Annotated in this window: 102 protein-coding genes and 2 tRNA genes (2 of these 104 only partly in view); 56 read left to right on the forward strand and 48 right to left on the reverse strand. The window is 66.2% G+C overall.

All coding sequences use genetic code 11. The annotated features are described in order from the left end of the window. Positions 1-1332 carry the 3' end of a ribonucleoside-diphosphate reductase subunit alpha gene (locus GJV26_RS17625; RefSeq protein WP_155709978.1) on the forward strand. 1620 nt of this gene lie to the left of the window's left edge, so 1332 of the gene's 2952 nt are visible here — the last part of the coding sequence; the start codon falls outside the window, past its left edge; its stop codon occupies positions 1330-1332. A 189-nt stretch (positions 1333-1521) separates the two neighbouring features. Then, entirely contained in the window at positions 1522-2634 is a 1113-nt protein-coding gene (locus GJV26_RS17630) for a ribonucleotide-diphosphate reductase subunit beta (RefSeq protein ID WP_155709979.1), read from the forward strand. A 127-nt stretch (positions 2635-2761) separates the two neighbouring features. Here the strand turns inward: GJV26_RS17630 and GJV26_RS17635 are convergent, their stop codons facing one another. The 3 genes from GJV26_RS17635 to GJV26_RS17645 form a co-directional block, all read right to left on the reverse strand. Then, positions 2762-4729, reverse strand: coding sequence for a metallophosphoesterase family protein (locus tag GJV26_RS17635; RefSeq protein WP_189441654.1), 1968 nt, complete (start codon positions 4727-4729; stop codon positions 2762-2764). 284 nt (positions 4730-5013) lie between these two features. Beyond that, complete coding sequence (locus tag GJV26_RS17640; protein WP_229419341.1) at positions 5014-5253, reverse strand: hypothetical protein; 240 nt, start codon at positions 5251-5253, stop codon at positions 5014-5016. 201 nt (positions 5254-5454) lie between these two features. Continuing rightward, positions 5455-6855 (reverse strand): aminotransferase-like domain-containing protein, encoded by a 1401-nt coding sequence (locus GJV26_RS17645; protein ID WP_155709980.1) that lies wholly within the window; start codon positions 6853-6855, stop codon positions 5455-5457. A 67-nt stretch (positions 6856-6922) separates the two neighbouring features. On the opposite strand from GJV26_RS17645, the gene GJV26_RS17650 reads away from it, so the two are divergent. Further along, entirely contained in the window at positions 6923-7213 is a 291-nt protein-coding gene (locus tag GJV26_RS17650; RefSeq protein WP_229419342.1) for a hypothetical protein, read from the forward strand. Between the two features lie 146 nt (positions 7214-7359). Beyond that, a complete protein-coding gene (locus GJV26_RS17655) occupies positions 7360-7869 on the forward strand; it encodes an FxsA family protein (protein WP_155709981.1) in 510 nt (169 codons plus the stop codon). Positions 7870-8137: 268 nt separating this feature from the next. On the opposite strand, the gene GJV26_RS17660 is transcribed toward GJV26_RS17655, so the two are convergent. The 3 genes from GJV26_RS17660 to GJV26_RS17670 form a co-directional block, all read right to left on the reverse strand. Then, positions 8138-10216, reverse strand: coding sequence for a glycoside hydrolase family 43 protein (locus GJV26_RS17660; protein ID WP_216643138.1), 2079 nt, complete (start codon positions 10214-10216; stop codon positions 8138-8140). A 103-nt stretch (positions 10217-10319) separates the two neighbouring features. After that, positions 10320-11087, reverse strand: coding sequence for a nucleotidyltransferase domain-containing protein (locus tag GJV26_RS17665; protein WP_155709982.1), 768 nt, complete (start codon positions 11085-11087; stop codon positions 10320-10322). Between the two features lie 8 nt (positions 11088-11095). Continuing rightward, positions 11096-12304, reverse strand: coding sequence for an MFS transporter (locus GJV26_RS17670; RefSeq protein ID WP_155709983.1), 1209 nt, complete (start codon positions 12302-12304; stop codon positions 11096-11098). A gap of 111 nt (positions 12305-12415) precedes the next feature. Here GJV26_RS17670 and GJV26_RS17675 point away from each other — a divergent pair, with 111 nt between their 5' ends. The 3 genes from GJV26_RS17675 (at position 12416) to GJV26_RS17685 (ending at position 16125) form a co-directional block, all read left to right on the forward strand. Then, a complete protein-coding gene (locus GJV26_RS17675; RefSeq protein ID WP_155709984.1) occupies positions 12416-13348 on the forward strand; it encodes a LysR family transcriptional regulator in 933 nt (310 codons plus the stop codon). 829 nt (positions 13349-14177) lie between these two features. Continuing rightward, positions 14178-15485 (forward strand): transcriptional regulator, encoded by a 1308-nt coding sequence (locus tag GJV26_RS30245; RefSeq protein WP_229419343.1) that lies wholly within the window; start codon positions 14178-14180, stop codon positions 15483-15485. A gap of 130 nt (positions 15486-15615) precedes the next feature. Further along, a complete protein-coding gene (locus GJV26_RS17685; RefSeq protein ID WP_371866564.1) occupies positions 15616-16125 on the forward strand; it encodes a YggT family protein in 510 nt (169 codons plus the stop codon). 65 nt (positions 16126-16190) lie between these two features. Here GJV26_RS17685 and GJV26_RS17690 read toward each other — a convergent pair whose 3' ends face one another. From GJV26_RS17690 to GJV26_RS17725, 8 genes are all read right to left on the reverse strand, one after another. Next, on the reverse strand, positions 16191-17126 hold the full coding sequence (locus tag GJV26_RS17690) for a carbohydrate kinase family protein (protein ID WP_155709986.1): 936 nt from the start codon (positions 17124-17126) through the stop codon (positions 16191-16193). Positions 17127-17144: 18 nt separating this feature from the next. Beyond that, positions 17145-18416: a DUF3426 domain-containing protein gene (locus GJV26_RS17695; protein WP_155709987.1), complete on the reverse strand. Its 1272-nt coding sequence runs from the start codon at positions 18414-18416 to the stop codon at positions 17145-17147. A gap of 11 nt (positions 18417-18427) precedes the next feature. Then, the gene (prmA, locus tag GJV26_RS17700) at positions 18428-19369 is read right to left on the reverse strand and encodes a 50S ribosomal protein L11 methyltransferase (RefSeq protein ID WP_155709988.1); all 942 of its coding nucleotides are present in this window, start codon (positions 19367-19369) and stop codon (positions 18428-18430) included. Next, positions 19366-20724 carry an acetyl-CoA carboxylase biotin carboxylase subunit gene (gene accC, locus GJV26_RS17705; RefSeq protein ID WP_155709989.1) on the reverse strand — a complete coding sequence of 453 codons (1359 nt, stop codon included), beginning with the start codon at positions 20722-20724 and terminating at the stop codon, positions 19366-19368. The genes prmA and accC overlap by 4 nt, the downstream gene beginning before the upstream one ends. Positions 20725-20840: 116 nt before the next feature. Continuing rightward, entirely contained in the window at positions 20841-21308 is a 468-nt protein-coding gene (accB, locus tag GJV26_RS17710) for an acetyl-CoA carboxylase biotin carboxyl carrier protein (RefSeq protein ID WP_155709990.1), read from the reverse strand. Positions 21309-21434: 126 nt separating this feature from the next. Then, on the reverse strand, positions 21435-21872 hold the full coding sequence (gene aroQ, locus GJV26_RS17715) for a type II 3-dehydroquinate dehydratase (protein ID WP_155709991.1): 438 nt from the start codon (positions 21870-21872) through the stop codon (positions 21435-21437). 129 nt (positions 21873-22001) lie between these two features. Next, a complete protein-coding gene (locus GJV26_RS17720; protein WP_155709992.1) occupies positions 22002-22562 on the reverse strand; it encodes a TlpA family protein disulfide reductase in 561 nt (186 codons plus the stop codon). Beyond that, positions 22559-23209: a hypothetical protein gene (locus GJV26_RS17725; RefSeq protein WP_155709993.1), complete on the reverse strand. Its 651-nt coding sequence runs from the start codon at positions 23207-23209 to the stop codon at positions 22559-22561. Before GJV26_RS17725 ends, GJV26_RS17720 begins: the two co-directional genes overlap by 4 nt. A 76-nt stretch (positions 23210-23285) precedes the next feature. On the opposite strand from GJV26_RS17725, the gene mpl reads away from it, so the two are divergent. The 8 genes from mpl to corA all read left to right on the forward strand — a co-directional run bounded on the left by mpl (position 23286) and on the right by corA (position 31718). Continuing rightward, entirely contained in the window at positions 23286-24683 is a 1398-nt protein-coding gene (gene mpl / locus GJV26_RS17730; RefSeq protein WP_155709994.1) for a UDP-N-acetylmuramate:L-alanyl-gamma-D-glutamyl-meso-diaminopimelate ligase, read from the forward strand. Positions 24684-24686: 3 nt separating this feature from the next. Next, a complete protein-coding gene (locus GJV26_RS17735; protein WP_155709995.1) occupies positions 24687-25262 on the forward strand; it encodes a YqiA/YcfP family alpha/beta fold hydrolase in 576 nt (191 codons plus the stop codon). Next, positions 25259-25849, forward strand: a complete 591-nt coding sequence (locus tag GJV26_RS17740) for a chorismate--pyruvate lyase family protein (RefSeq protein ID WP_155709996.1) — start codon at positions 25259-25261, stop codon at positions 25847-25849. The genes GJV26_RS17735 and GJV26_RS17740 overlap by 4 nt, the downstream gene beginning before the upstream one ends. A gap of 2 nt (positions 25850-25851) precedes the next feature. Next, positions 25852-27927 (forward strand): ribonuclease catalytic domain-containing protein, encoded by a 2076-nt coding sequence (locus tag GJV26_RS17745; RefSeq protein ID WP_155709997.1) that lies wholly within the window; start codon positions 25852-25854, stop codon positions 27925-27927. Positions 27928-28128: 201 nt separating this feature from the next. Beyond that, positions 28129-29010, forward strand: coding sequence for a TonB family protein (locus GJV26_RS17750; RefSeq protein WP_189441635.1), 882 nt, complete (start codon positions 28129-28131; stop codon positions 29008-29010). A gap of 2 nt (positions 29011-29012) precedes the next feature. Beyond that, positions 29013-29822: a shikimate dehydrogenase gene (gene aroE / locus GJV26_RS17755; RefSeq protein ID WP_155709998.1), complete on the forward strand. Its 810-nt coding sequence runs from the start codon at positions 29013-29015 to the stop codon at positions 29820-29822. 63 nt (positions 29823-29885) lie between these two features. Further along, a complete protein-coding gene (gene mtgA / locus GJV26_RS17760; RefSeq protein WP_155709999.1) occupies positions 29886-30599 on the forward strand; it encodes a monofunctional biosynthetic peptidoglycan transglycosylase in 714 nt (237 codons plus the stop codon). A gap of 153 nt (positions 30600-30752) precedes the next feature. Further along, positions 30753-31718: a magnesium/cobalt transporter CorA gene (gene corA / locus GJV26_RS17765; RefSeq protein ID WP_155710000.1), complete on the forward strand. Its 966-nt coding sequence runs from the start codon at positions 30753-30755 to the stop codon at positions 31716-31718. Between the two features lie 139 nt (positions 31719-31857). Here the strand turns inward: corA and GJV26_RS17770 are convergent, their stop codons facing one another. Continuing rightward, complete coding sequence (locus GJV26_RS17770; RefSeq protein WP_155710001.1) at positions 31858-32319, reverse strand: cytochrome-c oxidase; 462 nt, start codon at positions 32317-32319, stop codon at positions 31858-31860. Between the two features lie 343 nt (positions 32320-32662). On the opposite strand from GJV26_RS17770, the gene GJV26_RS17775 reads away from it, so the two are divergent. Continuing rightward, positions 32663-33199, forward strand: a complete 537-nt coding sequence (locus GJV26_RS17775) for a DUF5625 family protein (RefSeq protein WP_155710002.1) — start codon at positions 32663-32665, stop codon at positions 33197-33199. Positions 33200-33255: 56 nt separating this feature from the next. On the opposite strand, the gene hemL is transcribed toward GJV26_RS17775, so the two are convergent. Both hemL and thiD read right to left on the reverse strand, forming a co-directional pair. After that, positions 33256-34542 (reverse strand): glutamate-1-semialdehyde 2,1-aminomutase, encoded by a 1287-nt coding sequence (hemL, locus tag GJV26_RS17780; protein ID WP_155710003.1) that lies wholly within the window; start codon positions 34540-34542, stop codon positions 33256-33258. Between the two features lie 3 nt (positions 34543-34545). Next, a complete protein-coding gene (gene thiD / locus GJV26_RS17785; RefSeq protein WP_189441633.1) occupies positions 34546-35394 on the reverse strand; it encodes a bifunctional hydroxymethylpyrimidine kinase/phosphomethylpyrimidine kinase in 849 nt (282 codons plus the stop codon). Between the two features lie 128 nt (positions 35395-35522). Here thiD and GJV26_RS17790 point away from each other — a divergent pair, with 128 nt between their 5' ends. The 7 genes from GJV26_RS17790 to GJV26_RS17820 all read left to right on the forward strand — a co-directional run bounded on the left by GJV26_RS17790 (position 35523) and on the right by GJV26_RS17820 (position 47000). Then, on the forward strand, positions 35523-35675 hold the full coding sequence (locus GJV26_RS17790) for a rubredoxin (protein ID WP_155712562.1): 153 nt from the start codon (positions 35523-35525) through the stop codon (positions 35673-35675). 118 nt (positions 35676-35793) lie between these two features. Next, the gene (locus GJV26_RS17795) at positions 35794-36192 is read left to right on the forward strand and encodes a response regulator (RefSeq protein WP_155710005.1); all 399 of its coding nucleotides are present in this window, start codon (positions 35794-35796) and stop codon (positions 36190-36192) included. Between the two features lie 12 nt (positions 36193-36204). Continuing rightward, entirely contained in the window at positions 36205-36570 is a 366-nt protein-coding gene (locus tag GJV26_RS17800; protein WP_155710006.1) for a response regulator transcription factor, read from the forward strand. After that, on the forward strand, positions 36570-37199 hold the full coding sequence (locus tag GJV26_RS17805) for a chemotaxis protein CheW (protein ID WP_155710007.1): 630 nt from the start codon (positions 36570-36572) through the stop codon (positions 37197-37199). Before GJV26_RS17800 ends, GJV26_RS17805 begins: the two co-directional genes overlap by 1 nt. Before the next feature lie 24 nt (positions 37200-37223). Further along, positions 37224-39539, forward strand: a complete 2316-nt coding sequence (locus tag GJV26_RS17810; RefSeq protein ID WP_155710008.1) for a methyl-accepting chemotaxis protein — start codon at positions 37224-37226, stop codon at positions 39537-39539. Continuing rightward, positions 39536-45253 (forward strand): hybrid sensor histidine kinase/response regulator, encoded by a 5718-nt coding sequence (locus tag GJV26_RS17815; protein ID WP_155710009.1) that lies wholly within the window; start codon positions 39536-39538, stop codon positions 45251-45253. Before GJV26_RS17810 ends, GJV26_RS17815 begins: the two co-directional genes overlap by 4 nt. Before the next feature lie 145 nt (positions 45254-45398). Then, on the forward strand, positions 45399-47000 hold the full coding sequence (locus GJV26_RS17820) for an alkaline phosphatase D family protein (protein ID WP_155710010.1): 1602 nt from the start codon (positions 45399-45401) through the stop codon (positions 46998-47000). A gap of 47 nt (positions 47001-47047) precedes the next feature. Here the strand turns inward: GJV26_RS17820 and GJV26_RS17825 are convergent, their stop codons facing one another. After that, complete coding sequence (locus tag GJV26_RS17825) at positions 47048-48508, reverse strand: cryptochrome/photolyase family protein (protein ID WP_155710011.1); 1461 nt, start codon at positions 48506-48508, stop codon at positions 47048-47050. A 182-nt stretch (positions 48509-48690) separates the two neighbouring features. Here GJV26_RS17825 and GJV26_RS17830 point away from each other — a divergent pair, with 182 nt between their 5' ends. From GJV26_RS17830 to GJV26_RS17855, 6 genes are read left to right on the forward strand one after another with little or no spacing between them, the layout of a single operon-like run. After that, on the forward strand, positions 48691-49356 hold the full coding sequence (locus GJV26_RS17830; RefSeq protein WP_155710012.1) for a YqgE/AlgH family protein: 666 nt from the start codon (positions 48691-48693) through the stop codon (positions 49354-49356). Further along, complete coding sequence (gene ruvX, locus GJV26_RS17835) at positions 49349-49756, forward strand: Holliday junction resolvase RuvX (protein WP_155710013.1); 408 nt, start codon at positions 49349-49351, stop codon at positions 49754-49756. Before GJV26_RS17830 ends, ruvX begins: the two co-directional genes overlap by 8 nt. Positions 49757-49758: 2 nt before the next feature. Next, the gene (pyrR, locus tag GJV26_RS17840) at positions 49759-50280 is read left to right on the forward strand and encodes a bifunctional pyr operon transcriptional regulator/uracil phosphoribosyltransferase PyrR (RefSeq protein WP_155710014.1); all 522 of its coding nucleotides are present in this window, start codon (positions 49759-49761) and stop codon (positions 50278-50280) included. Between the two features lie 6 nt (positions 50281-50286). Beyond that, on the forward strand, positions 50287-51252 hold the full coding sequence (locus GJV26_RS17845) for an aspartate carbamoyltransferase catalytic subunit (RefSeq protein WP_155710015.1): 966 nt from the start codon (positions 50287-50289) through the stop codon (positions 51250-51252). Between the two features lie 20 nt (positions 51253-51272). Beyond that, positions 51273-52580 carry a dihydroorotase gene (locus tag GJV26_RS17850; RefSeq protein WP_155710016.1) on the forward strand — a complete coding sequence of 436 codons (1308 nt, stop codon included), beginning with the start codon at positions 51273-51275 and terminating at the stop codon, positions 52578-52580. A gap of 4 nt (positions 52581-52584) precedes the next feature. Then, positions 52585-53391 carry a lysophospholipid acyltransferase family protein gene (locus tag GJV26_RS17855; protein ID WP_155710017.1) on the forward strand — a complete coding sequence of 269 codons (807 nt, stop codon included), beginning with the start codon at positions 52585-52587 and terminating at the stop codon, positions 53389-53391. A 21-nt stretch (positions 53392-53412) separates the two neighbouring features. Here the strand turns inward: GJV26_RS17855 and GJV26_RS17860 are convergent, their stop codons facing one another. Then, positions 53413-54264, reverse strand: a complete 852-nt coding sequence (locus GJV26_RS17860; protein ID WP_155710018.1) for a symmetrical bis(5'-nucleosyl)-tetraphosphatase — start codon at positions 54262-54264, stop codon at positions 53413-53415. A gap of 462 nt (positions 54265-54726) precedes the next feature. Between GJV26_RS17860 and GJV26_RS17865 the strand changes: the two genes are divergently transcribed. The 5 genes from GJV26_RS17865 to waaA all read left to right on the forward strand — a co-directional run bounded on the left by GJV26_RS17865 (position 54727) and on the right by waaA (position 60239). Further along, on the forward strand, positions 54727-55824 hold the full coding sequence (locus GJV26_RS17865) for an MraY family glycosyltransferase (protein WP_155710019.1): 1098 nt from the start codon (positions 54727-54729) through the stop codon (positions 55822-55824). Between the two features lie 66 nt (positions 55825-55890). Beyond that, the gene (locus GJV26_RS17870) at positions 55891-56199 is read left to right on the forward strand and encodes an H-NS histone family protein (protein ID WP_155710020.1); all 309 of its coding nucleotides are present in this window, start codon (positions 55891-55893) and stop codon (positions 56197-56199) included. A gap of 346 nt (positions 56200-56545) precedes the next feature. Further along, on the forward strand, positions 56546-57928 hold the full coding sequence (locus tag GJV26_RS17875) for a phosphomannomutase/phosphoglucomutase (protein ID WP_155710021.1): 1383 nt from the start codon (positions 56546-56548) through the stop codon (positions 57926-57928). 12 nt (positions 57929-57940) lie between these two features. Next, a complete protein-coding gene (gene waaC / locus GJV26_RS17880) occupies positions 57941-58930 on the forward strand; it encodes a lipopolysaccharide heptosyltransferase I (RefSeq protein WP_155710022.1) in 990 nt (329 codons plus the stop codon). 10 nt (positions 58931-58940) lie between these two features. Further along, positions 58941-60239, forward strand: coding sequence for a lipid IV(A) 3-deoxy-D-manno-octulosonic acid transferase (gene waaA / locus GJV26_RS17885; protein WP_155710023.1), 1299 nt, complete (start codon positions 58941-58943; stop codon positions 60237-60239). Positions 60240-60376: 137 nt separating this feature from the next. Here waaA and GJV26_RS17890 read toward each other — a convergent pair whose 3' ends face one another. From GJV26_RS17890 to GJV26_RS17925, 8 genes are all read right to left on the reverse strand, one after another. Continuing rightward, entirely contained in the window at positions 60377-60838 is a 462-nt protein-coding gene (locus GJV26_RS17890; protein WP_155710024.1) for an RcnB family protein, read from the reverse strand. 93 nt (positions 60839-60931) lie between these two features. Further along, positions 60932-61966 carry a M48 family metallopeptidase gene (locus GJV26_RS30730; RefSeq protein ID WP_308807664.1) on the reverse strand — a complete coding sequence of 345 codons (1035 nt, stop codon included), beginning with the start codon at positions 61964-61966 and terminating at the stop codon, positions 60932-60934. Next, on the reverse strand, positions 61912-62652 hold the full coding sequence (locus GJV26_RS17900) for a lysophospholipid acyltransferase family protein (protein ID WP_229419345.1): 741 nt from the start codon (positions 62650-62652) through the stop codon (positions 61912-61914). Before GJV26_RS17900 ends, GJV26_RS30730 begins: the two co-directional genes overlap by 55 nt. A 35-nt stretch (positions 62653-62687) precedes the next feature. Next, complete coding sequence (gene gmhB / locus GJV26_RS17905) at positions 62688-63242, reverse strand: D-glycero-beta-D-manno-heptose 1,7-bisphosphate 7-phosphatase (protein WP_155710025.1); 555 nt, start codon at positions 63240-63242, stop codon at positions 62688-62690. Positions 63243-63254: 12 nt separating this feature from the next. Continuing rightward, positions 63255-65357, reverse strand: a complete 2103-nt coding sequence (gene glyS / locus GJV26_RS17910; protein WP_155710026.1) for a glycine--tRNA ligase subunit beta — start codon at positions 65355-65357, stop codon at positions 63255-63257. 10 nt (positions 65358-65367) lie between these two features. After that, positions 65368-66267, reverse strand: a complete 900-nt coding sequence (gene glyQ / locus GJV26_RS17915) for a glycine--tRNA ligase subunit alpha (RefSeq protein WP_155710027.1) — start codon at positions 66265-66267, stop codon at positions 65368-65370. Positions 66268-66372: 105 nt separating this feature from the next. Continuing rightward, positions 66373-67869 carry an apolipoprotein N-acyltransferase gene (lnt, locus tag GJV26_RS17920; protein WP_229419346.1) on the reverse strand — a complete coding sequence of 499 codons (1497 nt, stop codon included), beginning with the start codon at positions 67867-67869 and terminating at the stop codon, positions 66373-66375. Positions 67870-67931: 62 nt separating this feature from the next. Beyond that, positions 67932-68867, reverse strand: a complete 936-nt coding sequence (locus GJV26_RS17925) for a CorC family transporter (protein WP_155712565.1) — start codon at positions 68865-68867, stop codon at positions 67932-67934. 134 nt (positions 68868-69001) lie between these two features. On the opposite strand from GJV26_RS17925, the gene GJV26_RS17930 reads away from it, so the two are divergent. Then, a complete protein-coding gene (locus tag GJV26_RS17930; protein WP_155710029.1) occupies positions 69002-70015 on the forward strand; it encodes a transporter in 1014 nt (337 codons plus the stop codon). 135 nt (positions 70016-70150) lie between these two features. On the opposite strand, the gene ybeY is transcribed toward GJV26_RS17930, so the two are convergent. The 3 genes from ybeY to miaB form a co-directional block, all read right to left on the reverse strand. Beyond that, positions 70151-70621, reverse strand: a complete 471-nt coding sequence (ybeY, locus tag GJV26_RS17935; protein WP_155710030.1) for an rRNA maturation RNase YbeY — start codon at positions 70619-70621, stop codon at positions 70151-70153. Next, on the reverse strand, positions 70605-71657 hold the full coding sequence (locus GJV26_RS17940) for a PhoH family protein (protein ID WP_155710031.1): 1053 nt from the start codon (positions 71655-71657) through the stop codon (positions 70605-70607). Before GJV26_RS17940 ends, ybeY begins: the two co-directional genes overlap by 17 nt. 125 nt (positions 71658-71782) lie before the next feature. After that, positions 71783-73117 carry a tRNA (N6-isopentenyl adenosine(37)-C2)-methylthiotransferase MiaB gene (gene miaB / locus GJV26_RS17945; RefSeq protein WP_155710032.1) on the reverse strand — a complete coding sequence of 445 codons (1335 nt, stop codon included), beginning with the start codon at positions 73115-73117 and terminating at the stop codon, positions 71783-71785. A gap of 499 nt (positions 73118-73616) precedes the next feature. Here miaB and GJV26_RS17950 point away from each other — a divergent pair, with 499 nt between their 5' ends. Next, entirely contained in the window at positions 73617-73976 is a 360-nt protein-coding gene (locus tag GJV26_RS17950; RefSeq protein WP_155710033.1) for a hypothetical protein, read from the forward strand. Positions 73977-74146: 170 nt separating this feature from the next. Here the strand turns inward: GJV26_RS17950 and GJV26_RS17955 are convergent, their stop codons facing one another. Continuing rightward, positions 74147-74989, reverse strand: a complete 843-nt coding sequence (locus tag GJV26_RS17955) for an HDOD domain-containing protein (protein ID WP_155710034.1) — start codon at positions 74987-74989, stop codon at positions 74147-74149. Next, positions 74986-75270 (reverse strand): hypothetical protein, encoded by a 285-nt coding sequence (locus tag GJV26_RS17960; RefSeq protein WP_155710035.1) that lies wholly within the window; start codon positions 75268-75270, stop codon positions 74986-74988. Before GJV26_RS17960 ends, GJV26_RS17955 begins: the two co-directional genes overlap by 4 nt. Positions 75271-75398: 128 nt before the next feature. Here GJV26_RS17960 and GJV26_RS17965 point away from each other — a divergent pair, with 128 nt between their 5' ends. Together GJV26_RS17965 and GJV26_RS17970 are read left to right on the forward strand one after the other, a co-directional pair. Next, the gene (locus tag GJV26_RS17965) at positions 75399-75944 is read left to right on the forward strand and encodes a DUF1697 domain-containing protein (protein WP_155710036.1); all 546 of its coding nucleotides are present in this window, start codon (positions 75399-75401) and stop codon (positions 75942-75944) included. 125 nt (positions 75945-76069) lie between these two features. Beyond that, complete coding sequence (locus GJV26_RS17970) at positions 76070-76903, forward strand: ChaN family lipoprotein (protein ID WP_155710037.1); 834 nt, start codon at positions 76070-76072, stop codon at positions 76901-76903. A gap of 31 nt (positions 76904-76934) precedes the next feature. On the opposite strand, the gene GJV26_RS17975 is transcribed toward GJV26_RS17970, so the two are convergent. Together GJV26_RS17975 and garD are read right to left on the reverse strand one after the other, a co-directional pair. Beyond that, positions 76935-77750, reverse strand: coding sequence for an NAD-dependent epimerase/dehydratase family protein (locus GJV26_RS17975; RefSeq protein WP_155710038.1), 816 nt, complete (start codon positions 77748-77750; stop codon positions 76935-76937). Between the two features lie 150 nt (positions 77751-77900). Further along, on the reverse strand, positions 77901-79463 hold the full coding sequence (gene garD, locus GJV26_RS17980; RefSeq protein ID WP_155710039.1) for a galactarate dehydratase: 1563 nt from the start codon (positions 79461-79463) through the stop codon (positions 77901-77903). 185 nt (positions 79464-79648) lie between these two features. On the opposite strand from garD, the gene GJV26_RS17985 reads away from it, so the two are divergent. From GJV26_RS17985 to GJV26_RS18035, 11 genes are all read left to right on the forward strand, one after another. After that, complete coding sequence (locus tag GJV26_RS17985) at positions 79649-80341, forward strand: FadR/GntR family transcriptional regulator (RefSeq protein WP_173346226.1); 693 nt, start codon at positions 79649-79651, stop codon at positions 80339-80341. A gap of 46 nt (positions 80342-80387) precedes the next feature. After that, positions 80388-80666: a hypothetical protein gene (locus GJV26_RS17990; RefSeq protein WP_155710041.1), complete on the forward strand. Its 279-nt coding sequence runs from the start codon at positions 80388-80390 to the stop codon at positions 80664-80666. Between the two features lie 120 nt (positions 80667-80786). Then, complete coding sequence (locus tag GJV26_RS17995; protein ID WP_155710042.1) at positions 80787-83492, forward strand: TonB-dependent receptor; 2706 nt, start codon at positions 80787-80789, stop codon at positions 83490-83492. A 77-nt stretch (positions 83493-83569) separates the two neighbouring features. Then, positions 83570-84358 (forward strand): rhamnogalacturonan acetylesterase, encoded by a 789-nt coding sequence (locus tag GJV26_RS18000; RefSeq protein ID WP_155710043.1) that lies wholly within the window; start codon positions 83570-83572, stop codon positions 84356-84358. Beyond that, on the forward strand, positions 84355-85797 hold the full coding sequence (locus tag GJV26_RS18005) for a pectinesterase family protein (RefSeq protein WP_155710044.1): 1443 nt from the start codon (positions 84355-84357) through the stop codon (positions 85795-85797). The genes GJV26_RS18000 and GJV26_RS18005 overlap by 4 nt, the downstream gene beginning before the upstream one ends. An 8-nt stretch (positions 85798-85805) precedes the next feature. Then, the gene (locus GJV26_RS18010; RefSeq protein ID WP_155710045.1) at positions 85806-87701 is read left to right on the forward strand and encodes a glycoside hydrolase family 28 protein; all 1896 of its coding nucleotides are present in this window, start codon (positions 85806-85808) and stop codon (positions 87699-87701) included. 148 nt (positions 87702-87849) lie between these two features. Next, the gene (locus GJV26_RS18015; protein WP_155710046.1) at positions 87850-88176 is read left to right on the forward strand and encodes a thioredoxin family protein; all 327 of its coding nucleotides are present in this window, start codon (positions 87850-87852) and stop codon (positions 88174-88176) included. Between the two features lie 54 nt (positions 88177-88230). Then, positions 88231-89502, forward strand: coding sequence for an MFS transporter (locus GJV26_RS18020; RefSeq protein ID WP_155710047.1), 1272 nt, complete (start codon positions 88231-88233; stop codon positions 89500-89502). A gap of 105 nt (positions 89503-89607) precedes the next feature. Then, positions 89608-91452, forward strand: a complete 1845-nt coding sequence (locus GJV26_RS18025) for an amidohydrolase (RefSeq protein ID WP_155710048.1) — start codon at positions 89608-89610, stop codon at positions 91450-91452. A gap of 10 nt (positions 91453-91462) precedes the next feature. Beyond that, on the forward strand, positions 91463-91720 hold the full coding sequence (locus GJV26_RS18030; protein ID WP_155710049.1) for a DUF1427 family protein: 258 nt from the start codon (positions 91463-91465) through the stop codon (positions 91718-91720). Next, positions 91717-91869 carry a XapX domain-containing protein gene (locus tag GJV26_RS18035; RefSeq protein WP_189441631.1) on the forward strand — a complete coding sequence of 51 codons (153 nt, stop codon included), beginning with the start codon at positions 91717-91719 and terminating at the stop codon, positions 91867-91869. Before GJV26_RS18030 ends, GJV26_RS18035 begins: the two co-directional genes overlap by 4 nt. Here GJV26_RS18035 and GJV26_RS18040 read toward each other — a convergent pair. Beyond that, entirely contained in the window at positions 91845-93227 is a 1383-nt protein-coding gene (locus GJV26_RS18040) for an ATP-binding protein (protein ID WP_173346227.1), read from the reverse strand. The genes GJV26_RS18035 and GJV26_RS18040 overlap by 25 nt on opposite strands. Before the next feature lie 238 nt (positions 93228-93465). Here GJV26_RS18040 and GJV26_RS30475 point away from each other — a divergent pair, with 238 nt between their 5' ends. Both GJV26_RS30475 and GJV26_RS18050 read left to right on the forward strand, forming a co-directional pair. Continuing rightward, positions 93466-98400 carry a beta strand repeat-containing protein gene (locus GJV26_RS30475; protein WP_155710052.1) on the forward strand — a complete coding sequence of 1645 codons (4935 nt, stop codon included), beginning with the start codon at positions 93466-93468 and terminating at the stop codon, positions 98398-98400. Further along, a complete protein-coding gene (locus GJV26_RS18050) occupies positions 98397-98867 on the forward strand; it encodes a hypothetical protein (protein WP_155710053.1) in 471 nt (156 codons plus the stop codon). The genes GJV26_RS30475 and GJV26_RS18050 overlap by 4 nt, the downstream gene beginning before the upstream one ends. Positions 98868-98978: 111 nt before the next feature. Here GJV26_RS18050 and GJV26_RS18055 read toward each other — a convergent pair whose 3' ends face one another. After that, positions 98979-99236 carry a hypothetical protein gene (locus GJV26_RS18055; RefSeq protein WP_155710054.1) on the reverse strand — a complete coding sequence of 86 codons (258 nt, stop codon included), beginning with the start codon at positions 99234-99236 and terminating at the stop codon, positions 98979-98981. A gap of 156 nt (positions 99237-99392) precedes the next feature. Between GJV26_RS18055 and GJV26_RS18060 the strand changes: the two genes are divergently transcribed. After that, positions 99393-100172 carry a hypothetical protein gene (locus GJV26_RS18060; protein WP_155710055.1) on the forward strand — a complete coding sequence of 260 codons (780 nt, stop codon included), beginning with the start codon at positions 99393-99395 and terminating at the stop codon, positions 100170-100172. A gap of 53 nt (positions 100173-100225) precedes the next feature. On the opposite strand, the gene GJV26_RS18065 is transcribed toward GJV26_RS18060, so the two are convergent. From GJV26_RS18065 to GJV26_RS18085, 5 genes are all read right to left on the reverse strand, one after another. After that, a tRNA-Met gene (locus tag GJV26_RS18065) sits at positions 100226-100302 on the reverse strand. Positions 100303-100378: 76 nt separating this feature from the next. Then, positions 100379-100455 (reverse strand) — tRNA-Met (locus GJV26_RS18070). 144 nt (positions 100456-100599) lie between these two features. Then, positions 100600-101547, reverse strand: a complete 948-nt coding sequence (gene miaA, locus GJV26_RS18075; protein ID WP_155710056.1) for a tRNA (adenosine(37)-N6)-dimethylallyltransferase MiaA — start codon at positions 101545-101547, stop codon at positions 100600-100602. Positions 101548-101552: 5 nt separating this feature from the next. Next, on the reverse strand, positions 101553-103472 hold the full coding sequence (mutL, locus tag GJV26_RS18080) for a DNA mismatch repair endonuclease MutL (protein WP_155710057.1): 1920 nt from the start codon (positions 103470-103472) through the stop codon (positions 101553-101555). 43 nt (positions 103473-103515) lie between these two features. Further along, positions 103516-104418, reverse strand: coding sequence for a peptidylprolyl isomerase (locus GJV26_RS18085; RefSeq protein ID WP_229419347.1), 903 nt, complete (start codon positions 104416-104418; stop codon positions 103516-103518). 221 nt (positions 104419-104639) lie between these two features. Between GJV26_RS18085 and GJV26_RS18090 the strand changes: the two genes are divergently transcribed. Continuing rightward, positions 104640-105284 carry a VTT domain-containing protein gene (locus tag GJV26_RS18090; RefSeq protein ID WP_155710059.1) on the forward strand — a complete coding sequence of 215 codons (645 nt, stop codon included), beginning with the start codon at positions 104640-104642 and terminating at the stop codon, positions 105282-105284. An 85-nt stretch (positions 105285-105369) separates the two neighbouring features. Beyond that, positions 105370-106395: a carbonic anhydrase gene (locus GJV26_RS18095; protein ID WP_155710060.1), complete on the forward strand. Its 1026-nt coding sequence runs from the start codon at positions 105370-105372 to the stop codon at positions 106393-106395. 115 nt (positions 106396-106510) lie between these two features. Here GJV26_RS18095 and GJV26_RS18100 read toward each other — a convergent pair whose 3' ends face one another. The 3 genes from GJV26_RS18100 to tsaE are packed head-to-tail and all read right to left on the reverse strand — an operon-like array spanning position 106511 to position 109165. After that, on the reverse strand, positions 106511-107305 hold the full coding sequence (locus GJV26_RS18100; protein WP_155710061.1) for a D-hexose-6-phosphate mutarotase: 795 nt from the start codon (positions 107303-107305) through the stop codon (positions 106511-106513). Positions 107306-107315: 10 nt separating this feature from the next. Next, the gene (locus GJV26_RS18105) at positions 107316-108725 is read right to left on the reverse strand and encodes an N-acetylmuramoyl-L-alanine amidase (RefSeq protein WP_155710062.1); all 1410 of its coding nucleotides are present in this window, start codon (positions 108723-108725) and stop codon (positions 107316-107318) included. After that, positions 108689-109165 carry a tRNA (adenosine(37)-N6)-threonylcarbamoyltransferase complex ATPase subunit type 1 TsaE gene (gene tsaE / locus GJV26_RS18110; RefSeq protein ID WP_155710063.1) on the reverse strand — a complete coding sequence of 159 codons (477 nt, stop codon included), beginning with the start codon at positions 109163-109165 and terminating at the stop codon, positions 108689-108691. Before tsaE ends, GJV26_RS18105 begins: the two co-directional genes overlap by 37 nt. 49 nt (positions 109166-109214) lie before the next feature. On the opposite strand from tsaE, the gene queG reads away from it, so the two are divergent. Then, positions 109215-110303, forward strand: a complete 1089-nt coding sequence (gene queG, locus GJV26_RS18115; RefSeq protein ID WP_155710064.1) for a tRNA epoxyqueuosine(34) reductase QueG — start codon at positions 109215-109217, stop codon at positions 110301-110303. A gap of 12 nt (positions 110304-110315) precedes the next feature. On the opposite strand, the gene GJV26_RS18120 is transcribed toward queG, so the two are convergent. Further along, entirely contained in the window at positions 110316-111179 is an 864-nt protein-coding gene (locus tag GJV26_RS18120) for a CPBP family intramembrane glutamic endopeptidase (protein ID WP_155710065.1), read from the reverse strand. Then, positions 111176-111676 carry a MarR family winged helix-turn-helix transcriptional regulator gene (locus tag GJV26_RS18125; protein WP_155710066.1) on the reverse strand — a complete coding sequence of 167 codons (501 nt, stop codon included), beginning with the start codon at positions 111674-111676 and terminating at the stop codon, positions 111176-111178. Before GJV26_RS18125 ends, GJV26_RS18120 begins: the two co-directional genes overlap by 4 nt. A 226-nt stretch (positions 111677-111902) precedes the next feature. On the opposite strand from GJV26_RS18125, the gene GJV26_RS18130 reads away from it, so the two are divergent. Next, positions 111903-113225: a phenylacetate--CoA ligase family protein gene (locus GJV26_RS18130; protein ID WP_155710067.1), complete on the forward strand. Its 1323-nt coding sequence runs from the start codon at positions 111903-111905 to the stop codon at positions 113223-113225. A 71-nt stretch (positions 113226-113296) separates the two neighbouring features. Here the strand turns inward: GJV26_RS18130 and GJV26_RS18135 are convergent, their stop codons facing one another. Continuing rightward, on the reverse strand, positions 113297-114052 hold the full coding sequence (locus tag GJV26_RS18135; protein WP_229419348.1) for an AAA family ATPase: 756 nt from the start codon (positions 114050-114052) through the stop codon (positions 113297-113299). A gap of 36 nt (positions 114053-114088) precedes the next feature. Further along, positions 114089-114634, reverse strand: partial view of a response regulator transcription factor gene (locus GJV26_RS18140; RefSeq protein WP_155710068.1) — the 3' portion only. The gene runs 42 nt beyond the window's last position; 546 of the gene's 588 nt are visible here — the last part of the coding sequence; the start codon falls outside the window, past its right edge — the gene reads right to left on this strand; it ends in the stop codon at positions 114089-114091.

Raw genomic sequence — 114634 nt, forward strand, 5'->3', positions numbered from 1 at the left:
TTCAAGAAGATCGCCTCGATGGACCTGTGGCGCAAGATGCTGTCGATGCTGTTCGAGACCGGCCACCCGTGGATCACGTTCAAGGATCCATGCAACATCCGCTCGCCGCAGCAGCACGTGGGCGTGGTGCACAGCTCGAACCTGTGCACCGAGATCACGCTGAACACCGGCCCGGACGAGATCGCCGTCTGCAACCTGGGTTCCGTGAACATGCCGGCGCACATGAAAGAAGGCAAGCTCGATCATGTAAAACTGCAGAAGACGATCCGCACCGCGATGCGCATGCTGGACAACGTCATCGACATCAACTACTACGCCGTCGACAAGGCGCGCAACGCGAACATGCGCCACCGCCCGGTGGGCATGGGCGTAATGGGCTTCCAGGACTGCCTGCACATGATGCGCATTCCTTACGCCTCGCAGGAAGCGGTGAACTTTGCCGACACGTCGATGGAAGCGGTGTGCTACTACGCCTACTACGCGTCGACCGAGCTGGCCGAAGAGCGCGGCCACTATGCGTCGTACAAGGGTTCGCTGTGGGACCGCGGCATCCTGCCGCAGGATTCGATCGCGCTGCTGGCCGAAGAGCGCGGCGGCTACCTGGAGCAGGATACCTCGTCGTCGATGGACTGGACCCCGCTGCGCGAACGCATCAAGCAGTTCGGCATGCGCAATTCGAACTGCGTGGCGATCGCGCCGACCGCGACCATTTCGAACATCATCGGCGTATCGGCCTGCATCGAGCCGACGTTCCAGAACCTGTACGTGAAGTCGAACCTGTCGGGCGAATTCACCGAGATCAATTCCTACCTGGTGCGCGACCTGAAGGCGCGTGACCTGTGGGACGAGGTGATGATCGCCGATCTGAAGTACTTCGACGGTTCGCTGAGCAAGATCGACCGCGTGCCGCAGGACCTGCGCGACATCTACGCCACGGCGTTCGAAGTCTCGCCGAGCTGGCTGGTGGAAGCCGCGTCGCGCCGCCAGAAGTGGATCGACCAGGCCCAGTCGCTGAACATCTACATGGCCGGTGCTTCCGGCAAGAAGCTGGACGAGACGTACAAGCTGGCCTGGCTGCGCGGCCTGAAGACCACGTACTACCTGCGCACGATCGCCGCCTCGCACATGGAGAAATCCACGTCGAAGACCGGCGCGCTGAACGCCGTGGCGCCGGCCGCCATCGGTTCGACCGCCGGTGCAGCCCAGCAGTCCGCCGCGCCGGCCGTGCCGACCCACACCGCGCCGACCACGGTGCAGGAAGTGGAAGAAGGCGCCGCCTGCTACCTGCGTCCCGGCGACGCCGGTTTCGAGGAATGCGAAGCTTGCCAATAAGCGGCCAATAAGCGGCCAATAAGCGGCCAATAAGAGGCCGATAAACTCAGTCGAGCTGCCGATGGGCCTTGGGGCTCGTCGGCAAACCGGCAGCCGGTGGCGCACTTGCCTCCCGGCTGCCGAGTCGCCATCTAATACAGACAGGGAACCGCCCAGGGCGGTTTCCGTTACGAACAAAGGAAGAACACTATGTTGAACTGGGAAGATGACGTGGCCAAGCCCGTCGCAGCGCCTGCCGTGGCCCTTGGCGCGGCCGAGCCGGAAGCCAGCGCCGAGCTGGTCGCCAAGCGCGTGAACGCGGACGACAAGCGCATCATCAACGGCAAGACGGACGTCAACCAGCTGGTGCCGTTCAAGTACAAGTGGGCATGGGACAAGTACCTGGCCGGCTGCGCCAACCACTGGATGCCGCAGGAAGTGAACATGCAGCGCGACATCGAGCTGTGGAAGAACCCGAACGGCCTGTCCGAGGACGAGCGCCGCCTGGTCAAGCGCAACCTGGGCTTCTTCGTCACGGCCGACTCCCTGGCCGCCAACAACATCGTGCTGGGCACCTACCGCCACATCACGGCCCCGGAATGCCGCCAGTACCTGCTGCGCCAGGCGTTCGAGGAAGCGATCCACACGCACGCCTACCAGTACATCGTGGAATCGCTGGGCCTGGATGAGCAGGAAATCTTCAACGCCTACAACGAAGTCAAGTCGATCCGCGACAAGGACCAGTTCCTGATCCCGTTCATCGACACGCTGACCGATCCGGCCTTCACCACCGGCACGATCGAGAACGACCAGAAGCTGCTGAAATCGCTGATCGTGTTCGCCTGCCTGATGGAAGGCCTGTTCTTCTACGTGGGCTTCACGCAGATCCTGGCGCTGGGCCGCCAGAACAAGATGACCGGCGCCGCCGAGCAGTACCAGTACATCCTGCGCGACGAATCGATGCACTGCAACTTCGGCATCGACCTGATCAACACGATCAAGCTGGAAAACCCGCAGCTGTGGACGCCGCAGTTCCGCGACGAGATCAACGCGCTGTTCCTGGAAGCCGTGGAACTCGAGTACCGCTACGCCGAAGACACGATGCCGCGCGGCGTGCTGGGCCTGAACGCCTCCATGTTCAAGGGCTACCTGCGCTTCATCGCCAACCGCCGCGCCGCGCAGATCGGCCTGGAGCCAATGTTCGACCAGGACGAGAACCCGTTCCCGTGGATGAGCGAGATGATCGACCTGAAGAAGGAACGCAACTTCTTCGAGACGCGCGTGACCGAGTACCAGACGGGTGGGGCGCTGAACTGGGATTGATTCCGGTTGGCACTTTTACACAGCGTTGCGATTTGAAAAAGGCCTGTCGAGTGACAGGCCTTTTTCTTTGGGCGGGCATTGTTTAGATCCAGAGGGCGGTCGACCGGGTCCCACCGCCACAAATCAGTCAGCGCTCCCTCACAGGCTGCTCTGCAGCCGCCGCAACGGATGCTTCCTGCTCCGGCGCCAGGAACCGGGTCGACGGCCGGCCATCGGCATTGTGCTGCACGATGCGCACCGGCCGCCCTTGCGCGTCGAGCCACACCTGGCCGATGCCGGCGCCGTTCCAGACGCGCTCGCCACTATGGCGCGAGTCCGGCAGGCGCGGCGTGATGGCGAGATCGCGGCGCTGCGTGAACCAGTTCAGCGGCGAACGCGGGGAATACAGCCAGCGGTTGAGGCGATCGAGCCACTGGAGCAGGCTGCGCGGGAATTCGTTCTTGATGCCGCTGCTGGTGATTTGCCAGATATGCGGCGTAAGGTCCGACTCGCGCACCTCGACATCGTAGGCGAACGAATAGTGCACATCGCCCGACAGGACCACGTAATTGGCCGGGGTGCGCGAATGGCGAAAGATGTTGATCATGCTGCTGGCCGCGCCGCGATGCGCCATCCAGTTCTCGGCGTCGACGATCAGGGCCTGGCCGGCGAAGGCGGCAACCCTTTGCACCACCTCGATCAGCTTGACCCCGAACATGGGCGCCGCCGAGACGATGACGGCGGCCGTTTCGTCCAGCAGCTCATGTTGCAGCTCGGTCAGCGCTTCCCAATCCATCAGGCCCGACGGATGGCCGGGATGGCGCCGGTTGCGCCAGCGCCGGGTGCGGGTATCGAGCACGATGACCGTGGGCTTGGTCCGTACGACGAAATCCCACTGGCGGAACGACAGCAGGCGCCGGATCAGCGCGTCCTGGACCGGCGCATCGAGCCGATTGTCGGCACCCGCACCGGCACCGGCATCGGCACCGGCCGTGGCGGCCAGCGCCGTCATATCGTCCAGCGCCGTCTCGAACACATCGGGACGGTTGCCCCAGCCCTGGCACAGCATGTAGGCGATCAGCGCATTGCCCACGATGCGGCGCGAGAGCGGGTGCCCGTAGGCGGCGGTTTCCCACTTGGCCGACAGGTTCCAGTCGTCGGTGACGTCGTGGTCGTCGAAGATCATCAGGGTCTGCACGTGCGCCAGCAGCCGCGCGGCCTGCGGCAGGCCGCGGCAAAAGCCCGCCATCGCCTCCGACTCGCGCCGCCAGCGTTCCGCATGTTCGGGAGCCAGCGCCGGCGCTGGCGCATCTTCTACCAGCCGCCATGGTACCGGCGACCAGACCAGCAGGTACATGGCCATCATCTCGGCCAGTGTCATCAGGTGGTTTTGCGCATTGGCCGTGGTGAAGACCGGCTTTTTCTTGCCTTTGAAAAAGCGGTCGCGCAGCGCGTCGTTGGCATTGAACGCGGGCAGCAGCTCTTCGCGCCGGTAGTAACTGGCCGGATGGCGGTACAGCTCCTCGCTGTCGGCGACCACGGCGCCTTCCAGGCATTCGGCATACAGGCCCAGGCGCCGGATCAGCGCATGGATCGCCGCCAGCGTGGGGCCCGCCACATCGTCGGCATATATCTGGTCGCCGCACAGGATGAGCATGGCGGGCCGCTCGTCGGCCCGTTCGACGTAGTCGGCCAACAGGGCATCGGCGCGTGCCAGGCCGTCAGGCGACGGATGATGCGGCCTGCGGCACGAGCCGAACAGGATATTGTCGCTGCGGCTGCGCAGCACCATGTTCGGCCGCGTCGCGCCGGCATGCAGCAGGTGCGGCGCCCAATGCGCGATGCCGGCCTCGCTGCCATCGCCCTGCGTGACGAGCAGGTCGTACTCGACGATCGTGTCTTGCGGCAGCGGCTCGGGCAGCGCGACATCGATCAGGTGCACGCAGGCGTGGCGGCCCACATGCATGACGCGACAGCTGCCCGCGTCCAGGCGCATGCGCCGGGGCGCGCCTTTCCCGGGCGCCAGCACGAGGGTCAGGTCGAGCGGCGCGCTGCCGACCAGCCATAGCACCAGGCGGCCCGGTTCGAGGCGGCGCAGGACAGGACCGGCAAGCACGGGCGGCAGGCCATCTGGGGCAGGAGTCTGGATCAATCGGATGCACTATCTGGGTAAATGAACAGATCAGTGTAGCAGACAGGCCGGGTGGCTTGAGTGCGCAGACAGCTCATCCGCGCGCGAATGCCGGCAGCCCGCCATGATGAAACCGCTGCCGGTCAGTTTGACCGTTGTCGCCCCCAAGGCGGGCCTTGCCGCCGCGGACTGAAGATTGGCTTCAAAAGGGCCGCAAGCCGGAAGTGAGCGCCGCCGGCCCGATAGCGGCGGCAAATCCCGCGATCGGCCTACAGGCGACTTTCCGGATCGGTCCGTCGTTCCGGAGGATCGCCTTCCTCGAAGCCCGCTACAAACAGCATCAGCAATTCGCTGGCAACTTTTTCATGTCCCGCTTCCAGCAGGTCATTGGCGATCTTCGCCAGCTCGACCGGGCTGGACGTAGCGTCCGTGTTATCGATTGCATGTCTTGTTACCTTGCCAAGCTGGAACGCCAACTCGGCAATCATGGTTTTTTCCGTGGTACTCATTCACACTCTTTCATCTTGGGCGCGCGGTTGTCCACGCCAATGGCTGTCGCAGGCCGAACCTGCCTGCACGGTTCAGCATAGCAGGTTGCCTTCAAAGGAGGCCACGCGTGTTGCGAGCGGCAGGAAACGCCCCGAGGCAGCAAGCCAATGTGCGGCCGCATCGAGGGAATTCCCGGATGAAGTACAGTGTTTCCCGGACAGTCAAACCACGGCAGCGGTGAACGACTCGGGCCGCCGCGCGAGCAGACGGGACAGCCGTTGAAGACCCGCCTGCAGGTGTCCACGGTCCCTGATGCTGCCCAGGGAGATCCGGACTGCATTCACGTATCCGCCGTCTGTTGCGAATGCCTCCGCCGGCGTGACCGCGATGCCCTCGCTGTCGGCTGCACGCGCAAGCTGCGAGGAGGTCCAATACGCCGGCAACTCGAGCCATGCATGCAGGCCGTCCCCGGAGCCGCTGTACCGCCCCGCCAGAATATCCCGGGCCATCCGGTGGCGCAGGCGCGCCTCGTTGCGTACGCCTTCCATCAATCCGTCAGCCGAACCGTCGAGGATCCACTGGGTTGCCAGCGCGGCCGTCAGGGGAGCGACCATCAGCGCAAACGATCTCAGCGCGACCAGGAAGCGCTCGCGTTCGTCAGGGTTGCGTATGAGCACGAAGGCGACGCGCAAGCCGGGTGTCAGGCATTTCGACAGGGTCGAGATGTAGTACACCTGCTCCGGGGCAAACGTGGCAATGGGTGGTGGCGGGGCATCGGCAAGGAGCCAGTAGGGATCGTCCTCGACGATGCGTACATTGCAGCGCTTCGCGATGCCGGCCAGCTCCTTGCGCCGGCATTCCGGCATGGTGATGGCGGTCGGGTTCTGTAATGTCGGATTGAGGTAGACCAGCCCGGGTTTGTGCCGGCGGCATGCTTCCTCGAGCATCCCGGGCACCATCCCGTGCCTGTCCGCTTCCACCGCAACGATGCGCCGGCCGAACTGGGTCGCCGCGGCACGCAAGCCCGGATAACTCGTCGGCTCTGCCAGGATGACATCGCCAGGCTCGGTCAGCGCAAGGATCAATGCGGCGATCGCCGCCTGGGCACCCGGGCAGACGACAAGCTGCCGGGAATCCGGGTGTCCGAACATCGGTTCGAGCCACCTGGCACCAGCCTTGCGGTCGGAGTCGCTTCCCCCGCCCAGGTGGTAAGTCATCAGCAATGCATTGTCTGTCCTCATCAGTACTTGGGACAAACCTTGTTTCAGCATGTCGTCGAAGTCCACGCCATCCGGCGGTGGCGGGGTATTCATGCTCAGGTCGAGGATCGACGTCAATTCGACTTTCGGCGCGGCGACGTAAGTGCCTCGCGCACCACGGCCCTCCAGCAGGTTGCGGCGCCTGGCTTCGTCGTAGGCGCGCGTGATCGTCGTCAGGTCGACGTGCAGCCGTGCCGCCAGCTGGCGCTGCGGTGGCAGACGGTCGCCCGGTTTCAGCGATCCGTCTGCCACCGCGGCCTGCAACGCATCCGCAATCTGCAAAAAACGTGGCCCGCCATCGCTCGCCAATCGCGGCAACCAGATTGGCAAATGGCCATCTTGTATGGTTCTCAACTGGGACATTTTGTCTCAATGTATGGAAATTGCTTTCACGTAGTATGCTTCACAACGTGCAGCAAACCATCCTCCCATGGCAGCCGCGGACGTTTTCTCCTTACTCATCTGCATACGGCTCAAAATCATGGATTGGTTCCCTATCGTCGCCGGTACGTTCAAGGTTCTCGCTTTGAGCATAGGCATGTTCTTCGCTATCAAGTGGCACTACGATCAGGGAAAAAAGAACAAGCAGATGGACAAGCGCGCGATGCTGCGCGCAGTCGGTAAAGTGGCCGCAATCTTCGTGCTTTCGCTCCTGGCCCTCGGACTGATCGCCTTTGCCCTTCTCAGGATGCTCGGCAATGACATGACCATTTCATGGTGACAAGGAATAGTCGGCCGCTATCCGGCAATGCCGCAGAACTTCCCCAATACTGCTATTGGGCAAAGTCGGCAGTTCGCCGCGCTTCCGGTATTGCCTGAGCAGTTTGGACGCGAGGAAGTGCTGTTAATATTTGCGACAGCGTCCCGATGTCCATTTGCAGGAGTACACAAATCCTACGTTTTTTAGTCAAAACGGCGATACGCACGCCGAAGCTGGCGCTTGCCGTCGCGCTATTGGTGCTGGCAGCCCTGGCCGGCACGATGACCTATACCGGTTTCCTGGTCGTGGGTGTGCTGGCCGATCATCTCGGCACGGGCCGGGTCATGGCAGGTCTGCTGCTTGGATGTCTGTTTGCAAGATTTCCCTGGATAAGAAAAGGGAAGTTGCGCATCGTCGGACTATTGCCCAAACCGGTTCGTCGGCCATTCATCGTGGGCTTGCTCGCGCTGTGCTCGCTGGACTTCCTGTCGCGACACGACTACGTGCCTGTGCTCTTTACTGGTTTCTCGGCGGCTTTTCTTCTGACATTCCCCTGGCTGAGGCGGGTCATGTTCGATCGAATGTTCTCGTCCATCTTCAAATTCACTGGGCAAAACCCTTCCAAAAGCGCCGACGACACGGTGATTGACGGTGAATTCAGGGAAAAGAAAGATTAAGGATTGTTTGCTTTGCGTTTGTCGGCCGCTTCTTTACGGCCAATATAAAGAGCTTGATCTTCAGAAACGACGCGAAGTACCCGGACGCAGTTGCGCGCCGCAGCGTCGACCTGTAACCATCGTCAGCAGGCGCCGTGCGATTTTCCCTGCCAGCCCGGTACCGGCATGCCGATATCGCTAACCCCTGTGCCACCAGCCGCAGCACCGCCCGGCAAGAGGGGCGAGCCCGTCAACCTGCCTGGCTCAATCCGGCCGGCTCATTTCCACCTCATTTCCACATCCACCGCGTTCCATCCCCGCTCTCGGTCAGCGGCCCCGGGCTATCCGCCACGACCGTCTGCGAAGAAGGATCAACCCGCAGGAACCGGTTGTTTGCAATCGCCATCAGCACCAGCTCCCCGGTAGGCGTCTCGATCCACTGGAAGCTCTGCGCCTGTCCCGGCGTGCCGCCGGCCAGGGAGACAGCGCCATCGGCGGCCACGGTCAGATATTGCTTGCCGGCCCGCAGCGCCACGCGGCCCAGTCCCATGTCCTGCACGCCGAACGGGGAGGGCGTGCCGACGGCGACCTTGCCGGCCGCCCCGTGCAGCCCGGCCTTCGCACCGAAAGCGGTCAAGCGCACGGCCTTGCCAACGGGAATGGCACGCATCAGCCCATGCGGATTCGGCTGGTAGATATCGACACTGTCGAAGTCCGCCACGCCGCCTTCGCTGCCCAGCGTGTTGTAGTTGAACAGCGCATAGCGCACGCCCTGGAACGTCACCAGCTGGAAAACCATCGTGAACTCGTCGCCCAGCGGCACGAATCGTTTGCCGTCCACCGAATACGAGAAGCGCGCCTTTTCGGTCAGGAAGTCGGCATCGGCCCGTAGCCATACGCGTGAGCCCGCAACCGGAACGCGCCTGGTGACATTTCTCGCCTGGTCGAACACGGCAACCGACAGCCCCGTGGACGTCTTCTCCACCCCCAGCGTCGCATACGGCAGGCTGAGCAGCGCCAGGCCGGCCACGTCGCCATCCTTCAGTCCCGCCACGTCCACCGCCACGGTCGGCGACGAGCGGGGCCCGATGGCACGCTGTGTGAGACTATTGCGAGCTTCCCAGAACGACTTCGCCGGCAGCGCCCGCAGCCGCAGGAAGCCCGGCCGCTCGGCCAGCGACCATTTGTCGTCCACCGGCACGTGGTTCCATTGCCAGACCGGTTTCAACGAAGACCCCGAGAAATCGTCGCTGCGCTCGTATGGAACGCGGATCGGCTGCGCTTCGGCCGTCTTCGGCTTCACCCACGTGCGCGGATTGCGGCCCAGGTTGCCGGGCAGCCCGAAGTACGGCCAGCCGTCGTGCCACGTGACCGGCGACAGCGACAGCAGGCGCCCCACCGAGTTATAGTCCATCATCGAGTAACCCCACCATTCGCCGGCCGGCGTGAACACGATGCCGCCCTGGTGGATCGCGGTGGCGTTGTGCTGCTTCGGGTTGCCCGGCACGATGTCGAACGGCGCGGTTCGCGGCGCACCCTGCTTCAGCCGGTTGCCCTGGGCCAGGCCGAAGCCCTCGTCCGTGCTGATCGAATGGTTCACTTCCCATGGGCCGAACGGGTTGTCGGCGCGCGCGGCCGGCATGCGGAAGCCGCCCGCGTAGTTCGCGCTGAGGATGTAGTACTTGCCGTCGATCTTCAGGAAGTGGGCACCTTCGCCCATGCCCTGGTCCTTCGAGAACACCACCTTCTCGGTGCCCGGCACGATGTCGGTGAGGTCGTCGGTCAGCTGCGCCACCTTCATTTCCTGGTGGTCCCACACCACGTAGACCTTGCCGTCGTCGTCGAACAGCACCGACAGGTCGTGCAGGATGCGCTTCATCTCGCGGTGCTGCCACGGGCCTTTCGGGTCGGTGGCGGTATAGATCTGGGTGCCGCGGCCGTTCACGTTGGTGAAGATATGGAAGGTGCCGTCGTGGTAGCGGAAGCTGGGCGCCCAGATACCCTGGCCGTAGATCGACTTGCCGTCCTCCTGCCGATACTGCGGGCCGAAATCGAGCTTGGGCGACGCGTAGCTCAGGAATTCCCAATTCACCAGGTCCTTCGAACGCAGCACCGGCAGACCCGGCATCGCGTGCATGGTGGTGCCGGTCAGGTAGAACCAGTCCCCCACGTGGATCATGTCCGGGTCGGAGAACTCGTCGTAGAACAGCGGGTTGGTGAAGGTGCCGTTGCCGTTGTCCGGCGTCCAGGTCTTGGTCGACAGGCCCTTCGCGGGCCGTGCCTCCTGCTGGGCCACGGCAGGCATGGTGAACAGGGTGGAAGACAGGGCCAGCACGGCGGCGAGCCGCAGGGAGAAGGGCGTCAGCATGGGCGACAAATCCGGTCGATGGCGGGGCGCCCAACATAACCCCATCCACGTCCCGGTGCCAATCAATTTTTATGCCTGATCCATACGAAGATCGATATGGTCTTCAGGGGAATGCCACGCCCTCGCTGCGCCATTCGCCTGGCGCCGGCGCCATGAACCCTTCCAGCAGCGCGCCGCCATAAGGTGCCAGCGTGCGGCGCACGGCCTCGTTGAACAGCGCCTTGCCGGCCGCCGGGTCGGCGCCAAGCGCACCCATGGCCGCGACGAGGTCGGCCGCCAGGGCCGGATCGGCGGCGCGCAGCCGCCGCGCCAGGTGCTTGCCCACGCCGGTCCAGGCGCCGGCCGCGCGCAGCGCGAACCCGGCCAGCGCGTCGTACAGCTTGACGGCGGTGGCCAGCAGTTCGTCCGGTGCGGTGGCGTCGAGCAGGTCTTCGAGCAGCGTGGTGATCTCGTAGCGGCGGCTGGCCAGCATGGCCGGCGTCAGCGCCGGCGGACCGAGGTCCAGCAGCGCTTGCGCATGGCTGCGCAGCCACGCTGCCGCACCGCGGGCGGACGGCACATCGTCCAGCACGTTGACGCCGTCGACCGCCATGTTCGCCAGTGGAAGGCAGCCGTTGGGCCGGTCGATTTCGCGGCAAAAATAATCGAACGTGGCCGGATCGTGGCCGAACAGCTCGACCGTTTGCGGGCCCACTTTCAGCGTGTCGCGCCACGCCTGGTCGACACGATCAAACACCAGCAGCAGGTCGATGTCGGAGGTTGGCGTGGCCTCGCCGCGCGCGATCGAGCCGCCGATGATGGCCACCCTGGCGTCCGGCCAGCGGGGCAGCAGTTCGTGTCTGACGAGGGCCTGCGCGGCATCGATGTGCATGGGTGCTTTCAGTGGGCGGGGGATGCCAGTGTAGCCGGTCGCCGCATCAGCCAGGCCACCACGATCCCCAGCACGGCGATCCCGGAGGCAAGATAGCCCAGCGACCCCAGGCCCACGTGCTCGATGCCAAGGCCGCCGAAGATGGCGCCCAGCCCGGTGCCGGCGTTGGCGGCGGAAATGTTCATCGATGCCGCCAGCGCCTGCGCCTTCGAGCCGGCCTTCATCACGCGCACCTGGCAGATCGGGAACAGCGCCGTGTAGGCGAGGCCCCACGCGGCCACCGCCAGCGCGAGCCAGCCGTGCCGCGCCGGCAGCAGCAGCGCCGCCACCATGCCGGCGACCAGCAGCGCCAGGAAGCCGATCGTGGCGCCGAGCGGGTTCGCGTCCACGACCCGGCCGCCGATCCAGTTCCCGAGCATGCCCACCAGCCCGAAGCCCATCAGCCACCAGCCCACGTGCGCCGACGGGATGCCGGCGACGCGGCCGAGGAAGTCCGCCAGGTAGGTGTAGGCGGTGAACATCGCCGTGAACACCAGCACGGAAAGGCCCACGTGCGCCAGGAAGCGCGGGTCGCGCAGCATCGCGGACTGCTGTTCGCCGTGGGTCGCCGCGGGCCGCGGCAATGCCGGCATGCACAGCTGCATCAGCACCGCCATCAGCAGCGACAATGCGGACAGGATCCAGAACGTGTTGCGCCAGCCGAAGGCATCGGATGCGAGCGTGCCGAGCGGAATGCCGAACACCAGCGCGGCAGAAATGCCGAGATACACGGTGGCGACGGCGCGGCCCGCATTGCCGGGACCGGCCAGCTGGCCGGCCGTTTCGCTGGCCGTGCCCCAGAACACCGGCAGCATCAGCGCGGGGATGAAGCGCGCGAGCGCGAGCACCCAGATGTTGGGCGCCAGTGCCGCCAGCGCATTGGCGGCGCAGAAGACCAGCAGGATCGCCACGAACAGGCCCTTGCGGCCCACATGGGAGAGCCGTGCGGTCAGCAGCGGGCCGAACAGCATGACGGTAAACGCGAACAGCGTCACCAGCTGGCCGGCCATCGAAATGGAGATCCGCAGGTCGCGCGCCAGCGCGGGCAGCAGGCCGAGGATCAGGTATTCGGTCGTCACGATCGCGAACGCGGCGACCGCCATGATGGCGATCTGCAGGCGGCCGCGGCCAGGCGTGCTCTGGGTGGCATGGGTGGTGGAGAGAGTCGATGTATTCATGAGTGAGCGGGCAAAAGCAGCACATATAAGCAGGCCAGACAGTGTATTGAAGAACAGGAATCTCATTGCTGGTAAGATTTACCACGATCCATGAACTGAAATCATCAATCCATGTTCTCTTCCGAACGCCTGAAGGGCATCGACGTCTTCGTCAGCGTGGTCGAGCGGGGCAGTTTCGTCGCCGCGGCCGAGCGCCTGCATCTCACCAGCTCTGCAGTAAGCAAGAGCATCGCGCGGCTCGAGGCGCGGCTCGGTACCCGCCTGTTCGAGCGCACCACGCGGCGCCTGGCGCTGACCGATGCGGGCACGCTGTTCCACCAGACCTGCCTGCGCGTGCTGGCCGACCTGGAAGAGGTCGAAACGTCGATCGGTGCCGAGGTCGAGCAGCCGGTGGGCCGCGTGCGGATCGACCTGCCGGCATCGTATGGCCGCATGCATGCGCTGCCCGTCATCCTCCAGTTCGTCAAATCGCACGGGCTGCTGGTGCCGCATATCTCGCTGTCCGATCATTTCATCGACCTGGTGGAAGAGCGGGTCGATATCGTCGTGCGCATCGGTGGCACCGATGTCTGGCCGGGCGCGCTCGGCCATCACTACCTGGGCACGCAGCGCCTGATCTTCTGCGCGTCGCCGGAATACCTGGCGCGCCGCGGGGTGCCCGAGACCGATGCCGATCTCGATCAGCACGACCGGGTGGTGTATGCCCGCGGCGACGGCACGGTGAACTCGTGGCTGTTCGCCGGCATCGAACATGGCACGCTGGAGCAGCGCTTCATGCCGGCGCGGATCGCGGTGGGCGACGGCGAAGGGCAGGTGGCCGCGGTGCTGGCCGGCTACGGCATCACCCAGCTGCCGACCTGGCTGGTGCAGCAGGAGCTCGAACACGGCACGCTGGTGGAGGTGCTGCCGCACCTTGCAACCGATGGCTTGTCGATGAACCTGGTGTGGTTGAAGAGCCGCCAGCACCTGCCCAAGGTCAGGCTGCTGCTCGATGTGCTGGCGAGGTCGCTGACGCCATCGGGCCATGTGCCGCCTGCACTTTGAGGCAGGCGATGGCGGTGCGCGCACGATTGAACGCACCCCCCCGGCGCATTTTTTTTTGCGTGCGATGTCATCCATGTCGCGTGCCGGCGACGACGCGTTTGCATGTCGCATGCATGCCGGCTCAAGCATGCGCAGGTAGATGATCGCTTCGCATGGCGCCTTTAGGTAAAGGCGGTATGCGAAGAAGGGTGGCGCGGCGAATGTGGCGATAAGGTGGCGCGCGGATGCCCGCGTGGCGCCGGAGGCCTGTAGTTATGTGCGCTATCTCGCGCAGCCCGGTAAAAAAAGAATGCGAAAAGCATTCGTGCCGGTTGCGCATCATTAAGGTTTTCGTGTACTTTACGAGCTTGAAAACACGGGGATTTGCAAGCACTCTTTTTCGAGTGTGTGGTTCCCGCAAAAAGCCAAGAACAACAGGACAAAAGTTCGCACAGATATGCACTACAACCACACGGTTACTGGTCGGCCGCCTCGCCTGAACATAGTCAGGTCGGGCGGTTTTTTCTTTACGCGCCAGGACACGATGTGAGCAGATGCTGGGCTCGGAGCTGAATGCACGCCCGGTCCTGGAGACACGAATAACAATTTCAAGAACGGCGCCGCGAGCCAGTGCACGATGCACGAACAGAAGTACGAAGCGGACGGCGACGATCGAATGGCTGAAGTGCTGCAGTCGTGAGGAGCTGCAGCAGTTCAGCCGGGTGCCGAATTCATTAGCGCAAACATCGAAATGCTTGTGCCGATGAATAACCCGCCCGCCATGCCGACGGGTATGCCGGACGGGTTTCAACTATGTGCGTATTTTCATCCCGGATGAAGGAGAAATAAAATGGCTACCGCCACCAAGAAAACCGATACGAAGAAGCCAGCCGCCACCAAGGCCGCTGCCGCTCCTGCCAAGAAGGCCGCGACTGCGAAGTCGTCCGAGAAGTCCGCCGCCGCCAAGCCGGCTGCGAAAAAATCCACCGCGGCCGCCAAGCCTGCCGCGGCAGTGAAGAAGACCACGGCGGCCGCGAAGCCTGCTGCGAAGAAAACCACGGCGGCCGCGAAGCCTGCCGCGGCAGCGAAGAAAACCACGGCGGCTGCGAAGCCTGCTGCGGCAGCGAAGAAAACCACGGCAGCAGCCAAGCCGGCGGCAGCGAAGAAGTCGACGGCAGCAGCCAAGCCGGCTGCGGCGAAGAAATCGACGGCAGCAGCCAAGCCGGCTGCAGCGAAGAAGTCGACGGCAGCGGCCAAGCCTGCTGCGGCGAAGAAGTCCACGGCAGCGGCCAAGCCGGCTGCGGCAAAGAAATCCACGGCAGCGGCCAAGCCGGCCGCCGCGAAGAAATCCACCGCAGCAGTTAAGCCTGCGGCGAAGAAGTCCGCCGCCGCCAAGCCGGCAGCCAAGGGTGCCGCAGCGAAGGGTGCCGCAGCGAAGGGCGCAGCCGCCAAGCCGGCAGCCAAGAAAGCGGTTGCCAAGACTGCTACCGCCAAGCCAGCAGCGAAGGCTTCCGCCAAGTCGGCGGCTACCAAGTCCGCCGCCGCCAAGCCTGCAGCGAAAAAGGCCGCGACCAAGACTGCCGCCGCCAAGCCTGTAGCCAAGAAGGCCGCCACCAAGACCGCCGCCGCCAAGCCGGCAGCAAAAGCTGCAACCAAGACTGCCGCCGCCAAGCCGGCAGCCAAGGGTGCCGCAGCCAAGGGTGCCGCAACCAAGGGTGCCGCAACCAAGGGTGCCGCAACCAAGGGCGCTGCCGCCAAGCCGGCCGCTACCAAGGGCGCCGCCGCCAAACCGGCAGCCAAGCCGGCCGCTACGAAGAGCGCGGTCGCCAAGCCTGCAGCCAAGGCCGCCGCCAAGCCGGCAGCCAAGGCAGCACCGGCCGCAGCAGCCAAACCAGCCGCCAAAAAGGCCGCAGCAAAAAAGCCTGAGGCCGCGCCGGCTACCGCCCCGGCAGCGACTACGGCCGACAAGCCTGCGGAACAACCAGTAGCGAAAAAAGCCGCTGCGCCGAAGAAAACCGCGGCGAAGAAGGATGGCAAGAAGGAGTCGCCGGCAACGGCACCGGCAGCGGCTCCGGCCGCCACCACCGCGCCGGCAGCAAAGACCGTGCTGGCGCCGGCGGCCGCATGGCCGTTCCCGACCAGCACCCGTCCTTCCTGATCCGTCATGGGTCCGGACCGGCGCCGTGCCGGCTGGCCGTTCCCTTGACGGCCTGATGGGCGAGAATACCGCTGTGTGAGACAATCGCACGGCGGTTTTTTTATGGAGAATGCTCGTGCTTAGTATTGTGATGCTGATCGTCGATACCGTTGCCGTCCTGCTCGGCGGGGTGCTGCTGCTGCGGTTCTGGATGCAGGCGATACGCGTGCGCCCGCCGTCGTCGGTGGCGCAGTTTACGTTTCAGCTGTCCGACTGGCTGGTGCGCCCCATGCGCCGCATCGTGCCCGGCGTGGGCGGCTACGATTGGGCCAGCCTGCTGGGCGCTTTCCTGATCGTGGTGCTGGCCACGTCGGTGCGCTGGTTTGCCGGCTATCCGTTCGAACTCATCATGCTGATGGCGCTGCACCGCTTCCTGCAATGGATCCTGTACGGCTTCATGATCCTGCTGGTGGTCGAGGCGATCTTCAGCTGGGTCAACCCGCATGCGCCGCTGGCGCCGTTCGTGCGTGCGCTGAACGAGCCGATCCTGAAGCCGGTGCGCCGCGTGGTGCCGCTGGTGGGCAACCTCGACCTGTCGCTGCTGGTGGCGCTGGTGCTGCTGCAGGTTGCCCAGATCGTGCTGGAGATGATTTTCCGGTAATGGACCGGTGATAGTGATGAAAAAAGGCGCCGATGGCGCCTTTTTGTTTATCCGTCGGAACGGTATCAGAACCGGTACCCGAACGCCCCCTCGAAGCGGTCGCCGATTTCTTCCCGGGTGAACCGGTGGTTCTGCGCGCCCTTGTGGGCGATCTTGATCGCGCCCAGCAGGCTGGCCAGCCGGCCGGTGGTTTCCCAGCCCAGGTCGTGCGACAGGCCATACAGCAGGCCGGCGCGGTAGGCGTCGCCGCAGCCCGTCGGGTCCAGCACGGCCGCTTCCACGGCCGGGATATCGATGCGCCGGCCTTCCGTGTAGATTTCCGAACCTTTTTCGCCGCGCGTGACGATCAGCGCCTCCACGCGGGCGGCGATATCCTCGAGCGACAGGCCGGTGCGGCCGGTCAGCAGTTCGATTTCGTAGTCGTTGCAAGTGACGTACGTCGCCTTGTCGATGAAGTCGGTCAATTGCTCCGGCGTGAACATCGGCAACTGCTGGCCCGGGTCGAACACGAACGGGATGCCCAGGCGCGCCAGGTCTTCGGCGTGCTTCAGCATGCCCAGGTGGCCGTCCGGCGAGATGATCGCGATGCGGGCCGGGCCGGCCGCCTCGATGTCGTTCTCGTGCGCGAACGACATCGCGCCCGGGTGGAAGGCATTGATCTGGTTGTTGTCCGAATCGGCCGTCACGAAGCACTGCGCATTGTAGGCATCCTTCTTGATCAGGATGTTTTGCGTGCCGATGCCGAGCGTTTGCAGGCGCTCCAGGTAGGCCGCGCAATCCTGGCCCATCACGCCGACGATGCGGGGATCGCCGCCGAGCAGCTTCAGGTTGTAGGCGATGTTGCCGGAGCAGCCGCCGAATTCGGTGCGCATCGTCGGTACCAGGAACGATACGTTCACCTTGTGCAGCTGGTCGGCCAGCAGCGTGTCGACGAAGCGGCCCTCGTATTGCATGATGATGTCGATGGCGAGCGAGCCGCAGATCAGGGAAGTCTGGTTCATGGGAGTCGTAGGAAGAATTCAGGGATGGAAGATGGCGATGTGGTAGCCGGAGGCGCGCAGCCGGTCCAGCTGGAAATACAGTTTCACGGATTGCTCGCTGCGCGGACCGAAGCCCTGCGCCACGTCGGCGGGCCTGGCCAGGTAGTCGCGCGGCGCGAACACGCGGCGCAGCACGGGCCGGTCGGCCGCGTCGTTCAGCACCAGTTCGATATGCGGCCATGCCTGCACCGAGCGCGACCCGTTGCGCAGCACGGTGACGAAGCTGAACGTGTTCGGGGCCAGGGTCTGCAACTCGCCCTGTTCGATCGCCAGCGCATCGATCTGGCGCGGCAACCCGACAGTGCAGCCCAGCGGTGCGCACAGGGCCTCCAGCGCGGGTTTCATTGCCGGATGGTCGGCCGCCAGCCGGTTGCGCAGCGTGTACGCGCCCTGGGCCAGCAGTGCGACCGCCAGCAGCGGAATGCCGGCGGTCATCGCCAGGCGCGACATGCTCCTGGTGCGTTCGCGGCGGTCGGCCTGGCGGACGAATTCCGGCTCGTCGTCGCGCTCCCGCGTGGCGGGAGCGATCGATGCCGCGGCGGTGCCCGCGCCGGCGGCCAGCAGGGCGCTTTCCGGCGCGGCCGTCAGCAGGTCGGCGGCGGCGGCATCGTCGGCCGCGCGGCCGGCCGCATCGTCGGCGGAATCGTCGCTTGAATCGTCGGCCGGATCGTCGATGGCAGGGGCGGTGGCGTCATCCGATGCCGGGGCGGAGGCGGCCGGTTCCGGTGCATCGTCGAAGTGATGCCGGTCGTCCAGCGCGATCGCCACGATGTGTTCGGACGGCATGTCGAAGGCGGGTTCGCGGCGGCCGATATCGATGAAGTGCTCGGGGTCCGGCTCGAGGTCCGGCTCTGAATCCGGCTCGGGATCTGCCTCCGGCTCCGGTACCGCAAGCGCGCCGGCAGCGGCATTCACCCCAGCAGCGGAGGCCAGGGTCGGACCCGACGGGTCCGGCCCCGGGGGCGGCTTCAGGGGCTCCGGATCGTTCGGGCCGGATCCTGGCGCCTCTTGTGCCACCACCACCTCGTCCAGGTCCAGTTCCAGGTCCAGCCCGGCGGGCACGGCGGGCGCCGGCATCAGCACCGGGATCGCTGCGCCGGCTGCAAAGGCCGAAGGCTCCACCAGTGCCGCGTTCCCGTCGAAGATCTCGTTACAGGCTCCACAACGCACAATGCCCCCACGCAGCTTCAACTGGTCCAGGGCGACCCTGAACACGGTATGGCAGTGGGGGCATTTCGTGGCGAGTGCCATGCGTTAAGGCATTACCCTTGACGTGGAGGCGGGGCCGTGTCGGCGCCCTTGCGGCCGTACAGCGCGACCCAGCCTTCATGCTCGGCCCAGACGGACATCTTGATGAACGGCGCATACGCTGCCGCCACTTCGTCCGCCTGGCGTGCCAGCACGCCGGAGAGCACCAGCGCACCGCCATCGGCCACGCGGCCCGACAGCATCGGCGCCATCAACTTGAGCGGCGACGACAGGATGTTGGCGACCACGATGTCGAACTTCGCGTTGGCATGCGCCGATTGCGCGAAGTCGTCCGGCACGAAGTATTCGATGTCGGCCACCCCGTTGCGTTCGGCGTTGTCGCGCGCCGATTCGATCGCCTGCGGGTCGATGTCCACGCCGGTCACCGGCGCGGCGCCGAGCTTGCGCGCCACCATCGCCAGGATGCCGGAGCCGCAGCCATAGTCGAGCACCGTCCTGCCGGGTGCCGGATGGGCTTCCAGCCATTCCATGCACAGGCGGGTGGTCGGGTGGCTGCCGGTGCCGAAGGCCAGGCCCGGGTCCAGCTCCAGGATCAGCGCGGCGGGGTCCGGCGCCTCGTGCCAGCTCGGCACGACCCAGATGTTCCTGCCGATGTGGATCGGCTCGAACTGCGATTGCGTTAGGCGCACCCAGTCCTCGTCGGCGACGTGGCGGGTGGTGTAGGCCGGCAGTGCCTTCAGGCCCACGGCCTGGGCGGCGGCGGCCACGATGAACGAATGATCGGCGTCGACATCGGCCAGGGCCACCACGCGGCTGTGTTCCCACGCCGCTTCCTTCGGTTCCATGCCCGGCTCGCCGAACAGCGGCTGTTCCGCCTCGGTGCCTTCGTCTGCATCCTCGACGGAGACGGACAGCGCACCGGCTTCCATCAGCGCGTCGGACAGGCGTTCGGCGTGCTCGCGGGCGACTTCGATGACGACTTCAGTCCAGCTCATGCGCCCGCCTTCGGCATTTCGGCCAGCCGTTGTTCCAGGTAATGGATGTTGGTGCCGCCTTCGATGAAGCGGGCGTCCACCATCAGCTCGCGGTGCAGCGGAATGTTGGTGAGGATGCCCTCGACCACCATTTCCGACAGCGCGATCTGCATGCGGCGGATCGCCTGCTCGCGCGTGGCGCCATAGGTGATCACCTTGCCGATCATCGAATCGTAGTGCGGCGGTACATAGTAACCCGCATACGAATGGGAGTCGACGCGCACGCCCGGGCCGCCCGGCACATGCCAGGAAGTGATCCGACCGGGGGATGGCGTGAACTTGAACGGGTCTTCGGCGTTGATGCGGCATTCGATCGCGTGGCCGGACAGCATCACGTCGCGCTGGCGGAAGCGCAGCCGCTCGCCGCAGGCGATGCGGATCTGTTCCTGCACGATATCGATGCCGGTGATCATTTCGGTGACCGGGTGTTCCACCTGCACGCGGGTGTTCATCTCGATGAAGTAGAACTCGCCGTTTTCATACAGGAACTCGAACGTGCCGGCGCCACGGTAGCCGATCTTGCGGCATGCCTCGGCGCAGCGGTCGCCGATCTTCTCGATCAGCTTGCGCGGAATGCCGGGTGCCGGCGCTTCCTCGATCACCTTCTGGTGGCGGCGCTGCATCGAGCAGTCGCGTTCGCCCAGCCAGACGGCGTTCTTGTGCTCGTCGGCCAGGATCTGGATTTCCACGTGGCGCGGATTCTCCAGGTATTTCTCCATGTAGACTTCCGGGTTGCCGAACGCGGCGCCGGCTTCGCTCTTCGTCATCGTGACGGCATTGAGCAGCGCCGCTTCGGTATGCACCACGCGCATGCCGCGGCCACCGCCGCCGCCGGCCGCCTTGATGATGACCGGGTAGCCGACCTTGCGGGCGATCTGCACGATCGCCTTCGGATCGTCCGGCAGCGCGCCATCGGAACCGGGCACGCAGGGCACGCCGGCCTTGATCATCGCCTGCTTGGCCGAGACCTTGTCGCCCATCAGGCGGATCGAATCGGAGCGGGGGCCGATGAAGACGAAACCGGATTTTTCGACGCGTTCGGCGAAGTCGGCGTTCTCGGACAGGAAACCGTAGCCCGGGTGGATCGCTTCGGCGTCCGTCACTTCGGCCGCGCTGATGATCGCCGGCATGTTCAGGTACGACAGGCTCGACGCCGCCGGGCCGATGCAGACCGATTCATCGGCCAGCTTGACGTATTTTGCGTCCTTGTCGGCTTCGGAGTGCACGACGACCGTCTTGATGCCCATCTCGCGGCAGGCGCGCTGGATACGCAGCGCGATTTCACCACGATTGGCAATGAGGATTTTTTCAAACATGGCTAGTTCTATGTTTGCGAACACCCGGGCTTGCCGGGTGTCCTAGAAGAGGGAGCTAACGTGGCGGCGGAGCCGCCGGGCCGGCACGGGCCGGCCTTCATCGGCTAATCGGTCAATCAGCCGATGATGAACAGCGGCTGGCCGAATTCCACCGGCTGGCCGTTCTCGACGAGAATCTGGGTGATCGTGCCGGATTTGTCCGCATCGATCTCGTTGAGCAGCTTCATCGCTTCGATGATGCACAGCGTATCGCCTTCCTTCACGGTCGCGCCGACTTCGACGAACGGCGCGTTGCCGGGGGCGTTGGAGCGGTAGAACGTGCCGACCATCGGCGACTTCACGATGTGGCCGGTTGGCTCGGGGGCGGCCGCCACGGCCGGTGCCGCGGCAGCGCCCGGCGCCGGCGCCGCGGCCGGTGCGTACTGCGCCTGTGCGCCTTGGTGCGGCATCATCACGACCTGGTTCTGCGGCATGGCGGACGACTTGACGATGCGTACCTTGCTCTCGCCTTCGGTTACTTCGAGTTCTGCAATATCCGATTCGGCAACCAAGTCAATCAATGTCTTGAGCTTGCGTAGATCCATCTGAGACTCCCGTCTAATCTTGTTTTGTAAATGTGGGCGCGGCTGCCATGCTAATCGAAAACGTCATCGGGAACGTCATCGGGAACATAAGCGACTACGCTGTAAATAGCGCGCAGATCGCGTAGATTAACTGCTTTTTAGTGCAAAGTCGATGGCAAAGCGGTATCCCTCGGTGCCGAGTCCGCAAATCGTGCCTCTGGCAACCGCGCTGAGATATGAGTGGTGGCGAAAGCTTTCGCGCTGATAAATATTCGATATGTGCACTTCGACGAACGGGATCGCCACACCGGACAGCGCATCGCGCAGCGCCACGCTGGTGTGGGTATAGCCGCCGGGATTGATGACGATGAAGTCCACCCCTTCGTCGCGCGCGGCATGGATACGGTCGATCAGCGCACCTTCATGGTTGCTCTGGAACGCGGCCAGTTGCGCACCAGCCGCGGTGGCCTGGTCGCGTGCCGCCTGCTCCACCTGTGCCAGTGTCGTCGCCCCGTAGATGCCGGGCTCGCGCGTGCCCAACAGGTTCAGATTGGGGCCGTTCAGCAGCAGCAGGTGTTTTGCCATGTCGTGACCTTAGTCCAGCGAAAGTTCCGCATTTTGCCGCCTAGCGCGACCATTTGGCAAGAAAAAAGAACTTTTCTCATGGTTAACTCAGTCATTACCGGAGCAGGGGAATGCGTGCGCGTCGGGGAACTACAGCGCTGCCAGATCCTTGTGCAGCAGGTCGAATTTCAGCAGGCCGAGATAGGTCTTCTTCACCTGGCCGTCGGCGCCGATCAATACCGTGAAGGGCAGCCCGCCCTGGGCATTGCCGAACTGGCGCGACAGTTCGGTGCCGGCCACGCCGTCCACGTAGAGCGGATAATCGATCTTGAATTTCGTTACGAATTGCGCGATGTTGGATGGCGAATCGATGCCGATGCCGATTACCTGCAAGTCCTTGTATTGGCCGCTGGCCTGCAGCCGGGACAGTTCCGGCATTTCCTTCACACACGGCCCGCACCAGGTGGCCCAGAAATTGACCAGCAGCGGCCGGCCTTTCCATTGCGACAGCGCCTGCTGCGTGCCCTGCGCATCGGGCATCGTGCGCGACAGCAAGGCGTTGACGACGGCGCTGCCGGCGGCCGCCTGCTCGTGCGGGATGGTGGTGGTGACCGGCGGCGCCGGTTCCTTCTTGTTGATGCCGACCCAGGCGCCAACGGCGCCGAAAAGAACGGCGATGGCGCCGCATGCCAGCAGATGGGATGTCTTCATTCGCTCGGTGTTCGTGATTGTTCGTGTTCGTTATCGATCAGGGCGCGCACGTCCGCGATATCCGCGCGGACCGGGCGCTCGCCCGCCTTCTGTTTCTTCGCGCCGCGCAGGTCGTGCTCTTCATACAGTTCCGCGTGCACGCCTTCGCCATGCCACAGGAAGCTCACGGTCTCGACCGCGTCGAAACGGGGCCCCTTGAAATGCTCGCTTTCCGAGATCTCTATATTGATGCCCTTGTTGAGCAGGAAGATCTGCACTTCCTTGGCGCTGTCGGCGAACAGCTGCAGGTGGATGTCGTCGTGCTCGCCGGCGCTGCCATTGAGCACCGCCCCGGTCAGGAACGGGCGGAACTCTTCGAGCCGCTCCATCACTTCCAGCGCGATCGTGCGCAGCCTGAGCAGCCGGGCCGGTTGCGTGCCGGCGTTGAATACGGCGTGATACTGGCGCACTTCCTCCTCGATCTGCGCATCATCGGGCAGTGCATCGCGCATCGCATTGGCCTGCGCGTCGCCCAGGATGCGGCGCGCCGCCTTGCGCTTGGCGGTGCCGTAATCGGCGCCATCCTGCGCGACCATCCTGGCCGCGGCGGAGGCGATCTCGGCGCGCAACAGCGCCAGCTGATTGTCGGGCTCATGGTTCGGCATCATGGCCGGAATGATACTCTGAACCGGCCAAAGCCAGCGCGTCGGGTAAAATCGCGTCCTCGATTACGGAGCAGGAACCATGCACATTCACATCCTCGGCATTTGCGGCACCTTCATGGGCGGCCTCGCGGTGCTCGCCAAGGAAGCCGGCCACAAGGTGACCGGCTGCGACGCCAACGTCTACCCGCCGATGAGCACCCAGCTGGAAGCCCAGGGAATCGAACTGATCCAGGGTTTCGACGCGGAACAGGTGAAGTTGAACCCCGATCTCTACGTGATCGGCAATGTGGTTTCGCGCGGCAATCCGCTGGTCGAGGAAATCCTGAACCGCAGCCTGCCGTATGTGTCGGGCCCGCAGTGGATCGGCGAGCACATCCTGCGTGACAAATGGGTGCTGGCCGTGGCCGGTACCCATGGCAAGACGACGACATCGTCGATGCTGGCCTGGATCCTGGAAGATGCCGGCTACGCGCCGGGCTTCCTGATCGGCGGCGTACCGATGAACTTCGGCATCTCGGCCCGCCTGACCGGAACGACTTCGGGGAAGAGCGGCGATTCGGCGTTCTTCGTGATCGAGGCGGATGAATACGACACGGCGTTCTTCGACAAGCGCAGCAAGTTCGTGCATTACCACGCCAAGACGGCGATCCTGAACAACCTCGAATACGACCATGCCGACATCTTCCCGGATATCGGCGCGATCGAGACCCAGTTCCATCACCTGGTGCGCACGGTGCCGGGCATCGGCCGAGTGATCGTCAACGGCGACGAGGAGTCGCTGCAGCGCGTGATCCGCCGCGGCTGCTGGAGCGAGAAGGAAAGCTTCGGCGCCGGCGACTCCGCCAACTGGACGCTGAAGGAACACCCGGACGGCAGCTTCGACGTGCTGTTCAACGGCAAGTTCGAGGCGCTGATCGACTGGAAGCTGACCGGCCGCCACAACCGCTACAACGCGCTGGCCGCGATCGCCGCCGCCCGCAATGTGGGCGTGCCGATCGCCCAGGCGGCGAAATCGCTGGCGTCGTTCGAGAGCGTGAAGCGCCGGATGGAAGTGCGCGGCGTGGTGGGCGGCGTGACCGTCTACGACGATTTCGCCCACCATCCCACGGCGATCGCCACCACGGTGGGCGGCCTGCGCCAGAAGCTGGGTACCGGCACGCGCATCCTGGCGGTGCTGGAGCCGCGTTCGAACACGATGAAGCTGGGCGCGATGAAGGATGCGCTGCCGGCCAGCCTGCAGGATGCGGACTTCGTGTTCGGTTTCGGCAGCGAGAAGGCGCTGGGCTGGAGCCTGGCCGCCACGCTCGCGCCGATGGGGGCGACCGCTTCGGCTTATGAAGACATCGACCTGATGGTGAAGGCCATCGTCGGCCAGGCGCGGCCCGGCGACCATGTGGTGGTGATGAGCAATGGCGGCTTCGGCGGCGTGCACGGCAAGCTGCTGGACGCACTGTCGGCCCTGGCGGCCAGGGCATAAGGCATGATCCTGTACCTGCACGGCTTCCGCTCCTCGCCGCTGTCGATGAAGGGCCGGCTGCTGGGCGAGCGGATGGCGCAGCTGGGCCGCGCAAGCGACTACGTGGCGCCGCAGCTGCCGGCTTCGCCGAAGCTGGCGATGGAACAGGCGCTGTCGCTCGCGGCGGGCGTGCCGGCAAGCGAGCTGTCCATCATCGGCTCGTCGCTGGGCGGTTATTACGCCACCTGGATGGCCGAGCGGCTGGGCTGCCGCGCGGCGCTGCTCAATCCCGCCGTCACGCCGCTGACGAGCCTGGAAAAACACGTGGGCGTCACGACGATGTTCCACAGCGGCGAGCCGTTCGAGTTCAAGCGCGAATACATCGCCGAGCTGGGCGAGCTGGCCGTTCCGGCCATCACGCGGCCGGAACGGTACTACCTGATGGCCGCCACCGGCGACGAGGTGCTGGACTGGCGCGCCATGGTGGCCCATTACCCGGGCGCGCGGCACCACGTGATCGACGGCTCCGACCACGGCATCGCCGAATTCGCGCACTACGTGGACGAAGTGCTGGCGTTCTGCGGGATCGCCGGCGGATGAGGGAGCGCTCGCTGCGCCGGGCCAACTGGTACCGGCACGTGCTGGCCGTGAACGCGCCGGCGGCGCTGGCGTGCTGGCTCACGGCCGGCGGTTCGCTGACGGCCAGGCTGAAAGCCCATGCCGACGCCTTCCGCGTGCAGGTGCTGCACCAGCATGCCGCGCAATGCCTGGCGGACGAGGCGGCCGCGCTCGGCACGCACCGGGCAGGGCGGGTCTGGGAACGGGAAGTGCTGCTGCGGTGTGATAATACGCCCGTGGTGTTCGCGCACACCGTGGTGCCGATGAGCGCGGACGCTTCCGATTGGCCGCTGTTTTCCGCGCTGGGCGACCGCTCGCTGGGCACCACGCTGTTCGGCGACCCGATGGTGGCGCGCGGGCCGCTCGAGTATGCGCGGCTGCGTGGCAGCCATCCGCTGGCGCGCCGCGCGCGCGCCGCTCTGTCCGCCAACGGCATTGCATTGCCGGATGAACGATTACTGTATGCACGGCGCTGCCTGTACCGGCGGCGCCAGGGCACGCTGCTGGTGACCGAGGTGTTCCTGCCCCGGGTCGCGGCGCTGGTGCCGAAAACCTCCAACACGAGATGAACATGAATGTCTTTTTTGAAGAATCCGGCGATTTCAAGGTCGGACAAGTGCTGTCCACCGCCGGCGAGGCTTACCAGGTGGAGATGGCCAGCGGCAAGCGCACCAAGGTAAAGATCAAGGATGTGCTGCTGCAGTACGAGAAGCCGGCCCCGGAAGAGCTGATGGCGCAGGCGCGCGCGGTGGCGGCCGATGTCGACCTGGATTTCCTGTGGGAGGTGGCCGGCCAGGAGGAATTCGGTTTCGCCGAACTGGGCGCCGAATACTTCGGCCACGCGCCGCTGCCCGCCGAGGCGGCGGGGCTGATCCTGGCGCTGCATACGGCGCCGGTGTACTTCCACAAGAAGGGCCGCGGGCGCTACAAGGCCGCGCCCGAGACGACGCTGAAGGCGGCGCTGGCCGGCATCGAGAAAAAGAAGCAGCTGGCCATCGTGCAGCAGGGCTACGTGGACGAGCTGAAAGCCAGCCGCCTGCCGCCGTCCATGGCGTCGATCGTGCAGCAATTGCTGTTCAAGCCGGACAAGAACACGATCGAATACAAGGCGCTCGAAGCGGCGTGCAACGAGCTGCACACGACCGCGCCGCGCCTGATGCTGGCCGTGGGCGGCATCGGTTCGGCCAAGGAGCTGCACATGGCCCGGTTCCTGTTCGAGTCGTTCCCGCGCGGGCACGGCTTCCCGGACGTGGCGGTGCCGCAGGCGCCGGCCGGGCTGCCCGTCGCGAACGTGGAAGCGTTTTCGATCGACGATGTGACGACCACCGAGATCGACGATGCGTTCTCCATCGTCCACCTGGACGACGGCAAGGTGCGCATCGGCATCCACATCGCCGCGCCGGGCCTGGGCATCCGGCCGGACGACGCGGTCGACAAGATCGCGCGTTCGCGCCTGTCCACCGTCTATATGCCGGGCGACAAGATCACGATGCTGCCGGATTCGATCGTCGATGCGTTCACGCTCGCCGAGGGCAAGACCTGCCCGGCGCTGTCGCTGTACGCCACGCTGGACGCGTCCGACTGGACCGTGATCTCGACCGAGACGCGCGCCGAGATGGTGCCGATCGCGAACAACCTGCGCCACAACGACCTCGATGACGTCGTCAACGAGGAAACGCTGGCCAGCGGCGAGGGCGAGTACCCGCGCAAGGCCGAGCTGACCTTGCTGTGGGGCTGGGCCCAACATCTCGAGGCGGGCCGGATGGTCAAGCGCGAGGCGTTCGGCCTGAAGCCGGAACAGAACAACCGCGTGGACTTCAACTTCTACGTCGAAGACGACGTGGTGACGATCTCGCGCCGCAAGCGCGGCGCGCCGCTGGACAAGATCGTGGCCGAGCTGATGATCTTCGCCAACAGCACCTGGGGCAAGCTGATGCACGACCACGGCGTGCCGGGCATCTACCGCAGCCAGGGCCGCGGTGTGGGCGGCTGGAACGCCAAGATGCAGGTACGCATGCTGACGCATGCCGCGCCCCACGAGGGCCTGGGCGTCGACCAGTATGCATGGAGCACGTCGCCGCTGCGCCGCTACACCGACCTGGTCAACCAGTGGCAGATCCTGGCCGTGGCCGAGAAGGGCGTGATGGCGCCGCTGGTCGCGCCGTTCAAGCACAAGGATGCCAACCTGTTCGCGATCGTCTCCGCGTTCGATGCCGCCTATGCCGCCTATGCCGACTTCCAGGCCAACATGGAACGCTACTGGTGCCTGCGCTGGCTCGGCCAGGAAGACCGGCACCAGGTCGAGGCCGTGGTGCTGAAGGATGAAGTGTTGCGGCTGACCGACATCCCGCTGGTGATCCGCCTGGCCGGCATGCCGGCCGCCCCGCGCGGCGCGGCCGTCAAGCTCGACGTGCTGCGCTGGGACGAGGTGGACCTGACGATCGAAACGCGCCTGCTGGAAATCGAACAGGCCGCCCCGGCCGCCGACGTGGCGTTCGAGGAAGAAGAGGAACTCGCGGACGCGACGGTGGCGGAAACCGTGCCGGAGCTGGTGCTTGACCCCGACCAGCCGGCCGACGAGAAAGTGGAAGTGGCCGAGGCGGGCGACGAAGCCGATGCCGCCGCGACGCCGCCGGCCGCGGCCTGACCCGGAGCGCCGGAGACGCCTGGCGTCGCCTGGTGTCGGACACTTTTTCGGGGCACGGCCACGAAAAGGTGTCGGACACCGGTTTTCGCGGCAGCCGCTGGTTTACCTGCGCTGTTTAGCCGCGCTGTTTAGCCGCGCTGTTTATCCAGCATCGTACCGGGGTAGAATGGCAATTTCGCCCCAGCATTTCGCTCTCTCCGCGTGAAGTACTTACAAGAAAACCGGTTCCTTGCAATCGCGCTGGCCGTTTCGGTGCTCGCGCATGCGGCGTTGCTGGCGGTGCGCTTCGTGGCACCGCCCGTCGTCAAGCTGCCGCCCACCGATCCGACGCTGGAAGTCATCCTCGTCAACGCCAAGCACGCCAACCGGCCGCTGAAGGCGGAAGCGCTGGCGCAGGCCAACCTCGATGGCGGCGGCCAGGCCGACAAAGGCCGCTCGAAATCGCCGCTGCCGGACATGCGCCGGACGGCGTCCGGCGACAGCATCGAAGCCTCGCGCCGCCGCATCGAGCAGCTCGAAGAGGCGCAGAAGCAGCTGCTGACGCAGGTGAAGACCACGCCGTACCGCGCCGCGCCCGCCACCGAGAACAGCAAGCCCAATCCCACGGCCACCGGCGCCGAGCTGATTGAAAGCAGCAAGGCGATCGCCCGCATGGCGGCCGAGATCTCGCAAACGATCGAAGACCAGAACAAGCGCCCGCGCCGCACCTACATCACGCCGAGCACGCAGCAGGTGGGTTACGCGATGTACTACAAGACCTTCCAGCGCAAGGTGGAAGAGGTGGGCACGCTCAATTTCCCGCAACAGAACGGCCGCAAGCTGTACGGCGAGCTGGTGCTGTCGATCCCGATCTTCCAGGACGGCACGCTGTATACAAAGGAGGGCGGCATCTCCGTGCAGACCAGTTCGGGCAACCGCGCGCTGGACGACGCGGCGATCGCGATCGTGCGCCGCGCGGCGCCGTTCGGCAAGTTCCCGCCAAACATGCTGTCGAACGACCGCGACGACCTGTGGGTCATCATCACCCGCTTCAAGTTCACCCGCGAACAAAAACTCGAAACCAACCTCGGCGGAGCCAATTAAGAATGGATAAGTACTGCGTGTTCGGCAACCCGATCGCCCACAGCAAGTCGCCCGACATCCACGCCGCCTTCGCGGCCGCGACCGGCCAGCAGCTGACCTATGAAAAGCGCCTGGCGCCGCTGGACGGCTTCGCGCAGGCGGTGCGCTCGTTCATCGCCGAAGGCGGCAAGGGCGCCAACGTGACGGTGCCGTTCAAGCTGGAGGCCTGCCGGCTGGCCAATGCGCTGACGGTGCGCGCGCAGGCCGCCGGCGCCGTCAACACGCTGCTGTTCGACGAATACGGCATCACCGGCGACAACACCGATGGCGCGGGGCTGGTGGCGGACATCGCCGTCAACGCCGGCGTGCCGATCGCCGGCAAGCGCGTGCTGCTGCTGGGCGCGGGCGGCGCCGCGCGCGGCGCCGTGCTGCCGATCCTCGAACATCGTCCCGCAGCGCTGGTCATCGCCAACCGCACCGTGGCCACCGCCGAAGCGCTGGTGCAGCAGTTCGCGTCGCTGGGCGGCGAGGGCGTCGTATCGGCGTGCGGATACGACGGCATCGCCGGCGGTTTCGATATCGTCATCAACGCCACGTCGGCCAGCCTGCAGGCGGATTTGCCGCCCATCCCGCCATCGGTATTCCACCAGGGCACTCTGGCATTGGATATGATGTACGGGAAGGAGCCGACCGTCTTCATGCGCTTCGCACAAGGCCATGGCGCCAGCGTGCGCGATGGCCTGGGCATGCTGGTGGAGCAGGCCGCCGAAGCGTTCCATGGCTGGCGCGGCGTGCGCCCGCGCACCACGGAGGTGCTGGCCGCCCTTCGCTGATTTTGCGTTGATTTTGCGTCGACATCGCGTCGATAATCGAACTTGCTGGCCATTACATAAACAATGACAAAAACACGCAAGGCTCCTGGCCGCTGGTCCTGGGTGAAATGGGTATTCATCGTTCCGGTCGCGCTGTTCATCGCGGTACAGATCTATTTCTTCGTGCAGATCTGGTGGTGGCGCGATCACGAGCCGGGCACCACGGCGTTCATGCGCCAGCAGCTTGCGGCAATGCAGGAAACCAATCCGAACGCAAAGCTCGTCCAGCAATGGGTACCGTACGAGCGCATCTCGAACAACCTGAAACGCGCCATCATCGCTTCCGAGGACGCCAATTTCTCCGACCACGACGGCGTCGACTGGGAAGCGCTGGAAAAGGCCTATGAACGCAATGCGAAGCGCAACAAGGTCACGCACGGCGGGTCGACGATCACGCAGCAGCTGGCCAAGAACCTGTTCCTGTCCGGCTCGCGCAGCTACCTGCGCAAGGGCCAGGAACTGATCATCACTTATATGCTGGAAACGCTGATGGACAAGCGCCGCATCTTCGAGATCTACCTGAACGTGGTGGAGTTCGGCCGTGGGGTGTATGGCGCCGAAGCGGCGGCGCGTCATTATTACCGCATTCCCGCGGCGAAGCTGGGCGCATCGCAGGCGGCGCGGCTGGCGGTGATGCTGCCCAATCCCCGTTATTACGATGCCCATCGCGATACGCGCTACCTGAGCCGGCGCACGGCCGTCATCCTGCGGCGCATGGGATCGGCGGACCTGCCATGAGGGGCGGGGGTAAAGACCGGTTCCTAATAACGATCTCCTAAGTAAAAAACGGTTCTGCGATCTGGTCCGGGCCGGTGCTTTGCCTGTACACTTGCGCTGTTTTATTTTTTGCGTCCTGCAAGTATCCAGAATCCCAGCCGGCTGAGAGTGCCTATGATCAATGTCTTCGTTTTACAAAATGGCCGGCTCAACCAGGTTCCCATCGAAACGCGCGAAGATCTTGAAGAAGCGGCACCGGTCTGGGTCGACCTGACCGATCCGACCGACGACGAGCGTGCCTGGGTGAAGGCCATCTACGGCGTGACGCTGCCGGGCGAAGACGAAGTCAAGGATATCGAAGCATCGGCCCGTTATTACGAAGCCGAAAACGGCGACCTGCACCTGCGCACCGACTTCCTGCTGGAAGAAGACGATGGTCCGTCGCGCATCGTGACCGTCGCGTTCATCCTGGCGCGCAAGATGCTGTTCTCCGTGCATACCGACGACTTGCCCGTGTTCCGCCTGGTGCGGATGCGCGCCCGTTCGCGCCCCGGTTCGATCGCCGATTACATGGACGTGCTGCTCGACCTGTACGCCACCGATGCCGAATACTCGGCCGATGCGCTGGAAGGCATCTACCAGAACCTGGAAGAAGTGTCGTTCCGCGTGCTGCAGGAAGAGTTCACCGACCGGGATGCGGCCGATGCGCTGTCCGCGATCGCCCACGAGGAAGACTTGAACGGCCGCATCCGCCGCAACATGATGGATACGCGGCGCGCCGTCAGTTTCCTGATGCGCGGCCGCCTGCTGAACTCGGAGCAGTTCGAGGAAGCCCGGCAGATCCTGCGCGACATCGAATCGCTCGATGGCCACACGTCGTTCCTGTTCGATAAGATCAACTTCCTGATGGACGCCACCGTCGGCTTCATCAACATCAACCAGAACAAGATCATCAAGATCTTCTCGGTGGCCAGCGTGGCTTTCCTGCCGCCGACGCTGATCGCCAGCGTCTATGGCATGAACTTCGACTTCATGCCGGAACTGAAATGGACGCTCGGTTATCCGTGGGCCTGGGGCCTGATGATCACCAGCGCGATCGCGCCGTTCCTGTATTTCCGGCACCGGGGCTGGTTGAAGTAACTATTCAGGCCACCCGCAGCATCGGGCCTGGTGTCGGACACCGGTTTTTGATGCCGTAATCCACAAATGTGTCCGAAATCCGTTGGTCGACACCAGGGAATCGCGCGCTATTGACGGCTATCGCATCATGTTGATGCCATCAGAAACCCGCCGGCTTCAATTGCGCGCCATTTCCCGTCTTTTCCTCTTTTTTCGCCTCGAGGTTCAGGAAGATATTCGCAGTCAATGCGAGGATCGAGACTGCCGCGGCAATTTCCGATATGACCAGTGCCGGCAGGATTTGCATATCGCTGGTCAACAGGATATAGGCGAGCGACCCCATCATTACCGGCAGCGCACCGTTCAGCAGCCAGAAGTGTACGCGCGCCAGTTTCGTGCTGCCGGCCTGCGGGAATACCGTGTAAATAATGCCGGACAATGCCAGCGTGGTCCATCCCAGCAGGTTCACGTGCGCATGTACCGGGCGCAATGTGAAATCATGGCTCGCGCCCATGGCAATGCCCATCGCCACGCCGATGACCAGATATGAAACAGCCAGCTTGAGCCAGACAATGCCGGGCTGGACGGTCTTTTGCTGCCGGGCTGAATGTTCGGTTCGCATGATGCATTCCTCCTTGTGATCTCGAATGCAGCGCATTCTAAAGATCGAATGTCATCGAAATGTCCGAACTTTGTCAGTCCATCATGTGTTCCACAATGCAGTGCATGGCACATGCTGTTTGCTGGTTTGTTTGCGCCAGAAGATGGCAGGGAAGAAGACATATAGCACGACTGACAGCAGACCGTCGGCTTCCGGTATTGCTTTTCAATACCGCGCATTCCATGAGCCTCCACTTCCCGGGAATCCCGGCGCTGTCCGGCGGTGGTGGACATAATGACCGTTACTGGCGGCATCCTCTTGCCGGAACGATGCCGCAACAACCGCTTTCCCGAAGGTTATCGACATGGGTCCGCTCATCTATTCTCTCTGCCAGCAACCCGTTCTCGGGCTGATCCTGTACATCAGTACCGCTTGCGCCTTTCCGCCGTTGTTCGATGCGGAGCCTTTTCCGCTGCGGCAGGCCGGTACGACCATCGTCAGGCAATTCAAGGCGCCGGTCGGCAAGCCGTACTTTCTGATGCTTCATTTTAAATTCCCGTCATCGGACGCCGTTCACGGCAGCGAGATAGCCGGCTCCGGTTACAACGCGAACTGCGATCGTGATTATGCAGACATTCCCGAGCCGCAAAGAGCAGGATTGGGGCGCCCGATTCCGGTTCATGTATTGATCCGGGAAAAACAGACCGGCATGGTAACGGTGGACAAGGTATTCACGTCCCTGTGCGTGACCTCCTGGTCGGCGAACGAAAAATCCCGAACCGTGGCGCGATTCGAGCTGGCGGCGGGGACTTATATTGCCGAGATCCGCAACATGGAAAACCAGGCGGGGCTCGACGGCGTGACGACGGCGGTGTCGCTGGTTGCCGGGCAAGGAAAATAAAAAGGAAAATAAAAAAGGACGGTCGCCCGTCCTTTTTCATCGTTGCGCACTGCAGGTTATTTCAACCGTGCAAACACCCGCCGGGCTGCCTCGATGGTTTCATCGATCACCGCGTCATCGTGGGCGGCGGAAACAAAGCCGGCCTCGAAAGCGGCGGGGGCGAAATACACGCCTTCGTCCAGCATCGCGTGGAAGAACTCGTTGAACTTCGCGCGGTCGCCCGCCATCATTTCAGCGTAATTGCGCGGCACTTCTGCGCTGAAATACAGGCCGAACATGCCGCCCTGGTAATCGGCGCAGAAGGTCACGCCTTCCTGGAAGGCGGCATCCGTCAACCCTTCGGCCAGCCGCTTGGCCGTGGCGGTCAGGCGCTCGTAGAAGCCGGGTTCCTGGATCAGTTTCAACGTGGTCATGCCGGCGGCGACGGCGATCGGGTTGCCCGACAGCGTGCCGGCCTGGTACACCGCGCCGACCGGCGACATATTGCTCATCAGCTCGGCGCTGCCGCCGAAGGCCGCCACCGGCAGGCCGCCGCCGATGACCTTGCCGAGCGCGGTCAGGTCCGGCTTGATGCCGTACAGGGCCTGGGCGCCGCCCAGGCCCACGCGGAAGCCGCACATCACTTCGTCGAAGATCAGCAGCGCGCCATGCTTCGTGCACAGGTCGCGCAGCGCCTGCAGGAACTCCGGCGCGGCCTTGATCAGGTTCATGTTGCCGGCCACCGGTTCCACGATCACGCAGGCGATCTCGTCGCCGAACTCGTCGAACGCTTCCTCGACGCCCGGCACGTCGTTATAGTCCAGCACCAGCGTGTGCTTGACGAAGTCTTCCGGCACGCCGGCGGATGTGGGGTTGCCGAACGTGAGCAGGCCGCTGCCGGCCTTCACCAGCAGCGAGTCGGCGTGGCCATGGTAGCAGCCCTCGAACTTGACGATCTTGTCGCGCCCGGTGGCGCCGCGTGCCAGGCGCAGCGCGCTCATCGTGGCTTCGGTGCCGGAGGAAACCAGGCGCACCTGCTCGATCGACGGCACCAGCCGGGCGATTTCTTCCGCCATTTCCACTTCGCCCCGGGTGGGCGCGCCGAACGACAGGCCGCGGGTGGCGGCTTCCTGCACCGCCTTCACCACCTGCGGGTGGGCGTGGCCGACGATGGCCGGGCCCCAGGAGCCGATGTAGTCGATGTAGCGCTTGTCGTCCGCGTCGTAGAAATAGGGGCCCTCGGCGCGGGTGATGAAGCGCGGCGTGCCGCCCACGGAGCGGAAGGCGCGCACCGGCGAATTGACGCCGCCGGGCGTGCTTTGCTGCGCGCGTTCGAACAGTACATCGTTTTGCGAAATCGTCATTGCTTATCCTTTTTCGGTTTCCGTTTCCGCCATCCGGTGGAAGCGGTTCGGCACCAGCCTGCCCATGCCGTAGCGCCGGGCATGGCGCAGGGCGCCGAAAGTGTATTGCTGGGCAAGGTCGACGGCCTGCGGCAGCGCCATGCCGCGCGCCATGTAGGCGGCGATCGCGGCCGACAGCACGCCGCCGGAGCCGACGAACGGGCCGGGCAGGTGCTGCCAGCGGTCGTGGCGGATGATGCCGCCATCGCCATAGAGCGTGTTGGCGCGCAGGCCCGTCTCGGCGCGCGACGTGCCGGCCGGCGTGCCGGTCACCAGCACGTACTCGCAGCCCAGGTCGATCAGGTGCTGCGCATCGTCGCCCATCGTTTCGCCATTCGCCAGGTCGCGCCAGGTTTCCGCCAGGCGCCCCAGTTCAACCTGCGACAGCAGCAACAGCGTGGCCTGCGGCACCAGCAGCTGGCGCAGCACGGTGAGCAGTTCCTCGGGATCGGTCTGTTCCGACAGCGGCGGCAGCTGCGAGCCGAACGGGTCGAGGATCAACGGCGCATCCGGATAGTCGGAGACCACTTCGGCGATCGACGAGATGTGTTCCATGTGATCGAGCGCGCCGATCTTGAACGCGGCCACCTGCGCATCTTCCAGCACCACGCGGGCCTGGTCGGATACCCAGTCCGGTTCCACGTGCTGCTGGTCTTCCACGCGGGCGGTATCGGCGATGAGCAGCGCGGTCGTGACCGACAGGCCCTGGCACCCGAGCGCGGCGAACACGCCGATGTCGGAATGCACGCCCACTGCGCCGATCGGATCGGCCACGCCGAATGTCAGGATGAGGGGTGATGTTTGGTTTTGCACGGCCAGTAGATTAAGATACCCGATTCGGCATTTTACTTGATTGAGGGTGGCAGAACGTGAGCAGCATTATTGGTAACAATGTTGGAAACGGCGTGCGGCAGAACGCGGGACAGGAACTCAAAAGCTGGATGTGCCTGATCTGCGGCTGGATCTACGACGAAGCGGCAGGCTTGCCGGAAGAAGGCATCGCTCCCGGCACCCGCTGGGAAGATGTGCCGATGAACTGGACTTGTCCGGAATGCGGTGCCAGAAAGGACGATTTCGAGATGGTGGCGCTGTAACGGAAGATGGCACCGGTATCGCGCGTTGCTGTTTTACGGACGTGCGAGGGTGCCCCCACACGTCCGCCTGCCTGATTTTCGCTGTGCTATCGTAGCGAAAACGGGTGGGTAAAACGATATGACGACAACGCCGCAAGCGACCGGCCTGACCATCATGGTCATCGATGACAGCAGCACGATCCGCCGGTCGGCCGAGATCTTCCTGAGCCAGGCGGGTTACGGGGTGGTGCTGGCCGAGGACGGGTTCGATGCGCTGGCCAAGATCATCGACCACCATCCGGCGCTGATCTTCTGCGACATCCTGATGCCCCGGCTGGACGGTTACCAGACCTGCGCGCTGATCAAGAAGAGCGCGAAATTCCACGCCACGCCGGTGTTGATGCTGTCGTCCAAGGACGGCCTGTTCGACCGCGCGCGCGGCGCAATGGTGGGCTCGGCCGCCTACCTCACCAAACCCTTCAGCAAGGACAGCCTGCTTGCCGCGGTGCGCGAGCACGCCGGGCAGCGGCCGTCATAACGAGAGCATGCCATGGCCATCCGCCGAATCCTGATCGTCGACGATTCCCCCACCGAGCGCTATTACCTGTCCGATATCCTGGCCCGCAACGGCTACGTGGTGTCGACGGCCGAGAGCGGTGAAGAGGCGCTGCTGCGTATCCGTGCCGAGAAGCCGGAGCTGATCCTGATGGACGTGGTGATGCCGGGCGCAAACGGCTTCCAGGTCACGCGCTCGATCGCCCGCGACCCGGAGCTGCAGCACGTGCCGGTGATCATCTGCTCGTCGAAGAACCAGGAAACGGACCGCATCTGGGGCCTGCGCCAGGGCGCCAAGGATTACCTCGTCAAGCCCGTGAGCGCGGCCGAGCTGCTGTCGAAGATCGCCGCGCTGAGTTGATGGCTGACGCGGAGCACGAAGGCGAGCGCCGCAGCCGGCTGCGCCAATACCAGGTGCAGTTGCTGGAACGGATGCAGGCCGCGCAGGCCACCGGGGCAGCCGCCGCGCGCGAGCTGGGCGTGCTGATCGGCGCGCGCCATTGCCTGCTGGACCTGACCCAGGTCGGCGAGATCGTTCCGTTCCAGTCCGCAACGGCGGTACCGCTCACGCAGCCGTGGTACCTGGGCCTGGCCAATGTGCGCGGCAACCTCGTCGGCGTGATCGACCTGGGGGCTTACCTGGCGGCCGAATCGGCTGATTCATCGGGTTCGCATTCGCCGGCGCATCCGGCTGCTCATTTGCTTGAGCATGGGCCCGCGCACACGCCCGAACACGTCGGCGACGCCGTGCCTGCCGTCACCGAAACCCGGCTGCTGACGTTTGCCGCCTGCATCAAGCTGCCCTGCGCGCTGGTGGCCAGCCGGGTGCTCGGCCTGCGCCGGCTGTCGGACATGCAACCGGCCGGCACCGGCACGGCGGCCCCGGCCTGGTGCGCCGAACGGTATGTCGACACCGATGGCCAGTCATGGACCCGGCTCGACCTGGCCCGGCTGGCGCGCGAACCACGTTTCCTGCACGTGGGACCATAGCCACCACCGATCGGAAAGGACGCGATGCGATTCAAGTTTTCACGGCAAGGCCGGCAGGAGCCGCCGCCCGATTCCAGCTTCGCCGATGGCGGCGATTCGCAGTTCGCCCATGGCGGCCCGGGTGCTTCGGATGCCGACGCGCCGCTGCGGCTGCGCGATGCGCTGCGCCGGCGCGCCAGCGAAGGCGCCGCGCAGGAAGCGGCGCCGGCGCTCAGGCTGCCCCTGATCGGCCACCTGCCGCCGCAGCGGCAGCTCAGCTACCTGGTCACGGCACTGGCGGTCGTGCTGGCGCTGTCGGCCGGCCTGGTAGCGCTCAACGCGCAGCACGGCGCGGCCGGCGCGGCCGCCACGCAGCTGGCGGGCGATGCGCTGATGCATTCGCAACGCATCGGCAAGGCGGCGCCCAACGCGCTGCAAGGCAGCGAAGAGGCATTCCGCCAGCTCGACGAGAGCCGGCGCGAACTGGAACGCGACCTGGCGCTGCTCGATACCGGCGGCAGCTACCGCGGCCGCAGCGTTGCCGCCGCCGGCGGCGCGCTGCGCGGGGCGGTGGCGGATGCCCGCGCCCAATGGGCCGCCACGGCGAAGGCGGCCGATACGGTGCTGCGCCACCGCGGCGACCTGGCCGACGTCGAGAAGTCGTTGCGCGCCCTGGACGCGCTGGCGCCGCAACTGCTGGGGCAGGCCGAAGAAATCATGGCGCTGCGGCTGCAGCGCGGTGCCGGCGCGCGCGAGATCGCCGCACTGGGCCGCCTGGCGATGCTGACCCAGCGGATGAGCCTTGGCACCGCCGAATTCACGGCCGCCGGCGGCATCCGCTCCGAGACGGCGTTCCAGCTGGGTCGCGACATCACGACCTTCCGCGCGACCGTCGACGCGCTGCTGAACGGCGGCGGCAGTGGCGACGACGGCCCCGGCATCGCGGCCGTCCGCGAGGCCGACGTGCGCGAGCGCCTGGCCGCGCTGCAAACCGGCTTCGAACAGTACCAGGCCCAGGCCGGCGCGATCCTCGGCCGGCTCGACCGCCTGCTGGCGGCGCGCAATGCCGAGCGGCTGATCTTCCGCCAGAACGAGAACCTGCGCCAGAGCCTGGCCAGGCTGCTGGACGGCTACCGCGGCGCGCAGGAATCGCTGAACTGGACGTTCTGGCTGATGGTGGCCGGCGGCATGCTGGTGCTGCTGACGGGCGCCGCGATCGGCCGCGTGCTGCTGCAGGATTCGTACAACCGCACCCGCGGCGCCGAGCAGCGCCGCCGGCAGGCGGAAGCGCAGCGGCTTCAGGCGCAGCAGCAGGAAGAGGCGGCGAAGGCCGCGAATGCCCGGAACCAGGCCGCGATCCTGCGGCTGATGAACGAACTGCAGGAAGTGGCGGACGGCGACCTGACCGTGCAGGCCACCGTGTCGGAAGACATCACCGGCGCCATCGCCGATTCGGTCAACTACACGGTGGAGGAATTGCGCGGGCTGGTGGGCCGCGTGACGGCGACGGCCGGGCAGGTGACGGCCGCCTCCACCCAGGCGCAGGGCGTTTCCACCGCGCTGCTCGCCGCCTCGCAACAGCAGGCGCGCGAAATCCGCGATACCAGCGCGACCGTGCTGCGGATGGCGGCCGAGATCACCGAGGTGTCGAAGTCCGCCGCCGGCACGGCGGACGTGGCGCGCCAGTCGGTGGTGGCGGCGCGGCAGGGCGCGGCGGCGGTGCAGGATACGATCGCCGGCATGAACGGCATCCGCGAGCACATCCAGGAAACGAGCAAGCGCATCAAGCGGCTGGGCGAATCGTCGCAGCAGATCGGCGAGATCACGGAACTGATCTCGGACATCACCGAGCAGACCAATGTGCTGGCACTGAACGCGGCGATCCAGGCCGCCTCCGCCGGCGAGGCGGGGCGCGGCTTTTCCGTGGTGGCCGAGGAAGTGCAGCGGCTGGCGGAGCGCTCGGCCGGCAGCGCCAAGCAGATCGGCGCGCTGGTGCGCGCGATCCAGGCCGATACGCACGATGCCGTGGCGGCAATGGAACGGTCGACGCTGGGCGTGGTCGAAGGCGCACGACTCTCCGATGCGGCCGGTGCCGCGCTGGAGGAAATCGAGCGCGTGTCGCACCAGCTGGCCGAGCTGATCGAAGGCATGTCGCACGCGACCGGCGCGCAGGCGGCATCGGCCGGCGGCGTGGCGCGGCACATCGGCCATATCCTGCAGGTCACGGAGCAGACCCAGGCCGGCACGCAGCAAACCGCGCAGTCGGTGCGCCAGCTGTCGGCGCTGGCCCAGCAACTGAAGGATTCCGTGTCGCGCTTCCGCATCGGCAACCAACAACCTGAACAAGCAGCGAGACCATGAGCGAGACCGAATTTGCCCCCAACTCCTTTGATCCGGGCCCGCTGTCGTGGGTGATGGGCGAGATCCGCGAGGCGCTGGGCCGCTCGCGCACGGCGCTGTTCGAGGCCGGCGGCCTGGAGCCGGAAGACCAGGCCACCGCGCTGCGGCTGGCCAAGTCGCACCTGCACCAGGCGCACGGCGCGTTGCTGATGGTGGACGTGGACGGCGTGGCCGCCATCACGCAGCTGGCCGAAGATGCGCTGGACCGCTTCAAGGACGGCACCGTGAAGTGCAGCGCCGACCATGTGGCGGTGATCGGGCGGCTGTACGGCGCGCTGGTCGAACACCTGGAAGAGCTGCTGGACGGCGCGCCGTTCCAGCCGGTGCGGCTGTTCCCGTATTACGCGGCCGCGCAGCAGATGCTGGGCGCGCCGCGCGTCCACCCGGCCGACCTGTTCTTTCCCGACCTGGCGCGCGAATCGGCATTGCCGCCGGCGGCCGGCGAAGAGACCGGCGATGCCGCATTGCGACAGCACGAGGTGGACCATGCCGCGCTGCGACAACGCTTCGAGCGCGCGCTGCTGCCGTACCTGAAGTCCGGCGATCCGGCACAGGCGCAGCCGCTGGCCGCGGTGATCGCCGAGGTGGCCGCGGCCCAGGCCGCGCCGCGGGGGCGGGTGTTCTGGCTGGCGCTGCAGGCATTCGCGGAACTGGTGGTGGACGGCCACGTACCGGGCGGCGTGTATGTCAAACAGCTGTTCGGCGCGGCCAACCTGCAGATGCGCCGGCTGGCGCAGGGCGCGCCGGAAACCCCGGACGCGGTGCTGCGCGACGCGCTGTTCTTCATCGCCGCGGCGGAGCCCGGACACCTCGCGCCGCTGGCGCGCCAACTGCGCACCGGCTTCGCGCTGGACGGCATGGTACCGCCCGACTACGCGACGGAGCGTTACTGCCACCTCGACCCGGAAGCCCTGTCGCGCGCGAAGGAAGGGCTGGACGCGGCCCGCGCCGCATGGCAGCGGCTGGAGGCGGGCGACGGCGGCGCGCAGGCCGGCTTCGGGCAGGCGGTGGCGCTGGTGGCCGCGGCCAGCGACAAGCTGGGTGTCGCGCCCCTGGCCAACCTGATGCGGGAACTGGCGGCGGTCGCCAACGTGGCCACCGCCGCCGGCCGCGGCGAGACGCTGGGCCTGGAGATGGCCACGGCGCTGCTGTTCGCCGGCCATGGCCTCGGGCAGATCCGCCATCTGCCGGACGATTTCGCGGCCAGTGCGGCCACGATCGGTGCCCGCCTGCAGGCGCTCGCGGCGGGGCAGGAGCCGCCCGAACCGGCGCAGTGGCAGCAGGGCCTGGCGCAGCGGCTGCGGCAGGACGACACGGTGGTGGCGCTGTCGCAGCAGATGAAGGTGGCGCTGCGCGATGTGGAGCGCGGACTGGACGATTTCGCCGCCGACCCGGCGGCCCGGCCGCAACCGGCGGCGCTCGATGGCGTGCTGCACCAGCTCGAAGGTGCGCTGGCGATCACCGACCAGCCGGAAGCGCAGGCCGCCGCGGCGCACGTTCGGCGGCAGGTGGCCGCCCTGCTGGCCGGTGCCGGCGAGCCGGCGCCGCCGGAACAGGGCGAGGAACTCGACCGTATCGTGCAGAACGTGGGCGCGCTCGGCTTCTTCGTCGACATGCTGGCGCAGAACGCCGCCGGCGCGCGCGAGCGCTTCGCGTTCGATGCCGCGCAGGGCACGTTCCGCGCGATTCCGCTGCGCAAGATCGCCGGGCCCGAATCGATCCCCGTGCTCGATGAAGAAGTACCGGCGCCGGCCGAGCCGGCACCGGCCGCCGGCAGCACCGTGGTCGCGGGCGCCAGCGACGCGGCGATCGAGGAAGAGCTGCTGGAAATCTTCATCGGCGAAGCGCAGGAAGTGCTGGCCTTCGTGGATGCTGCGCTGGCCAGGCCGCGAGCCGAGGCCGCCACGCCGGACAGCCTGGCCACGCTGCGCCGTTCGTACCACACGCTCAAGGGCAGCGGGCGGATGGTGGGGCTGAACCAGTTCGCCGATGCCGCCGGCGCGCTCGAGAAGGTCATGAACGCCTGGCTGGCCGGGGGACGCACGGCCGACGAGGCGCTGTTCGGCCTGCTGAAATGGGCGGCCGCCGAACTCAATGCCTGGGTCGGCGAACTGGTAGCAAAGGGTATTTCGCCGCGCAGTGCGGCGCCGGTGATGGCCGCGGCCGCGCAGGTGCTGGAAGGTGCGCCGTTCGTGTCGTCCGACGACAGGGCGGCACCGGCGGAGCCGCCGCCGGCCGAACCGTATGTGACGGACGAGAACGCGACGGAAGCATCCGCGATTGCCGCGCCGGACATGGCGGCACCGGACATGGGGGCACCGGACGCCGGCGACGGCATGCGTTTCGTCGGCCGCCTGGCCGTGCCGGCGGCACTGTTCGACATCTACGTGGCCGAAGCCACCGCGCTGGCGCAGGCGCTGGCGCGCGACTTCGACACGTGGCGCCGGCAGGGCGAACTGGACCCGGAAGCGCTGCACCTGGCGCATACGCTGACGGGTACGTCCGGCACGGTCGGCTTCAAGCCGTTGCGCGAACTGGCCTTCGCGCTCGAAACCACGCTGCAGGCCGCGCCGGGCACGCTGCACGACCCGGCGCACCACGACCTGTTCGACCTGGCGATCGGGCGCGCGGCCGGCATGCTGGCCAGCTTCGCGGCCGGCGAGATGCCGCCCGCGCAGCCGGAGCTGATCGCCGCGCTGGAGCGCCTGCACGACGAGCTGGCCCGTGCGCATGCCGCCGGTCCCGACGTGGCCGCGCGGCTGGATGGCATGCTGGCGGAACCGGAAGAAGAGCCTGCAATATCGGAACAAGAGCCTGCGGTATCGGAACAAGAGCCTGCGGTATCGGAACAAGAGCCTGCGGTATCGGAACAAGAGCCTGCGGTATCGGAACAAGAGCCTGCCGTGCCGGAAGATGCGCCGTCCGCAGCAGCGCCGGAGCCCGCTGCGCCGGTCGACGCGCTGGCGGTCCGCCTGGACACGCTGTTCACCGACACCTATCACGCGCTGCTCGGGAAGCCCGTCGCACCGGATGAGGGGACTGCGGTATCGGAAGGAGCGCCTGCGGCAGCGGCCGAGGAGACCGCTGCGCCGGTCGGGGAGCTGGAGGCCCGCCTCGACACGTTGTTCAGCGATACCTATCACGCACTGCTTGCCGTGCCGTCGCCGGCACCGGAGCAAGGCACGGCGCCGCCGTTGCGGCCACAGCTGGTAACGCAGGACGAGTCGATCGACGACCTGTTCAACGCCGCATTCGACGATGCCTTCGCGGAACCGCCGCTGACGCAGGCCTCCGTGCCGCAACCGGCGCCGGCAGCGCCGCCCGAATCCCCGGCGGAACCGCAAGCGCATGGTCCGGCGCCGGCCGGCGCGGCGGAAGCAGGACCGGCCGATGCGCCGGACGTGCAGGCAATGCCGCTGCCCGAGCCCGAACCGGCGCTGCCGGCCGTGGCGGACGAACTCGACCCCGATCTGCTGCCCGTGTTCCTGGAAGAGGGCGCCGACCTGCTGCCCCAGGTGGGTGCCGCGCTGCGCGCCTGGCAGCATGCGCCGGCCGACACCGCGCAGCCGGCCACGCTGCAGCGCGTGCTGCATACGCTGAAGGGCAGCGCGCGGATGGCCGGTGCCATGCGCCTGGGCCAGCATGCGCACGAGATGGAGACCCATGTCGAGGATATGGGCGACCCGGCGCCGGCCGCGTTCGAAGGCTTGCTGGCCCATTACGACCACGCGCTGCTGCTGTTCGAGCAATTGCAGCACCCGCCGGCCGCGGCGGGCGCCGCGCCGGCGGCCACCCCTGCCGACAGCGAGGCGGCGGCAACCCAGGCGCCACTGGTGCGCGTACGCGCCGACATCCTCGACCGCCTCGTCAACCAGGCCGGCGAGGTGGCGATCGCGCGCTCGCGCGTCGAAAACGAAGTGGCCGCGCTGCGCACCGCGCTGGCCGACTTCGAGGGCAACCTGGCCAGGCTGCGGCTGCAGCTGCGCGAAGTGGAGATGCAGGCCGAATCCCGGATTGCCTCGCAGATTGCCTCCCGGATCGCCACGCGGCCGCCGGCCGCCGGCGAGCGCGAATTCGATCCGCTCGAGTTCGACCGCTACACCCGGCTGCAGGAACTGACGCGGCTGATGGCCGAGAGTGTCGATGACGTGGCGTCGTTCCATGCCGGGCTGCTGCAGTCGGTGGACAGCGCCGGCGACGACCTGGCGCAGCAGGCGCGGATGACCCGCGAACTGCAGCGCGATCTGCTGCGCGTGCGGATGGTGCCGTTCGCCAGCATCGCCGAGCGGCTGTACCGCGTGGCACGGCAGGGTACCAAGGAATTGGACAAGCGCGTCAACCTGGATATCCGCGGCGGTTCCGTGGAGATGGACCGGAGCGTGCTGGAGCGGATGGCGGGCCCGTTCGAACACCTGCTGCGCAACGCGATCGTGCACGGTATCGAGCCGCGCGAGGCACGCACCGCCGCCGGCAAGCCCGAGACGGGCGAGGTGGTGGTGCAGGCCAGCCAGCAGGGCAACGAGATCGTGCTGGAATTTTCCGACGACGGCGCGGGGCTCGACCTCGGCCGCATCCGCTCCCGGGCACGCGAACGGGGCCTGTTGAACGAGACCGGGGAAGCCGGCGACGCCGGGCCCGCGGACGCGGACGTGGCGAACCTGATCTTCGAGCCCGGCTTTTCCACGGCCGACGCGCTCACCGAACTGGCCGGCCGCGGCGTGGGCATGGACGTGGTGCGCTCGGAGGCGCAGTCGCTGGGCGGCAGCATCGACATCCACACGGTGCCGGGGCAGGGCACGCGGTTCACGATCCGCCTGCCGCTGACACTGGCGGTGACCCAGGTGGTGCTGCTGTCCGCCGGTGGACGGACGCACGCCGTGCCCGCCGCGCTGGTGGAGCAGGTGCTGCAGGTGAAAGCCGCGGCGCTGGACGAAGCCGCCGGCCGCGTCGACGTGGCCGGCCAGGCATTGCCGCTGCATTACCTGCCGGCGCTGCTCGGCGATCCGCATGCCAGGCCGCCGGCGCAGCGGTCGGTGCCCGTGCTGGTGCTGCGTGCCGGGAGCGACCGCCTCGCCCTGCGCGCCGACGAAGTGCTCGGCAACCGCGAGGTGGTGGTGAAGAATACCGGGCCGCAGCTGGCCCGCGTGCCGGGCATCGCCGGCGCCACCGTGCTGGGCTCCGGCGAGATCGTGCTGATCCTGAACCCGGTCGTGCTGGTCCAGCACCTGGCGCAGCACGTGGCGCAGCAGCCGCGGCCGCGCATGCCGATACCGGCCCCGCATGCGTCGGCGGGCACCATCATGGTGGTCGACGATTCGCTTACCGTACGCAAGGTTACGCAGCGGTTGCTGGAGCGGGAAGGCTACACGGTGATGCTGGCGAAGGATGGCGTGGATGCGCTGGAGCAGATCGCCGCACGCAAGCCGGACCTGATGCTGGTCGATATCGAGATGCCGCGGATGGACGGCTTCGACCTGACGCGCCACGTACGCGCCGCTGCCGCCACGAGCGAGATCCCGATCATCATGATCACCTCGCGCAGCGCGGAAAAGCACCGCAGCCTTGCGCTGCAACTGGGCGTGAACGCATATTTCGGCAAGCCGTACCAGCAGACCGTGCTGCTGGGCGCGATCGCCGGGCTGCTGCCGGCGCGGGGAGCACCGGAGGAGGGGTGAGGGCGGAGCAAGCCCCGCCCTGGCCGGCGCGGCTTTGTGCCGCGTTATCCCGCAAACAGCTCCCGCCGGCCGTCCCGCTGCCGATTTCATCGCCAGGTCATATTAAAAAACTAAGCTTGCCCTCTTGCAGATAACCGGAGCAAGCATGACCTCATTCATTTCGCGCCGCCGTTTCCTTTCCCAGGGCGGGGTGCTGGCGGGCGGTTCGGCACTGGGCGGATCCCTGCTGTTGCAAGGCTGCGGCGGCAGCCATGCGGCAATCGGCGTCAGCGACAGCGAACGCCCCAAGATGCCGTCGGGCATACAGTTCGGCGACATCACGGACAACAGGGCGATCATCTGGAGCCGCAGCGACCGCAACGCGCAGATGATCGTCGAATACGATACCAGCGAGCGTTTCAGCAATGCCAGCCGTATCGCCGGCCCCTATGCCAGCGACGCCACCGATTTCACGACCCGTGTCGACCTGAGCGGCCTGCCCGCAGGGCAGACGGTATTCGTGCGCGTGCGCTACGTGGACCCCGACAATTCGAGAATCGAAAGCGAAACCTTGTCCGGCCAGTTCCGGACCACGCCGGCGGCTGGCGCCACCCGGGCGGTGCGCTTTCACTGGAGCGGCGACCAGTGCGGCCAGGGCTGGGGCATCAACACCGATTTCGGCGGCATGAAGATCTATGAAGCGATGCGCCTGCGCGACCCGGATTTTTTCGTCCACAACGGCGACACGATCTATGCCGATGGCCCGATCCTGGCCCAGGTGACGGCGGAGAACGGTCAGATCTGGCGTAACCTGGTCACGGAAGAGGTGAGCAAGGTGGCGGAAACGCTGAAGGAATACCGGGGCCGCCATGCCTACAACATGATGGATGCGAACTTCCGCAAGTTCGCCGCCCAGGTGCCGCAGGTCTGGCAATGGGACGATCACGAGGTGACGAACAACTACAGCGCCGCCAAGGACCTGTCGGCCGACGCGCGCTACACGGAAAAGAGCATCGCCACCCTCACGGCCCGCGGCCGCCGCGCCTTCCTCGAATATGCGCCCATGCGCTATTACAAGCAAAGCGAACCGCAGCGCATCTACCGCGCCATTTCGCACGGCCCGCTGCTGGACGTATTCGTCGTGGACATGCGCAGCTACCGGGGGCCGAACAGCACCAACCTGCAAACCACGGAAGATGCCGGCTCGGCATTCCTGGGCAGCGAGCAGGTGGAATGGCTGATCGCCGGGCTGAAAGCCTCGACCGCGACCTGGAAAGTCATTTCCGCCGACATGCCGATCGGCCTGAACGTCGGCGACGGCAAGGATGCGCAGGGCAACGCGCTGTGGGAAGCGCTCGCCAACGGCAACGATGGCGTCCCGCTCGGCCGCGAACTCGAAATGGCCCGCTTGCTCAGCAGTATCAAGGCGGTTCCCAACGTGGTCTGGATCACCACCGACGTCCATTATTGCGCCGCGCACTATTACGACCCGGCAAAGGCACAGTTCACCAACTTTTCCCCGTTCTGGGAATTCGTTGCCGGCCCGATGAACGCCGGCGCCTTCGGCCCGGGCGTGCTCGACAAGACCTTCGGCCCGACCGCGGTATTTTCGAAAAGCCCGCTGATCCAGAACTCCTCGCCGTTTGCCGGCTACCAGTTCTTCGGCGAAGTCAACATCGACCCGCGGACGAAGGCGATGACGGTCGAACTGTTCAACCTCGACGGGGTATCGCAGTTCGCCCAGACGATACCGGCGGCGGGCGTCTGATTGTCACAAACCGTGGCTGCGGCGGCGCATTCCGGGCCGCCAGAAGGTCAGCCGCGTGCCTTGACGACTTCGAACCGCTCCAGCGTGCGCTGCCGTGCCTCGGCATGGTCGACGATGGGCGCCGGATAACCGTCCACGCCGCCGTGCAGCCACGGCGCGTGGATGGCCTTCGACGACAGTTCGCGCAGCGGCGGCAGGTGGAAGCGGATGAAGTCGCCATCCTTGTCGAACCGCTCCGACTGCGTGACCGGGTTGAAGATGCGGAAGAACGGCTGCGCGTCGCAGCCGCTCGAGGCGGCCCACTGCCAGCCGCCGTTGTTCGATGCCAGTTCGTAATCGTTCAGGCGCAGCGCGAAATAGGCTTCGCCGCGCCGCCAGTCGATGCCCAGGTCCTTGCACAGGAAGCTGGCGGTCACCATCCGCAGCCGGTTGTGCATGAAGCCGGTGGTATTCAGCTGCGCCATCGCGGCATCCACCAGTGGATAACCGGTGCGGCCTTCGCACCAGGCGGCGAACAGTTCATCGGCGGCCGGGCCGGTTTCCCACGCGACCCTGTCGTATGCGGGCTTGAACGACGCATGCACCACGTGCGGGTTGTGGAACAGGATCATCTGGTAGAAATCGCGCCATACGAGCTCGGAGAGCCACGTGGCGCCGCCTTCGCCCGCCTGGCCGCGCGCCGACAGTTGCAGCACCGTGCGCACCAGGTGCCGGATCGACACGGTACCGAAGCGCAGGTGCAGCGACAGGTGGGAGGTGCCGTCGCGTGCCGGGTAATCGCGTTCGGTGCCGTAGCCGGCCAGGCGCGGCAGGAACGCGTCGAACAGCGCGGCGCCGCCGCTCATGCCCGGCGTCACGCCGATATCGGCCAGGCCGGTGTCGTCGAAACCGATGTCTTGCAGCGAAAGCAACTGCGAGCGGCCGGGCGCGAACGCCGCCGCGTGCGGGTCGACCGGCCACGGCGCCAGGGCGTCGGGCTGCGCTTCCAGGCGCTTTCTCCATGCATTCCTGTAGGGCGTGAACACGCCGAGGGGCTTGCCGGCCTGCGACAGCACTTCGCTTTTCGCGAAGATCACCCCGTCCTTGAACAATCTTAATGAACGGCCAGCCGCTGCCAGCGCGTCGGCCACGCCGCCGTCGCGGGCGATGGCGGCGGGATCGTAGTCCTCGTTGGCGTACACGGCGGTAACGTCGAGCGCGTCCGCCAGGGCCGGAATTTCCGTACGGGCGTCGCCGTGCCGCACCAGCAGGTGCCCGCCGAGTGCTTCCAGTTCCGTCGCCAGTTCGGCCAGCGATGCATGGATGAACGCAACGCGCCGGTCATCGCGCGGCAACCCATCCAGGATCGGACGGTCGAAGATGAAGACACAGAAGACGGGGGAATCGCCGTTCCGTGCCGACGCCGCGCCCGCCAGCAGCGCGTGATGCAGGGCGGCATGGTCGAAGGCGCGCAGGTCGCGGCGAAACCACACAAGGATGCCGCGGGAGTTGGATTTGCTTTCGTGCATGTTCAGGCTCAAGTCGGGGAACGAATTATTGCTTACCATCAGTTTATAGAGCGCCACCGTGGTTTGGATGGCCGTTCCGGCAATTCATAGTAAACTGTCGATGTGGCGGCAGTTTCCGCCCGTCATTGAATAAGTATCAAGCAAGCAACCAAGCAACAACAGTCCAGCGAAGAGAGACGCTTATGAAAAAGAGCAAAGTAAGCAAACCGCTACCTGTGCCCGGGCTGTTACAGGATAGCGGGTCCCCGCTGCACGAGATGGAATCGAAGGAATCGTTTGCGACGCCCGCGCTGAACCTGGCAAACCACTTCCTGATCGCGATGCCGTCGATGCAGGATCCCGTATTCGGCGGCACGGTCGTCTATGTCTGCGAGCACAACGAGAACGGCGTGCTCGGCGTGGTCATCAACAAACCCACCGACATGACGATGGAAGTGCTGTTCGAGCGCATCGACCTGGAAGTGACGGCCGGCGGCGACGGGATGACTTCCAGGCCGATCATGTTCGGCGGCCCCGTGCAGGACGACCGCGGCTTCGTGCTGCACACGCCCGGCACACGTTACTCGTCGTCGCTGACGGTGACCGACGAGGTGGCGTTCACCACGTCGATCGACGTGCTGGAAGCCGTCGCCAAGGGCTCCGGGCCGCAGCGCATGCTGGTATCGATCGGCTATTCGGGCTGGAGCCCGGGCCAGCTCGAGGACGAGATCAGCCGCAACGGCTGGCTGACGGTCGATGCCGATCCGGCCGTGCTGTTCGAGGTGCCGATCGAAGAGCGTTACGTGGCCGCGATGAAACTGCTGGGCATCGATCCGTTGATGCTCACTTCCGAAGCGGGTCATGCATAGTTCAATCCAGGCGCCGCAAACCCTGTTCGGCTTCGACTTCGGCATCAAACGTATCGGTGTAGCGATGGGCAACACGATGATCGGCCAGGCCAGCCCGCTGGCGGTCATCGAGTCCATCGACAATCAATCGCGCTTCGCGGCAATCCAGGCCCTGATCGACAAGTGGGGCCCGACGCAATTCATCGTCGGGCTGCCGCTGTATCCGGACGGCGCCGAACACGAGATGACGGCGCGCTGCCGCCGCTTCGCCAACCAGCTGCACGGCCGCTTCGGCATCCCCGTCGAGCTGGTCGACGAACGCTATTCCTCAGCGGTGCTGTCCGCCAAGCGCGGCGAGCTGATCGACGACCGCGCCGCCGCCGTCATCCTGCAACAGTATTTCGACCAACATACCAATTGACCATGTCCCTTATTGATCCCACTCAGCTGGATGCCGAGGCGCTGTACGCCGCGCTGCTGGACCAGGTGAAGGCCGGCCTGGCCGGCGCGCACGAGCCGGCGATCGTCGGCATCCATTCCGGCGGCGCCTGGCTCGCCGAACGCCTTGCCCAGGATCTCGGCATGAGCGAGCGCTGTGGCGTGCTCGACGTTTCCTTCTACCGCGACGATTACGCGAAGAAGGGCCTGCCGGCGGACGTGAAGCCGACCAATATCGGCTTCGACGTGGCCGGCGCCACGATCCTGCTGGTGGACGACGTGCTGTACACGGGCCGCACCACGCGCGCCGCGATCAACGAACTGTTCGACTATGGCCGTCCGGCGCGCATCCTGCTGGCCGCGCTGGTCGACCGCGGCGAGCGCCAGTTGCCGGTGGCCGCCGATTTCGTGGCCGCACATACCCGCGTCGCGCCCGGCCAGGCGCTGCGCCTCCAGCAGGGGGCGGACCGACGATTCAACCTGACCATCGAACACGAATCCGCGTAAATATCCATGCTTAATCCGCAACTGAACAAACACGGCGAGCTGCAGCACCTGCTGTCTACCGAAGGCCTGCCGAAGGCCATCATCAACCAGATCCTCGACACCGCGAGCTCTTTCGTCAGCGTGTCCGACCGCGAGGTGAAGAAGGTGCCGCTGCTGCGCGGCAAGAGCGTGTTCAACCTGTTCTTCGAGAACTCCACGCGCACCCGCACCACGTTCGAGATCGCATCGAAACGCCTGTCGGCGGACGTGATCAACCTGAACATCTCGGCATCGTCCGCCAGCAAGGGCGAATCGCTGCTGGACACGATCGACAACCTGGCCGCCATGCATGCCGACATGTTCGTGGTGCGCCACGCGCAGTCCGGCGCACCGTACCTGATCGCCAAGCACCTGCAGGACACGAAGCAGAACCACGTGCACGTGGTGAACGCGGGCGACGGCCGCCATGCCCACCCCACGCAGGGCCTGCTGGACATGTACACCATCCGGCACTACAAGAAGGATTTCACCAACCTGCGCGTGGCGATCGTGGGCGACATCCTGCACAGCCGCGTGGCGCGTTCGGATATCCACGCGCTGACGACGCTGGGCGTGCCGGAGATCCGGGCGATCGGGCCGCACACGCTGCTGCCGGGGGGGCTGGAGCAGCTGGGAGTGCGCACGTTCACCAACATGGACGAAGGCCTGAAGGATGTCGACGTGATCATCATGCTGCGCCTGCAGAATGAGCGCATGAGCGGCGCGCTGCTGCCTTCGGCGCAGGAATACTTCAGGAGCTATGGCCTGACGCCCGAGCGCCTGGCGCTGGCCAGGCCGGATGCGATCGTGATGCACCCGGGCCCGATGAACCGCGGCGTGGAAATCGATTCGGCGGTGGCCGATGGCCCGCAGGCGGTGATCCTGCCGCAGGTCACGTTCGGGATCGCGGTGCGGATGGCCGTGATGAGCATTGTCGCAGGGACCCAGGGATAAAAAGGCAAATGAGCGCAGGAATGAGCAATCTTCATATCAAGAACGGCCGCGTGATCGATCCGGCCAACGGCGTGGACGCGGTGCAGGACCTGTACATCGTCGACGGCAAGGTGGCCGCGCTGGGCACGGCGCCGGAAGGTTTCGGCGCGGCGCGCACGATCGACGCCACCGGCCTCGTGGTGGCTCCGGGCCTGGTGGACCTGGCGGCGCGCCTGCGCGAGCCGGGCTACGAATACAAGGCCACGCTGGAATCGGAAATGCAGGCGGCATTGCATGGCGGGGTGACGAGCCTGGTCTGCCCGCCGGACACGGACCCGGTGCTCGACGAGCCGGGCCTGGTGGAAATGCTGAAGCACCGCGCGCGCAGCCGCAACGGCGCGCATGTGCATCCGCTGGGCGCGCTGACGATGGGCCTGAAAGGCGAGGCGTTGACGGAAATGGCCGAGCTGACCGACGCCGGCTGCATCGGCTTCGCACAGGCCGAGATGCCGGTCACCGACACCAACGTGCTGCTGCGCGCCCTGCAATACGCGAAGACGTTCGGCTATACCGTGTGGCTGCGCCCGCAGGATGCGTACATCGGCAAGGGCGGCGTGGCGCACAGCGGGCCGCTGGCCTCGCGCCTGGGCCTGTCCGGCGTGCCGGTGATGGCGGAAACCATCGCGCTGCACACGATCTTCGAACTGGTGCGCTCGACCGGCGCCAGGGTGCACCTGTGCCGGCTGTCCTCGGGCGCGGGCCTGGAACTGGTGCGGGCGGCCAAGGCGGAGGGCCTGCCGGTCACCTGCGATGTCGGCGCGCACCACGTGCACCTGACCGATGCGGACATCAATTTCTTCGACCCGAACGCGCGCGTGACGCCGCCTTTCCGCACCCAGCGCGACCGCGACGCGATCCGCGCGGCGCTGGCGGACGGCACGGTCGATGCGATCTGCTCGGACCATACGCCCGTCGACGACGATGAGAAACTGCTGCCGTTCGCCGAGGCGTCGCCGGGTGCCACGGGCCTGGAACTGCTGCTCTCACTGGCGCTGAAGTGGGGCGAGACGCTGTCGCACAATGGCGGCAACGGCAACGATCACCTGTTCAAGGTGCTGCAGCGGGTCACGTCCGACCCGGCCCGCGTGGCCGGCCTGGATGCCGGCCACCTGCGCGTAGGCGCCGCGGCCGACGTGGTGCTGTTCGACCCGGCCGACCGCTGGCTGGTGGAAGCATCCGCGCTGGCGAGCCAGGGCAAGCACACGCCGTTCCTCGGCTACGAAATGCCGGGCAAGGTGCGGGCGACCATCGTGGCCGGCCGGGTCGCGTACGAACGGAAGGCCGCCTGAGTCGATGATTCTTGCCTTGCGCATTGCGCGGCTCGTCTTCCACCTGCTGTCCGGCATGGCGATCTGCGCACTGTTCTTCCCGTGGATCGACCGTGAGGCACGCGAGATCCACATCCGCCGCTGGTCGCGCCACCTGCTGGGCATCTGCAACGTGCACGTGCAGATCACCGGCGGCAGCGCGGCGCCGCGCGCCCAGGCCCTCGTGGTTGCCAACCACGTGTCGTGGCTGGATATCTTCGTGCTGAACGCGCTGTATCCATGCCGCTTCGTGGCCAAGGCCGAGATCCGTTCATGGCCGCTGGCCGGCTGGCTGGTCGAGCAGGCCGGCACCGTGTTCATCGCGCGCGGCAACCGGCGCGACTTGCGCCGCGCGTTCGAAGGGCTGGTGACGGCGCTGAAAACCGGCGAGCGCGTGGCGTTCTTCCCGGAAGGAACCACCTCGCCGCAGGGCACGCTGCTGCCGTTCCATGCCAACCTGTTCGAGGCGGCGGTGGATGCGAAGTCGCGGGTGCAGCCATACGCGATCCGCTACATCGACCACGAACGCAAGCCGCATCCTTCGGTGGAATTCATCGGCGACATGACATTCGCGCAGAGCGTGGTGGCGATCCTGTCCGGCAAGCCGATCCACGCCCGGGTCACGATCCTGCGTTCGATGAAATCGGAAGGCATCAACCGGCGTGAACTCGCCGAGCGTTCCTACCAGGCGATCCGCGAGGCACTCGGCATCGCGGTCCCGGAAGAGCAGCCGCCTTCGGAAGCGGACGAGGAGCCCGGCAAGGACGATGTCTGGCACCGGAAGGGCGGCTGACAGGAGTTCTCAGGCAGCCGCTCAGCCTTTTCCCTTGGCGCGCTGGAACTCGGGGCACTCCACCTGCAGCAGCGAACGGTCGTCCAGGCACACGGCCGACAGCTGCCCGCCCCACACGCAGCCGCTGTCGAGCGCGATGTAGGAGGGCGTGATGCGCAGCCCCAGCGCCGACCAGTGGCCGAATACCACGGTCACGTCCTGCGTGCGGCGGCCGGGCACGTCGAACCACGGCATCAGCCCGGTAGCGGCGTCGACGCTGGCGCTTTCCTTCAGCTTGAAATCCATCTCGCCATCGGCACTGCAAAAGCGCATCCGGGTCAGCGCGTTGACGATGCAGCGCAGCCGCGCCGTGCCGCGCAGGTCGTCGTCCCAGCGGTCCGGCTGATTGCCGTACATCCCGGCCAGGAACCCGGCCCATTCCGGTCCGCGCAGCGCCGCTTCCACCTCGCCCGCCAGCGCGATCGTCTGCTGCGCACTCCATTGCGGCAGCACGCCGCCATGCACCAGCAGGTGGTTTTTCGTATGGATCGCGAGCGGGCGTTCGCGCAGCCAGTGCAGCAGGGCTTCGCGGTCGGGGGCGGCAAGGATGGTGTCGAGCGTATCGGAACCCGATTCCGGACGAATGCCGTTCGCCACGGCGAGCAGGTGCAGGTCGTGGTTGCCCAGTACTGCATCGATGCGGCCGCCGCTGCCTTGTGCCAGCGCCTGCACGTAACGCAGCGTGGACAGCGAATCCGGGCCGCGGTTGATCAGGTCGCCACAGAACAGGATGGCTGGCGGCTCTGCGCCATGTTCCCGTTCCAGGATATGCTCTACGAGCTCGACTGTCTCAGCGTGGCATCCCTGCAGGTCCCCGATCGCATATGTCCGCATACCGCTCCATCGTTGGCCGCGGCAATGACAGGCCGTGGCGCTCTTCCCATGTCCGTCGGGATTGTTAAAAATTTACTTCCAGGACAGGGATACTAAATGATTTTCGTGACCCGCGGGGCCGGGTTTACCCCCTTGCATTGTGACCGCATCGGTCGTGCGATCGGATAAAGCGGGTGCGCAATCGCACCAGGCTGGCGCGGACCGGCAACCCGAGCCATCCGGCACCACGCCGGAATGCCGCACGTCATCGCCGTCTGTAGTTGCCTGGATGTATCGAATGGTAAGCAGCCCGGGGCTATCGGGCGAGTGGAGGTAGAATCCCGGCGCCTTCTCGCGGCGGTGCTGGATGACCGCTATTTTCCAGTTTCCTCTTATTAATCCGGTACAATCGCTGGTTGGCATGCAGACAATGCCCGTTGCTGCAGTGCGGTATCGCCCGACCACCGACCGATTTTCGACTACATGTTTTCTTTCCTTGTGAGTTTTGTCGCTTCAGCCTTGCTGACCTTATTGGTCATCAAGGAGTCGCGGCTGCACGGGCCCGCGCTGGACGCCGATTTCAACGGCGTGCAGAAAGTGCATGCGCACAGCGTTGCCCGGATCGGCGGGCTGTCGATCTTTCTGGCCGTGGCACTGTCGGCCTGTATTTCCGTATGGCGCGTGCCGGCGCTGACAACATGGATGCTGTCGCTGATGGCGTGCAGCGCGTGCGCATTCGTCGGCGGCATTGTCGAGGATTACACCGGACGGGTATCGGCTTCCCGGCGCCTGGTACTGACGATGGTCGCGGCATTGCTCGGCTATTATCTGCTCGATGCCCGGATCGACCGCATCGACTGGATCGATGCGGTCTGGTCATTGCCATATATCTGGCTGACATTGCCCCTGACCGTATTATCGGTGGCCGGTATTGCCAACGCCGTCAATATCATCGACGGATTTAACGGCTTGGCTAGTGTTGTCACGATATGCATGCTGCTTTCCCTCGGTTATGTAGCATTGCAGGTGAATGATATGTTCGTGCTGGTCGCGGCGCTGATGGTGGCCGGCGCTACCGCGGGCTTCCTGATCTGGAATTATCCGGTCGGCCTGATATTCCTCGGCGATGGCGGCGCCTACTTTATCGGCTTCATGCTTGGCGAACTGGCACTATTGCTGGTGATGCGCAATCCGCAAGTATCGACCTGGTATGCGGCATTGCTGCTGATCTACCCGGCATTTGAAACATTGTTTTCCGTGTACCGCCGCATGTTCATTCGCGGCAAGTCGCCGGCGATGCCGGACGGTATCCATCTGCACAGCCTCATTTTCCGGCGCGTGGTGCAATGGGCCGTGGGGCACAAGGATGCCCGCGCACTGATGCGCCGCAATTCATTGACGTCGCCTTACCTCTGGATGTTTTCACTGATGGCCGTAATACCCGCGACGGTATTCTGGCGCTATACGGGCGTGCTGATGCTGTTTTGCCTGCTGTTCATTATCAGCTATGTCTGGTTATATGTGCGGATCGTTCGATTCAAAGCGCCACGCTGGATGATTCGCCACAAAAAAAACCAGTAATTTTCGAACTTGGTGTATATTTCGCACAGAAACAAGCTCCCTTACATTCTCATGAAGGAATAGACAATGGATCTGTCGAATCTGTCGGCGTCGGAATTACGCAATCTGCAGGAACAACTGAAGCGCGAGCTGAAAAAACGCGAATCGCAGGACTTGCAGCAGGCAAAGGACGAGATTTTCGCAATTGCCCAGCGCGTGGGCTTGCCTTTGAAAGACCTGATCGCCACCAATTCACGCGGCAAAGGCGGCACCGTGGCTGCCCGCTTCCGCAATCCGGGCGACGCCGGCCAGCAATGGACCGGCCGCGGCCGCCAGCCGAAATGGGTGAAGGACTGGGTCGATTCCGGCAAGTCGATCGACGACCTGCGTATTTAAACAGGACCTCGATAACCTGTTGCGCAACGCCAGCCGCCGGTCTGCGGTATTCCGTAGCGGCGGAACGGCTGTATCAAGCGGCCGTGCCAAAGTACGGTTCCGGTCCTCAGTGAGGTCTGACATTGCTCGGTACGGCTTCTCGAGGCATCGAGGCACCACGTCAAAAGCAAGGGCCTGGCGAGCGCGAAAACCGGCGCGAGAACAGGCTGTTGTAAACGGCCAGAGCGCGTGATCCGATGGTGCGGGGCAGCAGGGACACTTGCCTGCCGCCCGCATCGCACTTACTATACCGGTTGTTTCCATTTTACAAAGCCGGCTGCCCACTCAGCCCGGGCTCCCGACATTCATGGTCTCCCTCTCGAAATCCATCTTCAAAGCGTACGACATCCGCGGCATCATCGATAACACCCTCGACGAAGGCGTAGCCCGCCAGATCGGCCACGCCTTCGGCGCGGCCGCGCTGGCCAAGGGCGAGCGCAGTGTCGTGATCGGCCGCGACGGCCGCCTGTCCGGTCCGGCACTGGCGGCCGCGCTGGCCGAAGGCCTGCGGGCCGCCGGCGCCGACGTCATCGACCTGGGCGTGGTCGCCACGCCAATGGTCTACTTCGGCACCAATGTGCTGGAAACAAAGTCCGGCATCATGGTCACCGGCAGCCACAACCCGCCCGACTACAACGGTTTCAAGATGGTGCTGGCCGGCGAAGCGATCTACGGCGACGCGATCACGGGCCTGTACGACCACATCGCCAGCGGCACCCTGGAGGCGGCCGCGCAGCCGGGCGGCTACCGCACGCACGATATCCGCGCCGCCTACCTGGAACGCATCATCGGCGACGTGAAGATCGCGCGGCCGATCAAGATCGCCGTCGACTGCGGCAACGGCGTGGCCGGCGCGTTCGCGGGCGACCTGTATCGCGGCATGGGCTGCGAAGTGATCGAGCTGTTCTGCGAAGTGGACGGCAATTTCCCGAACCACCACCCGGACCCGGCGCACCCGGAAAACCTGCAGGATCTGATCCGCGCGCTGCAGGAGAGCGATGCCGAAATCGGCCTGGCCTTCGACGGCGACGGCGACCGCCTGGGGCTCGTCACCAAGGACGGCCAGATCATCTATCCGGACCGCCAGATGATGCTGTTCGCGGCCGACGTGCTGTCGCGCGTGCCGGGCGAGCAGATCCTGTACGACGTGAAGTGCACGCGCCACCTGGCGCCGTACATCGAGAAATCGGGCGGCAAGCCGCTGATGTACAAGACCGGCCACTCGCTGGTGAAGGCCAAGCTGAAGGAAACCGGCGCCCCGCTGGGCGGCGAAATGAGCGGCCACATCTTCTTCAAGGAACGCTGGTACGGCTTCGACGACGGCCTGTACGCCGGCGCGCGCATGCTGGAAATCCTCACGAAGGAACAGGATCCGTCCGCGCTGCTGAACGCGCTGCCGCAGTCCGACAGCACGCCGGAACTGCACCTGCACCTGCAGGAAGGCGAAAACTTCGCGCTGATGGACAAGCTGCGCGCGGACGCGACCTTCCCCGGCAATGAACGCATCATCACGATCGACGGCCTGCGTGTCGAGTATGCCGACGGCTTCGGCCTGGCGCGTTCGTCCAACACCACGCCGGTGATCGTGATGCGCTTCGAAGCCGAATCGCCGGAAGCGCTGGCTCGCATCCAGGGCCAGTTCCGCGACGTGATCCTGACGGCGAAGCCGGACGCGCAACTGCCGTTCTGATCCGCCTGTCAGATGAACATCCTGCTGGTGCGCGTCTCCTCGCTGGGAGACGTGCTGCACAACATGCCCATCGTGGCGGACATCCGCCGCCACTTTCCCGGTGCGAACATCGACTGGGTGGTGGAAGAGGGGTATGTCAGCCTCGTGCGTCTCAATCCCGAAGTGCGCAACATCATTCCGTTCGCGCTGCGGCGCTGGCGCAAGAACCTCGGCGACAAGGCGGTACGCGCCGAGGTCAAGGCGTTCTTCCGCCGCGTGCGCGAGGTCGAGTACGACTACGTGTTCGACACGCAGGGCCTGCTCAAGACCGGCGTCATCATGGGCGCCGCCCGCGTCAGGAAGGGACGTAAAGGCGAAGGCGGGCAGAAAGTAGGCCTGGCGAACGGCAGCGAAGGCTCCGGCTACGAAGGCATCTCGCGCATTTTTCATACGAAAAGCATTCCGCTCGATCCGCGCACGCACGCGGTGGCGCGCGGCCGCCTCGTCGTCGGCGCCGCGCTGGGCTATGCGGTGGACACGCCGGCCGATTTCGGGCTGCCCGAAATAGCGGTCGACGAACCGCGGCCGGACTGGCTGCCGCCCGGCCCCTATGCGGTGTATTTCCATGGCACCGCGCGCGACGCAAAGAAGTGGGCGCCGGCCAACTGGATCGCATTGGGCCGTGAACTGGCGCCGATGACGATCCTGCTGCCGTGGGGCTCGCCGAAAGAAAAAGCGGAAGCCGAAGCGCTGGCCGCCGCGATGCCGAACGCGCGTGTCCTGCCGAAGCTGTCGATGGCGGACGCGGTGATGCTGGCACGCCGCGCCGCGCTCGCGGTAGGCGTCGACACGGGCCTGACCCACATCGCCGCGGCATTCAGCCGGCCGGTCGTGGAGATCTACTGCGATTCGCCGCGCTGGAAAACGGAAGGCAACTGGTCGCCGAAGATCATCAACCTGGGCGACCGGGGCAATCCGCCGTCCGTGGCCGACGTGGCGGCGGCCGCCAGGAGCCTGCTGTGATGGTGCCTGCTTGAGCCGGTTTCTTTATACATTGATGTGGCGCCTGGCGCTGCCGCTGGTGCTCGCGCGCCTGTGGTGGCGCGGGCGGCAGGAACCGGGATACCGGCAATTCTGGAACGAGCGCCTGGGCATCTATGGGCGCCGGGCCGCCAACGACGAGCCGCTGACGATCTGGGTGCACGCCGTCTCCGTCGGCGAGACGCGCGCCGCCGAGCCGCTGGTGGAGGCGCTGCTCAAGCGCCATCCCCGCGGTCGCATCCTGCTCACGCACATGACACCGACCGGCCGTGCCACCGGCAAGAGCCTGTTCGGCAAGCATGGCGCGCGGGTCGTGCAATCCTACCTGCCGTATGACCTGCCGGCACTGGTGCAGCGCTTCATCGCCCATTTCGAGCCGCGCATCTGCATCCTGATGGAAACCGAGGTATGGCCGAACCTGATCGCGGGCTGCAAGCGGCGCAACGTGCCGGTGGTGCTCGCCAATGCGCGGTTGTCCGAACGGTCGCTGCGCAAGGCGCGCAAGCTGGGCCGGCTGATGGCCGACGCTGCGCGCGGCATTTCGCTGGTGGCCGCGCAGACCGAAGACGATGCCGCCCGCGTGCGTGCGCTCGGCGTGGCCAACGTGGCCGTCACCGGCAGCATCAAGTTCGACGTGGTGGTGTCGCCGGCCGCGCTGGCCACGGGCACGCAGCTGAAAAACCAGTTCGGGGCAGGGGGCATGCCCGCCCGTCCCGTGCTGCTGTGCGCCAGCACGCGCGAGGGTGAAGAAGAACCGATCCTCGATGCGTTCGGCACCGCGAACCTGCCCGGGAACACGCTGCTGCTGCTGGTGCCGCGCCATCCGCAGCGCTTCGATGCCGTCGAGGCGATGGTGCGCGAACGGGGCCTCGCCGTGCAGCGGCGCTCGGCGCTGGCGCAACCCGGGGCCCGCGTCGATGCGGCAACGCGCGTCGTGCTCGGTGATTCGATGGGAGAAATGTTCGCCTACTATGCCAGCTGCGACATCGCCTTCATCGGCGGCAGCCTGCAGCCGCTGGGGGGCCAGAACCTGATCGAGGCGGCGGCACTGGGCAAGCCGGTATTGATCGGCCAGCATACCTTCAATTTCGCGCAGGTGACCGAGGATGCCGTCGCCGCCGGCGGCGCATTGCGCATCGCCGATGCCGGCGACCTGATGGCGCACGCGGCCCGGCTGCTGGACGACGACGCCGCCCGCGCCGCGATGGGCCAGGCCGGCCTGGCGTTCGCCAACCGGCATCGTGGCGCCACCGCGCGCACGCTCGAATTGCTGCCGCCGCTGGCGGAATAAATCACCTAGAGCTCAGCCCGTGTCCACCCTGGGGTCAACCCCGAAATCGGACACGATCTCATCCATATTAATGTCGAGTTCGTGTCCAGAAACGGGGTTGACCCCGAGGTGGACACGGCCTCGGCCATGACGGATGTTCAATTCCCCAGGATGATGCTGGCGATGACCCCCGTGGCGATCGCGGTCAGCACATAATCGTTGCCGGTCTGCACCCAGTGGTGGCCGCGCGGCGGGGCGGAGAGGCGATGGGCGCGCCAGTTGTCGACCACGTACTGGCGGTTGCGATACTCGCTCGGCAGCCGGGCGCCCTTGCGCAGGTCGTGGCGCGGGCCGGCGCCGCGGTTGCGGTCGCCCCGGCCATCCTGCCGATAGTTGTAGCGGTCGTTGCGGCGGCCGTCGGCGTAGCGGTCGGGGCCGCGGTCGTCGCGGCGATCCGCGTCGTCGCGGCGATCGGAGCGGTCGCGCTGCTCGTAGCGGTCATTGCGGTCGCGGTCGCCGCGGTTATTGTCGTGACTATCGTGACGGTTCTGGGCCAGCGCGGCGGTGCCCGCGGCGAGCGTGGCCGCGAGCAGGGCGATCTTGATGAAACGTGTGTGCATGGCGTACTCCTGTAAGCGCCGGACGGGCCGGCATGGAAGGAGTATCGCCCTCGCCGGCGCGCACGTCTGTGCGCGCGCCAACGCCTGGCGGAATCAGGAAAACAGCAACGGCAGCTCCTGCGAGCGGCGCCGCAGCAACTGTTTCGCTTCCTCGTATTGCGGATAGACGCGGCCCACGTGGGCCCAGAAGCGCGGGCTGTGGTTCATCTCGAGGATGTGCGCCAGCTCGTGCGCCACCACGTAGTCGATCAGCGGCAGCGAGAAGAACATCAGTTTCCAGTTCAGCCGGATCGCGCGGCCCACCGTGCACGAGCCCCAGCGCGAATCGGCCGACGAGATCGACAGCGATGCGTACTGCACGCCCACGCGCGGCGCGAACAGGTCGAGCCGCTGCGCGAACAGGCCTTCGGCCTGCTGCTTGTACCAGTTCTTCACGCGTTCCCTGACCAGCAGCTCGGTAGCGCCCTGTACGAGCCCCAGCGACAGTTCATTGGTGGCCGGGTCGAATGTGGTGCGGTTGCGCGGCGCCACGTACATGCGCAGCGTGATGTCGCCGCCCAGGTAAGGCAGTGTCGCGCCATCCTTCCATTCCACCGGCGGCTTCTCGAGACGCGCGGCGCGCCGCTGGCGGCGGTCGTCCAGCTTCGACAGGATCCAGTTCTGCTTGGCGCGGATCGCGTTCTCGATGTCGGCCAGCGTGCAGCGCTTCGGCGCCGTCACGCGCAGGCCTTCGTCGTCGACCATGAAGCCGATCGAGCGGCGGGTGGACCTGCGCAGCGTGTATTCGAGGATGAAGCTGCCCACCAGGACCTGGCGGCGGTCCAGGCCATCGACCGGTGGCGTGACCGGGGAGGGATCGGGACGGCGCAGCGGCACCGGCGGGCGCAGGAGATTCACGGTGGCCGGAGCCGGCACCGGGAACGAGGATGCGGGAAACGGTAATGGGGGAGGGGGAAAATCCGCCGGCGCCGCGTCGTGGCTGGCGCCGCCGGCGAAAAGATCGAGTTGAAGGTCGGCCTGGGCGGCACCTTCGCCGCCGCTGTCGTTCCTCTCGCTGGCCTGGGTGCGTGTCTCTAGCCAGCGCTGTAGGCGTGGGGCGAAATGACGCGCATTTCTGATTCTATCCACTGTTCCACCTGTTCCATCATGCCGTCGGGGGTCTGTCCTTCGGACGATATCGGCTTGCCCACCGAAACCGTGATCTTGCCCGGATATTTGATAAACGAATTCTTTGGCCAGCACTCGCCGGAATTCACCGCGATCGGCACCACGGGTACGCCGGTATCGATCGCAAGGCGCGTGCCGCCGCTCTTGTACTTGCCCGCCTGGCCCACCGGGATGCGCGTGCCTTCCGGGAACATGATAATCCATTGGCCGTCTTTCAGGCGACGCTTTCCATGTGCGACCACCATCCGGAACGCATTCTTGCCCTGCTTGCGATCGATCGGGATCATGCGCAGCAGCGCGATGCCCCAGCCGAAGAACGGGATGTACAGGATCTCCTTCTTGAACACGAAGACCAGGGGGCGCGGCAGGTTCGCCAGCAGGAAGATCGTTTCCCATGCCGACTGGTGTTTCGACAGCACGATGGCCGGACTGTCGGGGAAGTTCTCGTAGCCCTTGAATTCGTAGCGGATGCCGCAGACGACCTTCGCCAGCCAGATCACGAACACGTTCCAGCGCGACGTGACGTAGTAGCGCTTGTTGTAAGGCAGCGGCGCCGCCAGCATGCAGACGAACGACCAGATCACCGTGGCGATGGCCATCACCACGGTAAACACGAGGGAACGCAGGAACAGGAAGGCTTTACGCAACGCGGTACTCCAATGATTTCAGGGCGGTCCAGCTTTTACAGCGTGGGGTTTTTCAGGATGTGCTGCACCGTGGCCGCCAGGTCGGGGAAGGTCAGCGTGCCGGGTGGCAGGCCGCCGGTCACCTCGGTTTTCTCGCCCTTGCCGGTACGGACCAGGAACGGCACGCAGCCGCTGATGAAGCCCGATTGCAGGTCGCGCAGCGAATCGCCCACCGTGGGCACGCCTTTCAGGCTCACCTGGTAGCGCTTCGAGATCTCGGCGAACATGCCGGGCTTCGGCTTGCGGCAATCGCAGTTGTCGGCCGCCGCGTGCGGGCAGAAAAACACCGCGTCGATGTCCGCGCCCACCTGCAGGGCGAGGCGGTGCATCTTGGCGTGGATCGCGTTCAGCGTGGTGATGTCGAACAGCTGCCGCGCAATGCCCGACTGGTTCGAGGCGATCACCACGCGGTAGTTCGCCTGGTTCAGCCGGGCGATCGCTTCCAGCGAGCCGGGAATGGGAATCCACTCGTCGGGGGACTTGATAAAGTCCGGCGAATCGTGGTTGATCACGCCATCCCGGTCCAGGATGATCAGTTTCGGCTGCGGCATCGATGCAATCCCTTATGCGGCCAGCTTCGAGATGTCCGCAACGCGGTTCATCATGCCGTGCAGCGACGACAGCAGCGCGAGGCGGTTGTTGCGCAGCGCGATATCGTCGGCCATCACCATCACGTCGTTGAAGAACGCGTCAACGTCGTCGCGCAGCTGCGCCAGCGTCATCAAGGTGCCGGTGAAGTCGCCGGCCGCGAACGCCGCGTCGACTTCGGGCTGCACGCGCGCGACGGCGGCGGCCAGGTTATTCTCCGCCTCGTCCTGCAGCAGCGCCGGGTTCACCGTGGTGGCCTGCGCCAGCGCCGCCTCGTTCTTCTTGAGGATGTTGGTGATGCGCTTGTTGGCGGCGGCCAGCGAGCCCGCTTCCGGCAGGGAAGCGAATGCCTGCACAGCTTCCAGGCGCTGGACGATGTCGTCCAGGCGGTCCGGATTCTGCGCCACCACGGCTTCGATCTCGTTCGGCGTGAAGCCGCGCTCGCGCAGGATGCCGCGCAGGCGGTCCAGCATGAACGCGGTCGCCTCGGCGGTCGGATCCTTGAAGTTCGGCACGGCGGAGAACTGCGCCACGGCATCGGCCAGCAGTTCCGAGATCGCCAGCGGCAGGCGCTTCTCGATCAGCATGCGCAGGATGCCCAGCGCGTGGCGGCGCAGCGCGAACGGATCCTTGTCGCCGGTGGGCTGCAGGCCGATGGCCCAGATGCCGACCAGCGTTTCGAGCTTGTCGGCCAGCGCCACGGCGGTGCCGGTCTGCGTGGACGGCAGCGCATCGCCGGCGAAGCGCGGCTGGTAGTGCTCGGAAGCGGCCAGCGCCACTTCCTCGTTCTCGCCGTCATGACGCGCGTAGTACGTGCCCATGATGCCTTGCAGCTCGGGGAACTCGCCCACCATGTCGGTCAGCAGGTCGGCCTTCGACAGGCGCGCCCCGCGTTCGGCGAGGGCAACATCGGCGCCCAGGCGTCCGGCGATGGCCGTTGCCAGCGCGGTTACGCGGTCGCTGCGCTCGGCCTGGGTGCCCAGCTTGTTGTGGTACACGACATTCTTCAGCAGCGGCAGGCGCGATGCCAGCGTCTTCTTCTTGTCCTGCTCGAAGAAGAATTTCGCATCGGACAGGCGCGGGCGCACCACGCGTTCGTTGCCGCCCACGATCGCCTGCGGCGTATCGGTGGCGATGTTCGAGACGATCAGGAAGCGCGAGCGCAGCTTGCCGTTGGTGTCCGTCAGCGCGAAGTATTTCTGGTTGGTCTGCATCGTCAGGATCAGGCATTCCTGCGGCACGGCCAGGAATTCGTCCTCGAAGCGGCATTCATACACCACCGGCCATTCGACCAGCGACGCCACTTCCTCCAGCAGCGCCTCGGGCATCAGCACCTGGTCGTCGCCGGCCTTGGCCAGCAATCCGGCGCGGATCTGCTCCTTCCGCGCTTCGAACGACGGGATGACCTTGGCCTTTTCCACCAGCGTGTCGGCGTACGCATCGGCGTGCGACACGGTGACGGCGCGCTGGCCCGGCGCCGTCAGGAAGCGGTGGCCCTGGGTGACGTTCGATGCGGTCAGGCCCAGCAGCGTCAACGGCAGCACGGTGTCGCCGAACAGCGCGATCACGCTGTGCGCCGGGCGCACGAACTGCACGGTGGCGCCATCCGGACGCTGGTAGCTCATCACCTTCGGGATCGGCAGTTTGGCCACCGAGTCTTCCAGCGCGGCCTGCAGGCCGGTCACCAGTTGCGAGCCCGGCGCGGTATACGTGTGGAAGAACGATTCGGCCTTGCCGTCCTGCGCGCGTTCCAGGTCGGCGACCTGCAGGTCGGGGAAGCCCAGCGCGGCCAGCTTCTTCGCCAGCGGCGCGGTCGGATTGCCTTCCTTGTCCAGTGCCACCGTCACCGGCAGCACTTTTTCGCGGATCGATTTGTCCGGCGACACGTCGCGCACCTTCGTAATGGAAACGGCCAGGCGGCGCGGCGTGGCGTACGACGTGGCGACGCTGTCTTCTTCCAGGAAGTCGCGCGATTTCAGGCCATTGAAGATGCCGGCGGCGAATGCGGCGCCCAGCTTGGACAGCGCCTTCGGCGGCAGTTCTTCGGTCAGCAGTTCGATCAGGAGAGTTTGAGTCATGTTGGTATTCTTAAGCTTTGTCGGCCATCGGGAAGCCGAGGCGTTCGCGGGAGTCGTAATAGGCTTGCGCCACCAGGCGCGACAGCGTGCGCACGCGGCCGATGTAGGCGGCGCGCTCGGTGACCGAGATCGCGCCGCGCGCATCGAGCATGTTGAAGCTGTGCGACGCCTTCATGATCTGCTCGTAGGCCGGCAGCGTGAGCTGCAGCTCGACCAGGCGCTTGGCTTCCGACTCGTGGTTCGCGAACTGGGCGAACAGCAGCTCGGTGTTGGCGTGCTCGAAGTTGTAGGTCGACTGTTCCACTTCGTTCTGGTGGAACACGTCGCCGTACTTCAGGACTTTCTTCTGGCCGTTCTCTTCCCATTCCGTCCACACCAGGTCGTAGACGTTTTCCACGCCCTGCAGGTACATGGCCAGCCGCTCGATGCCGTAGGTGATCTCGCCCAGCACCGGCTTGCAATCGAGGCCGCCCACCTGCTGGAAATAAGTGAACTGGGTGACTTCCATGCCGTTCAGCCAGACTTCCCAGCCCAGGCCCCAGGCGCCGAGCGTGGGGCTTTCCCAGTCGTCCTCGACGAAGCGCACGTCGTTCTGCTTCAGGTCAAGGCCCAGTGCCGCCAGCGATCCCAGGTACAGGTCGAGGATGTTTTCCGGCGCCGGCTTGAGCACCACCTGGTACTGGTAGTAGTGCTGCAGGCGGTTCGGGTTTTCGCCGTAGCGACCATCCTTCGGGCGGCGCGAAGGCTGCACGTAGGCGGCGCGCCAGGGCTCCGGGCCGATCGCGCGCAGGAAGGTGCCGGTGTGGAAAGTACCCGCGCCCACTTCCATGTCATAGGGCTGGAGCAGGGCGCAGCCCTGCTGGTCCCAGTAGGTTTGCAGGGTCAGGATGATTTGTTGGAATGTCAGCATCGTGTTCTTCTGTGGCGCGCGCGGCGCGAGAGCTTGAGTGTAAGCGGCGTTATGGGTTCGCCAAAAGGGCTCATTTTAGCGGTTTTTGCAACAGACAAGTAGAGATCAGGCGTTTGCTTTCCTGCGCCGGGACAGCAGCCAGGCCGCCAGCAGCGCGCCCGCGGCCAGCGCTATGAGCAGGCGGTTCTGCAGCACGATGTAGGGTGTGTCGCCCGTCATGCCCTGCACGGTGGCCTTCAGCACGCCCGCCTGGTAATACGGCAGGCTGGCCTGGATCGCGCCACGGCCGTCGATGACGACGGTGGCACCGTTGTTGGTGGCCGCCAGCATCGGGCGGCCCGTTTCCAGCGTGCGCATCTGCGAGATCTGCAGATGTTGCGGGATCGCCACCGATTCGCCGTACCAGGCCAGCTCGGAGACGTTCAGCAGGATCGTCGCGCGCGAGCCCGCATTTTTTCCATTGCTTAGCTGCGCCGCGATCTCCTCGCCGAAGTTGTTCTCGTAGCAGATGTTCGGCAGCACACGCTGGTCCTTCACGGCGAACGACGGCTGCAACGCCGCGCCGCTGGTCTGGTCGCCGAGCGGGATGTGCATCATGTCCGTGAACCAGCGGAAGCCCAGCGGGATGAACTCGCCGAACGGCACCAGGTGGTGCTTGTCGTAGCGGTACGGCCTGGCCAGCGAGGGCCCCAGGCCCATCACGCTGTTCGCATAGCGGGTGGGGCTGTCGGCGAACGGCATGCCCAGCACCACGGCGCTGCCGGTCCTGCGGGCGAATTGCCCATAAGTATCCAGGTAGCCCGCCGGCAATTGCTGCGGGAACAGCGGAATGCCCGTTTCCGGAATCGCGATCAGGTCGGCCGGCTCGGCCAGTACCGTTTCCTGGTAGCGCCGCAGCGTGTTGCCGATATGGTTCGGGTCGAACTTGGTCTGCAGCGGGATATTGGCCTGCACCAGGCGCACCGTGAGCGGCTGGCCGGTCGGCGCGGTCCAGTCGATCCACTGGAGGGCGAAGCCGCCGACCCACAGCGCGGCGATCAGCGCCAGCGCCGGTTTGCGCACCGGATGCATCAGCAGCAGAAGGGCGCCGGCCGTGATGGCGGCGATCCAGCCGATACCGTACACGCCGAGGACCGGCGCGTAGCCGGCCAGCGGCGTGGCGTTGTGCGCATAGCCGCTCGAGGCCCACGGAAAACCCGTAAACAGCCAGCCGCGCGTCCATTCGGATACGGCCCACAGCGCGGGCAATACCAGCAGGTTCACTGCCGGCAGCGACAGGCCCCAACGCTTGCGCAGCCAGGCGGCGCCGCCCATCGCGGCGGCGCAGTGCAGGCCCATGTAGACCGACAGCAGGGCGATGGCGATCCATGCCAGCGGCAATGGCAGGCCGCCGAAGCGGGAAATGGCGATGGTAAGCCAGTGCACGCCCGCGAAACACCAGCCGAAGCCGAAGGCCCAGCCGATGAAGAACGACGCTTTCACGGAGTCGGCGCGCAGCACCTGGTAGAACAGGACCGCCAGCGCGAGAAGCTGGATGGGCCACCAGCCGACCGGCGCGAACGAGAGCACGCCAAGGCCGCCCGTGACGGCGGCGATGATCATTCGGCTGCGGGTGCTACGGGGCTGGGCAGGCTGTTCGCCGGGTACGGCGCGGCGAAAACGCATCAGTCCTGCTCGTCGATGGCCGCTGGCAGTTTCTCGACTGTAAGCACGTGGATCTGGCGGGCATCGGCGCGCAGGACTTCGAAGCGCAGGTTGTCGATGTCGAACACGTCCCCTTTATGGGGCATGCGCGCCAGGTGCTTGGCCACGAAGCCGCCGATGGTGTCGACTTCGTCGTCCGGCAGGCTTGTGTCGAGTTCCTCGTTGAACTGGTCGATCTCGGTGAGCGCCTTGACGCGCCAGCGCGGGCCGAGCTGGCCTTCGCGGATCGAGAGGATGTTGTCCTCCTCCTCATCGAAATCGTATTCGTCCTCGATGTCGCCGACGATCTGCTCGAGCACGTCCTCGATCGTGATCAGGCCGGCAACGCCGCTGTATTCGTCGACCACGATCGCCATGTGATTGTGGTTGGCGCGGAAATCGCGCAGCAGCACGTTCAGGCGCTTCGATTCGGGAATGAAGATCGCCGGGCGCAGCATGTCGCGCACGTCGAATGATTCCTCGGCGTAATAGCGCAGCAGGTCTTTCGCCAGCAGGATGCCGACCACCTTGTCGCGCTCGCCCTCGATCGCGGGAAAGCGCGAGTGGGCCGTTTCCAGCACCAGCGGAATCCATTCCTCGATCGGCTTGGACAGGTCGATCACGTCCATCTGCGAACGGGGCACCATGATGTCGCGCGCGGACAGGTCCGAGACCTGGAACACGCCTTCGATCATCGACAGCGCGTCGGCATCGATCAGGTTGCGTTCGTGGGCTTCGTGCAGGACTTCGAGGAGCTCGGAACGATTTTCCGGCTCCGGGGAGATCAGGGCGGTGAGGCGCTCGAGAAGGGAGCGCGGTTTCGCGTCGCTCTTGAGACTGCGCTGGGAGGTTGCGTCATTCCGTACGCTGCGGTTTGGGTTCGCGTCATTCCTGACGCTACTAGAGTGCTCTTGCATAGCAGGCATAAAGCCATTTGTTTCGAAGGGATACAGGATACACCAAAGAAGCGGCGGGGGCGGTTTTTAACAAATAGTCATCACGCGCTATGCGGGTGTCACATTCGTCTGGTAGGCTGGCGCCGGGAGGAACCATGGGGGTGCTGGAATACGGGTCGGATCAGAATGGATTGGTGTGCGGCTACCTGTTCGGGCGGCAGGCGCAGGCGGTGCCGATCAGCGCCGGCGAAGCGGCCGCGTGGATTACGGAAAGTGCCCGGCAGCCGGAAGAATTCCTGTGGCTGCACTTCAACCTGGCCAACACGGCCAGCGAAAAATGGCTGCGCGAGCATGCGCGGCTGTCCGACGAGTTCTACGATTGCCTGCATGAGGGCTCGCGCTCGACACGCATCGAGCAGGCCGACGATACGCTGGTCGCCGTGGTCAACGACGTGCTGCGCGACTTTTCGTTCGAACCGTCCGATATCGCCAGCCTGTACCTGTCGGTGGAACGGCAGCTTGTCATCAGCGCGCGGCGCAGCCCGCTGCAGGCGGTGGAGCGGCTGCGGCAGGCCGTGCGGCGCGGCGAGCCGATCGCCTCTTCCGTGGTGCTGCTGACACACCTGCTGCGCGACCAGGCCGATGTGCTGACGCGCATCGTGCGCATGGCCACCGGCAAGGTCGACAACATCGAGGACAACCTGCTGTCCGGCCAGCTGAAGTTCAAGCGCGCCGACCTGGGCGCGCTGCGGCGCGTGCTGGTGCGGCTGCAGCGGCTGCTGGCACCCGAGCCGGCCGCCATGTTCCGGCTGCTGCAGCGACCGCCGCCGTGGATAACGGTGCAGGACCGGCAGGAGCTGCGCGAGGCCAGCGAGGAATTCGCGGTCACGCTGAACGACATCGCCACCCTGCAGGAGCGCATCAAGCTGCTGCAGGAAGAGATCGCCGCGCTCGTCAACGAAGGCAACAACCGCAGCCTGTACACGCTGACGATCGTCACCGTGCTGGCGCTGCCGATCAACATCATCGCCGGTTTGCTGGGCATGAACGTGGGCGGGGTGCCGCTGGCCCAGGATGGCTCCGGGTTCTGGATCATTGCCGGGATCGTGGCCGCGTTTACGGTGGTTGCCGGCTGGGCGGTATTGCGGCGGCGGCGGGAAGTGGAGTAGGGCTTCCTGGGAAGGTGACTGCCGGCAGGGAAAACCGGTGCCTGACACCATTTTCTGGAAGAGTCGCCCAGAAAATAGTGTCAGGCACCGGATGAATAGTGTCCAACCCCGGCGCCTCGGGCTGGATCGCGGCGCTTACTTCTCGGCCGCATAGGGATCGGCATAGCCGAGCCCTTCGAGCAGCTCGGTCTCGAGGCTTTCCATTTCCTCGGCCTCGTCGTCGTCTTCGTGGTCGTAGCCCTGCGCATGCAGCACGCCGTGCACGATCAGGTGCGCGGTGTGTTCTTCGACCGATTTTTGCTGTTCGGCCGCTTCGCGCTCGAGCACGTCCGTGCACAGGATGATGTCGGCGCGGGTCGGTTCGTCGTCGGCGATTTCCTCGCCTTCGTTGTAGGCGAACGTGAGCACGTTGGTGGCATAGTCCTTGCCACGGTAGGCCAGGTTCAGTTGCTGCCCCTCGGCCGCGTCGACGAAGCGGATCGTCAGCTCGGCGGGGGCGAGCAGGGCCGCCTTCACCCACTTGCGGATCAGCGGGCGGGTGATGGTTTCCTGCAGGCGGGTGTCGGCGTACTGCACCATTAGTGCCAGCTTATTTTTTTCGGACATTCCGGGTAGTCTTGACGGGTTTCAGCAATGGTGCGATATCGGCGGTGCTCTGGTGCGCGCTGTCGTAGGCTTCGACGATACGCCCCACCAGCGGGTGGCGCACCACGTCTTCGCTGGAAAAGTGCGAGAACGCGATGCCGCGCACGTCGTGCAATACCTGCACCGCGTCGACGAGGCCGCTCTTCTGGCTTTTCGCCAGGTCGACCTGGGTGACGTCGCCGGTGACCACGGCCTTGCTGCCGAAGCCGATTCGCGTCAGGAACATCTTCATCTGCTCGACGGTGGTGTTCTGCGCCTCGTCCAGGATCACGAACGCGTGGTTCAGCGTGCGGCCGCGCATGTAGGCCAGCGGGGCGACTTCGATAACTTGCTTCTCGAACATTTTCTGCGTGCGGTCGAAGCCCAGCAGGTCGTACAGCGCGTCGTACAGCGGACGCAGGTACGGGTCGACCTTCTGCGCCATGTCGCCTGGCAGGAAGCCCAGCCGCTCGCCGGCCTCGACGGCGGGGCGGCACAGGATGATGCGCTTGACGGCATCGCGCTCCAGCGCATCGACGGCGCAGGCCACGGCGAGGTAGGTCTTGCCGGTGCCGGCCGGGCCGACGCCGAAGCTGATGTCGTGCTCGAGGATGTTGCGCAGGTAGCGGATCTGGTGCGGCGTGCGGCCGCGCAGGTCGCTGCGGCGCGTCTTCAGCACCGGGCTGGCGATTTCCGGATCGTTGAACGGCGGTTCTTCCTCGTCGTCGCCGTCGGGCACGGCCAGGCTGGTGCGTTGCTCGACCAGGCCCAGCTGCACCTCTTCGATCGGCACGGCCTTGTCGGCCACGCCGTAGAATTTTTCCAGGATCTGCACGGCACGCTCGGCATTGGTGCCGCTGACGATGAATTTCTCGCCGCGCCGGAAGATCGTTACATCGAGCGCCGCCGAAATCTGGCGCAGGTTTTCATCGAGGGGGCCGCACAGGTTGGCCAGCCGCGTGTTGTCCAGCGGTTCCGGGATGAAATAGTGCGGCTGTACGGGAATCTTTGTTTTCAATGGGTCGGTCGGGAGCAGGTGAAATTGGCGCGGCGCCTGGTATGGCTCGATTCAGTGCAGGCCCGGTTCAGCGCGGGCCCGCTTCGGCAAATGCTCGACAGCAAACGCTCGCTCTGGTACAAGTTTTAATCAATCAGCTCGCCGCGCAGGGAATAGGACAGGCTTTCGGTAATCAATACATCCACCATCTTGCCATGCAGCGCGGCGGGCGTGTCGCCACCGTCGAACAGCACGGTGCGCGTATTGCCGGCGCGGCCCGCCAGTTCCGTACCGCCATGCTTCGACGGGCCTTCGACCAGCACGCGCATCGTCTTGCCCACCATGGCCGCGCTGTGCCGTTTCGTATTGGCATCGACCAGCGCCTGCAGCCGCTGCAGCCGCGCCAGTTTCACGTCGTGCGGCGTGTCGTCGGCCAGGTTCGCGGCCGGCGTGCCGGGGCGCTTGCTGAAGATGAAACTGAACGAATTGTCGAAGTCGACATCCTGGATCAGCTTCATCATCGCCTCGAAATCCTGCTCCGTCTCGCCGGGGAAGCCGACGATGAAGTCCGAGGCGATCGTGATGTCCGGCCGCACGGCCTTCACCTTGCGGATGATCGACTTGTACTCGAGCGCCGTATAGCCGCGCTTCATCGCGCCCAGGATCTTGTCCGACCCGTGCTGGGCGGGCAGGTACAGGTGATCGGCCAGTTGCGGGATGCGCGCGTAGCAGTCGACCAGGCGCTGCGTGAATTCCTTCGGATGGCTGGTGACGAAGCGGATGCGCTCGATGCCCGGAATGTCGGCCACGTATTCGATCAGCAGCGCGAAGTCGGCCTGCTGGCCGTCCGCCATCTGGCCGCGGAACGCATTCACGTTCTGCCCCAGCAGCATCACTTCCCTGACACCCTGCGCGGCCAGTCCGGCCACTTCGGTCAGCACATCGTCGAAGCGGCGCGACACTTCCTCACCGCGGGTGTACGGCACCACGCAGTAGCTGCAGTACTTACTGCAGCCTTCCATGATCGATACATAGGCGAACGGACCATCCACCCGCGCCGGCGGCAGGTGGTCGAACTTTTCGATTTCGGGGAACGTGATGTCGACCTGCGGCTTGCCGCTGTGGCGGCGCAGCTCGATCATTTTCGGCAACCGGTGCAGCGTTTGCGGGCCGAACACGATGTCCACCTGCGGCGCGCGCTTGACGATCGCCTCGCCTTCCTGCGAAGCCACGCAGCCGCCCACGCCGATCAGCAGGTCGGGGTTGGCTTCCTTCAGCTTGCGGAACACGCCCAGGTCGGAAAACACCTTTTCCTGCGCCTTTTCGCGCACCGAACAGGTGTTGAGGAGAATGACATCGGCGTCTTCCGGCGTCGCGGTACGCACCAGGCCATCCGTGGCGCCGAGGAGATCGGCCATCTTGTCCGAGTCGTACTCGTTCATCTGGCAGCCGAACGTCTTGATGAAAACTTTTTTCTGCATGGCCGGCAGTTTACCGCAGTTTGCCCGGCTGGCCGCAGGAAACAGCTGGCAAGATGCAATCCGGGAGAAATTCCGATGCCAGCAGGCATGCGGCTTTCCGGCTCATCAATGGCGATTCGACAACTCTGTCACTGAAGGGTTGACTGGTGTAACAATTTCCCACAGGTTCTATCGTGCGCTGTCCGCCGTTCCCGTGTGTTGAAATAGCATTGTTGTAAGTTATTTCAGCGAATGATTGATTTAAAACAAATCTTCGCTTGGCATGGCTAGGCTGGAGCGTGCTTGTTTGGGCATAGAATTTTGCTGAAAGTGCAAGTTTCAACCCAATGGTCGCCGGCCCTTGCGCCCGCAGTTTGGCGTACTCGTTTCCGGAACTAAGTCAGGTACCAGGTCAGGTATCAACTGCAGAACTAAGTTGGCGAACTAAGTTGGCTAAAACAAGTCTTTCTTTATGTCCGGGGCAGCATCTTCTAATCAACTATATCGACGAGGATCAATCATGGCACACCACGCACTCTCATCCCAGGAAAGTTATAACCCGAATCACCTGCTCGATATTCTTCTGGGCAAGATGCAACTGAAAAACGATGCAGCTCTGTCGCGCCTGCTGGAAGTGGCGCCGCCGGTCATCAGCAAGATCCGTCACCACCGCCTGCCCGTCGGCGCCTCGCTGCTGATCCGCATGCATGAAGTCACCGGCATGAGCATTCGCGACCTGCGCGACCTGATGGGCGACCGTCGCACCAAATATCGCCTGTCCGATGCGCAGGGCCGCCCGAAACCAGAAGAAAAGGCAGCGCAGCAGGCCGCCGCCGCCGCTCAGGCGCAGCAAAAGCCGGAAGGCAACTACACCCACTGAGCCACCGCCGGCCGGGGCCTCCACTCCGGCCGTATTGCCTTGCGCGGCCTGTTCCCGACAGTTCGTATTCTACCGCCGCTTCGTTACCGCATTATTTCATCGCTTCGTTTGATTGCTTCATTTCATCATGTCGTTTCACCGGCCCGATTTCCGGTTCCCGGCATCTCCCGTCACGCCAGCAGCACCCGCGCCATTTCGTCGAACTCGCCTTGCGTGTCCTTGAACACGCGCAAACATGTTGCCTCGTCCAGCCGCAACGCATGCCAAGCCATCGCCGACACCGGCGGCACGGCTTCATCCGCCACGCCGGCCAGGTCCAGTGCATGCGCGATTGCATCGGCAACGTGGATGATCGCCGCCAGGAAACCCGCGCCCGGCACGTCCGGCGCATGATGGTGGCCGATGGCGAGCCGCATCGTGTCGGAGAAATTCCAGTGCTCGGCCAGTGCCAGCCCGGCATCCACATGGTCGATGCCGAGCACCGTCCGTTCGGCGTCGAGCCACAGCGCATCGTGCGCGCCGCGCCAGGCGATGACCCGTGCATAGTGCTCCGGGAAGCAGCTGACCAGCACCAGCCGGCCGATATCGTGCAGCAGGCCCGCCGTGAACGCATAGTCCTGGTTGAAGCGCAGGTGGCGCGCCAGCACCTTCGCGCAGATGGCCGTGCCGAGCGAATGGCGCCAGAACGCCGGGTGCGAAAAGCCCGCGCAGCGGTTCCCGGCGAAGCAGCCGGTCAGCGCCGCGGCGGTGATCAGGTTGCGCGAGGTCTGGAAGCCGAGATAGGTGATCGCCTGCTGGATGGTTGTCACCCGCACCTGCAGGCCGTACAGCGACGAGTTGGCCAGGCGCAGCGTCTTGGCCGTCAGCGCACCGTCCAGCGCCACCTTTTTCGCCAGCACGGCGATATCGACTTCTTCGGCATCGATGCTGTTCAGCAGGTCCATCACGACCGAGGGGAGGGAGGGCAGGTCGTCCAGGTTCTGCACGACATCGTCATAACCCAGGCGATTCATCCTCCGGCCCCGGCGCGGTAGGCGGACAGGTAGTCACGCAGTGCCTTGCCGGCGCCTGCCGGGCCGGCCGCCTGCACTTTTCGGAACAGGTAATCGATGCGCGCGGCGTGCGGCGCCTCGACCTGCAGCGTGTCGAGGCCGAGGCCCTGCAGCGAGGCCAGCATTGCCGGCGTCAGCACGGTGCCGCGCGGCAGCAGCAGCCCACCCTGCGCATCGCGCAATTCGTTCCACAGCACCATGCCGGCGCGTACCCGCGCCAGCGGCAGATCGTCGATTTCCATCGCATCCTCCTCGCTCCAAACGATCTTATCACCTTGTCGCAACAGCACGGGCTGGTCCGGCCGCGGCCGCAAGCCGGGCGCCCGCTTTGACGCGGCTGACGCATACTGCGCTCTCAAAGGAGGGAACCATGAGCACACAGCGGCAGGTTGCCCTGCTACGGGGAGTCAATGTCGGCCGGGCCAAGCGCATCGCCATGGCGGATTTGCGCAAGGTACTGGGCGACCTGGGATTTTCCGGCGTGCGTACGCTGCTCAACAGCGGCAACGCCGTGTTCGACTGCCCGGGGGGCGATGCGGCACGCTCCGCCGAGCGCATCGAGGAAGCGCTGGTACTGAAGCTGGGCGTGGGCGCGCGCGTGACCGTGCTCGATGCGCAGCAGCTGGCCGAAGTGGTCGCCGCGAATCCTCTGCTGGAGCAGGCCGTCGATCCTTCCCGGCTGCTGGTGGCGGTGCTCAGCAACCCCGCCGACCGTGTCAAGCTCGAACCGCTGGCGCACCAGCCATGGCAGCCCGAAGCGTTCGCGCTCGGCCAATGGGCCGCCTACATCTGGTGCGTGGATGGCGTGCTGGCCAGCCGTGCCGCCGCGGCGATGGGCAACCTGCTGGGCGATGCCGTGACCACCCGCAACTGGAGCACCGTGACCAAGCTGCATGCGCTGGCGATGGAGGCCTGATGTGCCGCCTGCCGCGTCCACGACGGCCGATCATCCGTCATGCCGCCGGCCCGGTTTTGGCGGCAGCCGGGCCATCGCTCCAGTTGCGGTAGACTGCCCGCTTCGACAGCCAACCCCGAAGTCCCATGAAATATCTTCCACTCGTTGCCATGCTGGCCGGCGTTCTGCTGGCCGGCTGCGGCATCGTCAAGAAAGACAGCGCGGCCGGCCGCATCGCCGGCATGCAGGAAGCGGCCAATCCGCAGGTGCTGCTGCTCGGCGAAGTGCACGACAATCCGCAGGGCCACAAGCTGCGCTTCGAGGAATTGAAGAAGCGCGTCGACGCCGGCTGGCGCCCGGTCGTGGCGATGGAGCAGTTCGACCACGAAGACCAGGTGCTGCTGGACGAGGCGCAGAAGGGCTGCGTGGATGCCGGCTGCCTGATCCGCGTGATGAACAAGAAAGGGTGGGACTGGCAACAGTATTACCCGGTGATCGGGCTGGCGCTGGACAAGCACCTGCCGATCGTGGCGGTCAACCTGTCGCGCGCGAACGCGTCGAAGGTGGTGCGCGATGGCGTGGCATCGAGCTTCGATCCGAAAACCGTGGCCGAATACCGGCTGGGCGAACCGATTTCGGCCGACTGGCGCAAGGCCCAGGAAAGCGAGATCCGCGCCGGCCACTGCAACATGCTGCCCGACATGATGGTGCCCGGCATGGTCGACGCCCAGATGGCGCGCGACATCTGGATGGCCAAGCTGATCCGCGACCAGCAGCCGCGCGACGTGGTGCTCATCGCCGGCAACGGCCATGTGCGCAAGGATATCGGCGTGCCGCGCTGGCTCGATACGGTGGGCGCCAGGCTGACGGTGAAGGCGGTCGGCTACGTGGAAGGCGGCGGCATGAAGGCGCAGTTCGACGAGGTGCGGCCGATCCCGGCGCAGAAGCGCGCCGATCCCTGCGCGAAGTTCAAAAAGTAAAAAGGGACGCAGCATGCGTCCCTTTTCTGGATCAGTCCTTGTACATCGGCCCGTCGAAGATGAACTTGCCGCCGTGGTAGTTGAACGTGGCGTCGTCGGCCGGCGGGTAGTCGCCCGATTCCGGCACGTCGGCGCGGAACTGTTCGGAGGAATCCTTCGGCTGGAAGCCCAGGTGGGCCGCCTTGCGGTTGTCCCACCACTGGCGCTTGTTGTTCGAGGCGCCGAACAGGATCGTGTGGCCCACGCGCGGCGTCAGCAACGACACGCGCAGCGATTCCACCAGGTCGTCATACGACAGCCACGTGCACATCATGCGCGGGTTGTTCACGGCCGGGAACGACGAACCGATGCGCAGGCACACGGTCTCGATGCCCGCACGGTCGAAGTAGTAGCGCGCCAGCTGCTCGCCGAACACCTTCGACAGGCCGTACATGCTGTCCGGGCGCGGCGGGTCGTCGGCATCGATCACCTGCGTCTGCGGGTAGAAGCCGATCGCATGGTTCGACGACGCGAACACGATGCGCTTCACGCCCAGGCGGTGCGCCGCCTCGTAGATGTTGTACGTGCCCTGGATGTTGGCGAACATGATGTTCTCGAACGTGTTCTCGGTCGAGATGCCGCCGAAGTGCAGCACGGCGTCCACGCCTTCCATCATCTTCAGCACGGCGGCCTTGTCGGCCAGGTCCGCCTGGAAGATCTCTTCGCCTTCGCCGGCTTCGCCCATGTCGCCGATGTCGGACAGGCGTACCACGTCCGCCCACGGCTTGATCCGCTCGCGCAGCACTTTGCCGAGGCCGCCGGCCGCGCCGGTCAGCAACAGGCGCTTGAAAGGTTTTTTCGTCGTCATTGTCGTCTCTTGAGTCTTGTACGAAGGTTCAGGAAGGAGCATCCTAACCGAATCTGCCGGGAGCGGAAGGCTGCCGGGCAAATTCGCGTGAGAATGATCGGGACTGCGTGATCGGGACTGCGTGATCGGGACTGCGTGTCCGGGAATACGTCAGGTCACCGGCGCCGGGTTGAAGAGCACGAGGGCGTTATGCAGTTTCCAGTGCTCGGCCCAGGTCCTCCTGCCGCTGGCGGTATCAAGCAGCAGCTGGAACAGTTCCCAGCCCACGCTTTCGATCGTGGCTTCGCCGGTGGCGATGCGGCCCGCGTTCACATCCATCAGATCGTGCCAGCGGCGCGCCAGGTCGTCGCGCGTGGCCACCTTGATCACCGGGCATTCGGCCAGGCCGTAAGGCGTGCCGCGGCCGGTGGTAAACACGTGCAGGTTCATGCCGGCGGCCAGCTGCAGCGTGCCGCAGATGAAATCCGATGCCGGGGTGGCCGTATAGATCAGGCCCTTCACGCCCTTCGTCGTGGCTTTCTCGCCCGGCGAGAGTACGCCGGTGATCGGCACGCTGCCCGACTTGACGATCGAGCCCATCGCCTTTTCGACGATGTTCGACAGGCCGCCTTTCTTGTTGCCCGGCGTGGTGTTGGCGCTGCGGTCGACACCGCCGCGCGTCAGGTATTCGTCGTACCAGGCCATCTCGCGGATCATTTCCTGCGCCACCTCGGCAGTGGCGGCACGCGAGGTCAGCTGGTCGATCCCGTCGCGCACCTCGGTCACTTCCGAGAACATCACGGTGGCGCCGGCACGCACCAGCAGGTCGGTGGCAAAGCCCACGGCCGGATTGGCGGTCACGCCGGAGAAGGCATCGCTGCCGCCGCACTGCACGCCGACCACCAGGTCGGAAGCGGGGCAGGTCACGCGCTGGCGTTTGTTCAACACTTCGAGCTGCGCCTCGGCCGTCTGCATGATCGACTCGACCATCGACATGAAGCCCACGTTGCCGGCATCCTGCAGGCAGACCACCGGCGGCTCGGTGGCGATGGTGTCGTCCTTGCGGCGGATCTGGATCGAATTGGCGGGGAACAGGCGGGTCGGCTGCAGCTTTTCGCAGCCCAGCGAGACAACCATCGCCTGGCCGCCGAAGTTCGGATTCTTGCTGATGTTGTGGATCGTGCGGATCGGGATGTTCGCACCCGGCGCCTCGATCGCCACGCCGCAGCCATAGGTATGTTCGAGGCCGACCACGTCGTCCACGTTCGGGTAGCGCGGCAGCAGCTCGGCCTTGATGCGCTTCACCGCGAACTCCACCACGCCGGAGACGCACTGCACGGTGGTGGTGATGCCCAGGAGATTGCGCGTGCCGACCGAGCCGTCCTCATTGCGGAAGCCCTGGAACGTATAGCCCTCCAGGGCTTCCAGCGGCGGCACCTTCACGGTGGCGATCGGCAGGTTGTCCAGCTCGCGTGCCGGCGGCATTTCCAGCAACTGCTCGGAAACCCAGCTGCCTCGTGGAATGTCGCGCACGGCGCGGCCGATCGATACGTTGTAACGCAGCACATTCTCGCCCTGCGCGATGTCGGCCAGCGCCACCTTGTGGCCTTGCGGCACGGCTTCGACCAGTGCGAGGCCATCGGGGAAGACGGTGCCCGCGGGCAGCCCGCCATCGTTGACGACGATCGCGACATTGTCGTTGGCGTGCATGAGGATACGGCGCGGAGTGCTCATGTTTCTATCCTGGAGGGGCCGGCGGCGCGGGATCGGCGTGTTGTAGTTACGCAACGATCAGGCGTGCCGGCGAGTTGTCTGATGACTTCAGTATGACAGATGCCCAAATTTTTGGCTAGTCCACATTGCTCATTTGGTCTGACCGGTTTAGAATGGCCTGACCAAATGCAATAATGAAAAGCAAGATGCTGAAACGTCCGCCATCACCGCAAGAGTCTCCCGAGCCGCGGCTTTACCGCGTGGTGGCCGACCGTATCGCGCAATTGATCCGCGACGATGGTATCGCGCCCGGCTCACGACTGCCATCGGAACGCGATCTGGCGACCAAGCTGGCCGTCAGCCGGGCATCGCTGCGCGAAGCGCTGATCGCCCTCGAGCTGGGCGGCGTGATCGAGGTGCGCGGCGGTTCGGGCGTCTATGTATGCGAGGCGAGGCAGGAAAGCACCGTGCCGGAAGCGGGCCCGGGGCCGTTCGAAGTGTTGTCGGCACGCCGCCTGATCGAGGCCGAAGTGGCGGCGATCGCCGCCCGCGTGGCCACCGACAGTGCGATCGACGCGATCCTCAAGGCGGTGGAGGAAATGGAAGCGCATCACGCCAACAAGACGACCAACGAACAGGCCGACCGCAACTTCCACCTGGCGATCGCCCGCGCCACCGGCAACAGCGCGCTGGTGGGCACGATGGACTACCTGTGGAACCAGCGCGGCCGGTTGTGGCACAAGCTGAAGGAGCATTTCCAGACGGAGGAGCTGCGGCAGGAAACGCTGAAGGATCACCGCCGCATCTTCGAGGCGATCGCGGCGCACGATGCGGCCGCCGCGCGGCGGGCGATGCGCTCGCACCTGGAACGCGTGACGCGCACTTTCTCGCGCGGCTGAAGGGACCGGCCACGCGCCGGCCGGCATGACGCCGAAGCATTGGTGCATGGAACAGGTAGAAGCGGGCAATAACAAGCAACGACAAGCAACAACAAAAGCAAGCACCAGAAAAACAAGCCGCGACAACAACGCGGCAGTAACCAGAACAAGCAGCAGACACGCAGCAGGCGGCCCACGGGCCACCCGCAGAAACAAGCAGCAGGCGCGCCACGACAAGGCACGCCACAGGAGACAGGATGTACACGGACAACCCGCCATACCCGCCGGCAGCGGGGCGCTATCGCGCCGCGCCGCCGCGCCCCTGATCTTCAATAAAAACCTTTGATCCACCGCCTGCGACCCCGGCCCCGGCCCTCGTCGCAGCGGCACCGGGCACGCGAGGTGCCCGACCCGCGACCGTGCAGCAAGCATGGCGCGAACCCATCGGAAAACTTAGGAGACAAGCATGACCAAGCGCGCTAGTTTGCAATCCCGCCTCCAGCCACGGCTGGCGTTGACCTCTATCGCCGTTGCCGTGATGGCACTGGCCAACGGGGCAGCCGCACAGGAAGCCCCATTGCAGCGTATCGAAGTAACGGGTTCGTCGATCAAGCGGCTCGCCAGCGAAGATGCGCTGCCCGTCACCAGCATCAAGGCCGAGGAATTCGCCCAGCGCGGCATGACCACGCTGGCCGATGTGATGATGGCACTGCCGCAATCGGCTTCGCTGGCACCGTCGAATGCCGGTTCCGGCACCAACATCAACCTGCGCGGCCTGGGCGTGAACCGCACGCTGGTGCTTCTGAACGGCCGCCGCCTGGCCAACGAGGCGATCTCCGCCGGCTACGCCAATCTCGACGTGATCCCGTTCTCCGCGCTGCAGCGCGTCGAGATCCTGCGCGACGGCGCATCGTCGCTGTACGGCTCCGACGCGATCGGCGGCGTGGTCAACTTCATCACGAAGAAGGAATTCGAAGGCGTGCAGGTCACCGGCCAGTACGTGACGCCGGAACGCAAGGGCGGCGGCGACGAACGCCGCGCCACGCTGACCTTCGGCAAGGGCAACCTGAACCGCGACGGCTGGTCGGCCTATGCCACGGTCGATTTCCACGATCGCAGCCGCCTGGCCGCCAGCGATCGCGCCGAGTTCAGTTCCGACGAACTGCTCGCTTCGCTGGGCCGCCCGCGCACGCTGGGTACCGGCGGCTACGCGATGCCGGCCAACTTCACCACCGCCACCAACAAGAACGCGCAGAACCCGTATGCCGCGACCTGCGCCGAGCCGTACTCGACGATCGGCGCCAAGAACACCTGCACGCTGAACAGCAACGAGTACGGCACCGCGCTGTACGAGAACGAGCAACTGAGCTTCTACGCCCGCGCCGCGAAGCAGATCAGCGAAGACCATACGTTCACCGTCGAATATACCCGCGGCCAGTCGCAGATCATCGCTGCACGCAACCCGACGCAATCGGTTGCGGTCAATGGCGCAGCAGCCCTGCTGCCTTCGTCGTCCAAATGGTACCCGGGCAACAGCGGCGGCGTACCGGCAATGGCCGGCATCAACGGCCAGCCTCTGACAGTTACCTGGTCGGTGGCGGATTACGGGCTGGCCACGCAAAAAGACAAGCAGGTCAACCAGCGGCTTGCCTTCGTCGACGAAGGCAAGTTCGGCGAATGGGACTACCGGGCCGGCCTCGTGATTGGCCTGTCCGACCGCGAGAACTATTACCAGAACGGTTTCTTCAGGGGGCAGGGCATCCTGGATGGCCTGAAGAGCGGTGCATTGAATCCGTTCGGCCTGCAGGATCAGGCGGGCCGCGACTATCTGGCATCGATCTCGGTGGACGGCCAGAAGAACCGCGATTCGCAAACCACATACAAGGGCCTCGACTTCTCGGCCAGCCGCACGCTGTTCGCAATGGGTGGCGGCGATGCCGCGATCGCGATCGGTGCCGACATGAGCCACCAGACCACGCGCGACGACAAGCTGGCGATCCAGAACGCGGTTACGTACCTGAACAGCACCGAATCGCACGGCGAAGGCCAGCGCAACGTGTATGCGCTGTACACCGAGCTGGACCTGCCGGTCACGAAAACCCTGAACGTCAACCTGGCCGTGCGTGACGACTATTTCAGCGACTTCGGCAACACGATCAACCCGAAAGCGTCGTTCCGCTGGGAGCCGACCAAGAACCTGATGTTCCGCGGTTCGGCCAACACCGGCTTCCGCGCGCCGACGCTGTTCGATGCCTACGGCTACCGCCTGCCGGGCGCCACCGGCAAGACGTCGGCCCGCTGGGACGATCCGCTGCTGTGCCCGGGCGGCAGGCCCGGCGTGACCGGTACCGGCACCGCGCTGCCGGGCTACGTGGCTTCCGAAGTCTGCAACGTGCAGCTGAACAAGCAGGTGGGTTCGAACGCCGGCCTGCAGCCGGAAAAGTCGAAGGGCTTCACGCTGGGCGTGGTGGTGGAACCGACCAAGTCGCTGACGATGTCGTTCGACTACTGGAACATCCGCATGAAGGACATGCTGGCCAACCTGCCGGAGCAGGTGTACTTCCTCGACCCGGCCAAGTACGCGTCGCTGTTCGTGCGTAACGCCGACGGCACGCTGGCCTTCATCAACAACACCACGATGAACCTGGGCGGCCAGAAGGCGGCCGGTATCGACGTCTCGGCCAGCTACCGCTTCCCGCGCAGCACCTACGGCGACTTCAAGGTGGAACTGGACGGCACGTACCTGACGCAGTTCGACAACCAGCTGTTCCCTGGCGAGGAATATGTCAGCAACATCGGCCGCTTCGGCAATGCGTCGAACGGCACCACGTCGAGCTTCCCGATCATCACGTACCGCTGGAAGCACGTGCTGAAGATGTCGTGGGCGCAGGGCGACTGGACCGCGCAGGCGACCCAGAACTACAACTCCAAGTACGAAGACCAGAACCTGGTGGCGCAGACCTACTGGCGCGACATCAACTCGTACAAGCCGTGGAACCTGACGGTGGGCTACAAGGGCTTCAAGAACACGCAGCTGACGTTCGGCGTCACCAACGTGTTCGACTCGGCCCCGCCGGTGACGAACCACAGCGGTTATTCGTTCGGTTACCTGTCGAGCGCGGCCAGCCCGATCGGCCGCTCGTACAACCTGCGCGCCACCTACACCTTCTAAGCAAAGCCGGGCCGCCCGTCGCGAGCAGCCATGCTGCCCGCGGCCGGCGGCCGTTTTTTCATGAACGGAGGTTTCAGATGAAGCAATTCCTGCTGGCCGGCGCAGCCGCCATGCTGGTCCTCGGCAGCGCCGCGGCGGCGGACAAGCCGGTGCGGTTCATCCTCGTCGGCGACTCCACGATGGCATCGAACAGCGGTTACGGCGACGCGTTCTGCGCGCGCGTGAACCGCGCCCACACGTGCATCAACCTGGCGAAAGGCGGGCGCAGCTCGTCGAGCTTCCGTGCCGAGGGGCGCTGGGATGAAGTGCAGGGCCTGCTGAAAGGCAGCGCGGCATACCGCGCCACGTATGTGCTGATCCAGTTCGGCCACAACGACCAGCCGGGCAAGCCTGGCCGGTCGACCGACCTGAAAACCGAATTCCCCGTCAACATGGCCCGCTATGTGGACGAAGTGAAGGCATTGAACGGCGTGCCCGTGCTGGTCACGCCGCTGACGCGCCGCAGTTTCAAGGCGGGCGTGCTGGAAAATACGCTGGTGCCGTGGGCGGACGTGATCCGCGCCACCGCCAGGGACAAGCAGGTGGCATTGCTGGACCTGAATGCGGACAGTCACGCCGCCGTGCAGGCGATGGGCGAGGCGGAAGCCGACACGCTGGCCGTGGCGCCGAAACCCGCCGTCGCGCCCGTAGCGGGCAACAGCGCGGCCAACGGCGCAGCTGTCGAGCCGCAGGGCGCCGCGAAAAGCGCGTTCGATTACACCCACGTGGGCGCGAAAGGCGCGAAGTACTTCGCCGCGATGGTCGAGCGCGAGCTGAAGGCGGCCGTTCCCGCCGTGGCGGCCGAGTTCCGGCCGGAGGGCGAATGATCCGCGCGCTACTGGCGGTTGCCGTGCTGGCCGCTGCGGCCGGCGCAATGGCGCAGGATACCGGCGCCGCCGGGCGTCCGCAGCTTGCCGCCGCGGATGCCAAACGCTTTGCGATCGCCGAGGTGCTGAAGACCACCGGCCGCGCCGGCGCCGAAAAAACCGATCCGTGGAATCCGCTGGCCGATCCGCTGGCGCGAAACGCCGCCTTCCAGGCCGACTACACCGTGGACGCGGCGGGCCGGGCCGACGGCGTGAAGACGTTCGTCAGCGTGCAGCAGGCGGTCAACCGCGCCATCGTCGATGCCGCCGCCAGGCCGCGTGGCGGGCGGCAATACATCCTCGTCAAGCCGGGCACCTACCGCGAGCTGGTCTACGTTCCCGCGTCGGCACGGCCGATCACGCTGTACGGGGAAGGTGCCGGCGCCGCCGATACCGTGATATCGAGCGGCCTGGATGCCGCGGTGCCGGTGGCCGACTACGTGAAGCGGCACGGCCCGCAATTCGTGCGGCTCGATCCGTCGATCGTGGAAATGCATGCGCAGATCGCAGCGCGCGCGCCCACCATTTCCACCAGCGGCTCGATGACGCTATGGACGCGCAATCACGGTTTCCAGGTGCGCAACCTGACCATCGAGAACGCCTATAACAAGGCAACCGGCAACGCCCGCGACGAATGCGGCGAGCGCGTGTGCGGCACGCCGGACAAGCCGCAGGAGCGCGTCAGCCACCAGGCCGTGGCGCTGCTCGTGGAAGGGGCCGACAAGGCCCAGTTCGAGAACGTGCGGCTGATCGGCTTCCAGGACACGCTGTACCTGAAGTCGGCCGAAACCCGCGTCACGTCGCGCAGCTTCTTCCACAAGTCGTACATCGAAGGCGACGTCGACTTCATCTTCGGCGACACCACCGCCTACTTCTACCGGAGCGAGGTGAAATCGCTGGGCGACCGCACGATGTCGTACGTGGGGGCGCCGAATACCAACTGGCGCACGAAATACGGCTTCGTGTTCAATGAAGTGAACTTCACCAGCGACGGGTCGCCCAATGCGCTGGCCGGCAAGTTTTATCTCGCGCGGCAGTGGTTCCACAATTCGCGCTGCAGCCCGTATGCGCCGGTCGCCGTCGAAGGCTATGCCTGCACGCTCGGGGCGGAGAGCGTGTACAAGGCGCCCAGGGGCACGATCACGCCGACCGTGCTGGAAACCGTGGGCAAGATGGTGGTCATCAATTCGCGCATCGGCGCGCACATCGACCGCGACAAGCCATGGTCGGACTGGAACCAGCCCGGCACGCTGGCCTATCGCCCGGCACAGTTTTCGTCGGACGACTTTTTCAAGAACCTGAAGAACGCGGGCATCGACCCCGTCAACCACCTGGGCTACCGGAAGCAGCCCCTGCCGGCGGAAGTGTACCTGGCAGAATTCAACAACGCCCAAGAGTAGGAGACAGCATGAATTTCAATGAACAGCAGGTCAATGCGAAGCGCCGCGCGATGATGAAGGCCGTATCGGCTTCCAGCCTGGCGCTGGCCGGCGGCGGCGCCGCCCTGAGTGCCACGACGGCCAGTGCCGCGATCGCGGACGACCCGTGGGGCCGCGCGAAGGAAATCGTCGACCGCGTGTCGAAGCCGCTGCGTTTCCGCGAGCAGGATTTCCCGATCACCGATTTCGGCGCCGCGCCATGCCAGCTGGTGCAGGTGAAGGGCTGGATCTCGCACGACGACCAGGCAATGATCGGCACCCAGGCACCGGGTTCGAAGGATTGCTACCCCGCGATCAAGGCGGCCATCGAGGCTTGCCACAAGGCCGGCGGCGGCCGCGTGGTGATCCCGGCCGGCAACTGGTTCGTGGCCGGCCCGATCGTGCTGCTGTCGAACGTGCATGTGCACCTGAAGAAGGGCGCCAACGTGCTGTTCTCGACGCAGCCGGCCGATTACGCGAAATACGGCGACTTCGACTGCGGCAAGAAGGGCAAGCTCGTGATCACGCGCTGGCAGGGCAACGACTGCCTGAACTTCGCATCGCCCATCTACGCCTATGGCGCGGACAATATCGCGCTGACGGGCGAGGACTGGACCAGCGTGCTGAACGGCCAGGGCGGCGTGCCCTTCAACGGCAAGGACGGCGACTGCTGGTGGACGTGGAAGGGCAAGAACCGCACGCTCAACCCGGCCTCGCAAGCCAACACGCCGGGCTACGTGGAAGGCAAGCTGACGCAGCGCCTGCCGAACCCGATCAACCCGAAATCGCTGAAGGACGTGGCGCCGCACCTGACGGAACAGGAACGCCTGCACATCCAGGGCGAGGGCGAGCGCTGGCGCGCCGACGAGCAATACCTGCCGGCGCTGTCCGAAGCGGGCGTGCCGCTGGCGCAGCGCGTGTTCGGCCTGGGCCACTTCCTGCGCCCGTCGATGATCCACCTGATCGGCTGCACCAACGTGCTGCTCGAAGGCTACGAGGTAAAGGACACGCCGTTCTGGCAGCACCACCCGGTCCATTGCCGCAACATCGTGATCCGCAACGTGCACTGCAACAGCAAGGGCCCGAACAGCGACGGCTTCGATCCTGAGTCGTGCGACATGGTGCTGATCGAAGGCTGCACATTCGACACGGGCGACGACTGCATCGCGATCAAGGCCGGCAAGGACCTGGACACGCAATACGGCCCGTCGCAGAACATCGTGGTGCAGAAGTGCATCATGCAGAGCGGCCATGGCGCCGTCACGCTGGGCAGCGAGATGGCCGGCGGTATCCAGAACGTCTACGCGCAGGACCTGGTGTTCGAGAACGTGCACTGGGCCACCGATCCGCTGAACACGGCGATCCGGCTGAAGACCAACATGAACCGCGGCGGCTACCTGAAGAACTTCTACGTGCGCAACGTGAAGATCCCGAACGGCGTGCAGACCAGCCCTTCGTTCTACGCGTCGCTGCCCGGTTCGCCGATCGAATCGCGCACCGTGGCCGTGGCCGCCGGCGCGGTGGTCACGTTCGACTGCGACTACACGCCGACCGCCGATACCGTGCGCACCCGCCCGCCGGTGGTGGACAACGTGCACATCTCGAACGTCACGGTCGGCAACGTGGAAGTGAAGAAGGGGACGAAGAAGGGGCAGAAGGCGTCGTGCTACCAGGCCGTCGTCATCCTCGGTCCGGTGTCCAACAACTACAACGGCCCGCAGCCGATGCCCGCCGTGCCGCCGGTGACCAACGTGACGATCAGCGACTGCGACTTCGGCACCACGGTCAGCACCGAGCAGCCATGGTTCATCCACAACGTGAAGGGGCTCAAGCTCAATCGCGTGAAGATCGGCGGGAAAGAGTACACGACGACGTTGTCGGCGTAAGGCGGAAGAACCGGTGTCGGACACCATTTTCTCAAGAAAAAATAGTGTCGGACACCGGTCTTCACGTGCGTCACCGGTTTCGCCGTGCGCACACGAGTCGCCCCCGCATGGTAAGGTTCCAGCAACGAAGCTTGCCATGGAGCGCACGATGGAACGTACATACCAGGAAGCGGCGCCCACGCGCGCCGAGATCGATGCCCTGACCGGCCCGGCGGTGCTGGAGTTCGGCACCAACTGGTGCGGCTACTGCCGCGCCGCGCAGGCGCCGCTGGCCGAGGCCTACGCCGGCTACCCGGACATTAAACACTTCAAGGTCGAGGACGGGCCCGGCCGCTTGCTGGGCCGATCCTTCCGTGTCAAACTCTGGCCCACCATGATCTTCCTGCAAGACGGGAAGGAAGTGGCGCGCGTGGTGCGCCCGGAAACGGCCGGCGAGATCCGCGACGCGTTCGTCCAGATCGCCCCACCCGGCTGACGGTCTCACCATAGTCCGGCTGCAAAGCCTCGCCTGTCCACCTCCGGAGTACGCATGTCCCAGCCTCACCCGGCCGGTCGAGTCAACTCGCCCGGCACCGTGCTGTTTGCCAGCCTGATCGGCACCACGATCGAATTCTTCGACTTCTATATTTACGCGACGGCCGCCGTCCTCGTGTTTCCCCACCTGTTCTTCCCGGCCGGCGACCCGACCGCCGCCACGCTGCAGTCGCTGGCCACGTTCGCGATCGCGTTCTTCGCGCGCCCGGTCGGCTCGGCCGTGTTCGGCCACTTCGGCGACCGGGTCGGCCGCAAGGCCACGCTGGTGGCCGCGCTGCTGACGATGGGACTCTCCACCGTGGTGATCGGCATGCTGCCCACCTATGCGCAGATCGGCGCCTGGGCGCCCGCGCTGCTGGCGCTGTGCCGCTTCGGCCAGGGCCTGGGCCTGGGCGGCGAATGGGGCGGCGCCGTGCTGCTGGCCACCGAGAACGCGCCGCCGGGCAAGCGCGCCTGGTACGGCATGTTCCCGCAGCTGGGCGCGCCGATCGGCTTCTTCCTGTCCGGCGGCATTTTCCTGCTGCTGTCCGAAGTGCAAACTGATCAGCAGTTCTTCGCCTGGGGCTGGCGTATCCCGTTCCTGGCCAGTGCGCTGCTGGTGCTGGTGGGCCTGTACGTGCGGCTGAAGATCACCGAAACGCCGGATTTCCAGAAGGTGCTCGACAAGGGCGAACGCGTGGAGGTGCCGGTCAAGGCGGTGCTCGTGCAGCATACCCGCGCGCTGGTGCTGGGCACGATGATGGCGATGGCCACCTTCGTGCTGTTCTACCTGATGACGGTGTTCGCGCTGAACTGGGGCGTGGCCGGGCTGGGCTTCTCGCGCCAGCAGATGCTGGTGCTGCAACTGATCGCCGTGGTGTTCTTCGGCCTGACGATCCCCGTGGCCGCATTGCTGGCCGACCGCTACGGCCGGCGCGGCACGCTGATCTGGGTGTCGGCGGCGATCGCGCTGTTCGGCCTGGTGTTCGGCCCGCTGTTCGATTCGCACAGCGCGGTGCAGGTCACGCTGTTCCTGTGCCTGGGCCTGGGCCTGATGGGCATGACGTATGGCCCGCTGGGCACCATCCTCTCCGAGCTGTTCCCGGCCGAGGTGCGCTATACCGGCGCCTCGCTGACGTTCAACCTGGCCGGCATCATCGGCGCTTCGCTGGCGCCCTATATCGCCACCAAGCTGGCCACTACCTATGGCCTGCAGTACGTGGGTTACTACCTGTCGATCGCCGCGGTACTGAGCCTGATCGCACTGGTGCTGGCCAAGCGGAGCTGACCGCGGCTACCTCTTTCGGCATAGGAATGTCGTGCCCCGTCTAGGGATGACGGGGCGCGGCAGGTGCGTATGATGGAACCACCCATCGTCCACCAAGACAAGACCATGCTGATACTGACCAACGGCCGCTTCCATACGGCCGACAAATCCAATCCCGTCGCCACCGCGGTCGCGATCGCCGACGGCAAGTTCCTCGCCGTGGGCGATACCGACGAGGTGATGCGCCATGCCGCGCCGGATGCCCGGGTGATCGACCTGAACGGCCGCACCGTGATCCCCGGCCTGAACGACTCGCACCTGCACCTGATCCGCGGCGGCCTGAACTACAACCTCGAACTGCGCTGGGAAGGCGTGCCGTCGCTGGCCGATGCGCTGCGCATGCTGAAGGAACAGGCGCTGCGCACCCCCACCCCGCAGTGGGTGCGGGTGGTGGGCGGCTGGAACGAATTCCAGTTCGCCGAGAAGCGCATGCCCACGCTGGACGAAATCAATGCCGCCGCGCCCGATACGCCGGTGTTCGTGCTGCACCTGTACGACCGCGCGCTGCTGAACCGCGCCGCGCTGCGCGCCGTGGGCTACGACAAGAACACGCCGGCGCCGCCGGGCGGCGAAATCCAGCGCGACGCGCAGGGCAACCCGACCGGCATGCTGATCGCGCGCCCGAACGCGATGATCCTGTATGCCACGCTGGCCAAGGGCCCGGCATTGCCGCTGGAGCACCAGGTCAATTCCACCCGCCAGTTCATGCGCGAGCTGAACCGCCTGGGCCTGACCAGCGCGATCGATGCCGGCGGCGGCTTCCAGAACTACCCGCAGGACTACCAGGTGGTGCAGCGCCTGGCCGAGCAGGACCAGCTGACGATCCGCATCGCCTACAACCTGTTCACGCAGAACAAGGGCCAGGAACTGCAGGATTTCAGGAAGTGGACCGAAATCGTCAAGCCCGGCGACGGCGACGACTGGTACCGCCACAACGGCGCCGGCGAGATGCTGGTGTTCTCGGCGGCCGACTTCGAGGACTTCCTGGAACCGCGCCCGGACCTGCCGCCCGAGATGGAAGGGCAGCTGGAACAGGTGGTGCGCCACCTGGTCGAACAGCGCTGGCCGTTCCGGCTGCACGCCACCTACGACGAATCGATCAGCCGCATGCTGGACGTGTTCGAGAAGGTCGACCGCGACATCCCGTTCGACGGCCTGCACTGGCTGTTCGACCATGCCGAGACGATCACGCCGAGGAATATCGAGCGCGTGAAGGCGCTGGGCGGCGGCATCGCGATCCAGCACCGGATGGCGTTCCAGGGCGAATACTTCGTCGAGCGCTACGGCGCGGAGGCGGCAAGCCACACGCCGCCGATCAAGCGCATGCTGGAAAACGGCGTGCCGGTCGGCGCCGGCACCGACGCCACGCGCGTGGCCAGCTACAACCCGTGGACGGCGCTGTACTGGCTGGTGTCCGGCCGCACCGTCGGCGGCCTGCGCCTGTACGACGCCGGCGCCAAACTCGACCGTGAAACGGCGATCGAGCTGTGGACGGCGGGCAGCGCCTGGTTCTCGAACGAGCAGGGCAAGAAGGGCCGCATCAAGGAAGGCATGCTGGCCGACCTGGCCGTGCTGTCGGCCGACTTCTTCCGGGTCGACGAAGAGGCGATCAAGTCGATCGAATCGGTGCTGACGGTGGTCGGCGGCAGGATCGTCTTTGCCCAGGCCGAGTTCGAAAAGCTGGGCCCGCCGCAACTGCCGGTACTGCCGGACTGGTCGCCGGTGAACAAGGTGCCGGGGCACTACCGGGCCGTGGCACCGGCGGCACAGAAAAGCGCGCTGCCGCACCAGTGCGCCGGCGCTTGCGCGGTGCACAAGCACTCGCACGACGTGGCCCGCAAGTCGACCGTGCCGGTCTCGGATTATGCCGGCTTCTGGGGCGCGTTCGGCTGCAGCTGCTTTGCATTCTGATGGGGCGGCGATGAACTACGTGAAAATTCTGGCCGGCCTGGTGCTGTCGTTCGTCGTCGGGCTGGCGTGCCGCAAGTTCGGCATTCCGGCGGCGTCGCCGCCCGTGCTGTCCGGCGCGCTGCTGGTGTTCATGATGAGCAGCGGCTACTGGCTGGTGGACCGCTATGTGGCGCGCCGCGCGGCGCAGAACCGGCGGCATTGCGGCGGCCACGCGCTGGATGTCCAGCCAAAGCCGGCGCAGCCCGGGCGGGCAGGGGGCGCATCGTGAGCGCGCTGCTTGCGGGGGCCGTGCTGGGCCTGGTGATCGGCGCGGTATGCCGCGCCTGCGATATCCCGTCGCCGGCGCCGCCCACCCCGATCGGCGCGTTGCTGGTCGTGGCGATGACGGGCGGCTACGTGGTGGGCGGATTTGTCTGAGCCGTAGCCGCGCCGGGGCATGCGTTCACGCTCTTGAGCAGGGCGAAGGCACGGTGCGCCGGCGGCAACGTGTAGCCGTGCGCGTGACTGGTATCGAACACCAGCAGCGCACGGTCCACGAGCGTGCCGAGCAGGTCCAGCGTGGCGGCCGCATCGCGGCTGCCACGGCATGCCATCAATTCATCCAGCGAGAACCAACGCGGCATTGCCGCGGTATCGCACCATAGCTGCTGTGCCGCCGGCTCCAGCAGCCGGTAGCTCCATTCCAGCGTGGCCTGCAGGCTGCGTTGCCGGGCCGGGCCGCCGCCATTGACCCTGACCAGCAACGGCAGGCGGTCGCCCAGCCGCCGCACCAATCCTGCCACCCCCAGCGCAGGAATGCGTGCCGCCGCCAGTTCGAGTGCCAGCGGCAGGCCGTCGAGCTCGCGGCACAGCGCCACCGCATCGGGCAGCATGGCCTCGGTCAGCGCGAAGCGGTGATCGTGGCCATGCGCGCGCGCCTGCAGCAGCGCCAGCGCGCCATATTCCAGGGCCTCCGGCAGGGCGCAGCCGGCAGGCGGCACCGCCAGCGGCATCAGCCGATAGACCTGTTCTTCCGGCAAATGCAGGCGCACCTGCGTGGTGACCAGCAGCCGCAGCAGCGGCACGCGGGCCAGCAGCTCTTCGGCCAGCGCGGCGGTTTCGCGGTCCACGCGGTCGGCATTGTCGAGTACCAGCATGCAGGGGTACTGGCCCAGGTGGCGTGCCAGTGCGGCCACCGCGGCACCGTCGAACCCCACGCTGCGCGCCACGGTTTCCAGCAGTTCGCTGGCATTCGCGCAATCGGCGAGATCGGCCCATGCCATCGGCAGTCCTGCCGTTGCCGCGGCGTGAGGCGCCGCATGCCGGGCCAGCGTGCTCTTGCCCACGCCGCCGGCTCCCAGCAGGCTGGTGAGCCGGTGGTGGCGCAGCAGGTCGCCCAGTTCCGCCAGGTCGCCGGCGCGCCCCAGCAGCGGGCCGGCAACGGGCGCGGGCATTTCTTCGACCGCGGCGCCATGGCCGCTGCTGACGGGCAGGTTCAGCCGGTAGCCATGCCCCGCCACCGTGGTGATCGCCTCCCGCCCCAGCAGCTTGCGCAGCAGCGAGATCTGTACCTGCAGGTTGTTTTCCTCCACCACCAGGCCGGGCCAGACAGCCGCGAACAGCGCGCCCTTGCTCACCATGCCGGGGTGGTGCAGCGCGAGCGTTGACAGAACATCGAAGGCCCGCGGCGTGATTTCCACCGGCTTGCCCTGGCGCCGCAAACGCCGCGCCGCCGGCCACAGTTCGAAAGCCCCCACCTGCAGCAGCACGTTGCCCACAGGTTTTTCAGCTTTCATTAAGGCCGGATTCAGGCCAGCCAAAGGATTTTCAGGCATATCAATCCGATAATTTTTCTTGACGATGGAGTAACTTCCAGTCAAGGAGAAATCTGCTACTTCAAGTTGATATCATATTTGCAAGACCGGCGCAATGTGCCTGGCGCCGGCATCGTTGCGGCCCGGACCGGTTGTGGCCCGGCCGCTACAAGGCACGCCGGGATCGCTCAACATAACCTTGCTTACTAAAGGAATACACATGCGCCTCAATACACCATCGGTTTCGTCGCGTCGTGCCCGCAGGGCCCGTCTCGTGCCCCTGTTGCTGTCGCTGGCGGTCAGCCAGGCATTCGCCGACGTGACCGTCACCGGCAACCCCGGCACGCCGGGTACGCACGGGGCAGTTCCAGGCGCGGCGGGCACCGCGGGCGGTGCTGGCGAGAGCGCGGTCGCCGCATCGGGCCCGAACGCGAGCAACAGCAACGCGGCGACCGCCAACGGCGGCAGTGGCGGCGGCGGCGGCTTCGGCGCCGCCGGCAACAGCGGCCAGAACGGCGGCGCGGCGGGCGCGGGCGGCATCGGCGGCAATGCCGGCGCGACGGCCGGCTCCAATCCGGCGACCGGTGCGGCCGCGGCCAGCGCGACAGCGACCGGCGGCGCCGGCGGCGGCAGCGGCGGACCGGGCGGCGCCGGCAGCGGTGCCGCGGCCGGTGCCGGCGCCGCTGCCGGCGCGGGCGGCAATGCGCAGGCAACGGCCGGGGCGAGTGCCCAGGGCAGCAACACGGCAACGGTCTCGGCCTATGCGGCCGGCGGTACCGGGGGAACCGGCAACGGCGCGGGGTCGGCCGCCGGCGCTGCCGGGACGGCCATCGCGACCGCCACCGGGCAGTCCGATACCGGCGCGGTCAATGTATCGGCGACCCAGTATGGCGGCAGCGGCGGCTACGGCACCGACACCAGCGGCGCCGCGGGCGCCGCGTCGCAAGCGACGGACCGGGTCGGCGGCACCACGGCCGGCAGCCTGTCGCTGTACCAGGCTGCCTTCGGCGGCGCGGGCGGCGGCAGCGGCGCGGCAGGCGGTGGCGCGGGCGGCGCGGCAGGATCGGCACTGACCCTGAGCGACAGCGCAGCCAGTTCGCTGCAGGTGACAGTCAGTGCGCAGGGCGGCGGCGGCGGCTACGCCGTGACGCAGGGCGGCCATGGCGGTGCGGCGACCGGTGCGCTGGAGCTGGTCTCGACGGCGGCCGGCGCGACCTTGGGCGGCAACACGACGGCAGGCGGCGGTGCCGGCGCGGCGGCGTCCGGCACCGGGCCGGCCGGCAACGGCGGCAATGCGCGGGCCGACACGGTGCTGTCCGGCCTCGGCCAGGTCAACGGCAGCGCGGGTGCCGGCGGCGGCAGCGGCGGCTCGTCGACAGGCGGGCCGCACGGCACCGGCGGCACCGCAGAGAGCACGCTGCAATTGACCGGCGCGAGCGTGTACGGCAGCAGCAGCGCGACCGGCGGCTACGGTGGCGGCAACAACGGCACGACGAGCAACGGCGCAAATGGGGGCACCGCGGCCACCAGCGCGATCGGAACCGCTACCGGCGCGGGATCGGTGCAGCTCAGCGCCACCGCATACGGCGGCTATGGCGGCGGCGCCGGCGGCGCGGGCAACCGGGCCGGCGACGGTGCCGGTAGCGCCGTCACGCTGACCGGCGGCAGCGGCAGCGGCGGCGTCAACCTCAGTGCGCACCAGCAGGGTGGCGCCGGCGGCGCCGGCTATTCCGGTGCGCACGGCGGGGCCGGTGCCGCTTCCACGGCGGAAAACATCGTCAGCGGCACCACCACGGGCACCCTGTCGCTGAACCAGTACGCGGTGGGCGGCGCCGGCGGCTACAGCGATACGGCCGAAGGTGGCGCCGGCGGTGCCGCGGGCAGCCGGCTGGTGGTAACCGACAGCAATGCGGCGAACCTGAGCCTGACCGTGTCGGCGAACGGCGGCGCCGGCGGTTCGACCGGCAGCGGCACCGGCGCCAACGGCACGGCCGCGCAATCGCACGGCGAGGGCACGGCAACCGGCGACCTGTATGTCGCCAGCAACGCGCAAGGCGGTTCCGGCGGCAGCGGACTGGTCGCCGGGCAGGGCGGCACCGGCCAGGCACATGCGGTCGGAACTGGTACCGGCAGCAACAGCGTGTACGTGGTGTCCACCGCCAACGGCGGTGCGGGTGGCCAGGGCAACGGCAGCGCCGGCGGCTCGGGCGGCGCGGCCATCGCCAGTGCCGCGGGGTCGGCAACCACCGGTTCGCTCACCGTGGCCGCGTATCAATATGGCGGCGCGGGCGGCTACGGCGTGAACGGCGGCGCGGGCGCGGACTCGAACCTGGTCGATGCCGTCAGCGGCAGCACCGGCGGCAGCCTGTCGCTGACCCAGGCCGCCACGGGCGGCACCGGCGGCGGCATCGACACCGGCACCGGCGGCGCGGCCGGCAACGCGCTCTCGCGCCTGACGCTGGCCGATACCGGCGGCGCCGGCACGGCAAATGTCGTCGTCAATGCCACCGGCGGCAATGGCGGCTATGCCAATACCGGCACCGGCGCAGCCGGCGGCACGGCACAAGCCCGGCTGGCCCTGGCCTCGGCAGCCGACCAGGCTACCGGCAACGCGACGGCAATCGGCGGCAGCGGCGGTTCGACCGCCGGCGGCAGCGCTGGCGCCGGCGGCAATGCCGCGAGCGAGCTGACGCTGGCCGGCACCGGCAATTACGTCAACGGCAACAGCACGGCCAACGGCGGGCATGCCGGCGGCAACGGCGGGAGCACGGCGGGCACTGCCGCCGCCGGCGGCTCCGCAAACGCCGCGTTGACCGTGAGCGGCGGCGCCAATGTGTATGGCGCGGGCAGTGCAATCGGCGGCAATGGCTCGACGGGCGAGAGTACCGGCAGCGGTGCGGCGGGCGGCACGGCCACCACGACGCTGGCCGGTACGGGCGGCACCACCGGTGCGTTGACGCTGAACGGTTATGCGCGCGGCGGCAATGGCGGCGAAGGGGCGGGCAGCGGCAATGCCGGCGGCACCGGCGGGCAGGCATCGATTGCCATCGGCGGCAACGGCGGGGGCGCGAGCCTGTCGCTGAACGCCAACCTTGCCGGCGGCAATGGGGGCAACGGGCGCGGCGGCGCCGCTGGCGGCGCTGGCAGGGCGATCACCGTGGGCGACATCTTCACCGGCAGCACCAGCGGCACCTTGTCGCTGACGCTGACCGGCGGCGGTGGCCGGGGCGGCGACAGCAGCGATGCCAATGGCGGCGCCGGCGGTGCCGCCGACGTGACGCTGGCGCGCAACGACAGCGGCGCTTCGTCCCTGACGTTGTACGGCAACGCCACCGGCGGCGCGGGCGGCGGTGTCACCGGCAGCAGCGGCACCGGCACGGCGGCGGCCGGCGCCACGGGCAAGGTGGCGGTCAGCGCCAGCGACAGCGTGGCACTGGCCCTGTCGGCTTCGGCCACGGGCGGGGCCGGCGGGGCCCATTCGTCGGGCAACGGTGCCGCTGGCGGCGCCGCCCAGGCGAGCAGCAATGGCGTGACGTCGGGCAGCGAAAACGTGTCCAGCTATGCCGTGGCTGCTGGCGGCACAGGTGGCGCCGCGTATGGCAGCGGCAACCGCGGCGGCGACGGCGGCACCGGCAGCGCCATTGCGATCGGCAGGAGCGGAGGCGGCTCCACGTCGGCCAGCGCCAGCCTCACGGGCGGCAGCGGCGGATACGGCGTCGCCGGCGCCGATGGCGGCGCCGGCGGCGTGGCCTCGCTGGCCGATGCCGTCAGCGGCAGCACGTCCGGCTCGCTGTCACTGGCGCAGAGCGCCTACGGCGGCACCGGTGGTGGCAGCGATACCGGCATTGCGGGCGTGGGCGGCGGCGCCGTCTCGCGGCTGGCGATTGCCGATACCGCCGCCAGCAACCTCGGCGCCAATGTCACGGCGCAGGGCGGCAGCGGCGGCCAGGGCAACGACACCAGTGCCGGCGCGAAGGGTGGCGCGGCCGAAGCGGTGCTGGCATTGTCGTCCACCGCGGCGGGCGCCTACGTCAACGGGACCACGAACGCCAGCGGCGGCGGTGGCGGCTACAGCGTCGGCGGCACCCTGGGTGCCGGGGGCGACGCGCTGGCGCGCACCACCGTCACGGCGCTCGACCAGGGCTATGCCAGCAGTACGGCAACCGGCGGCAACGGCTATGCCAACGGCGCCGCCGGCGGCGTGGGGAACGCGCATGCCCGTGCCGATTCGGCCGGCTCGGCCCAGGCCTATGCCACCGCGCAAGGTGGCGGCAGCGACGCCTGGAAGGGCAACGCGGTGGCATTATCTGAAGCGCGGGGCGGCGCAGTGGGCAGCGTCAATGCGACTGCCTATGCGGCCGGCAAGCAGGCCGATGCCACTGCCCGGTCATGGGCGGAGGGCACGGCCAGCAACTATGCGCAGGCCAGGTCCGTGGGGCCGGGTGGCACGGCGGCGGCATCGAGCACCTCGACCGGAAGCGGCGGCGTGCTCGTGACCACCAGCGCCAGCGCCCCGGCCGGGACCTCGGTCAACGCGATCACGTCGGCGAACGTGGGCGGCAGCCATTACGGCCTGGCGGCACCTTCCACGACTTACCAGGCGCTGTCCTATGCGGTGGGCGCGCCGTCGCAAGGCACGGTCGACAGCGTGCTGTCCTCGTCGCCGAACGTCACCGCGGCGTTCGCCGCGGGCCAGGTGCACGGCATCGGCACGATGAGCGGCGCCTACGCGGCGGATGCCACCGGCACCTATACCTACGTGACCGCCGCCAACTTCGAATTCGCCACGACCGAGCGGCGCTACCTGACGTTCGGCCTGCTCGGTTCGCTGTCGGACGGTGCCGGTTTCACGACGCTGGAGCTGACCCTCGCCAGCCACGGCGCGGAGGTATTCTCGGAGACGTTCACCAGCGTCTCCGCGGCGCAGCTCTTCTTCAACGACCATGCCGCGGTACTCGGTGCACTGGCCGCCGGCAACCAGGACCTGTTGCTGACGACCGGCTTCACGCTCGATGGCAGCGGCGGTTTCGGCTTCCAGTACGTGATCGGGGTCGGCGAGCTCGCGCCGGTGCCGGAGCCAGGCACGTGGCTGCTGCTGCTGGCGGGCCTGTCGGTGCTGTTCGTACGCCTGCCGGCACGCCGGAGGGATGCATGAGCGCCCGGCTCGACATCCCGCTGGCCGAACCGCTGGCACCGCGCATGGCGGCCGCGCCGGCGGCGCGTCCGCGCGGCATTGCGCTGCTGGCAAGCGCCGTCATTGCCACCGCGGCGCTGGTCGCGCTGGCGGCCGCGGCATGGCTGCACGGCACGCGTCCGGCAATCCTGCCGGGGCCTGCCGGCGCCTGGTACGCGGTGCAATTGCAGAACGGCCAGATGTTCTATGGCGTGCTGCGCGAGACAGGGCCGACGCAGGTGCAGCTGGCCGACGTCTACTACGTGCAGGCATTCACCCAGCCGGACGGGCGGCCCGGCAACCGCGTGGTCAGCCGGCAGAAGAACGACTGGCACGGCCCGGGCGTGCTGACGATTCCCGCCGACCGGATCGTCACCATCGAAGCGGTGGGTCCGGAGTCGCAGCTGGCCCGGCTGATCGCGCAGGACCAGGGCCGGGCCGCCAGGTAACGCCGGGTGGTGAAAGCCCGCGGGAACGTTCGTTCCGCGGGCTTTTTCATTAATGCCCCCTCGCTGGCCGAACTGCGCGCCCTGGAAGCGGCGCAGGGGCGCACTGACCCGTTAGGCCGGCGGGGCAGCCAGCTGCGCCAGTACGCGGTCGCGGTTGTTCATCATGAAGGTGCGGAACGCCGGCTCCTTGACGGCCAGCCGCACCAGGCCCGGCAACAGCTCGTAGCAGCAGCTGATCACCGTCTCCATCACTCCTTCGTTCTGCAGCGCCGTTACCGTCCATTCTCCCGGTTTGCCATCCAGCTTCTGCAGGATCTGCCCGCGGTGCTCGCCAATCACGCGGGTTACGGGTTGCATCAGGTCGACCATGTTTCCTCCTGTGTGTGAAAACCACAGTCTGCCCGCCGCCGCCGGTGCCAATGATGAGCTGACGCAACCATTGCCTGTTGGTATGAGTTGCCTCAAGTCAATCTATGCAACTCCCGCATAAAGTCTTAATCACAATGAACGTGATCGGGAGGAAACATGAAAAGCCAGGGAACCTTGTTGCTGCTGTTGATCGCAGGCGGCAGCCTGATTTATTCGGCATCGCGACAGCCGCGCTACGACATGCCCCATACCCGGACGCAAACGGAACACCCGGATTCCTCGATGCGCATGGCGAAGGCGGGGTACGCCGCGCAGCACGACATTGCATTGCCGCGCTTTACCGCCGATTCGATGGCCCGGCGCGTCGATCGCCTGATGGCAAAGGCTCTGGACGACGTGGCTAGCGGCCAGGATGTGATCCGCTTCGTCTGCAAGCGCCCTGCCGAGGTGGGCCCGGTGCCATCGCTCGATGCCGTCGACGCGTGGCTGCGCGCCACGCCGGACAGCCACGCCGATCCGTACCTGCTGGATAACCTGCACCGCGCAGCGCAGCAGGGCAACTGGCTGGCGAAGGTGCAGGTATTCCTGGCGCTGAACGGGCAACGCGCACCGGACGACACCACCGCTTTCCGCACGATCACGCTGATGGAATGGATGCAAGAGCACCGCATCGGCGCGCTCTACGCGGCCGTCGGCGAAACGATGGGCGCATCCGGCGGGCGCCATGCGGAGCACAAGACGGCAGTGTCGAGCCTCGACATCTACGCCGCCATGCATCACAACTATCCATCGCAATACAAGGTGGGGCGCGAACTGCTGCGCAGCGGCGATGCGCGGCAGGTGGACGTGGGCCGGCGGATGCTCGATTGCGCGGCGCGGGCGTTGCCGGTGTATGGGGAAATGTATGGCGAGGATGTGTTGGCTGCACGCGGGTGAGCTTACGTCATGAAAAAAGCCGCCGGTCTCGCGACCGGCGGCTTTTCCATATCTGGTGGTGATAGGTGGACTTGAACCACCGACCCCAGCATTATGAGTGCTGTGCTCTAACCAGCTGAGCTATATCACCGCAAACTGTACAACGATGTTCCCGAAGAAAAATGACCTGATCCGTTGCCGGTCAGGCCATTCGTCTTGAATTCTGGTGGTGGTGATAGGTGGACTTGAACCACCGACCCCAGCATTATGAGTGCTGTGCTCTAACCAACTGAGCTATATCACCGCAACGGCAGGCATTATGGCGGCTGCCACCCGCCGTGTCAAGGAAAGCGACGATTTTGCGCCGTCGATGAGCAATCAGACAATATAGCGCAAATCCGTGCCGGCGAGCGCAAATGCGCGACGTTGAGCAGCAACAGGGCCTGGTTCAGCCCCGCAGCGGCGCCAGCCGCGCCAGTATCTGCCCGGTCGCATCCGGCGCCAGGCAGTCGATCACGATCCGTTCCGGCATCGACCGCAGCCACGTCAGCTGGCGCTTGGCGAGCTGGCGCGTGGCGATGATGCCCGTCTCGCGCATGGCCTGGTAGCCGATGTGCCCGTCGAGGTATTCCCACACCTGCCGGTAGCCCACGCAGCGCATCGATGGCAGGCCGGGGTGCAGGTCGCCACGCCGGCGCAGCACTTCCACCTCGTCGATCAGCGCATCGTCTGCCAGCATGATGTCGAAGCGGCGCGCGATCCGCTCGTGCAGCACGGCGCGGTCGTTCGGTTCGAGCGCGAACGACATCAGCTCGAACGGCAGCTCTTCCTTTTCGCGCAAGGCCAGCAGCGCGGACATCGGCTTGCCCGACAGCCGGATGATTTCCAGCGCGCGGCCGATGCGCTGCGCGTCGTTCGGGTTGAGCCGCGCGGCCGTGACCGGGTCCAGCGTGGCCAGCCGCGCGTGCAGGGCGGGCCAGCCGGCCTGCGCGGCTTCTTCTTCCAGTTCGGCGCGGACGGTGGGGTCGGCGCCCGGCAGGTCGTCCAGCCCGTCCGCCAAGCCCTTGAAATACAGCATCGTGCCGCCCACCAGCAACGGCAGCTTGCCGCGCGCCGTGATGTCGGCCACGAGGCGCAGCGTGTCGTTGCGGAACTGGGCAACGGAATAGGCGTCCAGCGGGTCGATGATGTCGATCAGGTGGTGCGGCGCCGCGGCCAGTTCGGCGCGCGTGGGCTTGGCCGTGCCGACATCCATGCCGCGGTAGACCAGCGCGGAATCGACCGAGATGATTTCAGATGGGATGCGTTCGGCGATCGCCAGCGCGGCGGCCGTCTTGCCCGACGCGGTCGGGCCCATGATGGCGACCGCGAGCGGCCGCTTTTCTGCGAGAGTCATGAAGCTTATTGCCCGCGGAGGAAGAGTTTGTCGAGGGCGGAAATCTCGACCTGCACCCAGGTCGGGCGGCCGTGGTTGCACTGGTCGGCGCGCTCGGTGCTTTCCATCTGGCGTAGCAGCGCGTTCATTTCCGGCGTCGTCAGGATGCGGTTGGCGCGCACCGCCGTGTGGCAGGCGAGGGTGCCGAGCAGCTCGTTGCGGCGCTCGATCAGCACGCGCGAGCCGCCGAACTCGCGCACGTCGCGCAGCACGTCGCGCGCCAGGGTCTGCGCATCGGCGTTCTTCAGCAGGGATGGCACGGCGCGCACCGCCAGCGTCGTCGGCGACAGCACGGCGATGTCGAAGCCCAGCGTTCTCAACGTGTCGCCGTGTTCCTGCACCGTGCCCACCTCGACCGCGTCGGCATAGAACGTGACGGGGATCAGCAGCGACTGCACCTGCATGTCGGTACCGGAAATCTGCGCGTCCAGCGCATTTTTCAGCTGTTCGTACAGGATGCGTTCGTGCGCCGCGTGCATGTCGATCAGTACCAGGCCCTTGGTGTTCTGGGCCAGGATGTAAATCCCGTGCAATTGCGCCAGCGCGAAGCCGAGCGGGAATTCCTCATGGGCCAGCGCGGCCGACGTGGCGGTGTACGACGTCGGTTGCGGCATCGCGTACGGCGTGGCTTGCTCGGCCACGCGCGGTGCCGCGGCGTCGGCGAACAGCGCGCCATAGCGCTCGGTGCTCTGCGCCACGCCGCCGCCATCGCGCGCCCCGGCGGCAGGCCAGGGCGAAGGCGAGAACGTGGGCGTGTAGGTGGGATTCATCATCGCACCGAACGAGGTCTGCTCCTGCGGGCGCCAGGCATTGCCGTTCAGCGGCACGCCGTTGGCCAGCGAGTCGGCGGCCGGCAGCGGCGCGGGCACGCTGCCGTGCGCGGTGGCCGACGTTTGCGCCAGCGCGCGCTGCACCGCGTGGAAAACGAACTGGTGCACGGCGCGGCCATCGCGGAAGCGCACCTCGATCTTCGACGGGTGCACGTTCACGTCCACCAGCGCCGGGTCCAGCTCCAGCGCCAGCACGTAGGACGGGAAACGGTCGCCGTGCAGCACGTCCTCATACGCCGCGCGCACCGCGTGCACCAGCACCTTGTCGCGCACGAAGCGGCCGTTCACATAGAAATACTGGCAGTCGGCGCGCGCCTTCGAGGCCGTGGGCAGGCCGGCAAAGCCGTGCAGCCGCAGCACGCCGGCAGCCTCGTCGATCGGCAACCGCGCTTCGGCGAAGCCTTCGCCGAGGATCTGCGCACTGCGCCGGGCCATGTCGCTGGCCATCCAGTGGTCGACCGTGCGGCCGTTGTGCGTGAGCGTGAACGCCACGTCCGGCCGGGCCAGCGCGATGCGGCGCACGACTTCGGCGCAGTGGCCGAACTCGGTCTGCTCGGACTTCAGGAATTTGCGGCGCGCCGGGGTGTTGTAATACAGGTCCTGCGCGTTGACGGTGGTGCCCTGCGCGCCGGACGACGGCTCTACCGTGCCCAGGTGCGAGCCTTCCAGTTCCCACGCGTGTGCGGCATCGGCCGTGCGCGAGGTCAGCTTGACGACCGCGACCGAGGCGATCGACGCCAGCGCCTCGCCGCGAAAGCCGAGGGTATTGACGTTCTCCAGGTCGTCCAGCGAGGCGATCTTCGACGTGGCGTGGCGTGCCAGCGCCAGCGGCATCTGCTCCGGCGGGATGCCCTTGCCGTTGTCGGTGATGCAGATGCGCTTGACGCCGCCTTCTTCGAGCCGCACCGTGATCTGGCTGGCGCCCGCGTCCAGCGCGTTTTCCAGCAATTCCTTGACGACGGCCGACGGCCGCTCGACCACCTCGCCGGCGGCGATCTGCGAGATGAGCTGGTCGGGAAGAGCCTGGATCGGGCGGTGAGGAATCGGGGCGTTCATGATGGGCGAAATTATACCCCGGACGGGGGGCCGCCTCCTCGGATCAGGAACCCTGCCGGCGCACCGGGATCGGCACGTTGCACAGGTCGACATGGCCGGCGGCGACCTTGGTCCACGGGCCGCCGCGGTTGCGCTGCGCTTCGGCCACGGCCCTGAAGCTGGCCGAGTCGGTGCGCATCACTTCCAGCCTGCTGCGCCCCTCTTCCGGCACGTCGGCGGCCAGTTTCACGGACCTGATCGCCACGCGCTGCGCGGGGTCGTCGTAAAACCCCATCGCGCCCGGACCGCGCGGCATCACGGACAGCAGCGGCATGCCGTCGACCACCCGGCCGACCACGGTGATATTGCGGTCCAGCTGGCGCGGCGCCTGGCCGATCACCGCGTACAGCGCACTGCCGTTGCCGCTGTCGGCGCCCACGTCGCGCCCCACGCCCACCGTGCCGTAGCAGTGCGCCAGCCAGGCCTGGCCGGTCTTCGGATCGCGCGCCGACGGGAAACCGTTCGAATGGCCCACCTGCGGCGCATGGCCGTCGCGGTCGGGCAGGCGCGTGAAGCCCCGGTCGTTCGTCAAGGGGATCGTGAATTCGCCGGCCAGCCTGGCCTTTGCGGTTTTCAGGGCGCGCGGCCTGTCTTCGTCCGGGTCACCCCACTGCACCACGAAATTGTCCTGCGCGCGCAGGACCGCCAGGCCGTCGAAGTAGCCCTCGCGCACCAGCAAACGGATGTTCTCGACATGATGCGGCGCAAAGACCGGCGCCAGTTCGATGACCACGCGACCGGCCGGCAGCTCCAGGTACAGCGTGCTGGCCGGATCGAGCGCGCGCCACTCGGCGCCCTGCGAAGCCTTGATCACGTCCGCCACCGAAGGCTTCGGCGGCAGTTCCTTCGCCGCCAGCGGAGCACTGGCGAGCACCGTGACGAATACCGTGGCCAATGCGGCCGACAATCGGGCGGATAATCGAGCGGCCGATGGAGCGGTGAATGGAGCAAATAAGGCAGGGGAAAAACACAGCGGCCGGCGGGACATCGGATCTCCTGGTTTGCTTGCTTTGCAGCGGTAAAGAATTGTAATCTTTCAAATGGTCCTGGTAAAAGCAAGTTGCCGCGGCGCCGGGCCACAGGTGATTGGCCTGGTGTATGATTCCGCCGCAACCTTATAGGAATATTATGGATTTTGTTCATTTGATGGAGATGCTGCTCCACGTCGACAAGGCGCTGGATACGCTGATTGCGCAGTATGGCACGCTGGTTTACGCGATCCTGTTCGCCATCATTTTTTGCGAGACGGGCGTCGTGGTGCTGTTCTTCTTCCCCGGCGACACGCTGCTGTTCATCGCCGGCGCGTTCTGTGCCACGGGGCACATGCATCTCGGCCTGCTGATCTTCCTGCTCGTGAGTGCCGCGGTGCTGGGCAATACCACCAATTACTGGATCGGCGAAGCGATCGGCCAGCGCGTGTTCACGCACGATTACCGCTGGATCAACCGCGACGCGCTGCAGCGCACCCACGTTTTCTTCGAAAAGCACGGGGGCAAGACCATCATCCTGGCGCGTTTCGTGCCAGTGGTGCGTACCTTCGCGCCGTTCGTGGCCGGCGTATCGGACATGACGTTTGCCCGCTTCCAGTTCTATAACATCACCGGTGCGCTGGCCTGGGTGGTGTCGCTGTGCACGGCCGGCTACTTCTTCGGCAACATGCCGCTGGTGCGCGACAACCTGACCACGATCGTGCTGATCGGCGTGGGCGTGGCGATCGTGCCGGTGGCGCTGGGCGGGCTGTGGAAGATGAGCCGCCGCATGCTGGGCCGTTGAGTTCAATCAGGGAAAATTACCCTCAAGTTTTTCCGTACGGCATCCGTTAACCGGGGCATCTCTGTTTTTTTTGCCTCGGAGTAACATGCGCAAGCTGATTGCCCTTACCGCGTGCTGCCTGGCCTTCGGCCTGGTCAGCGCGAACGAATCCCGCCCCCGGATCGCCGGGGTGGAGCCGTCGTCGCCCGCGCGCGACGACGCGATGGGTATCGGCGATCCGAAAGCCAAGCCGGGCAAGCCTGGCCGCAAGCTGTCCGCGCGCGAGCTGGAAGAGCAGGCCGAGGCCGAGCTGTCCGCCAGGATCGCCGATCGGCTGGCGCAGATGAAGGCCAGCCAGGCCGCCCGCTTCGCCGCTGCCGCCAGGGCGCGCAAGGCAGCGCAAGCCAAGGCGAGCAAGACTGCCTACGCAGCGTCGCTGCCGCCGCCGCCGGCCAATGGCACCTTCTGGACCTACGAAGGCGAATTCGGCCCCGCCAACTGGAGCAAGATCAACGCCGCCTGGAACAAGTGCAACGGCGGCGAGCGCCAGTCGCCGATCGATATCCGCGACGGCATCAGGGTCGACCTGGAACAGATCGCGTTCGACTACCGTCCGTCGGGCTTTACCGTGACCGATACCGGCCACACCGTGCAGGTCGCGCTGGGCGCCGGCAATTTCCTCTCCGTGGCCGGCCGCACGTACGAACTGCAGCAGCTGCACTTCCACCGCCCGTCCGAAGAGCGCGTCAACGGCAAGACCTACGAGATGGGCATCCACCTGGTGCACAAGGATATCGAAGGCCGCACCGCCGTGCTGGCATTGATGCTGCAGCGGGGCCGTGTCCAGCCGGCGATCCAGACCGTGTGGAACAACCTGCCGCTGGAAAAGAAGGACACGTCCGCGCCGTCGATCGTGTTCAACCCGAACGACCTGCTGCCCGAACGGCGCGACTATTACACCTACATGGGTTCGCTGTCCGAGCCGCCGTGCACCGAAGGCGTGCTGTGGCTGGTGATGAAGGAGCCGCTGCAGGCATCGGCCGAGCAGATGGCGCTGTTCTCGCGGCTGTATCCGCTGAACGCGCGGCCCGTGCAGGCCAGCGCGGGGCGCATGATCAAGGAGTCGCAGTAACGCGTTCATGCCTGTCGAGCCCGTGTCATGGGGCCAGACCCCATGACACAGGCTCGACAGGCGATCAATTTCTCCTGGTGGGAAAATTTCAGGGCGCAGCGATGCGCCCGTTTTTTCAGGACTGTGCGGTGATGGTATGCACGCCGGTCCATTCCGCGCCGGCGGCCAGCGGCTGCTGGTCCACGCGGGCAGGCTCGATGCAGACGAACCGCTGCCATTCGTCGTCGTGCAGGTCCGCCAGCTTCGCGGCGGCCTCGGGCCCCGGGTTCCACACGACGAATTGCGTGAATCCTTCCTGCTGCAGGCGCAGCGTGCCGGTACCCGGCTGCAGCGTCACTTCGGCCGGGGCAGGGTAGATGTTGTCCAGCGGCGGGCCGAAGTGCAGCGGCGATTCGTCCGGCAGGCCGGCCAGCACCGTGCGCGTGAATTCGTCCACCTGGAAGTAGGTGTGCAGCGCGCAGGCGAAATCGAACGGCTGCCCGCCGGTGTTGCGCACGTGGTAGCGCATTTCAAGCGCATCGGGTTGCAACGTGAAACGCAGCGCCAGCGCGAACGCATGCGGCCAGCCCTGCGCCAGGCTCGCGGGCACATCCTCGTGGGTGAGCAGGAATTCTACCCAGGCAGTGGTGGCGTCCTGGCCATGGTCGCCGAGGCGCCAGTGCGACAGCCGGGCCACGCCGTGGCGCTGGCCGGGGCCGCGCGTGGAGAATTGGGGGAAGATCACCGGCACGCCACCGCGGATCGCGGCGCTGCCGTCGCGCGGCGATGCGTCGCTCATGAACAGCCGCTCGCGGCCATCGGCCGTTTTCCAGGACGCCAGGTGCGCGCCATACAGCGCGATGGTGGCCTGCGCGCCGTCCGGCGCGGAGATGGTCACGGCCGGAAGCTGGCCGAACAACGTCGATTGCATGCAATGGTCCTCAGGTCAGCCGGTTCTTGGCGAGCGGCGGGTTCTTGGCGAAGTACGCGCGGATGCCTTTCACGATGGCGTCCGCGATCTGGTCCTGGTAATTGTTGTCGAGCAGGCGCGCTTCTTCTTCCGGATTGGAGATGAACGCGGTCTCGATCAGGATCGATGGAATGTCCGGCGCCTTCAGCACGGCGAAGCCGGCGCGTTCCACGGCACCGTTGTGCAGCTTGTTGATGCCGCCGATCTGCTGCAGCACGGCCTTGCCGACCTTCAGGCTGTCGTTGATCTGCGCCGTCGTCGACAGGTCGAACAGCACGCTGGCCAGTTGCGGATCGTGGCCCTTCGTATTGGCGCCGCCGATCAGGTCGGCCTGGTTTTCCTTGTTGGCCAGCCAGCGCGCCGCCGACGAGCTGGCGCTCTTTTCGGACAGCACGAACACCGACGAGCCGCGCGCCGACGGCTTGATGAACGCATCGGCATGGATCGAGATGAACAGGTCGGCATCGACCTTGCGCGCCTTTTCCACGCGCACGTTCAGGGGCACGAAGAAGTCGCCGTCGCGCGTGAGCATCACGCGCATGTTCGGGTGCTGCTCCAGCTTGGCCTTCAGGCGCTTGGCAATCGCCAGCACGATATCTTTTTCGCGGCTGCCCCGCGAGCCGATCGCACCGGGGTCCTCGCCGCCGTGGCCGGGGTCCAGCGCGACGGTGAGCATGCGCACCAGCCTGTCGGTGTTTTTCGGCGCCTCCGGCTTCGGCGGTTCCGTCTTTGCGGCAATGTCCGGCCGCGGCACGGCTTCGGACGGCACGCCGGGCGCGGGAATCCGGTTGTCCGGCAGCGGCAGGCCCGGGGCGGGATGCTGTTCGGCCAGCGGCGGCTGGCCGACGGGCGTGCCATCGCTGGACCATTCGCCTTTCTCGATCATCGCCGCGATCGGGTCCACCTCGCGCACCGGGTACAGGTCGAAGATCAGGCGGTGCTTGTATTCGCCCACCGGCGCCAGCGTGAACACCTGCGGGCGGATCTGCGCCTTCAGGTCGAACACCAGGCGCACCACGCCGGGCCGGTTCTGGCCCACGCGCACCTGCTTGATGTACGGGTCGTTCGACTGGACCTTGGCCACCAGCGATTTCAGCTCGGGATTCAGGTCGAGGCCTTCGATGTCGACCACCAGGCGATCCGGATCCTTGACGATGAAATGCGATGTCTTCAGGTCGGAATCGTTTTCCAGCGTGACGCGGGTGTACTCGTCCGCCGGCCAGACACGAACGGCCAGGATCTGCGCGGCGCGCGCGGGCAGCGGGGCCAGCACCGAAAGCAGCAGCGTGCCGCCGGCCTTCAGGAGGATGCGACGGCGGCGGCCCTGATCGGCCTGGGCGGGGATCAGAGGATCTGCGGGAAGTGGAGGCGTTGCAGGCATGAATTACCTAATGCGGAGAACGCCTGCAATTCTACATCACGTCCCTCGCCCGCAACGTTGAGTATCACGCGCAGGTCCGGCGGCGGCAGCACGCCTTCGGCCTTTTCCGGCCATTCGACGATGCAGATGTTGTGCCCGTCGAAGTCTTCGCGAAAGCCCGCATCGAGGAATTCCTCCGGGCTGCCCATGCGGTACAGGTCGTAATGGATGACGTTGACGTCCTGCCCGCCGAGCGTGACGCGGTAGGGTTCGGACAGCGTGTAGGTCGGGCTCTTCACGTGGCCCGTGTGGCCGGCCGCGTGCAGCAGCGCGCGGGTGAGCGCGGTCTTGCCGGCGCCGAGGTCGCCGTGCAGGTGGATCGACAGGCCGGGCAGCAGGGCGCGGGCCAGCGAAACGCCGAGGGCGGTCGTGTGGCTTTCGTCGCGCAGGTGGGCTTTCATGTTCGGGATCGCATAAAATGGTGGATTGCTGCCGCCATTGTACCGACGAATGTCTCTTTCGCCTGAAGTGTTGTCCTCGCTGGCCGCCGCCGTCAAGGAATGGGGGCGCGAGCTCGGCTTCGCCGAAGTGCGCATCGCCGACATCGACCTGGCCGCGGCGGAGCCGGGCCTGCAGGCGTGGCTCGATGCCGGCATGCATGGCGAAATGGAGTACATGGCCGCCCATGGCATGAAGCGGGCCCGCCCCGCCGAACTGGTGCCGGGCACCGTGCGCGTGATCACGGCGCGGATGAACTACCTGCCGCCTTCGCAGGATGCCGACTGGCGCGCGCGCGAACGCACCCGGCTGGAAGATCCGAACGCGGCCGTCATCTCGGTGTATGCCAGGGGAAGGGACTATCACAAGGTGCTGCGCGCCCGGCTGCAGCAACTGGCCGACCGCATCGGCAAGGAGGCCGGCCAGTTCGGCTACCGCGTGTTCACCGACTCGGCGCCGGTGATGGAATTGCCGCTGGCGGAAAAGTCCGGCCTGGGGTGGCGCGGCAAGCACACGCTGCTGATCAACCGCGACGCCGGCTCGATGTTCTTCATGGGCGAAATCCTGGTCGACCTGCCGCTGCCCGTCGATCCGCCGGCCGAGGCCCACTGCGGCGGGTGCAGCGCCTGCATCACGGCATGCCCGACGGGCGCGATCCTCGGTCCCGGCCGCCTCGACGCGCGACGCTGCATTTCCTATCTGACGATCGAACTGAAAGGCGCCATTCCCGAAGAACTGCGGCCGTTGCTGGGCAACCGCGTCTACGGCTGCGACGACTGCCAGACCGTTTGCCCATGGAACAAGTTCGCCCAGCGCGCCACGCTGCCGGACTTCGACGAACGGCATGGCCTGGGCAGCGCCGGCATGATCGCGCTGTTCGGCTGGAGCGAAGAGGAATTCAACCGCAACATGGAAGGCAGCCCGATCCGACGCATCGGCCATGAACGGTGGCTGCGCAACCTGGCTGTCGGCCTTGGCAACGCCGCCGCGCTCGGGCGGCGCGGCGATCCGGCCATCGCCGCCGCCTTGCAGGCACGGCTCGATCACCCGTCGGAACTGGTGCGCGAGCACGTCGGCTGGGCACTGGCCCAGCACAGCTGAGCCGGCAGTCGCTCACGGTCGCGCCAGCCACTGGTTGCGCCGCCGGGCCGCGACCAGCAGCACGATGGCAGCGGCGCCCCAGGCCAGTACGGCGACGATCGAACCCTCCACCCCATAGCCCCCGCCGCTGAGCCATTCGGGGCCGCTGGCACGGACCTGGATCCAGCCGTTGGCCGGGTGGCCCGAGACGGGGATCGAGAACACGGCATCGAACAGGTAGTTCCACGCGAAGTGCATGCCGATCGGCACCCACAGCCGGCGCGTGGCGATGTAGCCGGCGGACAGTGCCGCGGAAGCAACCGCCGTGGCCAGCACGCCGAGCAGGCTGATGTGTTCACTGGGCAGGTGGGCGGCGATGAAGAGCAGCGTCGATACCGCCAGCGCCACCGAGGTGCCCCACGATTTTTCCAGCAGCCGGAACAGCACGGCGCGGAACAGCAGCTCTTCCAGGAAGGCCACGAACACCTGTTCCGGCAGCGGCTTCAGCAAGGCGCTCCAGTGCGCCATGCCGGTGTACGTGTAGATGCTGCCGGCCAGCAGCAGCACGCTGCAGGTGGCCATCAGCAGCGCGCCGAGTCCCAGGCCCGCGAACAGCTCGCCCCTGGCACCGGCCAGCGACAGTTCCGTCACGTCGCGCTTTTCGATCTTGCGCACGTACAGCCGGTAACCGGCGACGATCGCGCACGCGGCCAGCAGCAGCGGCCAGCCGGACCGGTAGGGCTTCGGCACGATTTCGGAGAGCCCCAGCGTCACGGCCATCGGTACGAGAACCGACAGGATAGCCAGCAGCGTCCGCACGAACGCATTGGCCAGCAGGCGGCGGCCAAGCGAAGGCCGTGGGGATGGCGACGATGCCGGAAACGGTGCGGTATTCATGGTTTCTCCTGGGTTGTTTTCTCGTGACTGCCGTGCGTGAGGCTGCTGCGCGCGGCACGGATGCGTGCGCCGAAGGACTGGCGTTCGAGGGCGGCGATGGCCTGCGCCAGCGCTTCGGACAAGGGGTGGGGCATGTCGGCGTCGAGGCTGGCGGCAGCGGCGGCGGTGGCGGCCCAGCAGCGCTGCAGTTGCGGCAGCAGCGCGCGCCCGCGATCCGACAAGCGCACCAGCTTCTGCCGCGCATCCGTCGCCGACGGCATCGTCGCCACCAGGTCTTCCTTCAGCATCAGCGCCACCGTCTGCGTGGCGGCCGGCTGCGTGATGCCGGCCGCTTCGGCGATCTGCCCCACGGTGCGCGGCGTGCCTTCGGCCAGCGCCCGCATCACCGGCGTAAAACGGGGGCGGTAATCGATGCCGGCTTCCTCGTAGGAGGCGGCCACGGCGCCGTCGAGCAGTTCGATCAGGTGGCGCAACTGGGTTCCGAGTCCTTGTTTCATGCGGCGATCATACACCCATTTATATAAGTGCTTATGTATTATTTTTGGGGAGATTTTTCGAGTTCACTTCTGTACGGAAATTAAAGTTCAGTTACTTCATGCTTTTTCGCCGTACGGCATTGAACTGCCTCGACGGTGATCAAGCTGCCGCTGCCGGCTCAACCCTACCATTACCTGCGGGGCAGGCCGCGTCTTCGGCGCTGCGGGATCATCACATGGAGGCGCAATGGGTCTCATCGACAAGAGCAAGCACTGGTACAACCTGTATCGCCAGTATGTGCCGGCCAGCGTGCTGTACCACCGTCACCATTTCACGGTACTGCACCTGCCCCGGCACGACGGGGCGGTGCTTCATGCCTGCCGCGATGCCTGCCTGCGCCACGTGCTGAGCGTGGCGTGCAACCACGTCGCGTGGTATCGCGCCACGGTCCGGCTGTCGCCCGCGGCGCTGGCGAACGAGCCGCCGCTGGCGCTGTTGCGCGAATTCCCGTACCTGACAAAGGCCGACGTGGCGAGCCACCAGGCCGAGTTCCTGCATGACGGCCTCGATCCGCGCTTCCTGAACTACGTCACCACCGGCGGCTCGACCGGCGAAGGGATCGGCATGTGGCGCAGCAAGCGGCTGGCCGATATCGAGAAGGCGTTCCTGCTGCATGAATGGGGGCAGTCCGGCTTTTCCTTCCATCGCAGTTTTTACCTGCGCATGGGCGCGGATGCGCGCCGGCCGGCCGGCGATCCGCCGTTCCGGCGCGTCGGCAATGTGCTGTTGCTGTCGCCCTATCACATCACGCCAGCGCACAAGCGGACCATCGTGGACACGCTCAACCGCGAACGCCCGCGCTTCGTGCATGCCTATCCCAGTGCCGCCGCGGCGCTGGCGGACCTGCTCGGCCCCGGCGATCTCGACTTTCCCGTGGACGGCGTGTTCCTCGTATCGGAACCGGCAACACGCCAGCAGCTCGGCGCGATCGGCGGCCTGTTCCGCTGCCCGATCTCGATCAGCTACGGCCAGTCCGAACGCGTCAATCTGGCGTTCGCGCATTACCACGAAGGCGACCTGACCCCATACCGCTTCGATCCCCTGTATGGGGTGACGGAAACGCTGCCGCACCGGGATGGCCGCACGGAGATCGTCGGCACGTCGCTGTGGAACGACGTAATGCCGCTGATCCGCTACCGCACCGGCGATTTCGGCAACGTCGATGCGGAAGGCCTATGCCCCGCCATCGACGGGCGCGAGCAGGAATTCCTGATCGACCGCCATGGCAACCGCATACCCGGGCTGTCGGTGATGCCGGATCCCGGCTCGTGGCAGTTCGTGCGCCTGTACCAGATCCGGCAGGAAGCGCCGGGAACGATCCGCCTGGCCGTGGTGGGCAAGCAGGGCCGGCTCACCCCCGAACAGAAGGCTTACCTGCTGGACGAGCAGCACCGCCGCCTGGCCGGCTTTTTCGATCTCGACCTGGTGGAGGTGGCGGACATTCCGCTCGCCGCGAACGGCAAGCGCAAGCTGGTCGATACATCGGGGAGGGTGGTCTCCGCCGCATAGCCTGCCTGGTGCGGCGGTTGCCTGGCGACCCGCGGTGCCCCATTGGCGGCGCGATTCCAGGATGGTCCGGGTCAAGCCTCGTCGTCCAGCAGGGTATCGAGCATGCGGCGCGGATCGCGCAGGAACTCGAGCGTCACCTGGTAATGCTCGGTGTCCTCGTAGTCGGTGCGCCGCAGCCCGTCCGGCAGGCAGGCGTAGATGCGGGCATCCGGGTAGGCCATCAGGATCGGCGAGTGGGTGGCGATGATGAACTGCGATCCGGCCTTGACCAGTTGATGGATGCGGGCGAGGGCGGCCAGCTGGCGCTGCGGCGACAGCGCCGCCTCCGGTTCGTCCAGCACATACAGGCCCTGGCCGCCGAAGCGGTGGTTCAGCAGCGCCATGAACGATTCGCCATGCGACTGTTCGTGCAGCGAGTGGCCGCCATACGAGTCGATCAGCGGCGGGCCGCCGGGCCCTTCGTCGAGCCGCTCGAGCGCGGTCGCCACGTTGAAGAAGCTTTCCGCGCGCAGGAAATAGCCGTCGCGCGGCTTGCGGTAGCCGCGGCTGATGCGCAGGTGCCCGTGCAGCGGCGAGTGCGAATCGCGCGTGCCGAAGCGCAGGTTGCGGCTGCCGCCTTCGGCGTTGTAGCCCAGCGCCACGGCGATCGCTTCCAGCAGCGTCGACTTGCCGCTGCCGTTTTCGCCCACGATGAACGTCACGGCCGGATGGAACGCCAGCTGGTCGAGATGCTTTACCGCCGGCAGCGAGAACGGGTAACGGTCGAAGCCCGGCACCGTGTCGCGCAGCAGCGTCATGCTGATCGCGAACGTGGGCGAGAGCGCCATGATTACGTCAGCACCATGATCATGCCAGTGCCGTGCCTACTTCAGCAGGCCGGCCAGTTCCACGGCCGTCTTCACCTGCATCTTGTCGAAGATGTGGGCGCGGTGGACCTCGACGGTGCGCATGCTGATGCCCAGTTCGTCGGCCACCACCTTGTTCATCTTGCCGGCCAGGATCAGGTCGAGCACCTCGCGTTCGCGCGAGGACAGCGTGGCCAGCCGCGCATGCACGGCCGCGTGGGCGCTGGCCTGCTGCGAGCGCGCCAGGCCTTCCTGCACCCGGTCCATCAGCTCGTTGTCGTTGAACGGCTTTTCGAAGAAGTCGAACGCGCCGCGCTTCAGGGTATCCACGGCCATCGGCACGTCGCCGTGCCCGGTCAGGAAGATCACCGGCAGGCGCTGCGCCAGCCCGCGCGCATGCAGCTGGTCGAACACGGCCACGCCGTTCATGTCCGGCATGCGCACGTCGAGCAGCACGCAGTCGCCGGCCGGATCGAACTGGCCCGATTCCACGTAGGCCAGGAACTTGGCGCCGCAATCGTAGGTGGCGGCGGGAATGGCGCGCGACGAGGCCAGCCACGACAG

Origin of the sequence: Pseudoduganella dura (genome assembly GCF_009727155.1) — a bacterium.
Lineage (GTDB): Bacteria > Pseudomonadota > Gammaproteobacteria > Burkholderiales > Burkholderiaceae_D > Rugamonas > Rugamonas dura.

Excerpts from the sequence above, each read along its gene's own strand:
- GJV26_RS17630 (WP_155709979.1), top strand. The coding sequence starts at position 1,522 with ATGTTGAACTGGGAAGATGACGTGGCCAAGCCCGTCGCAGCGCCTGCC.
- GJV26_RS17640 (WP_229419341.1), bottom strand. The coding sequence starts at position 5,253 with ATGAGTACCACGGAAAAAACCATGATTGCCGAGTTGGCGTTCCAGCTT.
- GJV26_RS17645 (WP_155709980.1), bottom strand. The coding sequence starts at position 6,855 with ATGTCCCAGTTGAGAACCATACAAGATGGCCATTTGCCAATCTGGTTG.
- GJV26_RS17650 (WP_229419342.1), top strand. The coding sequence starts at position 6,923 with ATGGCAGCCGCGGACGTTTTCTCCTTACTCATCTGCATACGGCTCAAA.
- GJV26_RS17655 (WP_155709981.1), top strand. The coding sequence starts at position 7,360 with ATGTCCATTTGCAGGAGTACACAAATCCTACGTTTTTTAGTCAAAACG.
- GJV26_RS17660 (WP_216643138.1), bottom strand. The coding sequence starts at position 10,216 with ATGCTGACGCCCTTCTCCCTGCGGCTCGCCGCCGTGCTGGCCCTGTCT.
- GJV26_RS17665 (WP_155709982.1), bottom strand. The coding sequence starts at position 11,087 with ATGCACATCGATGCCGCGCAGGCCCTCGTCAGACACGAACTGCTGCCC.
- GJV26_RS17670 (WP_155709983.1), bottom strand. The coding sequence starts at position 12,304 with ATGAATACATCGACTCTCTCCACCACCCATGCCACCCAGAGCACGCCT.
- GJV26_RS17675 (WP_155709984.1), top strand. The coding sequence starts at position 12,416 with ATGTTCTCTTCCGAACGCCTGAAGGGCATCGACGTCTTCGTCAGCGTG.
- GJV26_RS30245 (WP_229419343.1), top strand. The coding sequence starts at position 14,178 with ATGGCTACCGCCACCAAGAAAACCGATACGAAGAAGCCAGCCGCCACC.
- GJV26_RS17685 (WP_371866564.1), top strand. The coding sequence starts at position 15,616 with ATGCTGATCGTCGATACCGTTGCCGTCCTGCTCGGCGGGGTGCTGCTG.
- GJV26_RS17690 (WP_155709986.1), bottom strand. The coding sequence starts at position 17,126 with ATGAACCAGACTTCCCTGATCTGCGGCTCGCTCGCCATCGACATCATC.
- GJV26_RS17695 (WP_155709987.1), bottom strand. The coding sequence starts at position 18,416 with ATGGCACTCGCCACGAAATGCCCCCACTGCCATACCGTGTTCAGGGTC.
- prmA (WP_155709988.1), bottom strand. The coding sequence starts at position 19,369 with ATGAGCTGGACTGAAGTCGTCATCGAAGTCGCCCGCGAGCACGCCGAA.
- accC (WP_155709989.1), bottom strand. The coding sequence starts at position 20,724 with ATGTTTGAAAAAATCCTCATTGCCAATCGTGGTGAAATCGCGCTGCGT.
- accB (WP_155709990.1), bottom strand. The coding sequence starts at position 21,308 with ATGGATCTACGCAAGCTCAAGACATTGATTGACTTGGTTGCCGAATCG.
- aroQ (WP_155709991.1), bottom strand. The coding sequence starts at position 21,872 with ATGGCAAAACACCTGCTGCTGCTGAACGGCCCCAATCTGAACCTGTTG.
- GJV26_RS17720 (WP_155709992.1), bottom strand. The coding sequence starts at position 22,562 with ATGAAGACATCCCATCTGCTGGCATGCGGCGCCATCGCCGTTCTTTTC.
- GJV26_RS17725 (WP_155709993.1), bottom strand. The coding sequence starts at position 23,209 with ATGATGCCGAACCATGAGCCCGACAATCAGCTGGCGCTGTTGCGCGCC.
- mpl (WP_155709994.1), top strand. The coding sequence starts at position 23,286 with ATGCACATTCACATCCTCGGCATTTGCGGCACCTTCATGGGCGGCCTC.
- GJV26_RS17735 (WP_155709995.1), top strand. The coding sequence starts at position 24,687 with ATGATCCTGTACCTGCACGGCTTCCGCTCCTCGCCGCTGTCGATGAAG.
- GJV26_RS17740 (WP_155709996.1), top strand. The coding sequence starts at position 25,259 with ATGAGGGAGCGCTCGCTGCGCCGGGCCAACTGGTACCGGCACGTGCTG.
- GJV26_RS17745 (WP_155709997.1), top strand. The coding sequence starts at position 25,852 with ATGAATGTCTTTTTTGAAGAATCCGGCGATTTCAAGGTCGGACAAGTG.
- aroE (WP_155709998.1), top strand. The coding sequence starts at position 29,013 with ATGGATAAGTACTGCGTGTTCGGCAACCCGATCGCCCACAGCAAGTCG.
- mtgA (WP_155709999.1), top strand. The coding sequence starts at position 29,886 with ATGACAAAAACACGCAAGGCTCCTGGCCGCTGGTCCTGGGTGAAATGG.
- corA (WP_155710000.1), top strand. The coding sequence starts at position 30,753 with ATGATCAATGTCTTCGTTTTACAAAATGGCCGGCTCAACCAGGTTCCC.
- GJV26_RS17770 (WP_155710001.1), bottom strand. The coding sequence starts at position 32,319 with ATGCGAACCGAACATTCAGCCCGGCAGCAAAAGACCGTCCAGCCCGGC.
- GJV26_RS17775 (WP_155710002.1), top strand. The coding sequence starts at position 32,663 with ATGGGTCCGCTCATCTATTCTCTCTGCCAGCAACCCGTTCTCGGGCTG.
- hemL (WP_155710003.1), bottom strand. The coding sequence starts at position 34,542 with ATGACGATTTCGCAAAACGATGTACTGTTCGAACGCGCGCAGCAAAGC.
- GJV26_RS17790 (WP_155712562.1), top strand. The coding sequence starts at position 35,523 with ATGTGCCTGATCTGCGGCTGGATCTACGACGAAGCGGCAGGCTTGCCG.
- GJV26_RS17795 (WP_155710005.1), top strand. The coding sequence starts at position 35,794 with ATGACGACAACGCCGCAAGCGACCGGCCTGACCATCATGGTCATCGAT.
- GJV26_RS17800 (WP_155710006.1), top strand. The coding sequence starts at position 36,205 with ATGGCCATCCGCCGAATCCTGATCGTCGACGATTCCCCCACCGAGCGC.
- GJV26_RS17805 (WP_155710007.1), top strand. The coding sequence starts at position 36,570 with ATGGCTGACGCGGAGCACGAAGGCGAGCGCCGCAGCCGGCTGCGCCAA.
- GJV26_RS17810 (WP_155710008.1), top strand. The coding sequence starts at position 37,224 with ATGCGATTCAAGTTTTCACGGCAAGGCCGGCAGGAGCCGCCGCCCGAT.
- GJV26_RS17815 (WP_155710009.1), top strand. The coding sequence starts at position 39,536 with ATGAGCGAGACCGAATTTGCCCCCAACTCCTTTGATCCGGGCCCGCTG.
- GJV26_RS17820 (WP_155710010.1), top strand. The coding sequence starts at position 45,399 with ATGACCTCATTCATTTCGCGCCGCCGTTTCCTTTCCCAGGGCGGGGTG.
- GJV26_RS17825 (WP_155710011.1), bottom strand. The coding sequence starts at position 48,508 with ATGCACGAAAGCAAATCCAACTCCCGCGGCATCCTTGTGTGGTTTCGC.
- GJV26_RS17830 (WP_155710012.1), top strand. The coding sequence starts at position 48,691 with ATGAAAAAGAGCAAAGTAAGCAAACCGCTACCTGTGCCCGGGCTGTTA.
- ruvX (WP_155710013.1), top strand. The coding sequence starts at position 49,349 with ATGCATAGTTCAATCCAGGCGCCGCAAACCCTGTTCGGCTTCGACTTC.
- pyrR (WP_155710014.1), top strand. The coding sequence starts at position 49,759 with ATGTCCCTTATTGATCCCACTCAGCTGGATGCCGAGGCGCTGTACGCC.
- GJV26_RS17845 (WP_155710015.1), top strand. The coding sequence starts at position 50,287 with ATGCTTAATCCGCAACTGAACAAACACGGCGAGCTGCAGCACCTGCTG.
- GJV26_RS17850 (WP_155710016.1), top strand. The coding sequence starts at position 51,273 with ATGAGCAATCTTCATATCAAGAACGGCCGCGTGATCGATCCGGCCAAC.
- GJV26_RS17855 (WP_155710017.1), top strand. The coding sequence starts at position 52,585 with ATGATTCTTGCCTTGCGCATTGCGCGGCTCGTCTTCCACCTGCTGTCC.
- GJV26_RS17860 (WP_155710018.1), bottom strand. The coding sequence starts at position 54,264 with ATGCGGACATATGCGATCGGGGACCTGCAGGGATGCCACGCTGAGACA.
- GJV26_RS17865 (WP_155710019.1), top strand. The coding sequence starts at position 54,727 with ATGTTTTCTTTCCTTGTGAGTTTTGTCGCTTCAGCCTTGCTGACCTTA.
- GJV26_RS17870 (WP_155710020.1), top strand. The coding sequence starts at position 55,891 with ATGGATCTGTCGAATCTGTCGGCGTCGGAATTACGCAATCTGCAGGAA.
- GJV26_RS17875 (WP_155710021.1), top strand. The coding sequence starts at position 56,546 with ATGGTCTCCCTCTCGAAATCCATCTTCAAAGCGTACGACATCCGCGGC.
- waaC (WP_155710022.1), top strand. The coding sequence starts at position 57,941 with ATGAACATCCTGCTGGTGCGCGTCTCCTCGCTGGGAGACGTGCTGCAC.
- GJV26_RS17890 (WP_155710024.1), bottom strand. The coding sequence starts at position 60,838 with ATGCACACACGTTTCATCAAGATCGCCCTGCTCGCGGCCACGCTCGCC.
- gmhB (WP_155710025.1), bottom strand. The coding sequence starts at position 63,242 with ATGCCGCAGCCGAAACTGATCATCCTGGACCGGGATGGCGTGATCAAC.
- glyS (WP_155710026.1), bottom strand. The coding sequence starts at position 65,357 with ATGACTCAAACTCTCCTGATCGAACTGCTGACCGAAGAACTGCCGCCG.
- glyQ (WP_155710027.1), bottom strand. The coding sequence starts at position 66,267 with ATGCTGACATTCCAACAAATCATCCTGACCCTGCAAACCTACTGGGAC.
- lnt (WP_229419346.1), bottom strand. The coding sequence starts at position 67,869 with ATGATCATCGCCGCCGTCACGGGCGGCCTTGGCGTGCTCTCGTTCGCG.
- GJV26_RS17925 (WP_155712565.1), bottom strand. The coding sequence starts at position 68,867 with ATGCAAGAGCACTCTAGTAGCGTCAGGAATGACGCGAACCCAAACCGC.
- GJV26_RS17930 (WP_155710029.1), top strand. The coding sequence starts at position 69,002 with ATGGGGGTGCTGGAATACGGGTCGGATCAGAATGGATTGGTGTGCGGC.
- ybeY (WP_155710030.1), bottom strand. The coding sequence starts at position 70,621 with ATGTCCGAAAAAAATAAGCTGGCACTAATGGTGCAGTACGCCGACACC.
- miaB (WP_155710032.1), bottom strand. The coding sequence starts at position 73,117 with ATGCAGAAAAAAGTTTTCATCAAGACGTTCGGCTGCCAGATGAACGAG.
- GJV26_RS17950 (WP_155710033.1), top strand. The coding sequence starts at position 73,617 with ATGGCACACCACGCACTCTCATCCCAGGAAAGTTATAACCCGAATCAC.
- GJV26_RS17955 (WP_155710034.1), bottom strand. The coding sequence starts at position 74,989 with ATGAATCGCCTGGGTTATGACGATGTCGTGCAGAACCTGGACGACCTG.
- GJV26_RS17960 (WP_155710035.1), bottom strand. The coding sequence starts at position 75,270 with ATGGAAATCGACGATCTGCCGCTGGCGCGGGTACGCGCCGGCATGGTG.
- GJV26_RS17965 (WP_155710036.1), top strand. The coding sequence starts at position 75,399 with ATGAGCACACAGCGGCAGGTTGCCCTGCTACGGGGAGTCAATGTCGGC.
- GJV26_RS17970 (WP_155710037.1), top strand. The coding sequence starts at position 76,070 with ATGAAATATCTTCCACTCGTTGCCATGCTGGCCGGCGTTCTGCTGGCC.
- GJV26_RS17975 (WP_155710038.1), bottom strand. The coding sequence starts at position 77,750 with ATGACGACGAAAAAACCTTTCAAGCGCCTGTTGCTGACCGGCGCGGCC.
- garD (WP_155710039.1), bottom strand. The coding sequence starts at position 79,463 with ATGAGCACTCCGCGCCGTATCCTCATGCACGCCAACGACAATGTCGCG.
- GJV26_RS17985 (WP_173346226.1), top strand. The coding sequence starts at position 79,649 with ATGCTGAAACGTCCGCCATCACCGCAAGAGTCTCCCGAGCCGCGGCTT.
- GJV26_RS17990 (WP_155710041.1), top strand. The coding sequence starts at position 80,388 with ATGGAACAGGTAGAAGCGGGCAATAACAAGCAACGACAAGCAACAACA.
- GJV26_RS17995 (WP_155710042.1), top strand. The coding sequence starts at position 80,787 with ATGACCAAGCGCGCTAGTTTGCAATCCCGCCTCCAGCCACGGCTGGCG.
- GJV26_RS18000 (WP_155710043.1), top strand. The coding sequence starts at position 83,570 with ATGAAGCAATTCCTGCTGGCCGGCGCAGCCGCCATGCTGGTCCTCGGC.
- GJV26_RS18005 (WP_155710044.1), top strand. The coding sequence starts at position 84,355 with ATGATCCGCGCGCTACTGGCGGTTGCCGTGCTGGCCGCTGCGGCCGGC.
- GJV26_RS18010 (WP_155710045.1), top strand. The coding sequence starts at position 85,806 with ATGAATTTCAATGAACAGCAGGTCAATGCGAAGCGCCGCGCGATGATG.
- GJV26_RS18015 (WP_155710046.1), top strand. The coding sequence starts at position 87,850 with ATGGAACGTACATACCAGGAAGCGGCGCCCACGCGCGCCGAGATCGAT.
- GJV26_RS18020 (WP_155710047.1), top strand. The coding sequence starts at position 88,231 with ATGTCCCAGCCTCACCCGGCCGGTCGAGTCAACTCGCCCGGCACCGTG.
- GJV26_RS18025 (WP_155710048.1), top strand. The coding sequence starts at position 89,608 with ATGCTGATACTGACCAACGGCCGCTTCCATACGGCCGACAAATCCAAT.
- GJV26_RS18030 (WP_155710049.1), top strand. The coding sequence starts at position 91,463 with ATGAACTACGTGAAAATTCTGGCCGGCCTGGTGCTGTCGTTCGTCGTC.
- GJV26_RS18040 (WP_173346227.1), bottom strand. The coding sequence starts at position 93,227 with ATGAAAGCTGAAAAACCTGTGGGCAACGTGCTGCTGCAGGTGGGGGCT.
- GJV26_RS30475 (WP_155710052.1), top strand. The coding sequence starts at position 93,466 with ATGCGCCTCAATACACCATCGGTTTCGTCGCGTCGTGCCCGCAGGGCC.
- GJV26_RS18050 (WP_155710053.1), top strand. The coding sequence starts at position 98,397 with ATGAGCGCCCGGCTCGACATCCCGCTGGCCGAACCGCTGGCACCGCGC.
- GJV26_RS18055 (WP_155710054.1), bottom strand. The coding sequence starts at position 99,236 with ATGGTCGACCTGATGCAACCCGTAACCCGCGTGATTGGCGAGCACCGC.
- GJV26_RS18060 (WP_155710055.1), top strand. The coding sequence starts at position 99,393 with ATGAAAAGCCAGGGAACCTTGTTGCTGCTGTTGATCGCAGGCGGCAGC.
- miaA (WP_155710056.1), bottom strand. The coding sequence starts at position 101,547 with ATGACTCTCGCAGAAAAGCGGCCGCTCGCGGTCGCCATCATGGGCCCG.
- mutL (WP_155710057.1), bottom strand. The coding sequence starts at position 103,472 with ATGAACGCCCCGATTCCTCACCGCCCGATCCAGGCTCTTCCCGACCAG.
- GJV26_RS18090 (WP_155710059.1), top strand. The coding sequence starts at position 104,640 with ATGGATTTTGTTCATTTGATGGAGATGCTGCTCCACGTCGACAAGGCG.
- GJV26_RS18095 (WP_155710060.1), top strand. The coding sequence starts at position 105,370 with ATGCGCAAGCTGATTGCCCTTACCGCGTGCTGCCTGGCCTTCGGCCTG.
- GJV26_RS18100 (WP_155710061.1), bottom strand. The coding sequence starts at position 107,305 with ATGCAATCGACGTTGTTCGGCCAGCTTCCGGCCGTGACCATCTCCGCG.
- GJV26_RS18105 (WP_155710062.1), bottom strand. The coding sequence starts at position 108,725 with ATGCCTGCAACGCCTCCACTTCCCGCAGATCCTCTGATCCCCGCCCAG.
- tsaE (WP_155710063.1), bottom strand. The coding sequence starts at position 109,165 with ATGAAAGCCCACCTGCGCGACGAAAGCCACACGACCGCCCTCGGCGTT.
- queG (WP_155710064.1), top strand. The coding sequence starts at position 109,215 with ATGTCTCTTTCGCCTGAAGTGTTGTCCTCGCTGGCCGCCGCCGTCAAG.
- GJV26_RS18120 (WP_155710065.1), bottom strand. The coding sequence starts at position 111,179 with ATGAATACCGCACCGTTTCCGGCATCGTCGCCATCCCCACGGCCTTCG.
- GJV26_RS18125 (WP_155710066.1), bottom strand. The coding sequence starts at position 111,676 with ATGAAACAAGGACTCGGAACCCAGTTGCGCCACCTGATCGAACTGCTC.
- GJV26_RS18130 (WP_155710067.1), top strand. The coding sequence starts at position 111,903 with ATGGGTCTCATCGACAAGAGCAAGCACTGGTACAACCTGTATCGCCAG.
- GJV26_RS18135 (WP_229419348.1), bottom strand. The coding sequence starts at position 114,052 with ATGGCGCTCTCGCCCACGTTCGCGATCAGCATGACGCTGCTGCGCGAC.